General features: G+C 45.9%; 117 protein-coding genes, 3 riboswitches and 3 other annotated features (2 of these 123 cut by a window edge). Of the genes, 90 read left to right on the top strand and 27 right to left on the bottom strand.

The annotated features are described in order from the left end of the window. From B9A22_RS11555 to B9A22_RS11545, 3 genes are all read left to right on the top strand, one after another. Window positions 1–1,104 carry the 3' portion of an APC family permease gene (locus B9A22_RS11555; RefSeq protein ID WP_084575881.1) on the top strand. 204 nt of this gene lie to the left of the window's left edge, so the window shows 1,104 of its 1,308 coding nt (coding positions 205–1,308); the start codon falls outside the window, past its left edge; it ends in the stop codon at window positions 1,102–1,104. 202 nt (window positions 1,105–1,306) lie between these two features. Next, window positions 1,307–1,540, top strand: coding sequence for a hypothetical protein (locus B9A22_RS11550; protein ID WP_084575880.1), 234 nt, complete (start codon window positions 1,307–1,309; stop codon window positions 1,538–1,540). A gap of 147 nt (window positions 1,541–1,687) precedes the next feature. Next, on the top strand, window positions 1,688–2,074 hold the full coding sequence (locus B9A22_RS11545; protein WP_084575879.1) for a DUF1540 domain-containing protein: 387 nt from the start codon (window positions 1,688–1,690) through the stop codon (window positions 2,072–2,074). Window positions 2,075–2,173: 99 nt separating this feature from the next. On the opposite strand, the gene B9A22_RS11540 is transcribed toward B9A22_RS11545, so the two are convergent. Further along, window positions 2,174–2,383: a DUF896 domain-containing protein gene (locus B9A22_RS11540; protein WP_084575878.1), complete on the bottom strand. Its 210-nt coding sequence runs from the start codon at window positions 2,381–2,383 to the stop codon at window positions 2,174–2,176. A gap of 135 nt (window positions 2,384–2,518) precedes the next feature. Here B9A22_RS11540 and B9A22_RS11535 point away from each other — a divergent pair, with 135 nt between their 5' ends. The 4 genes from B9A22_RS11535 (at window position 2,519) to B9A22_RS11520 (ending at window position 6,060) form a co-directional block, all read left to right on the top strand. After that, window positions 2,519–3,280 (top strand): flavin reductase family protein, encoded by a 762-nt coding sequence (locus B9A22_RS11535; protein ID WP_084575877.1) that lies wholly within the window; start codon window positions 2,519–2,521, stop codon window positions 3,278–3,280. A 13-nt stretch (window positions 3,281–3,293) separates the two neighbouring features. Next, a complete protein-coding gene (locus B9A22_RS11530; protein ID WP_084575876.1) occupies window positions 3,294–4,211 on the top strand; it encodes an NAD(P)/FAD-dependent oxidoreductase in 918 nt (305 codons plus the stop codon). Window positions 4,212–4,360: 149 nt separating this feature from the next. Then, window positions 4,361–4,630 carry an ACT domain-containing protein gene (locus B9A22_RS11525; RefSeq protein ID WP_084575875.1) on the top strand — a complete coding sequence of 90 codons (270 nt, stop codon included), beginning with the start codon at window positions 4,361–4,363 and terminating at the stop codon, window positions 4,628–4,630. A gap of 71 nt (window positions 4,631–4,701) precedes the next feature. Then, window positions 4,702–6,060 (top strand): PFL family protein, encoded by a 1,359-nt coding sequence (locus B9A22_RS11520; protein WP_084575874.1) that lies wholly within the window; start codon window positions 4,702–4,704, stop codon window positions 6,058–6,060. A 207-nt stretch (window positions 6,061–6,267) separates the two neighbouring features. Here B9A22_RS11520 and B9A22_RS11515 read toward each other — a convergent pair whose 3' ends face one another. Further along, window positions 6,268–6,627, bottom strand: coding sequence for a cupin domain-containing protein (locus tag B9A22_RS11515; RefSeq protein ID WP_084575873.1), 360 nt, complete (start codon window positions 6,625–6,627; stop codon window positions 6,268–6,270). A 22-nt stretch (window positions 6,628–6,649) separates the two neighbouring features. Beyond that, on the bottom strand, window positions 6,650–6,967 hold the full coding sequence (locus tag B9A22_RS11510) for a hypothetical protein (protein WP_084575872.1): 318 nt from the start codon (window positions 6,965–6,967) through the stop codon (window positions 6,650–6,652). Between the two features lie 82 nt (window positions 6,968–7,049). Here B9A22_RS11510 and B9A22_RS26320 point away from each other — a divergent pair, with 82 nt between their 5' ends. From B9A22_RS26320 to B9A22_RS11485, 6 genes are all read left to right on the top strand, one after another. Continuing rightward, window positions 7,050–7,175 (top strand): hypothetical protein, encoded by a 126-nt coding sequence (locus B9A22_RS26320; RefSeq protein WP_281252391.1) that lies wholly within the window; start codon window positions 7,050–7,052, stop codon window positions 7,173–7,175. Window positions 7,176–7,197: 22 nt separating this feature from the next. Further along, window positions 7,198–8,361, top strand: coding sequence for a DEAD/DEAH box helicase (locus tag B9A22_RS11505; RefSeq protein ID WP_084575871.1), 1,164 nt, complete (start codon window positions 7,198–7,200; stop codon window positions 8,359–8,361). 171 nt (window positions 8,362–8,532) lie between these two features. Continuing rightward, window positions 8,533–8,925 (top strand): rhodanese-like domain-containing protein, encoded by a 393-nt coding sequence (locus B9A22_RS11500; protein ID WP_084575870.1) that lies wholly within the window; start codon window positions 8,533–8,535, stop codon window positions 8,923–8,925. Continuing rightward, window positions 8,922–10,928, top strand: a complete 2,007-nt coding sequence (locus B9A22_RS11495) for a DNA topoisomerase III (RefSeq protein WP_084575869.1) — start codon at window positions 8,922–8,924, stop codon at window positions 10,926–10,928. Before B9A22_RS11500 ends, B9A22_RS11495 begins: the two co-directional genes overlap by 4 nt. Window positions 10,929–11,103: 175 nt before the next feature. Beyond that, entirely contained in the window at window positions 11,104–11,703 is a 600-nt protein-coding gene (locus B9A22_RS11490) for a DUF1638 domain-containing protein (RefSeq protein ID WP_084575868.1), read from the top strand. A 74-nt stretch (window positions 11,704–11,777) separates the two neighbouring features. Next, window positions 11,778–12,011 carry a topoisomerase DNA-binding C4 zinc finger domain-containing protein gene (locus B9A22_RS11485; protein ID WP_245823962.1) on the top strand — a complete coding sequence of 78 codons (234 nt, stop codon included), beginning with the start codon at window positions 11,778–11,780 and terminating at the stop codon, window positions 12,009–12,011. On the opposite strand, the gene B9A22_RS11480 is transcribed toward B9A22_RS11485, so the two are convergent. Continuing rightward, window positions 12,012–13,340, bottom strand: a complete 1,329-nt coding sequence (locus B9A22_RS11480; RefSeq protein ID WP_084575866.1) for a DEAD/DEAH box helicase — start codon at window positions 13,338–13,340, stop codon at window positions 12,012–12,014. A gap of 182 nt (window positions 13,341–13,522) precedes the next feature. On the opposite strand from B9A22_RS11480, the gene B9A22_RS11475 reads away from it, so the two are divergent. The 6 genes from B9A22_RS11475 to B9A22_RS11450 are packed head-to-tail and all read left to right on the top strand — an operon-like array spanning window position 13,523 to window position 20,120. Next, window positions 13,523–15,427 (top strand): ABC-F family ATP-binding cassette domain-containing protein, encoded by a 1,905-nt coding sequence (locus tag B9A22_RS11475; RefSeq protein ID WP_084575865.1) that lies wholly within the window; start codon window positions 13,523–13,525, stop codon window positions 15,425–15,427. A gap of 27 nt (window positions 15,428–15,454) precedes the next feature. After that, on the top strand, window positions 15,455–15,790 hold the full coding sequence (locus tag B9A22_RS11470; RefSeq protein WP_084575864.1) for an arsenate reductase family protein: 336 nt from the start codon (window positions 15,455–15,457) through the stop codon (window positions 15,788–15,790). A 22-nt stretch (window positions 15,791–15,812) separates the two neighbouring features. Beyond that, window positions 15,813–17,975: a DNA helicase RecQ gene (gene recQ / locus B9A22_RS11465; RefSeq protein ID WP_084575863.1), complete on the top strand. Its 2,163-nt coding sequence runs from the start codon at window positions 15,813–15,815 to the stop codon at window positions 17,973–17,975. A 42-nt stretch (window positions 17,976–18,017) separates the two neighbouring features. Further along, a complete protein-coding gene (locus B9A22_RS11460) occupies window positions 18,018–19,313 on the top strand; it encodes a DUF2157 domain-containing protein (RefSeq protein ID WP_176215490.1) in 1,296 nt (431 codons plus the stop codon). Continuing rightward, on the top strand, window positions 19,303–19,851 hold the full coding sequence (locus tag B9A22_RS11455) for a GDYXXLXY domain-containing protein (protein ID WP_084575861.1): 549 nt from the start codon (window positions 19,303–19,305) through the stop codon (window positions 19,849–19,851). Before B9A22_RS11460 ends, B9A22_RS11455 begins: the two co-directional genes overlap by 11 nt. A 17-nt stretch (window positions 19,852–19,868) precedes the next feature. After that, complete coding sequence (locus B9A22_RS11450) at window positions 19,869–20,120, top strand: GIY-YIG nuclease family protein (RefSeq protein ID WP_084575860.1); 252 nt, start codon at window positions 19,869–19,871, stop codon at window positions 20,118–20,120. Window positions 20,121–20,127: 7 nt separating this feature from the next. Here the strand turns inward: B9A22_RS11450 and B9A22_RS11445 are convergent, their stop codons facing one another. Beyond that, complete coding sequence (locus B9A22_RS11445) at window positions 20,128–20,814, bottom strand: FHA domain-containing protein (RefSeq protein ID WP_084575859.1); 687 nt, start codon at window positions 20,812–20,814, stop codon at window positions 20,128–20,130. A 76-nt stretch (window positions 20,815–20,890) separates the two neighbouring features. Then, on the bottom strand, window positions 20,891–21,694 hold the full coding sequence (blaOXA, locus tag B9A22_RS11440; RefSeq protein ID WP_084575858.1) for a class D beta-lactamase: 804 nt from the start codon (window positions 21,692–21,694) through the stop codon (window positions 20,891–20,893). 119 nt (window positions 21,695–21,813) lie between these two features. Here blaOXA and B9A22_RS11435 point away from each other — a divergent pair, with 119 nt between their 5' ends. Next, window positions 21,814–22,011 (top strand): YwbE family protein, encoded by a 198-nt coding sequence (locus B9A22_RS11435; protein WP_084575857.1) that lies wholly within the window; start codon window positions 21,814–21,816, stop codon window positions 22,009–22,011. 71 nt (window positions 22,012–22,082) lie between these two features. On the opposite strand, the gene aroF (B9A22_RS11430) is transcribed toward B9A22_RS11435, so the two are convergent. Further along, window positions 22,083–23,096 (bottom strand): 3-deoxy-7-phosphoheptulonate synthase, encoded by a 1,014-nt coding sequence (aroF, locus tag B9A22_RS11430; RefSeq protein ID WP_084575856.1) that lies wholly within the window; start codon window positions 23,094–23,096, stop codon window positions 22,083–22,085. Between the two features lie 575 nt (window positions 23,097–23,671). On the opposite strand from aroF (B9A22_RS11430), the gene B9A22_RS11425 reads away from it, so the two are divergent. The 3 genes from B9A22_RS11425 to B9A22_RS11415 all read left to right on the top strand — a co-directional run bounded on the left by B9A22_RS11425 (window position 23,672) and on the right by B9A22_RS11415 (window position 25,873). Next, on the top strand, window positions 23,672–24,700 hold the full coding sequence (locus tag B9A22_RS11425) for a threonine aldolase family protein (RefSeq protein WP_084575855.1): 1,029 nt from the start codon (window positions 23,672–23,674) through the stop codon (window positions 24,698–24,700). 22 nt (window positions 24,701–24,722) lie between these two features. Then, window positions 24,723–25,358: an endonuclease III gene (nth, locus tag B9A22_RS11420; RefSeq protein ID WP_084575854.1), complete on the top strand. Its 636-nt coding sequence runs from the start codon at window positions 24,723–24,725 to the stop codon at window positions 25,356–25,358. 62 nt (window positions 25,359–25,420) lie between these two features. Then, complete coding sequence (locus B9A22_RS11415) at window positions 25,421–25,873, top strand: N-acetyltransferase (RefSeq protein WP_084575853.1); 453 nt, start codon at window positions 25,421–25,423, stop codon at window positions 25,871–25,873. A 44-nt stretch (window positions 25,874–25,917) separates the two neighbouring features. Here B9A22_RS11415 and B9A22_RS11410 read toward each other — a convergent pair whose 3' ends face one another. Continuing rightward, on the bottom strand, window positions 25,918–26,583 hold the full coding sequence (locus B9A22_RS11410; protein WP_084575852.1) for a metal-dependent hydrolase: 666 nt from the start codon (window positions 26,581–26,583) through the stop codon (window positions 25,918–25,920). A 183-nt stretch (window positions 26,584–26,766) separates the two neighbouring features. Between B9A22_RS11410 and mobB the strand changes: the two genes are divergently transcribed. The 18 genes from mobB to B9A22_RS11320 all read left to right on the top strand — a co-directional run bounded on the left by mobB (window position 26,767) and on the right by B9A22_RS11320 (window position 46,209). Next, window positions 26,767–27,273, top strand: a complete 507-nt coding sequence (mobB, locus tag B9A22_RS11405; RefSeq protein WP_084575851.1) for a molybdopterin-guanine dinucleotide biosynthesis protein B — start codon at window positions 26,767–26,769, stop codon at window positions 27,271–27,273. Continuing rightward, on the top strand, window positions 27,266–28,255 hold the full coding sequence (gene moaA / locus B9A22_RS11400; protein WP_342747827.1) for a GTP 3',8-cyclase MoaA: 990 nt from the start codon (window positions 27,266–27,268) through the stop codon (window positions 28,253–28,255). The genes mobB and moaA overlap by 8 nt, the downstream gene beginning before the upstream one ends. A 69-nt stretch (window positions 28,256–28,324) precedes the next feature. Then, window positions 28,325–28,434, top strand: a riboswitch (molybdenum cofactor riboswitch). A 41-nt stretch (window positions 28,435–28,475) separates the two neighbouring features. Next, window positions 28,476–30,197, top strand: coding sequence for an aldehyde ferredoxin oxidoreductase family protein (locus B9A22_RS11395; protein WP_084575849.1), 1,722 nt, complete (start codon window positions 28,476–28,478; stop codon window positions 30,195–30,197). 111 nt (window positions 30,198–30,308) lie between these two features. Continuing rightward, window positions 30,309–32,315, top strand: a complete 2,007-nt coding sequence (locus B9A22_RS11390) for a sigma-54-dependent Fis family transcriptional regulator (protein ID WP_084575848.1) — start codon at window positions 30,309–30,311, stop codon at window positions 32,313–32,315. Window positions 32,316–32,456: 141 nt separating this feature from the next. Then, window positions 32,457–32,816, top strand: a complete 360-nt coding sequence (locus B9A22_RS11385) for a hypothetical protein (RefSeq protein WP_084575847.1) — start codon at window positions 32,457–32,459, stop codon at window positions 32,814–32,816. A gap of 507 nt (window positions 32,817–33,323) precedes the next feature. Continuing rightward, complete coding sequence (locus B9A22_RS11380; protein ID WP_084575846.1) at window positions 33,324–34,484, top strand: iron-containing alcohol dehydrogenase; 1,161 nt, start codon at window positions 33,324–33,326, stop codon at window positions 34,482–34,484. A gap of 325 nt (window positions 34,485–34,809) precedes the next feature. Then, a riboswitch (molybdenum cofactor riboswitch) is annotated at window positions 34,810–34,920 on the top strand. Between the two features lie 59 nt (window positions 34,921–34,979). Beyond that, a complete protein-coding gene (locus B9A22_RS11375; RefSeq protein ID WP_084575845.1) occupies window positions 34,980–36,701 on the top strand; it encodes an aldehyde ferredoxin oxidoreductase family protein in 1,722 nt (573 codons plus the stop codon). A gap of 276 nt (window positions 36,702–36,977) precedes the next feature. Beyond that, the gene (locus B9A22_RS11370; protein ID WP_084575844.1) at window positions 36,978–38,066 is read left to right on the top strand and encodes a tungsten cofactor oxidoreductase radical SAM maturase; all 1,089 of its coding nucleotides are present in this window, start codon (window positions 36,978–36,980) and stop codon (window positions 38,064–38,066) included. A 100-nt stretch (window positions 38,067–38,166) separates the two neighbouring features. Further along, window positions 38,167–38,412, top strand: a complete 246-nt coding sequence (locus B9A22_RS11365) for a hypothetical protein (RefSeq protein ID WP_245823961.1) — start codon at window positions 38,167–38,169, stop codon at window positions 38,410–38,412. A 1-nt stretch (window position 38,413) separates the two neighbouring features. After that, on the top strand, window positions 38,414–39,655 hold the full coding sequence (locus B9A22_RS11360) for a molybdopterin molybdotransferase MoeA (protein ID WP_084575843.1): 1,242 nt from the start codon (window positions 38,414–38,416) through the stop codon (window positions 39,653–39,655). A gap of 1 nt (window position 39,656) precedes the next feature. After that, window positions 39,657–41,606: a molybdopterin biosynthesis protein gene (locus B9A22_RS11355; protein ID WP_084575842.1), complete on the top strand. Its 1,950-nt coding sequence runs from the start codon at window positions 39,657–39,659 to the stop codon at window positions 41,604–41,606. Window positions 41,607–41,611: 5 nt separating this feature from the next. Then, window positions 41,612–41,848, top strand: coding sequence for a MoaD/ThiS family protein (locus B9A22_RS11350; RefSeq protein WP_084575841.1), 237 nt, complete (start codon window positions 41,612–41,614; stop codon window positions 41,846–41,848). Between the two features lie 31 nt (window positions 41,849–41,879). Next, window positions 41,880–42,356 (top strand): cyclic pyranopterin monophosphate synthase MoaC, encoded by a 477-nt coding sequence (gene moaC / locus B9A22_RS11345; RefSeq protein ID WP_084575840.1) that lies wholly within the window; start codon window positions 41,880–41,882, stop codon window positions 42,354–42,356. A 3-nt stretch (window positions 42,357–42,359) separates the two neighbouring features. Beyond that, window positions 42,360–42,800: an MOSC domain-containing protein gene (locus tag B9A22_RS26055; protein ID WP_084575839.1), complete on the top strand. Its 441-nt coding sequence runs from the start codon at window positions 42,360–42,362 to the stop codon at window positions 42,798–42,800. Continuing rightward, a complete protein-coding gene (locus B9A22_RS26050; protein WP_084575838.1) occupies window positions 42,793–43,281 on the top strand; it encodes a MogA/MoaB family molybdenum cofactor biosynthesis protein in 489 nt (162 codons plus the stop codon). Before B9A22_RS26055 ends, B9A22_RS26050 begins: the two co-directional genes overlap by 8 nt. 12 nt (window positions 43,282–43,293) lie before the next feature. Next, window positions 43,294–43,410: riboswitch (molybdenum cofactor riboswitch) on the top strand. 126 nt (window positions 43,411–43,536) lie between these two features. Continuing rightward, entirely contained in the window at window positions 43,537–44,412 is an 876-nt protein-coding gene (locus tag B9A22_RS11330; protein WP_084575837.1) for an ABC transporter substrate-binding protein, read from the top strand. A gap of 31 nt (window positions 44,413–44,443) precedes the next feature. Continuing rightward, window positions 44,444–45,103 carry an ABC transporter permease gene (locus B9A22_RS11325; RefSeq protein ID WP_084575836.1) on the top strand — a complete coding sequence of 220 codons (660 nt, stop codon included), beginning with the start codon at window positions 44,444–44,446 and terminating at the stop codon, window positions 45,101–45,103. A gap of 17 nt (window positions 45,104–45,120) precedes the next feature. Continuing rightward, on the top strand, window positions 45,121–46,209 hold the full coding sequence (locus B9A22_RS11320; RefSeq protein WP_176215489.1) for an ABC transporter ATP-binding protein: 1,089 nt from the start codon (window positions 45,121–45,123) through the stop codon (window positions 46,207–46,209). Window positions 46,210–46,215: 6 nt separating this feature from the next. Here the strand turns inward: B9A22_RS11320 and uvsE are convergent, their stop codons facing one another. After that, window positions 46,216–47,169 carry a UV DNA damage repair endonuclease UvsE gene (uvsE, locus tag B9A22_RS11315; protein WP_084575834.1) on the bottom strand — a complete coding sequence of 318 codons (954 nt, stop codon included), beginning with the start codon at window positions 47,167–47,169 and terminating at the stop codon, window positions 46,216–46,218. 203 nt (window positions 47,170–47,372) lie between these two features. Here uvsE and phoU point away from each other — a divergent pair, with 203 nt between their 5' ends. The 6 genes from phoU (at window position 47,373) to B9A22_RS11285 (ending at window position 52,648) form a co-directional block, all read left to right on the top strand. Continuing rightward, on the top strand, window positions 47,373–48,041 hold the full coding sequence (phoU, locus tag B9A22_RS11310) for a phosphate signaling complex protein PhoU (protein WP_084575833.1): 669 nt from the start codon (window positions 47,373–47,375) through the stop codon (window positions 48,039–48,041). Between the two features lie 13 nt (window positions 48,042–48,054). After that, the gene (locus B9A22_RS11305; RefSeq protein WP_084575832.1) at window positions 48,055–49,686 is read left to right on the top strand and encodes a putative manganese-dependent inorganic diphosphatase; all 1,632 of its coding nucleotides are present in this window, start codon (window positions 48,055–48,057) and stop codon (window positions 49,684–49,686) included. Window positions 49,687–49,698: 12 nt separating this feature from the next. Next, the gene (locus B9A22_RS11300; RefSeq protein WP_342747826.1) at window positions 49,699–50,013 is read left to right on the top strand and encodes a TIGR03905 family TSCPD domain-containing protein; all 315 of its coding nucleotides are present in this window, start codon (window positions 49,699–49,701) and stop codon (window positions 50,011–50,013) included. A 59-nt stretch (window positions 50,014–50,072) separates the two neighbouring features. Beyond that, a complete protein-coding gene (locus B9A22_RS11295) occupies window positions 50,073–50,384 on the top strand; it encodes a hypothetical protein (RefSeq protein WP_084575830.1) in 312 nt (103 codons plus the stop codon). Between the two features lie 58 nt (window positions 50,385–50,442). Beyond that, window positions 50,443–50,685, top strand: a binding site (T-box leader). Window positions 50,686–50,726: 41 nt separating this feature from the next. Then, window positions 50,727–51,743, top strand: a complete 1,017-nt coding sequence (gene aroF, locus B9A22_RS11290; protein WP_084575829.1) for a 3-deoxy-7-phosphoheptulonate synthase — start codon at window positions 50,727–50,729, stop codon at window positions 51,741–51,743. Next, complete coding sequence (locus B9A22_RS11285) at window positions 51,740–52,648, top strand: prephenate dehydrogenase (RefSeq protein WP_084575828.1); 909 nt, start codon at window positions 51,740–51,742, stop codon at window positions 52,646–52,648. The genes aroF (B9A22_RS11290) and B9A22_RS11285 overlap by 4 nt, the downstream gene beginning before the upstream one ends. On the opposite strand, the gene B9A22_RS11280 is transcribed toward B9A22_RS11285, so the two are convergent. The 4 genes from B9A22_RS11280 to B9A22_RS11265 all read right to left on the bottom strand — a co-directional run bounded on the left by B9A22_RS11280 (window position 52,617) and on the right by B9A22_RS11265 (window position 57,356). Then, the gene (locus B9A22_RS11280) at window positions 52,617–54,236 is read right to left on the bottom strand and encodes an SGNH/GDSL hydrolase family protein (protein WP_084575827.1); all 1,620 of its coding nucleotides are present in this window, start codon (window positions 54,234–54,236) and stop codon (window positions 52,617–52,619) included. The genes B9A22_RS11285 and B9A22_RS11280 overlap by 32 nt on opposite strands. 132 nt (window positions 54,237–54,368) lie before the next feature. Continuing rightward, window positions 54,369–55,799 (bottom strand): [FeFe] hydrogenase H-cluster radical SAM maturase HydG, encoded by a 1,431-nt coding sequence (gene hydG / locus B9A22_RS11275; protein WP_084575826.1) that lies wholly within the window; start codon window positions 55,797–55,799, stop codon window positions 54,369–54,371. Beyond that, on the bottom strand, window positions 55,796–56,074 hold the full coding sequence (locus tag B9A22_RS11270) for a TM1266 family iron-only hydrogenase system putative regulator (RefSeq protein WP_084575825.1): 279 nt from the start codon (window positions 56,072–56,074) through the stop codon (window positions 55,796–55,798). The genes hydG and B9A22_RS11270 overlap by 4 nt, the downstream gene beginning before the upstream one ends. 178 nt (window positions 56,075–56,252) lie before the next feature. Continuing rightward, entirely contained in the window at window positions 56,253–57,356 is a 1,104-nt protein-coding gene (locus B9A22_RS11265; protein WP_084575824.1) for a PRK06851 family protein, read from the bottom strand. A 132-nt stretch (window positions 57,357–57,488) separates the two neighbouring features. Here B9A22_RS11265 and B9A22_RS11260 point away from each other — a divergent pair, with 132 nt between their 5' ends. From B9A22_RS11260 to B9A22_RS11195, 14 genes are all read left to right on the top strand, one after another. After that, window positions 57,489–58,445, top strand: a complete 957-nt coding sequence (locus tag B9A22_RS11260; protein WP_245823960.1) for an acyl-CoA dehydratase activase — start codon at window positions 57,489–57,491, stop codon at window positions 58,443–58,445. Between the two features lie 11 nt (window positions 58,446–58,456). Next, the gene (locus tag B9A22_RS11255) at window positions 58,457–59,380 is read left to right on the top strand and encodes an acyl-CoA dehydratase activase-related protein (protein WP_245823959.1); all 924 of its coding nucleotides are present in this window, start codon (window positions 58,457–58,459) and stop codon (window positions 59,378–59,380) included. Next, the gene (locus B9A22_RS11250) at window positions 59,377–60,444 is read left to right on the top strand and encodes an acyl-CoA dehydratase activase-related protein (RefSeq protein ID WP_084575821.1); all 1,068 of its coding nucleotides are present in this window, start codon (window positions 59,377–59,379) and stop codon (window positions 60,442–60,444) included. Before B9A22_RS11255 ends, B9A22_RS11250 begins: the two co-directional genes overlap by 4 nt. A 62-nt stretch (window positions 60,445–60,506) precedes the next feature. Beyond that, window positions 60,507–60,899 carry an ATP-binding protein gene (locus tag B9A22_RS11245; RefSeq protein WP_084575820.1) on the top strand — a complete coding sequence of 131 codons (393 nt, stop codon included), beginning with the start codon at window positions 60,507–60,509 and terminating at the stop codon, window positions 60,897–60,899. A 124-nt stretch (window positions 60,900–61,023) separates the two neighbouring features. Then, window positions 61,024–61,482 (top strand): tRNA (uridine(34)/cytosine(34)/5-carboxymethylaminomethyluridine(34)-2'-O)-methyltransferase TrmL, encoded by a 459-nt coding sequence (gene trmL / locus B9A22_RS11240; RefSeq protein WP_084575819.1) that lies wholly within the window; start codon window positions 61,024–61,026, stop codon window positions 61,480–61,482. A gap of 24 nt (window positions 61,483–61,506) precedes the next feature. Then, window positions 61,507–62,376 carry a TIM barrel protein gene (locus B9A22_RS11235; protein WP_084575818.1) on the top strand — a complete coding sequence of 290 codons (870 nt, stop codon included), beginning with the start codon at window positions 61,507–61,509 and terminating at the stop codon, window positions 62,374–62,376. A gap of 47 nt (window positions 62,377–62,423) precedes the next feature. Next, window positions 62,424–62,774 (top strand): YlbF/YmcA family competence regulator, encoded by a 351-nt coding sequence (locus B9A22_RS11230; protein WP_084575817.1) that lies wholly within the window; start codon window positions 62,424–62,426, stop codon window positions 62,772–62,774. A 13-nt stretch (window positions 62,775–62,787) separates the two neighbouring features. After that, complete coding sequence (gene murB / locus B9A22_RS11225; protein ID WP_084575912.1) at window positions 62,788–63,699, top strand: UDP-N-acetylmuramate dehydrogenase; 912 nt, start codon at window positions 62,788–62,790, stop codon at window positions 63,697–63,699. A gap of 158 nt (window positions 63,700–63,857) precedes the next feature. After that, a complete protein-coding gene (locus tag B9A22_RS11220; protein WP_084575816.1) occupies window positions 63,858–65,471 on the top strand; it encodes an MBL fold metallo-hydrolase RNA specificity domain-containing protein in 1,614 nt (537 codons plus the stop codon). Window positions 65,472–65,598: 127 nt separating this feature from the next. Further along, complete coding sequence (gene typA / locus B9A22_RS11215; RefSeq protein ID WP_084575815.1) at window positions 65,599–67,410, top strand: translational GTPase TypA; 1,812 nt, start codon at window positions 65,599–65,601, stop codon at window positions 67,408–67,410. A 400-nt stretch (window positions 67,411–67,810) separates the two neighbouring features. Then, entirely contained in the window at window positions 67,811–68,251 is a 441-nt protein-coding gene (locus tag B9A22_RS11210) for a cell division protein SepF (RefSeq protein ID WP_084575814.1), read from the top strand. Between the two features lie 94 nt (window positions 68,252–68,345). Beyond that, a complete protein-coding gene (locus B9A22_RS11205) occupies window positions 68,346–69,020 on the top strand; it encodes a response regulator transcription factor (protein WP_084575813.1) in 675 nt (224 codons plus the stop codon). A 3-nt stretch (window positions 69,021–69,023) separates the two neighbouring features. Continuing rightward, entirely contained in the window at window positions 69,024–70,292 is a 1,269-nt protein-coding gene (locus B9A22_RS11200) for a sensor histidine kinase (RefSeq protein WP_084575812.1), read from the top strand. 139 nt (window positions 70,293–70,431) lie between these two features. Further along, on the top strand, window positions 70,432–70,722 hold the full coding sequence (locus tag B9A22_RS11195; RefSeq protein WP_084575811.1) for a hypothetical protein: 291 nt from the start codon (window positions 70,432–70,434) through the stop codon (window positions 70,720–70,722). Window positions 70,723–70,733: 11 nt separating this feature from the next. Here the strand turns inward: B9A22_RS11195 and B9A22_RS11190 are convergent, their stop codons facing one another. From B9A22_RS11190 to B9A22_RS11165, 6 genes are all read right to left on the bottom strand, one after another. Further along, window positions 70,734–72,128 carry an FAD-binding oxidoreductase gene (locus B9A22_RS11190; protein ID WP_084575810.1) on the bottom strand — a complete coding sequence of 465 codons (1,395 nt, stop codon included), beginning with the start codon at window positions 72,126–72,128 and terminating at the stop codon, window positions 70,734–70,736. Window positions 72,129–72,258: 130 nt separating this feature from the next. Continuing rightward, window positions 72,259–73,443, bottom strand: a complete 1,185-nt coding sequence (locus tag B9A22_RS11185) for an electron transfer flavoprotein subunit alpha/FixB family protein (protein ID WP_084575809.1) — start codon at window positions 73,441–73,443, stop codon at window positions 72,259–72,261. Between the two features lie 10 nt (window positions 73,444–73,453). Then, a complete protein-coding gene (locus B9A22_RS11180; RefSeq protein WP_084575808.1) occupies window positions 73,454–74,242 on the bottom strand; it encodes an electron transfer flavoprotein subunit beta/FixA family protein in 789 nt (262 codons plus the stop codon). Between the two features lie 170 nt (window positions 74,243–74,412). Next, on the bottom strand, window positions 74,413–75,717 hold the full coding sequence (locus B9A22_RS11175; protein ID WP_084575807.1) for an aspartate aminotransferase family protein: 1,305 nt from the start codon (window positions 75,715–75,717) through the stop codon (window positions 74,413–74,415). A gap of 41 nt (window positions 75,718–75,758) precedes the next feature. Next, complete coding sequence (locus B9A22_RS11170; protein WP_084575806.1) at window positions 75,759–77,738, bottom strand: peptidase U32 family protein; 1,980 nt, start codon at window positions 77,736–77,738, stop codon at window positions 75,759–75,761. 28 nt (window positions 77,739–77,766) lie between these two features. Then, window positions 77,767–78,642 (bottom strand): ABC transporter substrate-binding protein, encoded by an 876-nt coding sequence (locus tag B9A22_RS11165; protein WP_245823958.1) that lies wholly within the window; start codon window positions 78,640–78,642, stop codon window positions 77,767–77,769. Between the two features lie 163 nt (window positions 78,643–78,805). Between B9A22_RS11165 and B9A22_RS11160 the strand changes: the two genes are divergently transcribed. Further along, a complete protein-coding gene (locus B9A22_RS11160) occupies window positions 78,806–82,198 on the top strand; it encodes a DNA polymerase III subunit alpha (RefSeq protein ID WP_245823957.1) in 3,393 nt (1,130 codons plus the stop codon). Here B9A22_RS11160 and B9A22_RS11155 read toward each other — a convergent pair. Beyond that, complete coding sequence (locus B9A22_RS11155) at window positions 82,188–82,772, bottom strand: YdcF family protein (protein ID WP_084575803.1); 585 nt, start codon at window positions 82,770–82,772, stop codon at window positions 82,188–82,190. The genes B9A22_RS11160 and B9A22_RS11155 overlap by 11 nt on opposite strands. A gap of 207 nt (window positions 82,773–82,979) precedes the next feature. Here B9A22_RS11155 and B9A22_RS11150 point away from each other — a divergent pair, with 207 nt between their 5' ends. After that, window positions 82,980–83,765, top strand: a complete 786-nt coding sequence (locus B9A22_RS11150; protein WP_084575802.1) for an electron transfer flavoprotein subunit beta/FixA family protein — start codon at window positions 82,980–82,982, stop codon at window positions 83,763–83,765. 19 nt (window positions 83,766–83,784) lie between these two features. Further along, window positions 83,785–84,984, top strand: a complete 1,200-nt coding sequence (locus B9A22_RS11145) for an electron transfer flavoprotein subunit alpha (RefSeq protein WP_084575801.1) — start codon at window positions 83,785–83,787, stop codon at window positions 84,982–84,984. Between the two features lie 165 nt (window positions 84,985–85,149). Here the strand turns inward: B9A22_RS11145 and B9A22_RS11140 are convergent, their stop codons facing one another. Then, a complete protein-coding gene (locus B9A22_RS11140; protein ID WP_084575800.1) occupies window positions 85,150–86,052 on the bottom strand; it encodes a DMT family transporter in 903 nt (300 codons plus the stop codon). A 163-nt stretch (window positions 86,053–86,215) separates the two neighbouring features. On the opposite strand from B9A22_RS11140, the gene B9A22_RS11135 reads away from it, so the two are divergent. From B9A22_RS11135 to B9A22_RS11040, 20 genes are all read left to right on the top strand, one after another. Then, window positions 86,216–86,944 (top strand): HAD family hydrolase, encoded by a 729-nt coding sequence (locus tag B9A22_RS11135; protein ID WP_084575799.1) that lies wholly within the window; start codon window positions 86,216–86,218, stop codon window positions 86,942–86,944. Next, complete coding sequence (locus B9A22_RS11130) at window positions 86,941–87,900, top strand: phosphatase PAP2 family protein (protein ID WP_084575798.1); 960 nt, start codon at window positions 86,941–86,943, stop codon at window positions 87,898–87,900. Before B9A22_RS11135 ends, B9A22_RS11130 begins: the two co-directional genes overlap by 4 nt. 23 nt (window positions 87,901–87,923) lie before the next feature. Further along, window positions 87,924–88,184 (top strand) — a binding site (T-box leader). Between the two features lie 115 nt (window positions 88,185–88,299). Then, window positions 88,300–89,340: an anthranilate phosphoribosyltransferase gene (gene trpD, locus B9A22_RS11125; RefSeq protein ID WP_084575797.1), complete on the top strand. Its 1,041-nt coding sequence runs from the start codon at window positions 88,300–88,302 to the stop codon at window positions 89,338–89,340. Window positions 89,341–89,372: 32 nt separating this feature from the next. Beyond that, window positions 89,373–89,951 (top strand): phosphoribosylanthranilate isomerase, encoded by a 579-nt coding sequence (locus B9A22_RS11120; protein WP_245823956.1) that lies wholly within the window; start codon window positions 89,373–89,375, stop codon window positions 89,949–89,951. Further along, a complete protein-coding gene (locus B9A22_RS11115; RefSeq protein ID WP_084575795.1) occupies window positions 89,945–90,739 on the top strand; it encodes an indole-3-glycerol phosphate synthase TrpC in 795 nt (264 codons plus the stop codon). The genes B9A22_RS11120 and B9A22_RS11115 overlap by 7 nt, the downstream gene beginning before the upstream one ends. After that, complete coding sequence (trpB, locus tag B9A22_RS11110) at window positions 90,732–91,913, top strand: tryptophan synthase subunit beta (protein ID WP_084575794.1); 1,182 nt, start codon at window positions 90,732–90,734, stop codon at window positions 91,911–91,913. Before B9A22_RS11115 ends, trpB begins: the two co-directional genes overlap by 8 nt. Continuing rightward, window positions 91,910–92,707 carry a tryptophan synthase subunit alpha gene (trpA, locus tag B9A22_RS11105; RefSeq protein WP_084575793.1) on the top strand — a complete coding sequence of 266 codons (798 nt, stop codon included), beginning with the start codon at window positions 91,910–91,912 and terminating at the stop codon, window positions 92,705–92,707. Before trpB ends, trpA begins: the two co-directional genes overlap by 4 nt. Beyond that, window positions 92,704–94,197 (top strand): anthranilate synthase component I, encoded by a 1,494-nt coding sequence (gene trpE, locus B9A22_RS11100; protein WP_245823955.1) that lies wholly within the window; start codon window positions 92,704–92,706, stop codon window positions 94,195–94,197. Before trpA ends, trpE begins: the two co-directional genes overlap by 4 nt. 1 nt (window position 94,198) lies before the next feature. Further along, entirely contained in the window at window positions 94,199–94,798 is a 600-nt protein-coding gene (locus tag B9A22_RS11095; RefSeq protein ID WP_084575792.1) for an anthranilate synthase component II, read from the top strand. A 30-nt stretch (window positions 94,799–94,828) separates the two neighbouring features. Further along, window positions 94,829–95,097: a binding site (T-box leader), on the top strand. A 36-nt stretch (window positions 95,098–95,133) separates the two neighbouring features. After that, window positions 95,134–95,970 (top strand): prephenate dehydratase, encoded by an 837-nt coding sequence (gene pheA / locus B9A22_RS11090; RefSeq protein ID WP_084575791.1) that lies wholly within the window; start codon window positions 95,134–95,136, stop codon window positions 95,968–95,970. A 108-nt stretch (window positions 95,971–96,078) separates the two neighbouring features. Then, window positions 96,079–96,909 (top strand): carboxylating nicotinate-nucleotide diphosphorylase, encoded by an 831-nt coding sequence (gene nadC / locus B9A22_RS11085; RefSeq protein ID WP_084575790.1) that lies wholly within the window; start codon window positions 96,079–96,081, stop codon window positions 96,907–96,909. Between the two features lie 48 nt (window positions 96,910–96,957). Then, the gene (locus tag B9A22_RS11080; RefSeq protein ID WP_084575789.1) at window positions 96,958–97,191 is read left to right on the top strand and encodes a YkuS family protein; all 234 of its coding nucleotides are present in this window, start codon (window positions 96,958–96,960) and stop codon (window positions 97,189–97,191) included. Between the two features lie 162 nt (window positions 97,192–97,353). Beyond that, the gene (locus tag B9A22_RS11075; RefSeq protein WP_084575788.1) at window positions 97,354–98,328 is read left to right on the top strand and encodes a 2-hydroxyacid dehydrogenase; all 975 of its coding nucleotides are present in this window, start codon (window positions 97,354–97,356) and stop codon (window positions 98,326–98,328) included. A gap of 75 nt (window positions 98,329–98,403) precedes the next feature. Next, window positions 98,404–99,759, top strand: a complete 1,356-nt coding sequence (locus B9A22_RS11070) for an MATE family efflux transporter (protein WP_084575787.1) — start codon at window positions 98,404–98,406, stop codon at window positions 99,757–99,759. A gap of 78 nt (window positions 99,760–99,837) precedes the next feature. Continuing rightward, window positions 99,838–100,035, top strand: a complete 198-nt coding sequence (locus B9A22_RS11065; RefSeq protein ID WP_084575786.1) for a hypothetical protein — start codon at window positions 99,838–99,840, stop codon at window positions 100,033–100,035. 186 nt (window positions 100,036–100,221) lie between these two features. Beyond that, the gene (locus B9A22_RS11060; RefSeq protein ID WP_084575785.1) at window positions 100,222–101,391 is read left to right on the top strand and encodes a M20 metallopeptidase family protein; all 1,170 of its coding nucleotides are present in this window, start codon (window positions 100,222–100,224) and stop codon (window positions 101,389–101,391) included. A gap of 157 nt (window positions 101,392–101,548) precedes the next feature. Beyond that, on the top strand, window positions 101,549–101,845 hold the full coding sequence (locus B9A22_RS11055) for a MoaD/ThiS family protein (protein ID WP_176215488.1): 297 nt from the start codon (window positions 101,549–101,551) through the stop codon (window positions 101,843–101,845). A 265-nt stretch (window positions 101,846–102,110) separates the two neighbouring features. Continuing rightward, window positions 102,111–102,311, top strand: a complete 201-nt coding sequence (locus B9A22_RS11050) for a hypothetical protein (protein WP_084575784.1) — start codon at window positions 102,111–102,113, stop codon at window positions 102,309–102,311. A gap of 20 nt (window positions 102,312–102,331) precedes the next feature. Continuing rightward, window positions 102,332–104,086 carry a pyruvate kinase gene (gene pyk, locus B9A22_RS11045; RefSeq protein ID WP_176215487.1) on the top strand — a complete coding sequence of 585 codons (1,755 nt, stop codon included), beginning with the start codon at window positions 102,332–102,334 and terminating at the stop codon, window positions 104,084–104,086. A 12-nt stretch (window positions 104,087–104,098) separates the two neighbouring features. Further along, window positions 104,099–105,469 (top strand): hypothetical protein, encoded by a 1,371-nt coding sequence (locus B9A22_RS11040; protein ID WP_084575782.1) that lies wholly within the window; start codon window positions 104,099–104,101, stop codon window positions 105,467–105,469. A gap of 51 nt (window positions 105,470–105,520) precedes the next feature. Here the strand turns inward: B9A22_RS11040 and B9A22_RS11035 are convergent, their stop codons facing one another. After that, a complete protein-coding gene (locus tag B9A22_RS11035; protein WP_084575781.1) occupies window positions 105,521–106,660 on the bottom strand; it encodes an acyltransferase in 1,140 nt (379 codons plus the stop codon). Between the two features lie 123 nt (window positions 106,661–106,783). Between B9A22_RS11035 and bcp the strand changes: the two genes are divergently transcribed. Beyond that, the gene (gene bcp / locus B9A22_RS26045) at window positions 106,784–107,248 is read left to right on the top strand and encodes a thioredoxin-dependent thiol peroxidase (protein ID WP_084575780.1); all 465 of its coding nucleotides are present in this window, start codon (window positions 106,784–106,786) and stop codon (window positions 107,246–107,248) included. 86 nt (window positions 107,249–107,334) lie between these two features. After that, window positions 107,335–108,195, top strand: a complete 861-nt coding sequence (gene dat / locus B9A22_RS11025) for a D-amino-acid transaminase (RefSeq protein WP_084575779.1) — start codon at window positions 107,335–107,337, stop codon at window positions 108,193–108,195. A 492-nt stretch (window positions 108,196–108,687) separates the two neighbouring features. Here the strand turns inward: dat and B9A22_RS11020 are convergent, their stop codons facing one another. The 4 genes from B9A22_RS11020 to B9A22_RS11005 form a co-directional block, all read right to left on the bottom strand. Further along, a complete protein-coding gene (locus B9A22_RS11020) occupies window positions 108,688–108,951 on the bottom strand; it encodes a hypothetical protein (RefSeq protein WP_084575778.1) in 264 nt (87 codons plus the stop codon). A 29-nt stretch (window positions 108,952–108,980) separates the two neighbouring features. After that, entirely contained in the window at window positions 108,981–110,330 is a 1,350-nt protein-coding gene (locus B9A22_RS11015) for a vWA domain-containing protein (RefSeq protein WP_084575777.1), read from the bottom strand. 5 nt (window positions 110,331–110,335) lie between these two features. Next, window positions 110,336–111,298 carry an AAA family ATPase gene (locus B9A22_RS11010; RefSeq protein ID WP_084575776.1) on the bottom strand — a complete coding sequence of 321 codons (963 nt, stop codon included), beginning with the start codon at window positions 111,296–111,298 and terminating at the stop codon, window positions 110,336–110,338. Window positions 111,299–111,443: 145 nt separating this feature from the next. Next, window positions 111,444–111,800 (bottom strand): hypothetical protein, encoded by a 357-nt coding sequence (locus B9A22_RS11005; RefSeq protein ID WP_084575775.1) that lies wholly within the window; start codon window positions 111,798–111,800, stop codon window positions 111,444–111,446. A 233-nt stretch (window positions 111,801–112,033) separates the two neighbouring features. On the opposite strand from B9A22_RS11005, the gene B9A22_RS11000 reads away from it, so the two are divergent. The 4 genes from B9A22_RS11000 to B9A22_RS10985 all read left to right on the top strand — a co-directional run bounded on the left by B9A22_RS11000 (window position 112,034) and on the right by B9A22_RS10985 (window position 114,805). Further along, on the top strand, window positions 112,034–112,339 hold the full coding sequence (locus B9A22_RS11000) for a hypothetical protein (RefSeq protein ID WP_084575774.1): 306 nt from the start codon (window positions 112,034–112,036) through the stop codon (window positions 112,337–112,339). A 16-nt stretch (window positions 112,340–112,355) separates the two neighbouring features. Then, complete coding sequence (locus B9A22_RS10995) at window positions 112,356–112,856, top strand: hypothetical protein (protein ID WP_084575773.1); 501 nt, start codon at window positions 112,356–112,358, stop codon at window positions 112,854–112,856. A 162-nt stretch (window positions 112,857–113,018) separates the two neighbouring features. After that, on the top strand, window positions 113,019–114,254 hold the full coding sequence (locus B9A22_RS10990; protein ID WP_084575772.1) for a sensor histidine kinase: 1,236 nt from the start codon (window positions 113,019–113,021) through the stop codon (window positions 114,252–114,254). 98 nt (window positions 114,255–114,352) lie between these two features. Then, window positions 114,353–114,805: a C-GCAxxG-C-C family (seleno)protein gene (locus tag B9A22_RS10985; protein ID WP_084575771.1), complete on the top strand. Its 453-nt coding sequence runs from the start codon at window positions 114,353–114,355 to the stop codon at window positions 114,803–114,805. A gap of 1 nt (window position 114,806) precedes the next feature. Here the strand turns inward: B9A22_RS10985 and B9A22_RS10980 are convergent, their stop codons facing one another. Next, a protein-coding gene (locus tag B9A22_RS10980) for a M48 family metallopeptidase (RefSeq protein WP_084575770.1) crosses the window boundary here: on the bottom strand, window positions 114,807–115,343 show its 3' portion. 192 nt of this gene lie beyond the right edge of the window; 537 of the gene's 729 nt are visible here — the last part of the coding sequence; the start codon falls outside the window, past its right edge; it ends in the stop codon at window positions 114,807–114,809.

The raw sequence follows: 115,343 nt of genomic DNA, 5'->3' as shown, positions 1-115,343 counted from the left end.
GCGCAGATTCCCAAGACCGGCGGTTTGTATGCTTATCTTGACGAAGTCTATGGAAAGATGTGGGGTTATCTATTCGGCTGGGTGCAAACCTTGATTTATGGTCCGGCAACAACCGGTGCGCTCGGTCTGTATTTTGCCTCGCTGCTACTGCCCTTTTTTAGCTTGCCGGAAGCATGGAAACTACCTGTAGCAATTGCGACAGTCGCTTTTTTAGGTGGAGTTAATGCGCTCGGTACAAAGTATGGTGGTTTTATTCAGTCGGTATCTACAGCAGCCAAGCTTGTTCCTATTGTGATTATTGCTGTGTTTGGTCTATTGAAAGGCAATGGTCAGATTCTTAGTATGCCAAGCGGTGTGGCGGAAACGGCAGGAATGGGGGCGGCTATTTTAGCCACTTTGTGGGCGTATGACGGCTGGATAAATGTTAGTTTCGTTGCCGGTGAAATGAAAAACCCGGCAAAAGAGTTGCCGCGCTCAATCATTGTTGGATTGGGGATTGTCATTGTTGCGTATCTTTCTGTAAATATGGCTCTTTTGCACCTATTACCTGCTTCTGAGATTGCGCTTCTTGGCAATCGTGCCGCAGGAACCGCAGCAGGGCTATTGTTCGGTGAAATGGGTGGCAGACTGATCAATATCGGTATCTTGATTTCAATCTTCGGTGCGCTTAACGGCTATATCTTAACAGGTGCGCGAGTTCCCTATGCCATGGCGCAGAATGGTCTTCTGCCTGGATCAAAAGTTTTGGGTAGAGTCCACAGCAAATCAGGTGCGCCGGCGAATGCTCTGATTCTGGGGGTAATTCTGGCTGCAGCCCTGATGACACTCGGTGATCCTGACCGTCTGACCGACATGGCCATGTTCATTATTTGGGTATTTTATATCTTAGCCTTCATGGCCGTGTTTATTTTACGCAAACGATATCCCAATGCCGAGCGACCTTATAGTGTTCCAGGCTACCCAGTAGTACCAGCCATTGCCATCCTAGGTTCAGTGTATATTGCCTTTAGTATGCTGACAAATAACCCTGGTGATGCGCTGTATGCTCTCTGTATTACGCTTGCCGGTGTTCCAGTGTATATGATTTTAAAAAGAAACAAGTAAATCACAAACCAGGGGTAAAAGACATAATTTGCTTTTGCCCCTGGTTTTTTCCTGTAAGAAAGTATAACTTTCCGTCTGGATAAGGGCAACATCGGCTTCCGCTTTCGCTAAGGCTCGGCGTAAGCCGTGTTTTCTTTATGATTAAATAACAGGATGTATGAACAAACTAAATCAGGGATGTTAGTGATGAGGTGTTGGCAGCATGGAAAAAGTTTGTCCACTGTGTAATGCGCTGGAGGCAGTTGACGAGAGGTGCCCTTATTGCGGTCAGATAATAATTGACGGCGGTTCGCTCAATAATTATCTTGGTCCCTACAGTCCGTATGCTGAAATAGAGTCACTGCCGTTCAAGTCTGAGGGATATTGTGTACACCTTATGTACTGTCCTGAGTGTGATTATGATGCCCGGGTGGCACTGGCGCTTGTGTCAATTTAGCTGGCATAAAAGCTGACATATATACAGATAATATAAAGAAAACATGGCTTTCGCCGAGTCTTTGGCGACAGCGTAAGCCGATGTTGCCTTATCCAGGAGGAAAGTTACACTTTCTAACAGGGAAAAAAACATAAGGAGTGAACAACTATGTCCAATCCAATGGTTAAGTGTAGTGTTGATCAGTGTACCCACTATATGCCTGGCGATCAATGCATGGCTGCAAAAATTAGCGTTTATAATGATGAAGCGCAAGGCACTTCCGCTAAGCCGCAAGATACCCTGTGCAAGGCTTTCCATCACCGTAAAACTGTGGGAGACATGATTGGTGCCTTCCACAATGCCAATATCGGCGGCAGTGTAACGGCCGCCTTTATGGAAGGAACTCAAATCACTCCTGCGGTAGAATGTTTTGTTAACAACTGTAAGTTTTGGGATAACGGCAACTATTGCAACGCCGAACACATTCATGTAGCCGGTCCTAACGCTGCTAAAACTTCAGATACCGATTGTGAAACTTTTCAATCACAAAAATAATGCAACCAGAAGAAATAAAAAGCCGAGGCATGCCTCGGCTTTTTATTTCTGTTAAGCGTTAATATCGATATTACGGTATAAGCTGCTCATTTTCTTAATTTAGTGTTTACTGTGGCAACCGCACTTACACGTATCTTCATGATCAACAAACTTGACACAGTCAAGCTGGGCTTTAACCTGGGTTTTCATATGGTCAATATAGCGGCGGCGCAGATCGGTCTGTTCAGAAAGTTCACTATCAGTAAGACCGGTATCACGGCTCTTTTTGGCCAATTCATTGATTCTGGCAATCAGTTCAGGAGTTATCATGGAATGATTCCCTCGCTTTCACGCAATAGATTGTATAGAAAAATACTAGCAAATTATTGACAAATGTGCAAGATGGACTGAAAATAACAATTAAAGGAAAACTATTTTCGATTTTGATGGGAAAGGTGAGATTTTATGAATAAGTGGCGCTGTAATGTATGTGGTTATATACACGAGGGAGACAAGCCCCCTGCAGAATGCCCAATTTGCGGTGTTGGACCAGAGGATTTTGTGGTTGTGAAAGAGCTAGCTGCCGAGCAGCAGTTAGCGGTAAAACGCTGGAAATGTACTGTATGTGATTACGTTCATACGGGAGACACGCCACCAGACAGCTGCCCATTGTGCGGCGTAGGCTCTGAGTTGTTTGTCCTCTTGCTGGACGAGGCTGTGAAGTTGACTAGAGAAGCGGTGGCAGAGGCAGGCCCGGAGACTGCTAATTCGGCACTTGATAAAATTAGCTATGGTCTATATATAGTTACCTCCATCAAGGATAATACTATCAACGGGCAATGTTGTAATACGGTATTTCAAGTGACCAGCAACCCCTTGCGGGTGTCCATTTGCCTTAATAAAAACAATCTTACACACGAGTATGTTGTGGCAAGTGGTGTATTTGCTGTGTCTATGTTGGGAAGCGATCAAACAGACGCTGTCCGGCGGTTTGGCTACCAATCAGGCCGTAATGTCGATAAATTTGCTGGGATAGAATACATTTTCGGAAAAAATGGCTGCCCAATCCTTAAAGATTGCCTTGCATACATTGAAGCTAAGGTATTGCCTGACAAAACCGTGGACATAGGTACTCATACATTGTTTATTGCTGATGTTACTTCTGGAAGAATGGTAGCAAATGCCGAAGCACTAACATATAGTTTATACAGGAGAAGTAAACGTTAAAGGGTGATGGCTTTTGTATGAGCTGATAATTATTGGCGGGGGGCCAGCTGGGATGACAGCTGCCGTGTATGCGGCGCGTAAGCGGATGAAGGCGCTGATACTGACAAAAGAGTTTGGCGGTCAGCCGATGTGGACTATGGATATTGAGAATTATATGGGCTATCAGTTTGTTACCGGGCCTGAGCTTATGGAGAAGTTTGATGAACAGGTAAGAAAGTTTCCTATTGAAATAAAATATGAGGAAGTTACAGGCTTGGCTGTCAATCCTGACAGAACCTTCACAATAACCAGTGATGGGGGGGAGTATCAGGCGCAAGCTGTTATTGTTGCCTCAGGCAAGCGACCGCGCCGGCTTGAAGTTCCTGGGGAGGCAGAGTTCACCGGCCGGGGTGTTAGCTATTGTGCAACCTGTGACGGCCCATTGTTTGCGGGTAAGACAGTGGCTGTTATTGGCGGTGGCAATTCGGCTCTACAGGCAGCTATTGAGGTAAGCGGCGTAGCAGAAAAAGTTTACCTAATATCATTGGAGGGCTATAAGGCCGACCCGATTTTGCTCGAAAAACTAAAAGAGCTTGATCAGCCGGTTACTGAACTTATGAGTTATACAACAAAAGAAATAAAAGGCTCACAGGCGGTAGAAAAGCTGATTATAGTTAAAAATGAGACAAATAAAGAAATTGAGCTTGAAGTACAGGGGATATTTGTGGAAATCGGCTTAATGCCTAACTCCGAATATTGTGAGGGATTACTTGATTTCAACGAATACCGGGAGGTTGTTACCGACTGCCGTACGCGTACCAAAATTCCGGGTTTGTTTGCTGCCGGTGATGTGACAAATGGGCCTGACAAGCAGATCGTTATTGCTGCCGGCGATGGTTCGAAAGCTGCCCTGGTAGCCTATGAATACCTGCTGCATAAGCTAAGAGTATAAGTAAGAATGTAAGCAATACATGCACAAATCAACGCCTGTCATGTGCGGCAGGTGTTTTTTCTTTACATACACTTGGCTTTTCCCGGAAAATGAGTATAATATTATTCATACCATTAAAGACATAATACAAATTTTTGGAGTGTGAGAATATGAGAACTGTCATAACAATTGTCGGACAGGATAGGGTAGGCATTATTGCCATGGTCAGCAACATTTTGGCGGAGAACAATGTGAATATCCTTAATATCAACCAGAATATACTTGAGGGTTTCTTTAACATGGTCATGCTGGTTGATATGAATCAGTCGATTATCAGTCTGAAAGACTTAGGCCAGCTGCTAGGCGAGAAAGGCGCAGCTATGGGCCTTGAGATTAAAGTACAGCATGAGGATATATTCCGCACCATGCATCGTATTTAAGTCTAGCATCTGGGACATTTCTAATCAGTCTTAGTTGGTAGTAGAGAATGGCTTGGAGGTTTAAAACTAACATGTTTACAATGAAGGACGTTCATGAAACGAACCGAATGATCGAAGAAAACAAGCTGGACATTAGGACAATCACTATGGGTATCAGCTTGCGCGACTGCGGACATCCGGATATTAAGATTCTTTGTCAAAATATTTATGACAAGGTCACCCGTACTGCTGAGAAATTGGTCAAGACAGGTGAAGATATTGAGGCCGAATATGGTATTCCAATTATCAATAAACGCATATCAGTAACCCCGATTGCCATTGCTGCTGAAAGCTGTCGTTCTGATAGCTATGTTGAAGTGGCGAAGGCGCTGGACGCTGCTGCTAAGGAAGTAGGCGTTAACTTTATCGGCGGTTTCTCGGCACTTGTTGAAAAAGGGTATACTAACGGTGACCGCATACTGATTCGCTCTATTCCTGAGGCGCTGGCTGTAACCGAGCGAGTGTGTTCTTCTGTTAATCTGGGGTCAACCAAAGCCGGTATTAATATGGATTGTGTTCGCGAAATGGGCGAGATCATCAAAATGACTGCTGAACTTACTAAAGATCGGGATGCTTTAGGCTGCGCCAAACTGGTGGTGTTTGCTAACGTACCTGAGGACAACCCCTTTATGGCTGGCGCGTTCCACGGTGTGGGCGAGCCTGAGGTTACCATCCATGTTGGCGTAAGCGGTCCAGGTGTTGTTAAACGGGCGCTTGAAGATGTACGCGGGCGGGATTTTAGCACAGTGGCTGAAACTATTAAACGCACCGCCTTTAAGATCACCCGTGTTGGCCAACTGGTGGCACAAGAAGCAGCACGGCGGCTTGGCCATCCCTTTGGTATTATCGATTTGTCACTAGCACCAACCCCGGCTGTTGGCGATAGTGTAGCGCATATCCTGGAAGAAATGGGACTGGAAAGCTGTGGCGCCCCAGGCACAACAGCAGCCTTAGCGCTTTTAAATGATGCTGTCAAAAAAGGTGGCTTGATGGCCTCTTCTCATGTTGGCGGTCTGAGTGGAGCCTTTATTCCGGTCAGCGAGGATGCTGGCATGATTGCTGCCGTCGAGTGCGGCAGCCTGTCCTTAGAGAAGCTGGAGGCCATGACCTGTGTATGCTCGGTTGGACTTGATATGATTGCCGTACCTGGAGATACTTCAGCAGCGACTATTTCGGCCATTATTGCCGATGAAGCAGCTATTGGCATGATTAATAACAAGACAACCGCAGTGAGGATCATTCCTGTGCCGGGTAAAGCAGTAGGCGACAATGTTGAATTTGGCGGCCTCTTAGGCTATAGCCCAATACTTAAGGTTAGTACGTTTAAGTCTGACCACTTTATTGCCAGGGGCGGGAGAATTCCGGCACCGATCCGCAGCCTGACAAACTAAACCAAGGCTATAAAGAAAACACGGCTTGCGCCGAGCCTTTGGGCGAAAGCGAAAGCCGATGTTGCCTTATCCAGCGGAAGTTATACTTTCTTACAGGATGCAAAAGGCGAGATTGCCACGCTGACGCTCTGAGTGACGGGATTCTGAGGATATCCCTTTGGTCATTGAGAGCGATAGTGAAGCAATCTCGCCTTTGTATGTTCATTCTTATATATTTTCTGGGAAAAACCTATCCTTATCTGCTTCAAATTTAGGGCCGCTGGAAAACAGCACCAAACAAGGCTCTTTACCAGTATTAACGAAGCCGTGAACCTGTCCTTTAGGGATGGCAACAACATCCCCTTCCCGCAGCTCCTGCCGCTCACCGCCAATGGTTATAATGCCTTGGCCGCGCAGTATATAGTAGAGCTCGTCACTGACTTTTTGATAATGGGGACGAATGCGGTCCTTAACTACAGCTAGGCCCATACTGACTCCGGGCTCGGCCATTCCTTCAACGATAGCAATGCCAACCTCTGGGTCAATTGGCGTTTTGGCCATGTTTTCTAATACGTTTACAACATGCATGAGCGAGAAAACCTCCCGTTAGTTAGAATACTTCGCGCTCCTTCCGGTACTGTACAATGGCATCGACTCGGGCTTCTGCTGTTTGAGCGCCTGTCCAAAGCTCTTTAAATACAGCCGAATTTTTAAAGCTGGCGCTCCACAGAAATGAATCATCTGGTGTATAATAGGCAAAGATGATTTCTTGGGTGGCGTTTTTCGGCATGGTACCCTCAGCATCGGTGAGTAAGGCATAACTTCCTTCTTGGGTAAGTTCAATGCCAAAAACAATTAGACCATCATCGGTTTCTGTTTCCTCAAAACCCAGTGCTTCATAAAACTCTAAAATAGTGTTATTACTCATTACGATCATCTCCATATGTATAATTTGACTGGCTTCTATTACCAGATTAGAGGTATTGAACTGCCTGATGTTGAATTAGGCCATGAGAATGATTGAAAAAGGACATAACTATAAAGAAAACACGGCTTGCGCCGAGCCTTTGGCGAAAGCGGAAGCCGATGTTGCCCTTATCCAGGAGAAAGTTATACTTTCTATCGGGAAGATATAGACTGGAGGTTGATAAATACTATATGAATACAAATTTTGAACAATTAGGGCTGATAGCGCCTCTGGTGGAAGGTGTTTCTAAGGCGGGTATCTCTGTTCCGACCACTATTCAGGCAGAAGTTATTCCCGCGGCGCTAGCAGGCAAAGACATTATTGGGCAATCGCCTACCGGCACAGGCAAAACACTGGCATATCTACTGCCACTCTTTCAAAAAATTGATAGTACTAAGCGCGAGACGCAGGTGCTTATTCTTGCGCCAACACATGAACTGGCCATTCAAATACAACGGCAAATCGAATTGGTGGCCAAGAATTCAGGCTTGCCGGTAACCTCGGCTCCGATCATTGGTGATGTCAACATACTGCGTCAAATTGAAAAGTTGAAAGAAAAGCCGCATATCATTACAGGCTCTAGCGGACGAATTCTTGAATTGGTGCAGAAAAAGAAGATAAATACCCAGACCATTAAGACCATCATTCTTGATGAAGCTGATAGGCTGCTTGATGAGAGAAATGCTAACAGTGTTAAAGCTGTCATAAAGACTACGCAAAAAGACCGGCAGATGTTGGCCTTTTCAGCAACAATGCCACCGGCAGCCCTCAATCAGGTAAAAGAACTTATGAATAGTCCTGTTGAGATATTGTCGACGCAGAGTAAGGCTGAGAATAAGCCTGACATTGAGCATGTCTATTTTGTGTCAGACCGGCGGGATAAGTTTGAGGTGCTGCGAAAAATAGTCAGAGGCGTTAACATTGAGCAGGCACTTGTGTTCATCAATCGAAGTGATGATGTGGAACTGACGGTTGACAAGCTTAACTATCATGGCTTAACTGCTGCCGGCATTCATGGCAGTTTTGTCAAAGAAGACCGGAAAAAAGCCATGGATGGGTTCCGGAGCGGCAAGATTCAACTCTTAGTTGCCTCAGATCTGGCAGCACGGGGGCTTGATATACCGGGAGTAGAGTTTGTATTCAATTTGGATTTACCGGAAGACCCAGAGGTTTACTTGCACCGAGCCGGACGAACCGGACGAGCTGGGGAAAGCGGTGTGGCAATTTCAATAGTCTCGCCCCGGGAAGCCGCTTTAATTGCTCAATATGAGAAGGTTTTACAGATAAAAATGCTGCCTAAACATATTACGCATGGTAAGGTTTACGATAAAAGAACCAGCAACAAGCCTAAATGACGGATGATAAACGGTACTGGGGAGTCAGTACCGTTTAATTATGCCGATACTCGAGTAAGGCTGATCTAATTAGGATATTCCACATTTGCATTAATATTCCTCTTACTGTTGTGGGTGGCAGGGACTCCAATAATTATGTTAAAATGTAAGAGACATGGGAGGTAAGACTTAATGCGTAGGGGAAATAAACTGCTATTGGCAGTACTTATGATAATGATACTAGCCTTTAGCGTTGGCTGTGGTGGGGCCGGAGCAACCCAGGGAGGGGTTAATGTGACTGTTGATGAAGCGCTTGCTTTGTGGCAAAATAAAGAGGCGTTTGTTATTGATGTTCGAACCCAGCAGGAATATCAGGATGGGCATATACCAGGCGCACCTCTCATTCCTCTCAACCAATTAGAAAGACGTATAGACGAGGTGCCAAAAAATCAGAAAGTACTGCTTATCTGCCGGAGTGGCAACCGCAGCGGCCAGGGAACAAGTCTTCTGAGAAGCAAAGGATTTGATAATGTGTATAACATCGACGGTGGCATGTTGGCTTGGCGTGGACCGGTGGTTAAGTGAGACTATATATTGCTGAAAAACCGAGCATGGCAGCCGAGATCGCCAAATGCCTGCCAGGACCGGTAGGCCGCAAAGACGGATATATTAATACAGGTGGCGGCATAGTCACTTGGGGGTATGGACATATTCTTCGCCAGGCTGAACCTGATGAATATGACCCTAAGTATGAAAGATGGCGGGTAGAGGATTTGCCGATTATTCCGCAGAGCTGGAAGCTGTTTGTGGCTGATTCCTGCAAAAAACAATTTGAGATCATCACAAATTTGATTGATCAGGCTACTGAAATTGTGCATGCCGGTGACCCTGACCGTGAAGGGCAGCTGCTTATTGACGAAGTACTTGACTATGTAAATAACCAAAAGCCGGTACGCCGGATTTTGCTAAATGCCCTAGATGAACAAAGTATAAAAAAAGCCATTGGTAATCTCCGCGATAACCAAGAATTTTATAATCTCAAGCAGTCAGCGTTAGCCAGATCTCGTGCCGACTGGCTGATTGGTATGAACCTGTCCCGTGCATATACCCTGGCTGCCCAGCAGGCCGGGCATAGGACTACGCTGCCGGTAGGGCGGGTTAAGACACCAACGTTGGCCCTGGTTGTCCGTAGGGAACGCGAAATTGAAGGCTTTAAACAGGCCGACTATTTTACTGTTAAAGCTGATTTTCAGCATGAGGACACCGTTTTTACAGCCTACTGGAAGCCACGGGAAGACCAGCCAGGTCTTGATACTGAGGGCCGGTTAGCTGACAAGGCGATTGCTCAGGCCCTGTTGGAAGCGCTGCAGGCAGCTGTCGAGCCAGCCACCGTGGTTTTATGCGAAACCACCGAGAAAAAAGAACCACAGCGGTTGCCGCTGTCGCTCTCAACCCTTCAGGTCATGGCTGGCAAAAAATTTGGCTATGATCCGCAGGCTGTATTAGACACCGCTCAGAAGTTGTATGAAAGGAAACTGACCACCTACCCGCGTTCTGACTGTGAGTATCTGCCAGAATCCCAACAAGATGACGCTGTCAGAATCCTAGGCAACTTAGGCGGTCTTGCTCATCAAGAGCTAGCAGCTTGGTCCGGTAAGGCAGAACCTGCCATCAGAAGCCGGGCCTGGAATGATAAAAAAATTACGGCCCACCATGCCATAATTCCCACGGTGGAACGGTGCAATTTTGCTGCTTTGACTGAGACGGAAAGAAACATATACTTTCTTATTGCCCAGTCTTATATTGCTCAATTCTATCCAGTACATGTCTATGACCAGACGCGGGCTGAACTGGAACATGCTGGTGAAAGATTCACAGCCAATGGACGCATCATTAAGGAATTGGGTTGGAAGGAAGTCTATGGCGCTGACGCCGAAGAAAAAAAAGAGGACGACAGTGGAATGCTGCCGTCCATGACAAAAGGCGACCAAATTGAATTTATGCGGGCTTCGGCTGAAAAAAAATCGACAAAAGCGCCCAGTCGCTTTACGGCGGCAACGCTGTTGGCTGCTATGAAAGAGATTCATAAATATGTAAAAAACCCGGATTTTAAAAAACAGCTCAAAGATGTATCTGGTATCGGCACCGAAGCTACCCGTGCCACAATTATCAAAGAGCTGACAGAACGCGGTTTTTTGCGGGAAGAAACCAAGAAAAAATATCTCAAACCCACTGAGCCCGCATATTTGCTTGTTGATATGTTGCCAGATGAGATTACATACCCTGATTTTACAGCCCTTTGGGAAAATATTTTGAACCAGATGGCTGAGGGGAATGCCAATCTAGACACTTTTTTGGGACAGCAGGCTCGGTTTGCGGCAGGTCTCTGTACCAAGGCTAAGGGTGCTACTATACCGCTTAAGGGTGACTATCACTGTCCGCGCTGCCGCAAAGGGGTTCTTCAGCTGCGAAATGGCAAGCATGGTAAGTTTTGGGGTTGCTCGCGCTACCCAGCTTGCCGCGCGTCTTTTGACGACAAGAATGATAAGCCGGACATGCCGCCAGGACGGCAACAAGGGCAAGGCTGATTAGGCCTTGCCCTTGTTACCATATGTTTCGCTGCCTGTGCCAGCTTTTTCACTGGCAGCTTTTGGTTTCCGGCGGCCAGTTCGACCGAAATATACAATCCATGAACCTGTGCTATAATAAAATATGTGAAATTTTGCAAAGATTTGCAATCACCTGGCAGGAGGTTAAGGGTATATGAAAGTATGTTTTCTTGGTTGTGGAATTTTTCAATTGGAATTGGACAAGGTGATCGCGGAATTTGAGCAGGAGCAGCTGTTTGACTGTGAATTTTCTACCGTGTATTTGCCGTTGCGCGTGCATGTCGATTTAAAAAAATTACAAGAAAAGCTGATTGAGGCATTGACGGCGGTACAAGCCGATAAGGTAATTTTACTCTTTGGTGAGAAATGCCATCCGCTATTTTATGAGTTTTTGCAAGGTTATGAGCTGGTGCGTCTGCAGGGAGCCAACTGCTGGGAGATTTTTTTGGGAGAATTGCTGCCGGATGGTCAGGCGAGAAATCCTAAGACGTTTTATATGACCTCAAGCTGGCTGGTACGATGGCGTGAGTTTTTTGACCCCGGTTGGGGTGTGGATGACGTGGCTATGCGTCAGGCGTTCGCTTTCTATGATACGATTGTGTTGGTTGATACCGGGGTTTGTGACATTACCGATGAAGCGGTGCTGGAGTTTTTTGAATATGCGCAGGTGCCGATTGAAATCGAAGCTGGGGATTTGACATTGTTTAAAAACAATATGATGGCAGCGGTGCGGGAGGCTTTGGGGGCAAACTAGAAGAATCAAATTTCAAAAAGTACTTCGCTAATATCGTCCTGACTGGGCAGGGGAATGCCAGTCTGGATACTTTTTTGGGACAGCAGGCTCGGTTTGCGGCAGGTCTCTGTACCAAGGCTAAGGGTGCTGCCATACCGCTTAAGGGTGACTATCACTGTCCGCGCTGCCGCAAAGGGGTTCTGCAGCTGCGAAATGGCAAGCAGGGTAAATTTTGGGGTTGCTCGCGCTACCCAGCTTGCCGCGCGTCTTTTGACGACAAGAATGATAAGCCGGATATGCCGCCAGGACGGCAACAAGGGCAAGGCTGATTAGGCCTTGCCCTTGGATTTTTTCCGCTTGTCGCCATATGTTTTGTTGCCTGTGCCGGCTTTTTCACTGGCAGCTTTTGGTTTCCGGCGGCTGCGTAGATTGCTTCCGCCATGACTAACTGCTTTTTTATCTGTAGCCGTTTTATCAGTGGCTGATTTCTCGATCACTTTTTTCGGTGCAGTAACGATTACTTTGGCTTTTTTTATAACCTTCTGGCCGTTGGCTTTATATTTTTCGATAGATGACTTAATCCCTTGTTCAATCAATCGCAAATACATATGCTCACCAGGAATGACAAAGGTGATGGCTGTTCCCGTTTCACCGGCTCGGCCGGTTCGGCCGATGCGATGGATATAGCTTTCAGGATCATGAGAGATATCGTAACTGAATATATGGGTAACGCCCTCGATATCAAGACCCCGGGCAGCAATATCTGTAGCAACTAAGATCTGCAGCTTAGCCTCGCTAAAACGTCTCATTACCTGGGCACGCTTGGTTTGCGACAGGTCGCCATGCAATTCGTCAGCTTTGTAGCCGCGTTGAATAAGCGCGGTATTAACAGCCTTGGCTCTCTCTTTGGTATGACAAAATACAATAGCCAGATAAGGTTGATATTCGTCAATCATGCTGCAGAGCTTGTCAAGTTTCTCTTCTTCAGGCAGTTCAATGATAACCTGTTTAATTTCATCTAAGGTTACGTTAGCGCTCTCGATACGGATATCTGCCGGTTTAGTCATATATCTGGCAGCCAATGACCGGACCTTCGGCGGCATTGTAGCCGAAAATAGCATGGTTTGGCGCTTAGAAGAAGTCAGTTGAATAACCTCTTCGATTTCGTCTAAAAAGCCCATATGGAGCATTTGGTCAGCCTCATCGAGTACTAGTTTTGTTACCCCTGACAGTACCAGTGTTTTACGCCGCACATGGTCAAGCAGACGGCCAGGGGTGCCAATCACAAGGTGCGGTTGGCCTCTTAGTTTGCGGATTTGCTCATCTACATCCTGTCCGCCATATACCGCTAATACGTTGATATCAAGCACATCAGCCAGCTTTGCCGCTTCGGCCTTGATTTGCAGTGTCAACTCCCGGGTTGGGGTGACAATCAAAGCTTGTACATGTGGTGCCGAACCTCTTAATTTTTCTAAAATGGGCAGCAAAAAGGCCAGGGTTTTGCCTGTGCCTGTCTGGGACTGGGCAATAACATCTTTACCTGCCATAATGACCGGAATGGTTTGGATTTGAACTGGGGTAGGCTGGGTAATGCCCGATTCTTTTAAAAATTGAGTCAACTCAGGGCGAATGCCCAGGGTTGAAAAGTTTGTCGACATCTAAAGAACACCTTTCTTTTCCGAAAATATACCGTATTTAAGTGTGTGCAAGCCAATACATGGATATGCGGTGTGGATAAAAATATAATATACTACTATTTTCCATAAAAGTAAAGACTATTTCTTCAATAACTTCGATATTTGTGTTAAAATGAAGAAAATCGAATTAAAAGGACTGTACTATGAATTTATTATCAGTAGATAATCTGGAAAAAAGTTATGGCGAAAAGGTCTTATTCAGCCAAGTGACATTTGGTGTAGATGAAGGGGACAAAATTGGCCTGATTGGGGTCAATGGTACCGGAAAATCAACATTTTTAAAGGTCGTTGCTGGGGTGGAAGTGGCTGACTCCGGAAAAATTACGGCAGGCAGCAGTGTACAAATAGAATACTTACCGCAAAATCCTGAGTTTGATGCGAGTGCTACCGTGCTTGAGCAGGTGTTCAAAGGGCATTCCCCTGTGGTGCAGGTGTTAAGAGACTATGAGCAGGCATTGACGGCAGTTCAGAATCATCCTGAAGATGATTTCCACCAGAAGCGGCTCATAACTTTGACGCAGCAGATGGATGCGCAGAATGCATGGCAGCTTGAAAGTGATGCCAAAACAATTCTTACCAAGCTGGGAATTACCGATTTTACAGCCATTGTCAGCACCTTATCCGGTGGTCAGCGGAAACGGGTAGCCTTGGCCAGTGCGCTGATTAACCCGGCTGACTTATTAATCCTGGATGAACCCACCAACCAAATAGACAATGATACTGTAGCCTGGCTGGAGCAGTACCTGGCTAAACGCAAAGGCGCCCTCTTAATGATTACCCATGACCGGTATTTTCTTGATCGAGTAACAAACCGCATTATTGAATTGGATAGAGGCAGATTGTACACATATGCGGGTAACTATAGTAAATTTCTGGAGTCCAAGGCTGAGCGGGAAGAACAGCAAGAATCCAGTGAGCGCAAACGGCAGAATATTTTAAGAAATGAGCTTGCTTGGATCAGGCGGGGAGCTCAGGCGCGCAGCACTAAGCAAAAGGCCCGAATCGAACGGTTTGAGCAGCTCAGTGCCCAAACGCCGGAAATTGGTAATGGACAACTTGAGATATCTGTCGGTGCGAGTCGGTTAGGCCGCAAGATTATTGAGCTTGAGCACATTGGCCAGGCGTTTGGTGGAAAAGTACTGATCGATGATTTTAGTTATATTGTGCTGAAAGATGACAGAATGGGTATTGTCGGGCCTAATGGCAGCGGCAAGTCAACCTTGCTTAATATGATTGCTGGTCGTCTGACTCCTGACAACGGTCAGGTTGAAATCGGGCAGACAGTGAAAATCGGCTACTTTTCTCAGGAAAGCAGTGAAATGAACCAAGACCTGCGGGTCATTGAATATATTAAAGAAGAAGCCCATTTCTTGCCTACCGCTGACGGCGGTACGATTAGTGCGGCACAGATGCTGGAACGCTTTCTCTTTTCGCCAAGCCTTCAATGGACACCCATTGCTAAGCTGTCAGGCGGAGAAAAACGGCGTCTATTCCTGCTCAGGATCTTAATGAGTGCACCTAACATACTTCTTTTGGACGAACCGACTAATGACCTTGATGTCCAAACCTTAACCATTCTTGAAGACTATCTTGACGATTTCCCAGGTGCCGTTATTGTAGTATCACATGATAGATATTTTTTGGACAGGATTGTCGATAAAATATTTGCCTTTGAGGGGAATGGAACAATAACGCAATATTCTGGTAACTATTCGGATTACCAGGACAAAATCAATGTGATTGAGTCTGAAAACGGTGATAAGGGAAAAGGAGCAATAGATAAGAAGCCAGTAGTTCAAGAGAGGCCTAAGGAGCGGCCCCGTAAGCTGTCTTTCAAAGAACAGCGGGAATATGAACAGATTGAAGCGGTAATTGCTGGGGTTGAGTACGAACTTGCGCAGGTTGCGACGGCCATTAATACTGCAGGCAGCAACTTTGAACTGTTGCAGCAGCTTACTGGCAGGCAGCAGGAGCTGGAAAATCAACTTAATGAGCTGCTTGACCGCTGGACTTATTTGAATGAGCTGGTGGAAGAGCTTGGGAACTGATAGGGTAAAGGAGTTAGTCTGACGGCTATGAATATACAGATATTCGGTACAAAAAAATGCCAGGATACCAGAAAGGCTGAGCGTTATTTTAAAGAACGCAAAATACCCTTTCATTTTATCGATTTGACAGTGCGAGGTTTAAGTAAAGGTGAACTGGACAAAGTACGGGTTGCTGCTGGCGGGCTGGAGAACCTGATTGATAAAACAGGCAAAGAGTATGCCAAACGCAATCTGAAGTATCTTGTACACAATGTAGAAGCAATGCTATTAGAGTTTCCACTGCTGTTAAGGACCCCAGTGGTGCGAAATGGTGGCAAGTCTACAGTCGGCTACTGCCCTGAGATCTGGGAAAGTTGGAGCTAATTTAAAATGGGAGACAGAAAATATGCTTGAGACAGCGCGCAAAGTGCTAAAAAAATATTACGGTTATGATGAATTCCGGCCCGGACAGGCCAAAGTCATAGCCAGTTTGCTTAATAGCAAAGATACTGTAGCCATCATGCCTACTGGGGCAGGCAAATCGCTGTGTTTTCAAATTCCGGCTATGTTGTTGCCAGGTATTACAATTGTGGTCTCGCCGCTTATCTCCCTCATGAAAGACCAGGTAGACGCTCTAACCGCGCAAGGGATACCGGCTACATTTATCAATAGCTCGCTGACAGGATCTGAGGCTGGCAGGCGGCTCAATAATATGCGTGCTGGACGGTATAAGCTGGTGTATGTGGCTCCTGAACGGCTGACAGCCGACTGGTTTCAATCAGTCATCGGCCAAATCAAGATAAGTATGCTGGCCATCGATGAGGCCCACTGTGTGTCGCAGTGGGGCCATGATTTCCGCCCAAGCTACCGGAATGTCAGCACGTTTATTGCGAATTTGCCTAACCGGCCAGTCATTGGCGCATTTACGGCCACAGCAACACCTGAGGTTAAGACCGATATTGCCGACTTGCTGGCGCTCCGTTGGCCTCAGGTGTATATAACAGGGTTTGACCGGCCTAATCTGTCCTTTACGGTCATGCGCGGCGAAAATAAGCAGCAGTTTCTGTTACAGTATATTAAGGCAAATGCCAACCAATCAGGCATTATTTATGCAGCTACCCGTAAAGAGGTCGACGGGTTATATGAAATGCTTCGCAAAAAAGGTTATGCCGCCGGTCATTACCATGCTGGGTTAAGTGATGAAGAACGCATGACACAGCAGGAAAAATTTCTCTATGATGATATCCGGGTTATGGTGGCGACCAACGCTTTTGGCATGGGGATTGATAAATCTAATGTACGTTATGTGGTACACTACAACATGCCGAAAAATATGGAGTCCTACTATCAGGAAGCCGGACGTAGCGGGCGTGACGGCGAGCCAGGGGAATGTATCTTGCTTTTCGGGCCGCAGGACCCGCTTTTGCAGCGTTTTCTGATCGACAAGTCTGTCGAGCATCCTGAACGTAAGCAGCATGAACTTAAGAAATTGCAGGAGATGGTGGATTACTGTCATACGCCTGACTGTCTGCGGCATTATATATTAAACTACTTTGGTGAATTTGCAGCAGGCCCAGGCTGCGGACATTGCGGCAATTGCATGGCTGATGGTGAACAGGTAGATATTACTGTTGACGCACAAAAGGTCTTTTCCTGCATTTATCGCATGAAAGAACGCTTTGGTATTTCCGTGATTGCTGATGTCCTCAAAGGTTCTAAAAACAAAAAAGTCCAGCAACTGGGCTTTGACCAATTGCCGACCTATGGTTTAATGGCTGAACGCACATTGCAGGATATTAAGACACTGGTGCAGCGGTTGGTCGCCACAGGATATTTGCGCCTGACCGAGAGTGAATACCCGGTAGTAAAGCTGGTGCCTGAATCGCTATCGGTGCTAAGAAGTGAAACCCAAGTATGGCAAAAGGTATTTACTGAACGGCAGCCGGTTGCTGATGATACGTTGTTTGAGCTGCTTCGTGTGTGTCGTAAGCGGATTTCTGAGCGGGAAGGAGTACCGCCTTTTGTCGTGTTTGCCGACACAACCTTGCGGGAGATGAGCGAGCACCGTCCAGCAGACCTTACTGCTATGCGGCAAATCAAGGGGGTTGGTGAGCTGAAATTGCAGAAATATGGTGGGGAATTTTTGTCTGTTATCACTAAGTATCTGGCCGAAAATACCGCCGCTGCAAGCACCACGTCAGTAACTACAACTCCTGAGCCTGTGAAAAAAGCAGCAAGCAAAAAAAGTAGCAGCAAATCCGAAGCAGAACCCAGTCATCTAGTAACACTAGAGATGTACCGGCAAGGGAGTAGCCTTGATGAGATTGCCCAAACCCGGGATTTAACAATTAACACTGTGCAAAATCATCTGGTGCGATGCGCTAACGAAGGATATGCAGTTGATTGGGACAGGCTTATCCCTGTGCAGTATGAAGAACTAATGATTGCCAAGATAAAAGAAATCGGCAGCAGCCAGTTAAAGCCACTAAAGGATGCTTTGCCTGATGCCGTAAGCTATGCGGCGATTAAAGCCGTGTTATGCAAGCATTTTAATGCTGCAGGCAATTAGCAGAGAGGCTTATGGCGCAACTACGTAATCGGGAGAATGCTTATGAATAAAAAAGAAGTGGAATGGTTGTACCAACAGTTGCCAGAACTTGTAGCAAAAGGGGTAATTCCGGCTGAAAGCGTGGAACTCCTAAAAAATCACTATGGGCCTGTTGAGGAGAACACAGGAAACAGGACATTTCTTGTTGTCTTTGGTGTTATTGGCGCTCTGCTGGTAGGCCTTGGTATTATCCTGATCTTGGCCCATAACTGGGCACAACTAACCAAGATAAACCGCCTGGCAATTGCTGTTGGCCTGCTGTTAGCCGCCCAAATAGGTGCCGGCACCGTGCTCTGGTTCAAACGGGATAGCCTAGTTTGGCGCGAAGCAGCAGCTACCTTGCTCATGCTTATGGTCGGAGCAGCTATGGCGTTGGTTGGGCAGACCTATCATCTGGTAGAAGACACCGATGCCTTTCTGCTCACATGGATGGTGTTGTCGCTGCCTTTGATGTATCTGATGAATTCGGCCGGTGTTGCTGTAATGTATGTTATTGGGGTAACTTTCTGGACTGGCGGTCATTCTGGCATAAGCAAACAGCTTATCTGGGTGTTGCTAGGATTAGCTCAGCCTTATTATTGGAGCTTGCTCAAGAATAGCCGCAATGCCAATACTACTGTTGTCTTGTCTTGGGTTATAACGATCTGTTTTTATTTTTGTTTTGCGGCAGCATTTTCAAACTATTTAGACCAACTGGGTCTACTCATTTATAGCGCACTTTTTACACTAGCATATCTTGTCGGACTATTATGGTTTACCCGTCCAGGAGAAAGCTGGCGTATGCCGTTCAAAGCGGTAGGTTTGGTCGGGAGTATAGGGTTAACTTTTGTTTTGACGTTCAATGATATTTGGGAACATGTAGTATCAAACTGGCAATCTGTCCCATTGTTATCCTACGTGCTGGCATGTGGACTCCTGGGCATGGTGATTGGCGGTAATATCATGGCGGCCAAAAGAAAGATCCTGGAGGCTAAGTGGCTTTCGCTGATACCCTGTGTAATTGGTGTAGCCTATTTGGTTCAGTTTTACGATGGCAGTGGCATAGGCGCAACCCTCATTTTAAACGGGTATATGCTGTGGGTAAGCATCTGCATTATTAGCGCCGGAGTGCGGGAACGCAGCCTTGGTATTGTGAATCTGGGCATGGTGGTAATGGCGGCACTCATTGTTGCTCGCTTCTTTGACATTGATTTGAGTTTTGTCGTTCGCGGCGTCGTATTTGTCCTAATCGGCATAGGTTTTCTTGTTGCCAACGTCGTTTTGGTACGTCGCAAAGCGGGGTGGCAGAATGAAAAATAGAAAACTCCTGCTTCTCTTATTTATCGTTGTTGGGCTGCTACAGGCAATAGTGCCACTCTATATGGCCTGGCGATGGGAAAACGTTCTGCAGACTGGTCGTCAGTTTTATTGGGAAACGGCTCCGGTAGACCCGTATGATGCTTTTAAGGGACGATATGTTGAACTCAGATTTAAGGAAAACAATGTGCCCATCATTGATAATGTTAACTTGGTTGCGGGACAAATGGTGTATGCCATCATTGATGAGAACGCTGAGGGTAAAGCCTATATCAGCGGGGTTAGTGTCAACCGACCGGAGCAAGGCGCCTATATAAAAGGGAAAGCCTATGCCAATGGGCACAATACGGTTCATTTCATTCTGCCGTTTTCGCGCTATTATTTGCCAGAGGACCTGGCTCCTGCTGCTGAAGATGCCTATCGAAAAAGTGCAGGTAAAACAGGGGTGGCTGCCGTCCGGATCAAAGATGGTTACGGCGTTATCGAGCAGCTATATATTGGCGATAAAACCCTATATGAATTTTTGCGGCAGTCGCAGTAAGGATTAACAAAATATTTATGGCATATACGTATATTGTAGAGTGTGCTGACGGCACGTTCTACACAGGCTGGACAACTAATCTTGAAACAAGAGTGGCAGCCCATAACTCAGGCAGTGGCGCTCGGTATACCCGCAGTCGCCTGCCTGTTACCTTGATTTATTATGAACTTCAGCCCAATGAAAGCCAGGCCCGGAAACGGGAATGTGCAATAAAGCGCATGAGCCGCAAAGCCAAGGAAGTGCTGGTTGCGGGTTTTACGATTACTTAACTATTGTTTACAATTCTAAAAGACAGCCTACGCCTCTGCTGTTTTTAATTAGGCTGCCTTGGCTGCCGAGTTTTTGTCGCAAACGGTATATTAGCAGATTAATTTCTTCAAGACCGACATTAGGAATTTCATTGGCCGTCAGGATGCGCTCCGGCCATACGGTAGTTCTGATCTGATCATAATGGACAGTCTGGTTAAATTTCGAATATAGCAGCAACAGTAGCTGCCATTCTTTTGGTGAGAGTGCAATTCTATTATTGTTGACAAAACATTGCCTTTTCTGGATATCAAGTTTTAGCTTTCCTGTGTCTGGAAAAGACAGGGCTGAGTGAACATTTGTGTTGCTAAGCTCCAGGGTTGCATCGTCAGGGTTTTCCGGACTAATATAACGCAGTACGACAGCCCCCTGAGCGAGAATAATCCGATCATTATGTTTAAGAACAATCGGCGTGCCGGGAGTAACTGGTTGTTTATTAACCAGTGTGCCATGTTTGCTATGTAAATCAGTCAGAACAATTTCGTTTACATTGATTTGGAGTAAGCAGTGTTTGCGAGATATGAACTTGTTTTCAAAGCTAATATCAGGCTTCACAGTGTGTCCGGTGCGGCCTAGAACAATCTGCTCATGAGTAAGCCCGATCCTATACCCAGGCTCATAAGGAAATCCTTTTTCTAGAATAAGATAATTAGCCATACCTGCTCCTCTCTATTACATAAGTAGGAAAAGTCACCGTGTAAAACGGTGACTTGATGCAAGCCGTGTTTTCTTATCAAAGTAGTTCCAGTTCTTTTAGGATCAACTTTGATATTTCTCTGGCCTTGCCGCCATGAGCGTCTTTAGCGTTTTGAATATTCGTTGCGAAGAAATACTTATGACCGTTTTTTTCAACACAACCAACAAACCAGCCTAAAGTATACTGACCATCCTGGTAGGCTGAACCTGTTTTACCTGAAAAAACTAGATCATTACTTGTAGATAGAACAATAATCTTTCTTGCCACAGCCATGTTATCTGGTGCAAACGGCAGTTGATCATTATAAAGCTGTTTTAATAATTCGACTTGTTCCCTGGCAGAGATCTTTAAACTTGACCTTAGCCAAAACTGGTCAATACCACCACTGATATCCTGATTACCATATTGTAGCTTATCGATATACTCCACCATACGATCATTGCCGACTCTTCTGGCTACTTCCTGATAGTACCAGACAACAGAATTGGCAATAGCAGATGCCAGTGTTTGGTCACGGTTCCAGGCGGGAAAAGGGTATTGTTGACCATTCCATTTAATCAGAGTAAATACGTCCTCTTTATCTAGAACGCCGCTCTCAAGGCCGATGAGTGAATTAAATATCTTAAACGTAGAACAGGGGCTAAGTCTGACACCGCTTTGCTGCTCGTTGTAAATCGTATATCGATCAGCATTTTCGTCATATAAAACGAAGGTTCCTTCATAACCTGTAAAAAACTTTTGTAAATCGTTGCGAATTATACTGCTGCTGGCCTGCCCGGTTCCTAGCGAGTTAAAACAGAAGAAGATGGTTATAAAAATTATTGTTAGGTAACGTTTCATTCATATCTCCCCTTATTAACAAAAATTGCCTGGCCAGGGCACTAAATCTATAGTAACATGTGCAAGGGGTAGAATAAATAGACGGATAATTAAAAAACAATTACAATAAGGAGCATATTATGGACGGTACACAGCGAAAAAACATTACACCAGGCGCTAGAGTAAAGATTGTTCAAAAACCTCACCAACGGACAGGTCAGCTAACTGAAGGAATAGTTAAAGATATTCTGACTAGCAGCGCCGTACATCACCGCGGCATCAAAGTCCGACTAACAGACGGAGTCGTTGGCAGGGTTCAAGAAGTCTTAAATCAATAGACCTATTTTCTTAATGCGTTGTATATAGTAAGACAGGCTAAGTCCCTGGCAAAGTGGACTTAGCCTGTTTTTTAGAGCACGCGGTTGTCGATACGCGCAATTTCCCGTAGGGATTTCATAAGTGACGTGAAGCGTTCGGGTTTTATTGATTGTTGCCCATCACACTTAGCGTTGCTAGGGTCTTGGTGGACTTCGATAATTAATCCGTCAGCGCCTACAGCAACGGCTGCTTTTGACAGTGAATCGACCATCCACCATAGTCCGGCAGCGTGGCTGGGATCGACGATTACTGGCAGATGACTTAGCCTTTTAATTGCAAGTACGGCGCTAAGGTCAAGGGTATTGCGCGTGTAGGTTTCGAAAGTACGTATGCCGCGTTCGCATAAAATTACCTTTTCATTGCCGCCAGCCATGATATATTCGGCAGACATTAAGAGCTCTTCGACAGTAGCACTTTGGCCTCTTTTGAGCAGGATGGGCTTGTTGATTTGGCCTGCCGCTTTTAAAAGGTCGAAGTTTTGCATGTTACGCGCACCAATTTGAATAATGTCAATGTCCTCATGATGGTTCTCTAATTGCTTGATGGACATAATTTCGGTGACGATGGGCAGGCCTGACGCCGCCCTAGCCTGCTTTAGTAATTCCAGACCTTCTTGTTGCATGCCCTGGAAGCTGTACGGTGAGGTGCGTGGTTTAAAGGCGCCGCCTCGCAAAAAGCCAGCACCCGCAGCCTTTACCTCCTGCGCTATATTAACAATTTGTTCGCGGCTTTCAACTGAGCAAGGCCCGGCAATAATTGCCACTTGATTGCCGCCAATTGTTTGATTGCCGATATTGATGATGGTGTTTTCAGGGTGGAATGTGCGATTAGCCTTTTTGTACGGTTCCTGCACTGAGAGTACTTTCTCTACATAGGTCTTGCTTAGTAAATAGTCGCGATCGAGTTTTCCCGTGTCGCCAACAATACCAAGAATTGTCTGGAACTGCCCATAAGTAGGCCAGACACTGCAACCATAGTTCTCAAGCTCTTGTTTTAGCTTTTCAATTTGTTCGGGTGTGGTCGAGGAATTCAATACAATAACCATTGGAAACGCCTCCTAAAAATTTAGTATATAAAAGTAAAAAAACCTAAGGTCTCAATGAGCCTTAGGTCTGTGGTACACAAAGTTCAATTTGTTTACTGTTTAAGGACTCATGGGTGAAAAATTTATTAAGTTATCACATGGAAAAAAGCTTGCGCCAAAAAAGCTGGCCCAAGTAAAAAAGAAAAAGTATTGATTTGTATTTGCTTTATGAGCGTTTAACATAGTAAAAACCACCTAATAAAGAATTGGTTATTTTGCATCTTTTTATTTATTATAACAGATGAGATGAAAGTGTCAAGTGTTCTATGGAAATATCTGAAATATCTAAGATGGTGTAAATGAAATCGTATAATAATGATATATTTGTTTATTGAAGGTGTACGTGCAGAGGTTATAGTGGATAGCTACTGTATTTGGGAATGGCAAGTGCAAATTGACATAGGCTGTTATTGCTTATATACTTTAATGTAAAGTTTACATATATGATCTTAAATTACTAATCTTCTGTAAAAATAGAACTAAGATATTGGCGCTGGTAGTTAGCGGAGGGGTTATTCCCAGACGGAGGAGATACTATGTACAAAGATTTTAGGAGCGATACAGTTACCCAGGCAACATCGGAAATGAGAAAGGCGATGATGGAAGCCGAGGTCGGTGATGATATACTGGGGGAAGACCCTACCGTTAAGAAACTTGAGGATATGAGCGCTGTCATGTTCGGCAAAGAAGCAGCTCTGTTGACTGTCTCAGGCACTATGGCTAATCAAATCGCCATCATGGCATTAACCCAGTTAGGTGATGAGATAATATTAGGTGAAGAGACCCATATGTACAATCTGGAGGTAGGGGCGTTAGCCGCTTTGTCTTGTGTTCAGGCTCGACCCATACCAAGCAATCTGGGGCGGTTTGCGGTTAAGGCTGTTAAAAAGGCCATCAGGCCATGGGGCGTACAATCGCCCATCAGCCGGGTATTGTGTCTTGAAAATACCTATGATTTGAATCGAGGTTATCCGCTCCCGCCTGAATATCAGGCAGAAATGGCGCAGCTGGCCCGTGAACATGATATGACCGTATATCTTGATGGTGCTCGAATCTTTAATGCAGCCGAAGCCTTCAAAGCTGACTTGAAACAGATGGCTCAAGATGTAGATGCGCTGCAGTTCTGTCTGACAAAAGGGTTGGCGGCTCCGTTTGGGTCAATTCTACTTGGAACCCAATCATTTATTGATAAAGCAAGATGGATTAAGCAGCGGATTGGCGGCGGTATGCGCCAGGCTGGACATATGGCTGCTGCTGGTATTGTCGCTTTAACCACCATGCAGGAGCGTCTGCACGAGGACCATACTAACGCCCTGCGGTTGGCTAACGGATTAGTGGACATTGATGATCGACTTGTTGATGTTGGTAAGGTTAAAACCAATGTGGTTCAAATCGATTTCGAACCAGTTGGAAAAGAAGCCGCATTTGTCACAGAGGAGTTGCTTAAGCAACATATTAAAGTGAAACCCATTGGACCAAGTGCCTGCCGGATGATTACTCATTGGGGGATAACCGAAGCGGATGTAGACTATGCTGTAGCTGCAATAAGAAAAATAATTAAGTGATACTTAGAAGGGAGGCTGACACGTGCGTATTACCAAGGCAATAAAAAAAGAGATGCTCGAGCTGTTAGAGCACCAGTATAAAGATACGACTACAGCGCTGAAGTATTCGACGCCGTTTGAACTCTTGATTGCTGTAGTTTTGTCAGCCCAGTGTACAGATGTTAGGGTCAACATTATTACCGATAGGATGTTTCCCCGTTATAATACACCAGAAAAGATTTTGGAACTTGGACAGGATGGCCTTGAAAACGAAATTAGAGACTGTGGGCTTTTCCGGAGTAAAGCTAAAAATATTTTGGCAACATGTGAGATATTATGCAGGGATTATGATGGACAAGTGCCCGATAATTTTGATGACTTAATTAAATTGCCGGGGGTAGGGCGGAAAACGGCTAATGTGCTTTTGAGCCAACTTTTTGGTGTTCCGGCAATTGCTGTTGATACCCATGTGTTTCGGGTAGCTAACCGCCTAAAACTGGCCCTTGGTGATACTCCTCTTGCTGTTGAACAAGGGCTCATGCAAGCTATTTCTCAGGAAAAATGGGGCGATGCCCACCATTGGCTTATCTGGCATGGGCGCAAGGTCTGCAAGGCTAATAGCCCCATGTGCCCAACTTGCCTTTTGAATAAGTTATGTCCAAGCAGCAAAGTGGATTGAATAAACATTGTATAAATATTACACTTAATGTATAATGATTCATGGAATTGGGGGATGAATGAATGATTTTTCGTAAAGCAACATTTAGCGATGTGGAAGATATTCTTAAACTAATTAATGACTATGCTGAACAGGGACTCATGCTTGCGAGAGCGCGCAATACTCTATACGAAGGACTTCGTGAATTTATTTTGGCTGAGGAAGACGGAAAAGTTGTCGGGGTAGCTGCGCTGCATCTGGTATGGGATGAGCTCGCTGAAATTCGGGCATTGGCTGTTCACTCTAGCAAGATCAAGAGTGGGGTTGGCCGTAAAATTGTGGACATGTTGACAGATGAAGCCAGAGAGCTTGGGGTTAAAACCTTGTTTGCCCTCACCTACCAGCCTGGGTTCTTTGCCAAACTAGATTTCAAAGAAGTGCCCAAAGAAAGTGTGCCACATAAAATGTGGAAAGAATGTATTAATTGTCCCAAGTTTCCTAATTGTGATGAGATTGCTATGGTTAAAGAATTATAAAAGCGAAGCGTCCCTGTCAATCACATTGGCAGGGACGTTCGCTTTTATAATTCAAAACTTTGTCCAGGGTGCATAATATGTACAGGGATATTTAAATTTTCAACTTTCTCCTTGAAGTCTTCGGGTGACTGGGCAATGAGTGGCCAGGTGTTGTAATGCATAGGAACGACAGCCCGGGGGTTGAGCAGTTTGACTGCCTCAACTGCATCATCTGGGCCCATGGTGTAGTTATCGCCAATCGGCAACAGCGCATAGTCGATTTTCTCCAAGCGGCCCAGGAGTGCCATATCACCGAACAATGCAGTATCGCCTGCGAAATAGATTGTTTTTCCGAAAAAGTTTACGATAAAACCGGCAGCGTGTCCGCCAGGAATGCCAGCGCCGTGAAAGGCTGGAGTTATTCTGACATAACCGAAATCAAAGGCACGTTTGCCGCCTAGATGCATGCTTATGTTGGCACAGTCTTGCTGCCCGACCAATGCGGCCAGTTCAGCAGTGGCAATTACGGTGGCGCCAGTTCGTTTGGCAATATCAACTGTATCACCAAGATGATCGCCGTGGCCATGGCTGACCAGAATATAGCTGCACTCAACTTCAGTGGCTTTGGTTGTATTGACAGGATTGCCAGTAAAGAAGGGGTCGAACAGCAGTGCCGTATTGTCACTCTTTAATACAAAGCAGGCATGTCCATAAAATGTTAAAGTAATCAAGGGTACACCTCCTGAAGTTAATTTTAACGGGTAACGATATTACTTTTCCAACATTACTTAATAAATTCCTGCCGTTCTGAAATAAAAATATCGAATATTGCTTTTGGGGGGAAGGGGAATTGATTATAATGGAGAATTTTTAAAATAAAGATAATTTGGCCGATTAACAAAGGGGCGACAAAAATGATTCCAGTGATATCTGTAGTAGGGCGGTCAAACAGCGGTAAAACAACGTACCTGGAGAAATTAATAACTGAACTTAAGTGCCATGGGGTTAGAGTCGCGGTTATTAAACATCATCATTGTGATTTTGATATGGATAAACCCGGTAAAGATACCTGGCGGCATGCGCAGGCTGGCGCCGAAACAGTATGCTTGGTCTCACCACATAAAGTAGCCATGATTAAGAAAACCGACCAGGAATTGCCGCTTGACCAAGTAGCCGGTTATATAGACAATGTTGACATAATCTTTACCGAGGGGTATAAACAGGAGTCTAAACCGAAGATTGAGGTATACCGTCAGGCATCAGGTAATGAGCCGCTTGGTGTTAAGCCCGAACTCCTTGCCGTAGTTTCGGATACCATGCTTTATGAAGATGTACCGCATTTCAGGCTTGATGATCCGGCAGCCATGGCTGGCTTTTTAGAAATCAACGTACTAAATTGGAAACAGCAAAGGAATGATTAGTATGTATGATGGCCATAATCGCAAAATCAACTATTTGCGGGTTTCTGTAACCGATCGTTGCAATTTTCGTTGTGTCTATTGTATGCCGACACAAGGTGTCAATATGCTTAGGCATGAAGAAATCCTGACCTATGAAGAATTGCTGCGCATTATTAGGGTTGTCAGCCATCACGGTGTCAGCAAAATCCGCTTAACAGGCGGTGAACCGTTAGTTCGACGGGGGATTATAGATTTTATCCGTAATATCGCAGATTTAAAGACGATAACCGATATATCTTTGACTACTAATGGCAGCTTACTTGCCACTATGGCTACCAAACTTAAAGCAGCAGGCTTAACCAGGGTAAACATTAGTCTTGATACTATTGACCCTGATCAATTCCAGAATATTACCCGCGGTGGCGATGTTAATGAAACTATTAGGGGAATGGAAGCAGCTCTGACAGCGGGATTGATCCCGGTAAAACTTAATGTTGTCCTTACGAACATTATTACCGAACGAGATTTGGCCTATTTTGTTGATTTGGTACACAGGGAACCTATATCAATCCGGTTTATCGAATATATGCCGATTGGCGAGAGTCAATTGGCTGCTGGTCCTAGCATTGAAGAGATAAAGGCTATGATTAATGCTTTCGGCAGAGGAACGCTAAAACCAACATTGGATATTCGCGGCAATGGTCCTGCCAAATATTTTTATCTGCCACAGGCCAAAGGCTCATTTGGGTTTATTACGCCGATATCTGATCATTTTTGCGGTGTATGCAACCGGATTCGTCTGACAGCTGACGGAAAGTTTAAACCGTGTTTATTGTCTAATCAGGAAATAGACGTTAAGGCTGCTTTACGCGATGGTGCCAGCGATAATGATATTGTAGAACTGTTTTATAACACGATTGCTGATAAGCCACAAGGCCACACGTTAACAAATGCAGGCGGAGAAACCAAATTTTTTCGAAAAATGTCGCAAATTGGTGGATGATTTTTAAAAAAATTCTGTTTGTTTTTTAAAAATGGCAGGATATTTAGTTTATTTAGAGAATAGCTGTTTTATAAAGATGAGTTCCGAGTCAGTACCTCCCATGAGGATATACTGGCCGAAAGGGTATGAAGAGTAATTTTCATGCCTGCCTTGTGCAAAGGAAGTCTGTATTCAGACTTCTTTTTTTATTTCTATTTTGCATAATTAAGGAGGAGATTACATGTTTTACCGTGTTAACATGGCCACTCTTACAGTGACCAAAGACGCAGGCGAGCAGTACAAAGGCCTGGCCGGACGGGCGCTCACTTCCAAGATTGTTAAAATTGAGGTTGATGCCAATGCCCATGCGCTTGGGAAGCTCAACAAACTAATTCTTGCACCAGGATTTTTAACTGGTACATTTGCTCCTAATGCTGGTCGTATGTCCTTCGGAGCTAAGAGCCCGCTGACTGGGACGATTAAAGAAAGCAACGTTGGCGGCTTTATCGGCCATAAACTTGCCCGCGCTGGCGCAGAAGCTATTATTGTTGAAGATGTAGCTCAAGATGGTAAACTGTACACGATGGTTGTTACCAAAGACGGGATTAAATTAGAAGAATGCCCTGAGCTTAAGGGGCTGAATATCTATGATGCTACTGCTAAACTTCAGGAGAAGTATGGCCTCAAAGTCGGTATAGCCGCTATCGGTACTGCAGGGGAAAACAAAATGGCCTCAGCTTGTATCGGTGCTACCGACCAGGAGGGTGAACCTACCCGTCAAGCTGGCCGTGGTGGTCTGGGTGCAGTCATGGGCAGTAAAGGCTTAAAAGCTATTGTTGTTGATGATGCTGGTGCTGCCAATATTGCCTTTGCGAATGAGGAAGCCTTTAGAGCTGGTGCGAAGAAACTGGCTAAAGCGCTGACCAGCCATGCCGTAACCGGTCAAGGCCTGCCAACCTATGGAACTAACGTGCTTGTTAACATTTTGAACGAAGCTGGCGGCCTGCCGACCAGAAACTTCTCAGAAGGCCGTTTTGAAAACGCTAACGACACTGGCGGCGAAACGATGTATGAAACTATTAAAGCCCGTGGCGCCAACCCAACCCATGCATGCTCACCAGGCTGTATTATTCGTTGCTCGCAAACCTATAAGAATAAAGAGGGCGAAATGGTTACCGGCGGTCTTGAATACGAAACTTGCTGGGGTTTTGGTGCGAACATTGGGGCAAACAACCTTGATGACATTGCCTATATGAACCGTCTATGTGACGATTATGGCGTAGATACGATTGAAATGGCTGTTACTCTAGGGGTGGCAATGGAAGCTGGTATCGCAAAGTTTGGCGATAGCAAAGCTGCTATTGAACTAATCCACGAAATGGGTAAGGCAACTCCGCTTGGCCGGATCTTAGGCGCAGGCGCCGCTGTTACTGGCAAAGTATATGGCGTAACCCGCGTGCCGACTGTTAAAGGCCAAGGCATTCCTGCCTATGACCCCCGTGCTGTTAAAGGTGTTGGCGTAACGTACGCTACAACGACTATGGGAGCTGACCACACTGCCGGTTATGTTGTTGCTACTAATATTCTGGGCGTAAGCGGCAAAACTGACCCATTAGCAGCTGAAGGCCAAGTTGATCTGTCCCGTAACTTCCAAATCGCGACCTCCTTTATTGACACTACCGGTTTGTGCCTGTTCGTAGCTTTTGCCATCCTTGATATTCCTGAAGGTATGGAAGGTATTGTTGAGATGTGTAATGCCCGCTACGGCTGGAACTACACCCTTAATGATTACCTCGAACTTGGCAAGGAAGTACTTCGTGACGAGCGTGCCTTTAACAAAGCAGCAGGCTTTGGCGACGAATCCGATGATTTGCCAGACTTCTTCCGCTTTGAATCCCTCAAACCCCATGATGTGGTATTTGATATTCCTAAAGAAGAACTTAAACAGGTATTTAATTTCTAATGTTTACAGCCTGGAGCCCGGCTTTATTAGGCCGGGCTCCTGTATACAAGCTTTCTTCCAATTAATTGTAATTATTGAAAAAAATAGTATTGTTAAGCGGAGGGGGTCGCAATGGGTGTAAATAGTGAACAAGGTGGTATTCTTCTTACCTGGAAGGATTATGTTTCCGGAGAAAACTGGATGCCCACGATTCGTCCACAAATAATCGAATCATGGACTCGCTGTGAGCAAGCCGGCGTAAATCCATATGATAGCGGTATTCATAGTAAATTAGCTGAAGCTGCCCTAAGTGCGATGCTTTTAGAGAAACAAGAACTAATAACGATCGCAAAACCCTTTATGACCAATCTCTATAAATTTGTTCAGGGATCCGGTTTTGTCGTTGTGTTAACCGATGAACGAGGGTACATAATGGAAATGCTCTGTGATGAGGATACATTAAATAACCCCTTGACCAATAACTTTTTTCGTGGTGCTTCCTGGCGCGAAGAGGAAGCTGGCACAAATGCGATAGGAACTGCAGTAGTAACTAAGAAACCGATTCAGGTTTCCGGCGCCGAGCATTACTGCCAGAAACATCATTGTTTAACATGCTCAGCTGCTCCTATCTTTGATGATCGTGGACGAATTATAGGGATATTGGATATGTCAGGTGCCGTTAATATGTCTCATTTGCATACCTTGGGTATGGTAGTAGCAGCCGCAGAAGCCATTATGGCACAGCTTGATATTAGGAGAAAGAACAGGGAATTGGTTTTAGCCAATAACCGATCGACTAATATCTTCAATACAATTTCAGACGGGATACTCATGATTGATGAACGCGGTATTGTGAATCAATTAAATCCGGCGGCAAAAAAAATTTTAAATATAGCTGAATCAGAGCTGCTAGGTAAGTCTATAGACCGTATATTTAACGGTAAGGCGATAGCAACATGGCGAATGCTTAATACTAAAGAGCCATATACAGATGTCGAGCTCATGGTAGATACTAACAAGAGTACATTTCACTGTTTAGCGTCAGGAGAGCCTTTAACTGATGAACAAGGCACGGTCATGGGTGGCGTAATTATTCTGCGCCCGATTAAGCATGTACAAAACCTAGTGAATCGATTTAGCGGCTATCATGCAGCCTTACAGTTTAGTAATATTATTGGAGAGAGTAAAGAAATACTTGAAGCCATAAGGGTAGCTTCCCTGGCAGCAACAACATCCTCTAATATTCTTTTGCAAGGGGAGAGTGGTACTGGCAAGGAGATTTTTGCCCAGGCCATTCATAATCGCAGTGAATGGCGAAATGGTCCCTTTGTAGCAGTTAATTGTGGTGTAATACCGCGGGAACTCATCGGCAGCGAGTTGTTTGGTTATGTCGAGGGAGCCTTTACCGGTGCCATACGAGGAGGGAAACCAGGAAAGTTCGAATTGGCCTCAGGGGGCACCATCTTTCTCGATGAAATTGGCGATATGCCGTTAGAACAGCAGGTCGCACTGCTGAGGGTACTACAAGAAAAGAATGTGACACGCATCGGTAGTGAAAAAGTGATTCCGATAAATGTCCGGGTGATTTGTGCAACCAATAAAAATTTACCTAAAGAAGTTGAGAAAGGGGCTTTCCGACAGGATCTTTACTACCGGCTAAATGTTATTTCTCTCACCATTCCGCCGCTACGTAACCGAGTCCAAGATATCCCGTTACTTTTCAAACATTTTTTAGAGAAAATTGGGAAGGACCGAGGTTGCAAGTTTTATATTAAGCCGCCAGTATTGGAGTGTTTGCAACAATTCGACTGGCCGGGGAATGTACGGGAACTGCAAAACATTGTTGAACGGGCGGTAAGTCTGACAGAATCAGAGGAAATTACTGTAGCTCATTTACCTAGTGAGGTGCATGGAACGCAAAAAAACGCTCGTTATCCGCTACAACCATTGGTTGTTTTAAGCGCAAATGAAAGCAATGACCGTGAGCAGCGGCGAAAATTAATGAATGAAGCAGAGCGACAGCAAATTTTGGCGCTTTTGTCAAAGTATGGTGGTAATGTTAGTGTAGTGGCCCGGGAATTTGGGGTTTCCCGTAACACGCTTTATCGCAAGATGCGTTTATATGCAATAGAAAATTAATGAAAGCAAGACTTAACTTCTCGAATAATACGAAGTTAAGTCTTTATTTTTTTCGAATCGGATTTTTGATTTTGACAATTATTTTTGTTATGATGATAGCCAAACGTTACACTATTTACTTAAAAAGGAAGGTACAAACTTTTGAAGGAAATTACTTTTCGTATTCCTACACTATATACCCTTGAAAACCCGATTCGCCCAGTTGCTTTCACTCATCACTACGTATGGGTGGAGCAGGTAAACAAGAATCTACAGGAGAGTTTTGAATGTGCGATTTATTATGAGCCGTACACAAATTTTGTACATCCGTATACTCTCGACGCCATCTTTGTTGAAATATTAGCTAGTCCAGAAGGATACCACATTTCTGGATTTGCAGTATTTCCTGATCTGGAGCGTCGTGAAATTAAAATTAGTGAATACCATACTGATTATCCCAAAGCTAAGCAAGTTGCTATGAAATGGCTAGAAGCAGTTCGTAAACTTATTATCCCCCATTAACGAACGATGTACAATGTGGGTACTATGGCACAACCATCTAGTTTGCTTTAGGGTGATACTGGATGGTTTTTTTGTGAAATTTTGTTTATTTTCAGAATAGCAATGTAAGTAGCATAACCAATCAGGTAATGTGTCATATTTGTGTGCTATAAATGTAACACAAATATGACAGAAATGTCGCACTTTTAACACAGTTTTAACAGGATAAAACGTGATATTGTTTGCAAAAGGATTATTTTTCCAGAAAAACAAGGTTGGCATGAGAATTGCAATATACTACTAATGAGTTACGATACCGGGAAACGTTGGCTTATACCACCGGGGCCTTGGGTGGTGGAGTCATAGCGGTGGGGCGCAGGGTTAATTTGTCGAAATTAGACTGAAGATTTTGTCAATACGGGAGGTGAACCAGATAAAGTCCGGCTCGCGATGTTCCCCCGGTCAAGTGAGTTACTTTTGGTTAGGTAATCTAGTGAAGCTTGAGTTAATAAAAGGAGGAGTTTTATTATGACTAAGAAATCTTACGGGTATTTTATGCCTCCGGTAACCATTATGGGCGTTGGCTGTCTTGAGGACATCGCAGATTATATCAAACCTATGGGCTTTAAAAAAGCACTAATAGTCAGTGATAAGGTTCTTGTTCAAATCCAACTTACCAAAAAGCTCACCGATTTGCTTGACAAGATGGAAGTAGGCTATGTAATTTTTGATGGCGCTCAGCCTAATCCAACCGTTGGCAATGTTAATGCTGGCTTGAAATTGCTCAAAGATAATGACTGTGATTTCGTTATATCTTTCGGTGGCGGCTCTCCGCATGACTGTGCGAAAGGTATTGCCCTAGTTGCTGCTAACGGCGGAAAGATTGAAGACTATGAAGGTGTTAATAAATCAGCAAAACCCCAGATGCCTCTAATCGCTGTTAATACTACTTCCGGCACTGCCAGCCAAATGACCAGATTCTGTATCATTACTGACGAAAGCCGTCATATAAAAATGGCTATCGTTGACTGGCATACTACCGCTGTTATTGCCGTTGATGACGCCGAATTAATGGTTGCCATGCCGCCGTCGCTTACTGCTGCTACCGGCATGGACGCACTGACCCATGCGATCGAAGCATATGTTTCTATAATTGCTACTCCGGTTACCGACTGCGCCGCCATTAAAGCGATTGAATTGATAGCTGGTTACCTGAGAAGAGCCGTTGCCAATGGTAATGACATGGAAGCCAGAGAAATGATGACATATGCTGAATATCTTGCCGGTGTTGCCTTTAATAACGCCAGCCTGGGATATGTACACGCAATGGCCCATCAACTTGGTGGATTCTATGATCTGCCGCATGGTGTTTGCAATGCTATCCTGCTTCCGGCAGTTGAAGATTATAATGCGAAAGTTGTTCCTGAGAGATTTGTTGAGGTCGCCAAAGCTATGGGTAAAGATGTTGCTGGAATGCCTGCCGCTGAAGCAGCTGCAGTAGCGCTTGCCGCTATTCGTGAACTTTCTGCCGATATCGGCATTCCTGCCGGCCTGAAAGATCTTAAAGGTTTTAGCGAAAGCGATATCCCGACTCTTGCTGCTAATGCTCTTAAAGACGCCTGTGGTTTAACCAATCCTAAACAAGCTACTCAAGAAGAGATTGAGGCTATCTATAAGGCAGCCATTTAGTTAGGTTTGTTTTAAGTAATAGGATGCTAATGGGGTGGTTTTTTTCATTGTTTCCATGAAAGAAACCACCCCATGCTGTACTGCCAAATTACAGTAGGGCCGGGTGAAAACAATGCGTGACGGTTATGGTCGTGTAGTTGAAAGTAATGTGTCATATATGTGTACCATAAACGTGACACAAATGTGACGCAAATGAGACACAAGTGTTGCGATTATATCACCGTTTTACCAGGATGCCACGCTCTTTTGCTAGGAAAACGGGTTGGCATGAGAATTGCGAGTTAATAGTTGTAATTACGGGGTATGTCTCAGGTTGCGGTAAAAAAGAGAATATTGCTTCCGATTTATTATCATCCCTACTGGGAGATAATAAACCTTAGGGTATGATGAGTAATTATCGTGCCTGCCATTGTGCAAAGGAAGAGGTACTAAAATTTTTTTAGACCTCTTTTTTTGTTTTTTAATCTATGCACATCTTTTTAGGAGGAGATTTACATGTTTTATCGTGTTAACATGGCCACTCTTACAGTGACCAAAGACGCAGGCGAGCAGTACAAAGGCCTGGCCGGACGGGCGCTCACTTCCAAGATTGTTAAAATTGAGGTTGATGCCAATGCCCATGCGCTTGGGAAGCTCAACAAACTAATTCTTGCACCAGGATTTTTAACTGGTACATTTGCTCCTAATGCTGGTCGTATGTCTTTCGGGGCTAAAAGTCCGCTGACTGGGACGATTAAAGAAAGCAACGTTGGCGGCTTTATCGGCCATAAACTTGCCCGCGCTGGCGCAGAAGCTATTATTGTTGAAGATGTAGCTCAAGATGGTAAACTGTACACGATGGTTGTTACCAAAGACGGGATTAAATTAGAAGAATGCCCTGAACTAAAAGGTCTCAATATTTATGATACTACTGCTAAACTTCAGCAAAAGTACGGACAAAAGGTCGGTATAGCCGCTATCGGTACTGCAGGGGAAAACAAAATGGCCTCAGCTTGTATCGGTGCTACCGACCAGGAGGGTGAACCTACCCGTCAAGCTGGCCGTGGTGGTCTGGGTGCAGTCATGGGCAGTAAAGGCTTAAAAGCTATTGTTGTTGATGATGCTGGTGCTGCCAATATTGCCTTTGCGAATGAGGAAGCCTTTAGAGCTGGTGCGAAGAAACTGGCTAAAGCGCTGACCAGCCATGCCGTAACCGGTCAAGGCCTGCCAACATACGGAACTAACGTGCTTGTTAACATTTTGAACGAAGCTGGCGGCCTGCCGACCAGAAATTTCTCAGAAGGCCGTTTTGAAAACGCTAACGACACTGGCGGCGAAACGATGTATGAAACGATTAAAGCCCGTGGCGCCAACCCAACCCATGCATGCTCACCAGGCTGTATTATTCGTTGCTCGCAAACCTATAAGAATAAAGAGGGCGAAATGGTTACCGGCGGTCTTGAATACGAAACTTGCTGGGGCTTTGGGGCAAACATTGGTGCAAACAACCTTGATGACATTGCCTATATGAACCGTCTATGTGACGATTATGGCGTTGATACGATTGAAATGGCTGTTACTCTAGGGGTGGCAATGGAAGCTGGTATCGCAAAGTTTGGCGATAGCAAAGCTGCTATTGAACTAATCCACGAAATGGGTAAGGCAACTCCGCTTGGCCGGATCTTAGGCGCAGGCGCCGCAGTTACCGGCAAAGTATATGGCGTAACCCGCGTGCCAACCGTTAAAGGCCAAGGCATTCCTGCCTATGACCCCCGTGCTGTTAAAGGTGTTGGCGTAACGTACGCTACCACGACTATGGGAGCTGACCACACTGCCGGATATGTTGTTGCTACCAATATCCTGGGTGTAAGCGGCAAAACTGACCCATTGGCAGCTGAAGGTCAGGTTGATCTGTCCCGTAACTTCCAAATCGCGACCTCCTTTATTGACACTACCGGTTTGTGCCTGTTCGTAGCTTTTGCCATCCTTGATATTCCTGAAGGTATGGAAGGTATTGTTGAGATGTGTAACGCCCGCTACGGCTGGAATTACACCCTTAATGATTACCTCGAACTTGGCAAGGAAGTACTTCGTGACGAGCGTGCCTTTAACAAAGCAGCAGGCTTTGGCGACGAATCCGATGATTTGCCAGACTTCTTCCGCTTTGAATCCCTCAAACCCCATGATGTGGTATTTGATATTCCTAAAGAAGAACTTAAACAAGTATTTAACTTCTAATTATTCTAATGTATTGCTTGAGCCCGGATATTTGTCCGGGCTCCTTTATCCTGTGACTAACCCGCGCTAAGACTCCCTCTTCTATAAGTGGGAGTTTAGGAGGCTTCCCTGGAAGTTGGGCGACTAACCTTCAGCGGGGGTTAAAACCCCACCTGAAGCTAAGTCTACTTTATCGGAATGAACACTGTTTGAAACCTTGCCGAGTGCATCGCTTCAAGAGTAACTAGTCAATGGTATTCAGGCTTAGGAATAGTAGTTATGGAGTAGGTGGAAGCTATGAAGCATTACCAGTTTAGCACTGGAGAAGAAAATATTTCGATACCATTAAAGCCGGATGTTAAGAAAATCTATGTGGAAGTGACCACCAAATGCAACTACTCTTGTATAACTTGTATCCGGCATTCTTGGACTGACCAAATGGGTGACATGTCTATCCAGGTTTTTAACAAGCTGTATGATGATATGAAAGGGTTACCTAGTTTACAATTCGTTCATTTTGGTGGTTTTGGAGAACCGCTTACCCATCCGAATATTTTGGAAATGATTAAAAAATGCAAAGGATTGGGACTGTCTGTTGAAATGATAACAAATGGGTCTATGCTTACGCCTCAAGTAGCATCCCATCTAATAGAAGTAGGGTTAGATTGGATATTTGTTTCTCTCGACGGGCCGGATGATCAATCTTTTGAGACGATAAGACCGGGTGCAAGCTATGATGAGGTTATTAGGAATATTGAGTATTTACAGAAGTTGAAAAAAGAGAAAAAGTCCAATAAACCCGAGCTTGGAGTGGAATTTGTAGCAACTAAACAAAACATTAGGAAACTCCCCGCAATGCCCGCGCTTACAGACCGGATTGGTGCTCATAAGCTGATAGTAACAAATGTTTTGCCATACCATGAAAGCATGAAAGATGAGATTCTTTACGATAATGGATTGGATTTAAATTCGTTTGGACGAGAATCTACTTTTTTATCTGTTAAAGCTGCTCCTAATATGCAACTGCGAACGGCAAGGCATTGCCGCTTTGTTGAAAACAAAGCCTTAACAGTTACTTGGCAGGGGGAAGTCAGTCCATGTTATGCTTTTATGCATAGTTATAGCTGCTACATTATGGGACGTAAAAAGGAAATGTTGGCTCATAGCTTTGGAAATGTGAAGGACAGAAGTATAGAAGAAATTTGGACTACACCCCAATACGCTCGTTTTCGTTGGATGGTGCGGACTGCAGACTACCCCTCATGCACAGATTGCAGACTACTAGATGGTTGTTCTACAGTCTTAACCAATGAGGCTGACTGTTGGGGCAATAATCCAACTTGCTCTGATTGCTTGTGGGCGAGGGATCTAATTATTTGCCCATAATAATAATGTCACATTTTTGTAATGTAAACGTGACGTTATTTACAATTTTAGGTAATATAGATATAAGTTATCAAAAAATATTGCAGGAATTATTAAGCAAATGGCAAAATATAAAGATATGAATCTTTATCAATTATTGGAGGCAGCCATGGAACAAGTAAATGAAGTCATCAAGGAAAAAGTACGCGAATTGGCTAAAGACGGTCGTCTGACATGTGTTCAAGCAACACAACTGGCCAATGCCGAGGGTGTGCCGCCCATTGTTGTCGGCCTGGCAGCTGATGCTGCCAAAGTAAAAATTACTGCCTGTCAGTTAGGTTGTTTTGGGGTCGACAAAGGAGACTGACATGGATTTCTTTGATTGTATCCCACTAGCAAAAGCAACCAGTCTAATTGACAGCAGCCTGCCAGAACTAACAGCAGAACCTGAGGAAGTTGGGCTTATGCAGGCTTTGGGGCGGATCACTGCAGTGGATATTGCCGCTGGTGTTGATCTGCCGCCATTTAGCCGTTCAACGGTTGATGGGTATGCAGTGCTTAGCCGTGATACCTTTGGCGCAGGCGAAGGGGTTCCGGTAATGCTCACTGTTACTGATGAAGTCTTCATGGGACAGTCAACTGAAGCTAGTATTGTTTCCGGACAAGCTGTCATTATGCCGACCGGCGGTATGTTGCCTGCTGGTGCCGATGCTGTGGTTATGCTGGAGCATACAGAACGCTCTGACCATGAAACCCTCCTGGTGCTAAAGCCGGCAGCTCCTGGTGAGAATGTTGTGACTAAAGGCGAAGATATAAAGGCAGGTGCTATGTTTATTGCTGCAGGTACTAAGCTAACGCCAGCCGAAATTGGCGCACTGGCTGCCTGTGGTATTGACAAGGTAAAAGTACGGCAGCGGCTGAAGGTCGGGATTATCTCCACCGGCGATGAAGTGGTCGATGTGAGCACTGTACCAGTGGGCGGTCAGGTACGTGATGTCAATTCCTATACTTTGGCAGCCATGTTGACCGAAGCCGGGTGTCATGTGACTAGCTATGGGATTATTAAGGATAATTACGATGAGCTGTTGGCAGCTGTTAGTAAAGGGGTTAACGAAAACCAACTGGTACTGGCCTCAGGCGGTAGCTCAGTCGGAGCTAGGGATCATACTGTTCAGATTATAGAAGAGCTTGGGCGGCAGAAGGTAGTCTTTCACGGATTAGCCGTTAAACCTGGTAAGCCAACAATTTTTGGGATGGTTGGTAGAGTGCCGGTATTTGGGTTGCCCGGACATCCGGTAGCGGCGATGACTATTTGCCAAATGTTGGTTATCCCGGTAGTTAAGAGGCTGCAGGGGTTGAAAGCACTAAAAGCAGGCTGCAAGATTTCTGCGAGATTGACCAGGAATTGTGCCTCTGCTCCTGGGAGAGATGATTTTTTGCGGGTAAAGCTAATTTGGCTGGAGGGAGAATATCGCGCAGAACCGGTATTAGGAAAATCGGGACTGATCAGCGTTATGACACAAGCGGATGGCGTCGTACAGGTGCCTGAGGGCAGCAGTGGTTTATATGCCGGAGATGTGGTAACTGTCGAAGTAATGAGGGAGGCCTAACATGCATAAGGGAAAGGCATACCTGGAATGTTTACCTAGGGAAAGAACCGGGGAGTTGTGGCAGAGCAGGCTAATAGCTGCAGGCTATTTTTCCAGTCTGCCTGTTGAAACACTGCTGATTGGACAGGCGTTGGGACGGGTCACTGCTGGCTGTACCTATGCCAAACAATCAGTACCCCATTATAACGGGTCAGCCATGGACGGAATTGCCGTGCGGGCTCAGGATTCCTTTGGCGCAGCCGAGACCAATCCGGTACGGTTAACTTTGTTGAAAAATAATGAGCCCTTTGTTCCTGGCAGCTGTTATATCGTTGATACCGGCGATTTAATGCCTGCTGGAACAAATTCGGTCATTATGATTGAAGATGTACATATTGACGGAAATTCTGCTGAGATCATTGCTGCTGCCACACCCTGGCAGCATGTCCGCATTATTGGTGAAGATATTGTCGCCAATGAGATGGTATTACCTGAACATCAGTTGGTTACGCCACCAGATATTGCGGCTTTATTAGCTGCCGGGCTTGAAACAATTGACGTTGTAGCTAAGCCTAAAGTTACTGTTATCCCGACCGGCACCGAACTTGTGGCACGGTCACAGGATCTGAAACCAGGAGCCATCCTTGATGTTAACTCCCATATGCTGTGTGCGGCAGTATCTACCTGGGGTGGTGAACCGGTACGCCACGAGATTGTGCCAGATAATTATGAACAGATAAAACAAGCAGTTGCCAAAAGTCTTGAAACAAGTGACATGGTTATTACAAACGCCGGAACTTCAGCAGGTACTGAGGATTTTACTTCACGAATTTTGTCTGAGCTTGGCGAGGTATTGGTGCACGGAGTGGCCATTAAGCCTGGAAAACCGGTGGTGCTGGCACTCTGTAACGGCAAGCCGGTTATCGGTCTGCCTGGATACCCAGTCTCAGCCATGTTGACTGCTGAACTGTTTGTCAGAGATGTGCTGTACCAGCGGCAAAGGCTTCCTAAACCACAACTGCAGGAAGTTCCGGCAGTGTTAGCCCGCCAGCTCTATTCGCATGTAGGTGTAGAGGAATTTGTGCGCGTGTCTGTCGCCTCAATCCAAGGGAAAACAGTAGCTGCACCGCTTAGCCGCGGGGCGGGAATCATATCATCACTTATTAAAGCCCAAGGTGTTATCTCTGTCGGTGAAAACAGTCCAGGCCTGGCGGCTGGTGCCGAGGTCAAGGTAAAACTGTTTAGTCAACAGCAGCTAAATACATTGCTAGCTGTCGGCAGCCATGATTTGGCCCTGGATATTCTGGGGGTATTCCTAAAACGTCAGACCAACATGCTGCTTACAGCCGCTAATGTTGGTAGCATGGGCGGCATTATGGCGATAAAGAATGGAGAGGCCCATATTGCCGGTATTCACCTGCTTGACGACAAAACAGGAGAATACAATATTTCCTTTGTGAACAAATATTTGGCTAACATAAACTGGCAATTGGTGCGGCTGGCCCGGCGTGATCAGGGCCTGATGGTCTTGCCTGGCAATCCAAAGAATATTAAAGGCTTAAGTGATTTAATCAGGGAAGACATTGCCTATGTAAATCGGCAGCGCGGTTCAGGAACCAGGATGCTGTTGGATTATTTGCTGCCTAAACAGGGCGTGGCTTGCAGCACGATTGACGGCTACGAAAAAGAAGTCAGCACCCATATGGCAGTCGCTGCCACCATTACTGCCGGTGCAGCTGATACCGGTATGGGTATCAGGGCGGCGGCGATGGCATTGGGGCTCGAGTTTATCCCGATATCACACGAGTGTTATGATATTATTTTGAATTTCCCGCCTGGGGATTTAATGGCTGACATGATAGTTAGTATCCTGAAATCGCCTGAATTCCGCCAGGAAGTTGAGCGGCTGGGTGGGTACGATTTATCAGAAGCAGGCACAATACTTGCAATTAACAAGGAACTAGGAGAGTGATCAGCATGGTGTTAGAGGTTCGGCTGTTTGCTACACTTCGCAATTATTTTCCTGATAAGCCAGGCGGTGTGCTGTCAATGGAAGCCGCGGAGGGTAGTACGATTGATGAGCTTATTGCTAGGCTTCCTCTTAATCCTGATGAGATTAAGATTATTATGGTGAATGGCGTACAGGCTCAGCCTGGCCAGGCACTAAAGAGCGGCGATCGGGTAGGTTTATTCCCGCCGGTAGGCGGGGGTTAAAGAAGCTAACGGAAGGAGTTCAGACACACTAATGGAACTTACACACTTTAATAACTCAGGCAAGGCACGCATGGTTGACGTAACTGTGAAAGATGAAACCAAGCGTGAGGCTGTAGCCGAAGGACGGATTACCATGAAGCAGTCTACTCTTAGCCTGGTGAAACAGGGAGCTATGGGTAAAGGCGATGTCTTAGGTGTAGCCCAGGTGGCTGGGGTAATGGGCGCCAAGCGGACCTGGGATCTGATTCCTATGTGCCATCCGCTCCTTTTGACAGGCGTTAATCTTGAATTTGCTATTGATGACATTGCCAATGCCGTTGAAATTCGGGCTGTGGTCAAAACCACCGGTAAGACTGGGGTGGAAATGGAAGCTTTAACGGCTGTATCAGTGGCGGCGTTGACAATTTATGATATGTGTAAAGCTGTAGACAAAGGCATGACAATCGAATATGTCCGCCTACGAGCTAAGTCAGGCGGCAAGAGCGGCGACTATATACGGGAGGAATAACCTATGCAAGGAAAGATTATAGCTGTTTGTACCAGTAAGAATAAGGGTGAACGCAAAAAAAACGTGGGAAAGGCAAATCTTTTAGTTGGACTTGGTCTTGAAGGCGATGCTCATGCTGGGTTTAAACACCGTCAGGTAAGCTTGCTGGCCCTAGAAAGCATCGAAAAAATGCGCAAAATGGGACTAGATGTCCATCCAGGAGATTTTGCCGAGAACATTACTACCGAGGGGCTTAATCTGCCGGTCCTGCCAATCGGTACTAAGCTCAAGATTGGGGATGTACTGATGGAGGTCAGTCAAATCGGCAAAGAGTGTCACACCCGCTGCAATATCTACTATCAGGCTGGCGACTGCGTTATGCCGAAGGAAGGTATATTTGCCATTGTAATCACTGGTGGCTTGGTGGCTAATGGCGATACAATTGAGGTGATTGAAAGTGTTTAGCATTGGGATTATTACCGCAAGTGACAAAGGTTCGCGTGGCGAACGTGAGGACTTGAGCGGGAAGGTCATTGCCGAAATGTTAGCAGAGCTTGGCGAGGTCAAGCATTATGTAATTGTTCCTGATGAGCGCCAGGCACTTAGCCAAACAATGATTGATATGGCAGACAACCTGAAGATTGATCTGATTCTGACAACCGGTGGCACTGGTTTTGGGCCGCGTGATGTAACGCCTGAGGCTACCTTAGAAGTGATTGACAGACATGTGCCAGGTATTCCTGAGGTTATGCGTGCCAAGTCTTTGGAAAAAACCTCGCGCGCCATGCTGTCGAGGGCGGCTGCTGGTTTGCGCGGACGCACACTCATTATTAATTTGCCAGGAAGTCCCAAAGGAGTCCGGGAATGCCTGGAGTTTATACTCCCGGCCCTGGAGCATGGCCTGGAAATTATGAAAGGTGAAGCCAGCGAATGCGCCAGGCCGTAACCTATTGAATAATTGCATATAAATCTTCGAGTCTGTAGGTCTAAAGCCAAGGCTATGACTGCTGACCGTTAGGTACTTCGGGAAACTGGAGTACCTTCCATTGCGAAAAGAAGAAATTAATACCGGTAAAAAACCGGCATTGCTAAGTTTCTTCGCAATGCCGGTTTTTCTATATGGGTATGTAGAGGGAGGGAATTCGAGCAGCGGTATGGGGGTTCCTGGAAAAAAACTTAATTAAAAGAATGAGGTGTCACTATGCTAAGAAAAGTAATGAAAGTGGCTGTGTTTATGTTGGTCATTCTTATGTCATTCATTCTAACGGCTTGCCAAAAAGCGCCAGAATCAGCGGTGCCGACCCCAGCTAAACCTGAAGTGATTTTGGCTACAACAACCAGCACTCAAGACAGTGGTTTGTTGGATGTTGTCATTCCAGCCTTCGAAAAGAAAACAGGCTATAAAATCAAAACCATTTCTGTTGGTACCGGCCAGGCGTTAGCTATGGGGGAAAAAGGTGAGGCTGACGTGCTGTTAGTTCATGCGCCTGATGCTGAGAAAAAAGTAGTTGCTTCTGGGGCTGCCATTAACCGGCGCATGGTCATGCACAACGACTTTGTGCTTGTTGGCCCGGCTGAAGATTCGGCCCAAATCAAAGGCAAGAGTGTTGTAGATTCGCTGAAGGCAATCAGTGGGGCTAAAGCCTCCTTCATATCACGCGGCGATGATTCTGGTACCCATAAATTGGAGCAAAATTTATGGAAAGCCACTGGAATTAAACCACAAGGCAACTCCTGGTACCAAGAAGCCGGAGCTGGTATGGGACAAACGTTAAAAATCGCGGATGAGAAAAAAGGCTATACAATGGCCGACCGGGCTACCTATTTGGCACAAGCAAAAAATATTTCGTTAAAAGTATTGGTCGAAGGTGATGCCAAACTCCTTAATATTTACCATGTGATGGAAGTAAACCCGGAGAAGTTTAATAAAGTAAATAAAGAAGGAGCCAAGGCGTTTGCCGACTATTTGCTGTCAAGTGAAGGTCAGGCTCTGATTGCTGCCTTTGGCAAAGACAAGTATGGCCAGGCGCTGTTTACTGCTGACGGCGGCAAGACCGAGAAAGATTTCGGGCTATAATCTCTATTCATAAAAAGGGACAGGATAAGTTATGGATACTATTTGGTGCGACCCTGAAATACTGGCAGTTACATGGCTGACGATTAAGGTGTCAGGACTGGCTACTCTAATAAGTGTCATTTTGGGGATTCCACTTGGTTTATGGTTGGCTCTCCATGAGTTTCCTGGAAAAAAGATTATCGTTAGTATAGTTAACTTCGGAATGGGTCTGCCGCCTGTTGTTGTTGGCTTGGTTGTGAGTCTAATGCTATGGCGGTATGGACCCCTGGGGATATTAGGGATTATGTATACTCCGTGGGCTATGATCATTGCTCAATCTGTTATTGCCAGTCCAATTATAGCCGGTTTATCGTTTGCTGCCATAAGCAGTTTGAATCCTAAGCTGCGGCTTCAGCTTTTATCGTTGGGGGCTTCAAAATGGCAAGCCCACCGGCTGCTTATTCGCGAAGCACGGTTGGGGTTGTTAGCTGCGGTAATGGCTGGTTTTGGCGGTGTAGTATCAGAGGTAGGCGCATCCATGATGGTAGGCGGTAATATCAAGGGTCAAACCAGGGTATTAACAACCGCCACTGTTATGGAAGTGGGTAAGGGCAACTATGATACCGCCTTGGCACTCAGTTTTGTCCTGTTAGTAGTCGCATATAGCATTGTTGCCGCCTTAACCTATTTGCAGAACCGGACGGCGAAATGAGTGCACGCGGAGGGACTATGGAAAAAAAAATTATAGAACTGTCTGGAGTCAAAGTATATCGTAATAACCAGTTAACCTTAGATATTGAACAATTGGCAGTAGCGTCAGGGGAGCTCATAGCAGTATCGGGTGCTAATGGTGCGGGCAAGAGTACGCTTTTGCAGGTGCTAAATATGCTGCTGCCGTATCAGCAAGGCTTGCTTACTCTGTTTGGTCAGGATGTTGCTAAAGGCGGGCAAGAAAATGCCCGCCGCCTGAGCTCAATGATGTTTCAGGAAACTTTGCTTGTTGATGGTACGGTGTATGATAATGTGGCGCTGCCGCTCAAATTCCGCAGCTACCCGCAAGCACAGATTACAGAACAGGTAATGGCAGTGCTCAAGACTTTTCAGTGCCACCATTTAGCTGACCGCCAGGCTAAACAGTTGTCAGGCGGTGAGGCACAGCGGGTGGGGTTGGCGCGAGCGCTTGTATATCGCCCCCAACTGCTGCTCTTAGATGAACCGTTTGCAGCTCTTGATACTGCGTCGCGTACGGCCATCTTGACTGATTTGAAACAGGTGGCTACGCTAAATCAACTGACAGTTCTGCTTATCAGTCACAATTTTAATGATGTGCTGTATTTCGCCGACAGGGTAGTGGTTTTAGCCGATGGCCGCATCATTCAGGACGACTGCCCAGAAGTTGTCCTTCGTCGCCCAGCCAGCCGCGAAGTGGCTGTTTTAGTTGATATGGACAATATTCTGCCCTGTCAGGTAGAAGTCAGCGGTCAGGAAGCAATTTTTCATTTGCCTGGCGGCCTTGCCTTTAAACGCAACAGTGCTACTAGTCAAAACCACTCCTTATATACTAAGGCAAATGCTTGTTGTCTGCCTGGTGATGCAATTTATATCCTTAATGAAGGTTCGGCCCTTAGGCAATTGCCGATGGTGACTGTCTGCGGAACTGTAGCTGGAATTACTCCAGGTATTGGGGCTTACAAAATTAGAGTTGAGGCTAGAGGCTTGTCCCTGACAGTAAGAGCACCCCGTGAACAGATATTAACCTTAACTTCAGGCAGTAACGTCGAAGTGGCTTTTAGCCCTGATGAGGTTCAGCTTGTATAATGAGTGTTATAGTTCAATAACAGCTTGTTCCACGCGTTTAATACCAGGTGTTTGCTCAAGCTCGTCCATGAGTTTGAACAATGCCTGGTCTTTATTTTTGGCTTCAATCATAACATCAAAATCCTGACCGACTTCTTTGGCCATAGTCAGGAAAGGCAGGAAATCAGACAGTTTTACATTATCGGCATGACTACGGCTATCTTTATCATCTCTTGGACTCGATACATGGATTTTAGGCGTAACCCCAGCCCAGGTTCTGATAATGTCAGGCCACAGGTTAGCCAGGCTTTCTCCGCTATTTATGCAGGTATGGTGGTGAATATCAAGCACCATAGGGCTGCCGATTTTTTGGCAAAGGTCGAGAACATCGGCAGCCGTGTATACTTTATCATCATTTTCGACCATGAGTCGCAGGCGGATACGGTCAGGCAATTGGTTAAACCGGGCAATAAATCGATCAAGCGAGGCTTCTTTCGCTTTGTACAGCCCGCCGACATGGATTACCAACTGCGGAGCAGGCGGCAGGCCCATAGCTTCCAACATCTTAACATGATAGTCAAGATCATTAATTGATGCTGTTAGAATTTCTTCTTTGGGGCTATTTAATAGTGTATAATGATCAGGATGCGCGCTTACCCGCATATTACGACTTTTAATATAATCACCAATTTCCCGCCACTCGTCAGCAAACTCTTCGATGTAGTTCCAGTCAGCAGTGACAGGGTGAGTCGCCAGTGGCACTGTTTTAGAGGTAAAACGGTAGACATATACATCGTGGCCTGAATTGTACCTGAGAATACGAAGTGTATTGGCTAAGTTTTCTCGTGTTAACCGGCGCAGACGGTGGATTCGGCCTTCTGGGTCAGCAATCTTTTCAAGGGTTTTTATTGTAACGGTTTTATTTGGTGAACCTTCGGCAATGTTAAGAGCGATTGCTACATAACCAAACCGTACTCGCATGGGCAGCTACCTCTTTTTTCGTAAAGATTCATATTCAGCATACATTATAGTATATATTATAACGAAACATATTACTGGTTACTCGGAAAAGGGTGAAAAACGTTTCCTTTGCTTAAAGCAGGGTTTACTAGGTGTGTTGGCGAATAAGTAACTCGGTTAGTGCTGGTTATATTTGGCATAATAATGAAGGAGCTGATTGTTGGATGAGGGCTAATTTTGTGCAAGAACTTGCGGGTATTCGCGAGGCTGTGAAATTAATGGGTGAAAAGACTACGTTATCAGTAATCACAGCAGTCAACTCCTTTGCAGGCAATAACGTGGAGTCGGCGATGCGTTCAAGGCAATATGAAAAAGAAGTCGATTCTATGTATAAAGAGATTGACGATCGATGTATTACCACAATTGCAACTCAGCAGCCGGCTGCAGTAGATTTACGATTTTTAGTGTCAACCATTAAAATTGCCAACGAGATTGAGCGGGTAGCCGATTATGCCAACAATATCGCTAAAATAGTCCAAAAAAAATTCCCCAGACTGGATCTAACCGCCCTTGACCCTCTGTCAGAACGGGTAATTGAGCTTGGTAATATGGCAGCAGGTATGCTGGCTGATTCCATTAAAGCATATGAAACTAATGATGCCGACTTGGCCAGCCAGGTAAGAGAACGCGATGCTGTTGTTAATAAGCTGAATAAGGCATTGCTTAAAGAAATTTTGAATATTGCCATGGCTAACCCTAACAATCAGGAAGTTGTATTGGAATATAATGTGGCTATTCGGTATATTGAAAGAGTAGCTGACAGGGCGACAAATATCGCTGAATGGGTATTCTATGTTGCTACCGGTTTTAGAATGAGAGATAAAAAGTCCTAGGAGTGAGAAACGCTTGTCCAAACCTATCTATGTAATTGGCCATCGTAATCCTGATACTGACTCTATTTGTTCCGCAATTGCTTATGCACACCTTAAAAAAGCTTTGGGCGAGCATGTAATCCCGGCACGTGCCGGAAAAATCAACGCTGAAACTAAATATGTACTGGACTTCTTTGGCGTACAGTCGCCCCAGCTTATCCTTGACATGTATCCGCGGGCCAAAGATGTTATGCACGAAAAACTTGTTGCCATTCATCCCTGGAATACCCTGAGAAAGCTTGGCCAGCTTATCAAACAGCATAGTGTAAAATCAATTCCTGTTGTAGAGAGTGACGGCAATTTAGTGGGCATAGTCACTGTCGGAGATTTGGCTGAACGGTATGTAAATGAACTGGGAATGCAAGATTTGCGAGAAACCGGAGTTGACTATGGTGGAATTCTTAGGTGTCTTAACGGGACACTCATTTGTGGTGGAGATTTATCCAGAAGAATTATTGGCAGCGTTAAAATTGCTGCTTCCCGTACCGAAACCATGGCCAAAGTGATTAAACCTGGTGACATTGTTCTGGTTGGCAACCGTACCGATGTTCAGCTGACCTGTATTGAGGTCGGTGTCGCTTGCTTGATTGTAACTGGTGATTTTGATGTGGCAACAGAGGTTGAAACTGCCGCTCAGGCGGCAGGAACGTATATTATCAGGGCACCTTATGATACCTATACCTGCGGGCGGCTTATCAACCAAAGCATTCCAGTGGGAAAAATCATGAAACCTGCTGTAACTGCTTTTAAACCTGACGATATGGTTGCCGATATAAAAAGCATTATTATTCGTACTGGATACCGCAATTATCCTGTTGTCCAAAATGGTAAGTTAGTCGGACTCATTGACCGTGACCGGCTTATTGTGCCAGAGCGTGACCAAATTATTTTAATTGACCATAACGAGCGTTCACAGGCGGTAGACGGTATAGAGGAAGTTAAAATTCTTGAGATTGTTGACCATCACCGGCTGGGGGGGCTAGAAACCAGTGAACCCATCTTTATTAGGCATGAGCCGGTGGGATCTACGGCCACTATTGTTGCTAACATGCATTGGCATAGAAATGTTCCAATACCTGCGGATATTGCTGGAATTTTACTTGCTGCCATTCTGTCAGACACAGTATTGTTTAAATCGCCGACAGCAACCGAAAAGGACCGTGATACCGCAACCAAACTGGCTCAAATTGCCCAGCTTGACATCCAGGAGTTTGGCATGTCTATGCTTAAAGCCGGTTCGGTTATTGACAAGTTGACTCCAAGCGATATTATCGCTACCGACCTGAAAGAATTTCAGATTGGTGAATATTATGTTGCTATTAGTCAAATCTCAGTTATGGACCCAGAAGCGGTGCTAAAACAGCAAACAGAGCTCAAAATTGCCTTGCAGGCGATCTGTGAGAAAGAGCAGTACAATATGGCGATCTTGCTTGTCACAGGCATATTGGATGAGGCTACTTATCTGCTGCATTATGGGCAGCCATCAGGGCTAATCGCTGCCGCTTTTGGCGAGGGAAGACCAGATGGTACATGGTATTTGCCTGGTGTAATGTCGCGAAAAAAACAGGTAGTACCGCCATTGATTGATGCCGTTCGGCAGCTTTAACTTGAAAATATAATGAAAGCTGTTGGCGTTATGTGGTATAATTATGTCCAGAATTCACATGTGGGAAGGAATGCGGAAAACATGACTACTTATACCACCAGCGGCGTATGCGCAAAAAAAATCGATTTTATCGTAGAAGACGGTATTGTAAAAAAGATTGAATTTCAATCCGGCTGCTCAGGCAATCTCCAAGGCGTAAGCCGGCTTGCTGAAGGAATGAAGGTTGAAGAGGTTATTAGCAGGCTAAAAGGGATTAAATGCGGCGATAAAGCTTCTTCCTGTCCTGACCAGTTAGCTCAGGCGTTAGCTGAGTTAAAAGCTAAATAAGAGAGTGGGCGGCGTAATAGTCGCCTTTTCTATTCTTTAAAATGTGAGGAGTACCAGCTATGTACTGTGAAATCACCTATCAGATGACAGGTGAACGTTGGGGAATATTTCCTCGCGATATTGGTGAATTTCAGGCACGAATGTGGGATACAGATGGTATAAATAATAGTGACAGTAACGATACTATTATCAAGAAGTCGGTCAGCATTGAGATTATGTCATGTTCATTTACCCCAGATAAAAAAAATAAGCGTCATAAAGAGGCGCTAGAGGGCTTGATTGGCCGGTTAGAGAAGGCCGGCTGGGAGCAGCTGCCTGAACGTGGAGTAGAATGGTATAATATCAGGTTTCGTAAAATTGCGCCTAAATAGGCACTCGAACTATTGACACTAACTAATTTATCTGGTATATTCATTTGCAACAGCATATAAAAATGCAATGAATGGGATAAGTAAATAAACTGCGCTATTTTCAGAGAGCCGGGGGGTGGTGTGACTCGGTAGGCGTGCTTATTGAAATACCCCCGTGAGCAGCAGGTCGAAAGGTACCAAGTAGACTGCGCCGGAACGCCACCGTTATCATAGGCTAGGGTATCGGATTTCCTGTACCTGAAAAGAGCGGCTTGCTATTTAGCAAGCAGGGTGGTACCGCGAGTAAAGTCTCGTCCCTGTATAGGGGATGGGACTTTTTATATTTTTATGGAGGCGATAGACATGATTATTGTAATGAGCCCAACAGCTACACAAAATGAAATTGAACAGGTGATTGCCCGGGTAACCGGGGCCGGACTAAAAGTACATTTGTCAGAGGGAAAACTGCGTACAATTATTGGCCTAATCGGCGAGAAAAAACTGATGGCACAAATCCCCTTAGAGGCCATGGCAGGTGTGGAAAAAGCCATATCAGTTACAGCCGGATACAAACTGGTCAGCCGGGAATTTAAAAACGAAGACACAGTTCTCGACATTGGCGGTGTACTTGTCGGCGGTTCACATTTAACAGTTATGGCTGGGCCCTGTGCGGTTGAGAGCAGAGAGCAATTATTGGAGTCAGCCAGGATTGTAAAAGAGGCTGGTGCCCAGTTTCTGCGGGGCGGTGCTTACAAGCCGCGTACTTCACCCTACTCGTTCCAGGGACTTGAGGAAAAGGGGTTGGAAATGCTAGCTGAGGCTAGAACCGTAACCGGCCTTAAAATTGTCACCGAGGTTGTTGACATTCAGTCTGTGCCGGTTGTAAGCGCTTATGCTGATGTACTGCAAATTGGGGCACGCAACATGCAGAACTTTCAACTCTTAAAAGCAGTAGGTAAAAGCGGTATGCCGGTATTGCTAAAACGCGGTATTGCCGCAACCATCAATGAATGGCTGCATGCTGCCGAATATGTTATGAGTGAAGGCAACTACAATGTTATGTTTTGTGAACGAGGCATCCGGACATTCGAGGATTACACCCGCAATACCTTGGATCTAAGCGCTGTAGCGGCACTCAAAAATTTAAGCCATCTGCCTGTTATTGTTGATCCCAGTCATGGCACCGGTTTATGGAAATTAGTACGGCCCATGGCCAGAGCCGCAGTAGCAGGGGGTGCCGACGGCCTCATGATTGAGGTGCATCCCAATCCGGCTGAGGCATTGTCTGACGGCAATCAGTCTTTAACGCCTAAAAATTTCCAGGAAATGATGCGCGAAGTAGGGGCTGTTGCAGCTGCCGTGGGCAGGAGAATGGCATGAGATTAGCGATTAGGCGGATTGCCATTCTTGGTATGGGGTTGATTGGCGGTTCGTTGGGACTGGCGTTCAAAGCGGCGCGAGGCGGAAAGGTAGAAGTTATCGGTATTGATAACAATGAACTTTCGCTGATAAAAGCCAGGCAGCGTGGTGCAGCTGATATTGTTACAACTGATGCTAGAGCAGGGGTTGCTAACGCAGATATGATCTTTATCTGTACGCCAGTGCTGCAAGCTGCTGCGTTGGTAAAAGAAATTGCACCTTATTTAAAACAAGGTGCAATTCTGACAGATACCGGCAGTACCAAAAGCTATCTGATCGAACAAATATCAGCTTTACTACCTTGCGGTATTCATTACGTTCCTGGCCATCCTATGGCTGGGCGTGAAAAAAGCGGCATTGAAGCTGCTGACAGCACACTATTTCGCGATAAATGGTATATCCTTACACCAAGTGGGGCAGATAACGCCACTGCTGTTGAGGCTGTACGCCAGGTTATCAGCTGGACAGGAGCCAGAATCACCGAGATGGATGCCGAGCGGCATGATTGGTGCACAGCCTTGATTAGCCATGTACCGCATATCGGTGCTGCTGCTTTGGTAAATCTGCTCGCCTATTCCGAGGACCAGGACAGCAGCATCAAGCTGGCTGGCGGTGGTTTCCGGGACACTACGCGTATTGCCTCCTCTAATGCCGATATGTGGGCTGATGTTTGTATGACAAATGCTGCGCCAATTGCCGATAGTTTGGACAAATTCAGCCAGTTAATCGGTCAAGTTTCCCAGGCCATTCGCCAGGGCGACCGGGCGAGTATTCACCAGTTTTTTGCAAATGCAAAAGAACGTCGTGATGAACTATTGAAGCTTGAAGAGGTTGTCACCGAACAACCCTTGTCCAATGGGCGTTGATGATTTGAGCCATGAGCTTTTTGGCTTCAATATCAGGGTGTAACCCATCAATCGCAAAATGATCAGGAAGCTCCCTGTTGCCATCTGTAAAATGAGGCTCAAGGTCAATAAAATAGCGCTCTCGCCTGATAAAGTTATTGACAGCATCAAACTCTTCCCGCCAATTGGATACTGTCTCTTCTTTAAAAACCTCATCAATATTGCCTGGATTAACAGGTGGTAAGGTTAAAAATATCGGTCTGATACCATTTGTAAGGCATTTGTCGCGAATGGCCGCAAGCTCAGTGATGACTTGGGTTGATGGAACACCACCTCGCAGGCTGTTAGTGCCGCCAAGAATGATTAAATATTTGGGCTTAAACGGGAGCACATCATGGTCAAATCTGGCCAGCATGGCTTCCGAGGTATCACCGCTCTTTCCCAGATTAACGGCGGGGAAATGAAGATAGGTCTGATAGTTGTAATCAGTATCAGCCGGTGAATAGGAGATAGCGCCGCCGCCATGGGTAATGCTGTCCCCAAAAGCAGCCGCATACTGGCCTCTGGTTAAGTCAACGGTGAACTCAGCCGTATCTGAATAGCCGCCTACCGGATTGCCGCCGACATCAATACCACGAACGCGCCAATAGTACTTGCCAGGAATTATGCGGGGCTGGTCGTCATAACAGTCGTTCAGGCCTGTCACGATTTTGCTCCAGATACGGTAACTGGAAGGCTCAATACCGTTTGGGTTTTCTGGCGGTTGATTCATAAGTTCGATTTCATAACTTACAGCGCCAAACACGGGTATCCAGGCATAAGCGGGATACAACGGCGTAGGCAGGGGGGCTGGTTTATGCCGGTTATTAACCAGCGGTTTGGTTACAGGGATAATAGTGCGGTCAATGCAGATTTCTGTAGCATTAGAGAATACTCCTAATGGGTTGCCTTTCTGGTTGAGGGCACGAACTCTCCAGAAGATCCGGTTTTCCTCAAACCAGGATAAATCGGCATTATATCCATTTGTGAAAACTTCGCGGGTTAAGCGTAGTTGGTTTTTCGATGGAAAAACATCATTGGGGTTTTCCGGCACTGTGGTTAAGAATTCGAGCTCATAATACACAGCGCCGGGTACCACCGACCAGGTAAGCATTGGGCGAATTGACGCCGGTGCATTTACCGGATAGAAAGAAGTTGGCACAGGTTTGACTTGGTCAAACTTCTCAGCGAGTCGACCGCTGGCCTCTGTTAGATTAATATGGTTCGAATATTTCCCCAGCGGCTTGTGAAACAAGGTTTGAGCAGAGACTCGCCAGTATGTGTGGAAGGGAAAATTGTCATCAATGGACAACTGGTTTTTCCACGTGCGGTAGCTAACAATACGCTGGGAATTATCGGCTTGATTTCGGTCATCTACTGGGGGGATGCTTAATGCTTCAACTTCATAATAAGCGGGATAGAGCAGTCGGGGCCAGCTTAGAATATACTCGTTTGTGGTGTAGTTAATCTGAAGATGGGGCTTAAAGCCGGTAAACCCAACAGCTTCCGAAACTTCAAGCGCATATAACAGCGTTAGGGTCATGAGCGTAATCATAATAATTCGTTTCAATATTTACACCTACCGGATTAAAGTGGATAATAGCTATATATTACCATATAGTATAGCATTGCCTAAAGTTATTATAAACAAACAAAAAGAAGCTTTGTGGGAGTTCCGCAAAGCTTCTTTGCTTTTTAAAACTTAAAAATACAAATCTCTTACGCCTGCCTCGATGTCTTTTAGTCGATTGGCAGTAGCTTCCCTGGTAGCAGCCACCGGGATGTCAGCCAGGTGCTTTTGAATGGTTGCTTCACCTAATTCCTTGATCTCGGGGGCAGCATAGTCGAGCAGATATTCCTTGAACGTTAAGAGGGCATTTGGCAAGCATACATTTTGAATTTCGCCGCTCTTAGCAAGGCTCATGAATCTATCGCCAGTGCGGCCTTGGCGGTAGCAGGCAGTACAGTAGCTCGGGACAAAACCTTGTTTGCAGAGCATGCTGATTACTTCGTTCGGTGAACGATTATCCCCTGTTTCAAACTGAAGGCCATTTGCCGGGCCGTCAATAGACTCTTTATAGACCTGATGGTAGCCGCCGACACCTGTGCAAGAACCGGCGCTCACTTGGGATATACCATATTTAATCAGTTCATCGCGAAACTCTGAGGTTTCGCGGGTAGATAAAATCATGCCAGTATAAGGCACAGCCAGACGAATGATGGCAATGATCTTTTGAAAATTTTCATCGCTAACCAGATGGGGGAATTTAGTTAAGTCCATGCCGCTGGCCGGACGAATGCGGGGCACTGAGATGGTATGAGGACCGACACCTTGGGTTTTATCAAGATGTTCGGCATGGAGGAACATAGCGACAGTTTCATATTTATGATCATACAGCCCATAGAGTACGCCGATGCCGACATCGTCGATACCAGCCTGCATAGCCCTCTCCATGGCAGTTGTATGCCAGTTATAATCACGTTTAGGGCCAGTGGGGTGCAGGGCAGCGTAAGTGGGGCGGTGGTAGGTTTCTTGGAAAAGAATATAAGTGCCGATATCCACTTCTTTTAATTTGCGGTATTCCTCAACAGTCGTTGCCGCAATATTAACATTAACACGGCGGATACTGCCGTTGCCGTCTTTAATGCTGTAAATCTGACGGATAGAGTCTACTACATAGTCAATGGTGCAGTTGACAGGGTCTTCGCCAGCCTCAACAGCCAAGCGTTTGTGTCCTAACGATTCTAAAATCTCAACCTCTTCTTTGATTTCGTCAAGCGTCAGGCGGCGGCGAAGCTGTTCAGAATTGCCGGCGCGATAGCCGCAGTAGGTACAGTTATTTATGCAATAGCTAGAAATATAGAGCGGGGCAAATAATACAATCCGATTACCGTAGATGGCTTGTTTGACAGCGGCTGCTGCGGCAAACATTTCGGTTTGCAAATCAGCATCAGTGACTTCAAGCAGGACGGCTACTTCAGCGGCCGATAGGCCGTGATATTCGCGGGCCTTAGTAATAATGGACCGGACATAGTCTTTGTCCTGAGACTTTGATTTTGCTTCCTCAAAAAGCCTGTGAATTAAGGCATCATCAATAAATGCATCAGAGGTACGTTGGGCGTTGTCAATCATTTTTCTTTCTCCCCTTTAGCTGCCGCTTCTCTGGCAGTCAGGGCCGATTTGACAGTAACGCCGGGAAGGTTGCCAAGTTTGCCGGTAAGCGCACCCACTTCATCAGTGGTGCCCTCAATAATCAGGGCAATCACGCTAACCTCTGTATCATGCCGGGGAATACCCATGCGGCCAATAATGATCTTGCTGTAATCGCTAATAATGTTGTTGACTTTATCGACGATATATTTGGGATCGTCAATCACGATGCCGATTACTCCAATACGTTTTGCCACAAAATTCCCCTCCATCTTCCTGGGCGTAGGCTTCAGGCCCTTGCTTCAGACTGGCGACAATATTTAGTATCCTTGACAGGGCGGCGTTCCACCCTGTCTCAGACCCATACATCTTACTATGATTATACATGATGTTGTGAAAAATAAATACAATAAATTTTAAACTTTTCCAAAAATTTCATGTTATTTTTTTGACGGCAAACGCTAGTATTCTAGCCAGAGTCTTGTCTCTGAGTGCATCGACACCGCTAAAACTAATATTTGGTACATAGTAAGTCTCAAGCTCATCATGTAGTTTTTTAGCTTCGTTGATATATGTCCCCGCTTTACCAAAGAATTCCCAGAACGCTGTGCGGTCATAATCAGTTACAGTCTCTAATCGGTTGACAATTTCCTTATCAAGGCAATCATTCATATCGATAACTGCTGTGGCGCCACGCGTAGGCTGATTATGCGGTGGCACTGATGTGGTAAGCGCCGTATCTAATGCTGGTATGATGACGTGTTCCACCTTGAGCGGGTCAAGCGGGCAATAATAGGTTTCAATATCCAGCCCCTTGGCTACGGCAGTATCAGCAACCTTAGCCAGCAATGTGGCTTTACCTGTTCCAGGCAAGCCTGTGATGATATAGCGGGATGACAGGCCTGCGGCAATTGAATCAATATAATTTATTGGGCCAAGTGGTGTGATGGCAGAAGCAAATAGCTTCCGGTTTTTTCCATGGCCTGCCGTAGGAGTGCCAGCAAACAGTTTTTCTAGCAGGTCAGTCGCTTTTTGATTGGCTAATTTGTAATCCATGGCCTCATTATTGGCAGCTTCCCAGTCGTCATAGATAGCTTTTGCGGCTCTGAGCATCCGGTAGGCACGCTGAAACCGTTTACTGATTTCTTTGGTATAGGCTAAGATCGCGGCTTTGTTTTTGACCATCTTACTCTCATCCCAATATTCGCCAAGATTAAGGATTTCATCAACACAGCCGGGGTGTTTAGGGTCAACAATATGGGGAGCAGTACCATCGATGAGGGCCACGTTAAGCATGGGGATGACTAGGCCGTCCAAAGAATTCGGGTCACTTGAACAGTGATGATGTTCAACATCATAACCCTGCTCAACCATTGCTTGGCCGATTTTTTTCATAAAGGTGGATTTGCCGACACCAGGACCGCCTTTCAGTAAGAAAATCCGCGTAGCATCAATAGGTATTACATAATCATAGTAAGAGAAAAAGCCTTGGGGAGTGTTGCCGCCAGGGAACACATGCTTAATTTTTCCTCCAGCCATTGTTATCCTCCCTTTTGTGGTATTTTATCGCTGCCGTCTCTCTACAATGTATGATTCATGCGGCCTGAGTATATCTTTTCCTTTGATAGGTAATAATACCAATGTATACCAATTGAAAATGGAGGGATGGTTTTGCAGCAGCGTTTAGCCAGCTACCTGGGCATTGATGTAGGCTCAGTAAGCACTAACATTGCCGTATTAGATTCCAGCGGACAAGTGCATGATAGCCTTTATGTAAGAACCCAGGGCCAACCTATTGGGGCTGTGCAGCAGGGGCTTAAAATAATAAAAGAGCGCAACCAGGCGCTTGAGGTCAAGGCAGTAGGCACAACAGGCAGCGGCCGTCAGTTAGCAGGTGTAATGGTAGGGGCCGATGTTGTCAAAAATGAAATAACAGCCCATGCGGTTGCGGCTATGCATGTGGTACCTGATGTCAAAACAGTTGTGGAAATTGGCGGACAGGATTCTAAGATGATTATCATTCGTGACGGTATTGTCACTGATTTTGCTATGAATACAGTCTGTGCGGCCGGAACCGGTTCTTTTCTTGACCAGCAGGCGGCCAGACTCAATATACCGATAGAAGAGTTTGGCAGTAAGGCACTAGCTTCAACAACGCCAGTCAGAGTCGCTGGGCGCTGCGCTGTTTTTGCTGAGTCGGACATGATTCACAAACAACAGACAGGCCACCAGATGTGTGATATAGTCAATGGTTTATGTCAGGCGCTGGCGCGAAACTATGTTAATAACGTCGGAAAAGGTAAGGACATAAAAGGACCGGTGTTGTTTCAGGGGGGTGTTGCCGCCAATCAGGGGATGAAACGGGCATTTGAAGAAGTATTGGGCTGCCAGGTTATTATACCCGCGCATTACAATGTCATGGGTGCGATTGGTGCTGCGCTCCTGGCTAAGGAAGCTGTAGCAGACAAACCTACGCGCTTCCAGGGGTTTGAGGTTATTGATTATAGCTATTTGCCGCGAAGCTTTGAGTGTGATGGCTGTCCCAATATGTGTGAAGTCGTTGAACTCAACATAAATAGCCAGGTGGCTGCCCGCTGGGGCGATCGCTGTGGCAAATGGGCTTACTAGGAGGGAACAGTTTGGCGGAAACAGTACGAGTCGGTTTACCGCGCGGGCTTTTATATTATCAGTACGGGTGTTTATGGAAGAATTTTTTTGAGGCCCTTGGCGCTCAGGTAGTTGTATCAGGTGAGACTACCAAAGATATGCTTACTGCGGGTGGGGTACTTGATGAAGTATGCCTGCCGCTTAAGGTTTATGTCGGCCATGCCGCAAGTTTGGCGAGCAAGGCCGACTGTCTGTTTGTGCCCCGGGTTGTGAGTGTCGCTCGCCAGACATATACCTGCCCGAAAATGATGGGACTGCCTGACATTATCCGGAGCAGTCTTGGTGGCCTGCCGGAGGTTATTGATACTAATGTCAATCTCCGCACGAGGAATGGCAGTTTGCTTGATGCAGTGATCAACACTGGCTTCCGGCTGGGTCAGAGCAAAATTTCCAGCCTTGGCGCATGGTACTCAGCTTGGCGGCAGGTAAGCGCAAAGCAGCAGGCACCCGTCATGCATCGAGTGACGCCAGCTGTCATGTTAAGGGTTGGTTTGATTGGGCACTCTTATCTCATTCAGGATAGATTTATCAGCATGAGTGCCAAAGATAAACTTACAGCAATGGGAATGGACGTCATTACGTCTGATATGGTACCGGCGCGTCTGGCGCAGCTGGCAGCGCGCGATCTTGATAAACAAATATACTGGTCATATTGTCACCATTTGACTGGATCGGCGTTAGCACTTATCAATGAACAGGCTGTTGACGGGTTGATTTTTATGACATCCTTTAGCTGCGGACCAGATTCCATGATCAGTGAGACTATCAAACGCAAAGCCGAGGCTGGCCGTATTCCGTTTATGCTGCTAAATCTTGATGAACACACTGCAGAAGCCGGACTCCTTACCCGGTTGGAGGCGTTTACCGATATGCTCAAACGGAGGAACCACCGATGATTGCAACTTTTCCACATATGGGGCCGCTGTCTGTAACTATGAAGACGCTATTAAGCGGCCTTGGAATAACCGTGCTCATGCCTCCGCCCACTAGCAAGAAAACGATAGAAACAGGCGCTAAGTATGCTCCGGAAACAGCTTGTCTGCCGCTTAAAGTTACTTTAGGCAATTATATCGAAGCCTTGGACGCTGGGGCTGATACCATAGTTACTTGCGGCGGGGTAGGGCCCTGCCGGTTAGGCTACTATGCTCAGGTGCAGCAGGAAATTCTAAAAGAGCTTGGTTACAAGTTCACTATGGTTGCCATTGAACCGAATGCTTTCGATGTTATTAAAACTGTCCGACAGTTGGCTCCAGGCGTAAGTCTAACATCCGTTTACCGTGCTTTTAAATTGGCGGGCGCAAAAATGAGTGCCATTGACACCGTAGGTGACGTGTTGCGTCAGGTACGGGCCACAGAGCAAATTCCAGGAACAGCTGATGCCGTTTACCAGGAGGCGGTTGCGGAGATAGAGGTTGCTGCTGATCCCCGTGAGCTGCAGGTGATTAGCGATATATATCAGGAGAAGCTGATAAGGGTTAACCAACATGGACAGCTGCCGCTAAGAATCGGGTTGGTAGGTGAAATTTATGTTATGCTCGAAAGCTTTGTTAATCAGGATTTGGAGCAAAGGCTTGGCCGTCTAGGAGCCCATGTGCACCGGACAATGTCGCTAACCGATTATGTCCGGACGCATTTATTGAGAAGCAAGCCTTATATGGCGAAGTATCATGAGATAGCCAAGGCGGCAAAGCCGTATCTCAGTCACGGCGTAGGCGGCCATGGTCTTAAAAGTATTGGCTCTACCGTGGATTTGGCCAATCAGGGTTTTGACGGTATTGTTCATGTCTTTCCGTTTACCTGCATGCCTGAGATTATCGCAAAAAATATCCTGCACCAAGCGAGCGACGATCATGGAATACCAGTACTGTCCCTGGCTTTTGACGAACAGTCAGGGGAAGCCGGAGTGGTCACCCGGCTGGAGGCTTTTATTGATTTACTTAATTATCGTCGTCAACTGTGATTGAAATCACTGTAGAGTTTGGCTGGTATGGTATACTATAAAAAAAAGGGGAGGGGCAGAAAATGAATAAAGTTACCAGAAAGATTGTCAAGATTAATGATGACTTATGTACCGGCTGTGGTCAGTGTGTGTCGCCCTGTGCAGAAGGTGCTATTGAGATTATTGACGGTAAAGCGCGGGTACGCCGCGAAGAATTATGTGATGGGGCAGGCTTTTGCCTGGGAGTATGCCCGACCGGGGCGTTAACCCTTGAGGATCGTGAAACAGTAGTTTTCGATGAGGAAGCCGTCCATGCACATAAAAAGACGCTTGCCGATAAACCAGAATATAACGTAACAATGAAATGCTCGTTGTGCGGCATAACTGAGCATGAACGCCCGCTGTTGCCCATTAAAAGTAAGGGGGAGAGCGACTGGGTGTGTGTGCGCTGTATTCCCCGCCTGATTCATGGTTAAGCGGTAAAATTATTATGTGTATTAACAAATCCTGCCTGAAATGGGTAGGATTTTTGTTTTTTGTGTAGAATAACTTTTACTTTGATCTTGCGGTGATAGAAATTGTATAACTGGGGTGATTTTGATGCATATTGTACTAGTAGAACCGGAAATTCCCGGTAATACAGGCAATATTGCCAGACTTTGCGCGGCCACCGGCTGTGAGCTGCATTTGGTGAAGCCGCTCGGATTTTCCATTGAAGACCGTTATTTGAAACGGGCTGGGCTTGATTATTGGCATTTGGTCAAAGTGCATGTACACGAGAATTTTAGCGAAGTGTTAACCCTATATCAGGGGCATAACATCTATTACAACACGACAAAAGCCAACAAGCGTCATAGTGATATTAATTATCAGAGCGATGACATGCTGGTATTTGGCAAAGAAACCGCCGGACTGCCACAGGAACTCTTAGACTCTTATCCGGAAGACTGTATCCGCATTCCTATGATTGACGATGCAAGGTCACTCAATTTATCGAATGCCGCAGCGGTTGTCGTCTATGAAGCCCTTAGGCAGCAGGCTTTTGCCGGACTCAAGTAGCCCCGAGAATAGGATGGTGATACCATGTTTGCACAATTTGGGCCGGCAGGGAATCCTGATGCCTTTTATGAAGCCGGCTTCAAGGCGTCGGCTGATATGCCGAAGTGGCTTGACGGCCTAAGTCTGACAGCATATGAATATCAATGCAGCCGTGGGGTAAATATCAGGCAGGCTACGGCTGAACTGGTGGGTGAAGAGGCCGCACGTTATGGCGTTAAGCTTAGCATCCACGCGCCTTATTACATAAGTCTGGCTACCGAAGACGAAACAATCGCCGGTAATACCCAGCGTCATTTCTTACGGTCTCTTGAGGTTGCCAAGTGGATGGGCGCTGACAGGATTGTATTTCATATTGGCGGCCCAGGCAAGGGGGCAAACCGGCGGCAAGCCATGGAACGGGCCAAGCGTCTATTTGCTCAAGTACTTGAGCAAGTTGAACGTCAGGGCCTGACAGGGCCTCTCCTTTTGCCTGAGACTATGGGCAAACAGAATCAATTAGGCTCACTTGACGAAGTGCTTGAGATATGTAAGCTGGCTGATTGGGTACGACCGGCAGTGGATTTTGGCCATTTGCACTGTGTGACTGGTGGCGAGTACACAACAAGTAAGGAGTTCGCTGCTGTCTTTGATAAGATAGGAGAAACCCTGGGGGAAGAGGCTGCCAGGAACCTGCATATCCATTTTAGCCAGATTGAGTTTACCAAGGCGGGAGAGAAGCGGCATTGGACATTTGCTGATCCTTACGGTCCGCCGCATGAGCCACTGCTTGCGGTCATTGCAGACAGGGGGTATACACCTCGAATTATTTGTGAGTCAGCCGGCACTCAGGCCCAGGATGCCAAAACAATGCAGGAGTTTTACCGCAGTCTGTTGAAAAAAGATTTAGTTGTATAAAAAAAAATCATCACGCATAAGATAGATGGTGAACTGGAGGAAACGTAATGAATGTACATGACAAAGCTCATGAATTGGGAAAAGCACTGAGAAATTCCGAGGAGTATCAGGCCTTTTTAGCTACTAAGCAGCAGCTTGACGGCGATGCCGCCAGTAAAAAGATGGTGCAGGATTTCTTTAAGAAAAAGCTGACTGCCGAATATGAGTTAATGGCCGGTAATCCTGAAGATAAAGAGAAGTCAGAAGAACTGCAAAAAATGTATGAGCTGATTATGCTTAATCCCAAAGCCAGGGACTTCATTCATGCCCATATGCGGTTTCAGCAGATTGCTGCTGACATTTACAAAATAATTGGCGATGCGGTCGCCGAAGGAATGGATTTATTTGGCAAAGAATGAGATCTTGGTTAAGATGCCTGTAGAGTTTGCTGCCGAATTAGAAAAAGCTATTCCCCCGGAAAGGCTGCTAGTTAATGAACCTATGTCCAAACACACAACCTTTAGAATTGGTGGACCAGCTGATTATCTGGTTTTTCCTGGTTCAGTTCAAGAGGTAGCTGCTGTCTTGGATGCGGCCAAACGGTATAGAGTACCAATTACCGTGCTTGGCAATGGTTCTAATGTCTTGGTATTAGACAGGGGCATCCGGGGACTGGTGGTTAAGTTCGGGCCTGAAATGGGTTATATCAGGCATAGTGGCAGTACTCTTTTTGCCGGGGCCGGTGCATTATTGGCTGATGTATCGAAATATGCTGCAACAAATAAACTGACAGGTTTTGAGTTTGCAATCGGCATCCCGGGCAGTATCGGTGGTGCGGTATTCATGAATGCTGGTGCTTATGAAGGTGACATGAGTCAGGTGGTGCAGGCTGTTACGGCAGTATGCGCCAGTTGTGAACTTAAACGTTTTGCGCGGGAAGAGCTTAAGTTTGGCTATCGGCATAGTGTATTCCAGGAAAACGGCTGTTATATCTGTGAAGTCGAACTGGGTTTATCTGACGGTGAAGACTATTCTATTCGTGGCCGGATTGATGACTATACCTCAAAGCGGGAAAGCAAGCAACCGCTGGAAATGCCCAGCGCTGGCAGTACGTTTAAGCGGCCGCAGGGTCATTTTGCCGGAACATTGATTGAACAGGCTGGTCTGAAAGGTACAAGCGTCGGCGGTGCGCAAGTTTCAACCAAACATGCTGGCTTTATCATCAACGCCGGCGGCGCAACCGCTAAGGATGTGCTGTCATTGATCAATAAGGTGCAGGATAGCGTCTATAAGCAATTCGGGGTTTCGCTTCATCCAGAAGTAAGGGTATTGGGCGAGGAATAATTTGTTATATCACCAAGAATAACCGGGAGCGAAATGGCCCCGGTTTTTGTTATTTGCAGGAAATCGATTGTTTGTGTAGAATTTAGAAAATTAAGAGGTTTCTAAACCTCGATAATAGTAAACTACAATTAGCAATACTGAAAAAAGGAGCTAAGCCTATGCGTTTAACTTTTTTGGGGGCTGCCGGAATGGTAACCGGATCCTCCTACCTTTTAGAGATTGGCTCGAAAAAGTTTTTAGTTGACTGTGGTATGTTTCAAGGATCAAAAGCCATTATCGCGCTAAATAGACGCCCATTTCTTTATAATCCTGCCGATATTGACGGGGTGCTCTTAACCCATGCGCATATTGATCATAGTGGTCTCATACCCCGGTTATGCAATTCAGGTTTTAAAGGCCCTATCCATGCGACCAAAGTAACGGCTGAATTATGCAGTATTATGCTGCCAGACAGTGGCCATATTCAAGAATTTGATGCTGAAATTGCCAATAGGAAGGGACAACGCGCCGGACGTAAGCCGGTTGAACCCTTGTATACTGTAGATGAAGCCTATGCCTCCCTTAAACAGTTTTCACCAGTAGCTTATGATACTGAGGTAAAACTATCAGACGAGGTTACGATTATATTTAGGGAAGCCGGTCATATTCTAGGCTCGTCTATGGTGGAGATTTTGGCAACCGAAAACGGTGAGACAGTCAAACTCTTATTTTCCGGTGATTTGGGGCAGCCTGATCAACCGATTATCAAGGACCCGGCCGTGATATCCCATGCTGACTATATTGTCATTGAATCAACATATGGGGCCAGACAGCATGATCCAAGTGATCCTGTTGAGCTATTAGCCAAATATATTAATGATACTGTGGAAAAAGGCGGCAACATCATCATCCCATCGTTTGCCGTAGGCCGTACGCAGACACTTTTGTACCACCTGCATACCTTGTTTAAAGGCGGCCTGATTCCAGATATTCCGGTAATTATTGACAGCCCGCTTGCTATCTCAGCGACAGATATATTTTTGAAAAACTCGCAGGAATATGATAGTGAAGCCTATGACATGTTGTACAAAGACCATGACCATCCGCTGCAATTGCCGCAATTGACTTATACCAAAACGTCAGAGGAGTCCAAGGCTATCAATAAATTAGGAAAGCCGGCCATCATCATCTCAGCCAGTGGCATGGCTGATGCCGGTCGCATTCTCCACCATTTAAAACACAATCTATGGCGTCCTGAGAGCACAGTTTTGTTCGTTGGTTATCAGGCTCAGGGAAGTATGGGGCGGCGCTTGTTGGAAGGCATCAAAAAAGTTAAGATTATGGGTGAAGAAATTAGCGTTAGGGCCAACATAGTTAGACTTGACGGTTTTTCGGCCCATGCTGACCAGGACCAACTGACAACCTGGCTTGGTAATTTTCAGAGCAAACCGGCCAATATCTTTATTGTACATGGTGAGAGTGACATGTCAGAACCCTTTGCTCAGCTTATTAATGACAGGTTTGGAATGTCAACATATATTCCGAAATTTGGTGACTCAGCCATACTTACTGGCCGCAGTTGGCAAATAGAACCCTCTGCTATCACAACTGTTGAGCCTGCCGTACAGCAGCTCAGAGACTATCTGGCTGAAACAGAGAAAGAATACTCCGAATTCCGGCTCAAGCTGGAAGACCAGGTGGCTACAAACGCTGGCAAACTTCCAGATGCGCTCAGGCGTGTTGAAAAAATACGGGCGTTTGTTAAAAAGACACTTAGTGATTTGTGGTCCTAAGATTGCTAATAAAGTAAATTTAATTTGACATATTACAACTGGTATAATATAGTGAATTGTGCATGACACTACAAAAGGGTGCAAAATAGCATCCTTTTGTTCATTATAGGGAGGACAATCATTTTATATGGAACGCAAAGACTTACGTAATATTGCCATTATTGCCCACGTTGACCACGGTAAAACGACCCTGGTTGATGCCATGCTTAAACAAAGTAATGTATTTCGCGCCAATGAGCATGTAGCTGAACGAGTTATGGATTCTAACGACCTTGAACGCGAGCGCGGTATTACCATCTTGTCAAAGAACACCGCAGTAATGTATCACGACACCAAGATTAACATTGTTGATACCCCTGGCCACGCTGACTTTGGCGGTGAGGTTGAGCGGGTACTCAATATGGTCGACGGCGTACTGTTATTAGTTGACGCTTTTGAAGGCCCCATGCCTCAGACGAAGTATGTTCTAAGAAAAGCGCTGGAACAAAAACTTAAGCCGATTGTAGTTATTAATAAAATTGACCGCCCTGACCAGCGGGTAGAAGATGTTGTTGATGAAGTGCTAGAACTGTTCATTGAGCTTGAAGCCACTGATGAGCAGCTTGATTTCCCGGTTGTGTATGCTGCAGCCAGGGAAGGTGTTGCCAAGATGGCTATGGCTGACGATAGCGATAATCTACAGCCGTTATTTGATTGTATCGAGAAGACCATTCCTGCTCCACGCGGTGAGATTGACGGACCGCTCCAGGTTATGATTACTACTCTTGACTATGACGATTACGTCGGCCGGATTGCCATTGGCCGGGTTGTTAGAGGACGTATTACTGGGGGGCAAAATGTTGTTCTTCTCAACGGCGAGACTGAAAGTAAAGCCAGGATTGGTAAGTTATATATATACGAAGGCTTAAAACGTACTGAGGTCAAAGACGCGGCATTAGGCGATATCATTGCGATGATTGGCCTTGAATCAGTCAATATTGGTGATACGGTGGCTGACACCGAAAATCCAGAGGCATTGCCTACCATTAGAATTGATGAGCCAACGTTGGCTATGACTTTTGCTGTAAATACCAGCCCTTTTGCCGGACGCGAAGGGCAGTTTGTTACATCCCGTCATATTCGCGACCGCCTGTTCCGTGAGGCGGAAACCAATGTTAGCTTGCGCGTTAGTGAGACAGATAGCGCAGATTCTTTTGAGGTGGCCGGACGGGGCGAATTGCATTTATCAATTCTTATTGAGACAATGCGGCGCGAGGGCTATGAGCTACAAATTGGCAAACCACAGGTAATCTATAAACAAATTAACGGCAAGCGTTGCGAGCCGATGGAGTTTTTAACAATTGATGTGCCGCAGGAATTTATGGGCGCAGTTATGGAAGCCCTGGGTACCCGGCGGGCTGAACTTGTCAATATGATCGAACTGGCCGGATATTTGCGGATGGAATTCATTGTTCCGGCCCGCGGCCTGATTGGCTTTAGATCAGAGTTCCTGACAAATACTAAAGGCAACGGCATTATGCACCACGTCTTCCATGGCTATGTTCCATATAAAGGCGATATTCCTGGCCGTACCCGGGGAGCATTGGTTGCGTTTGAGGACGGCGAAACTACTGGTTATGGCATCAACAGTATACAGGACCGAGGCATTATGTTTGTTGTTCCTGGCCAGGCAGTATATCAAGGCATGATTGTAGGGGAAAATGCCCGCGAGATGGATATGGATGTCAACCCCTGCAAGAAAAAGCATGTTACTAACATGCGGGCCAGCGGTACAGACGATGCTGTCCGCTTGACACCGCCAAGGATTTTGAGTCTTGAACAGGCGCTTGAATATATCAATGAAGATGAGGCTGTGGAAGTTACACCGCAAAGCATCAGGCTGCGCAAGGCTACTTTGGACAGACATATACGCGGACGCGAACGCAAGAAAGACGCATAATAATGTAATAGAGTAGGAAAAAACGAGATTGCTTCACATACGTTTACAATGACTAAAGGCGAGAGATTCTCCCTGCGCATTGCGAGCGGTAGCGTGGCAATCTCGTTTCCATAATTTTATTGAGAGTCCAGGGGTAACCATGGCATTGTTATCATTGCTCCAACAGGCACTTACTCATGGGGATCTGCGGCGGCTGCGAAGAATGCCAGTTATAGGCTTGATTTAAGGGGGGGCGGGGATTTTTGTCTATTGCTAATAGTATAAAAGTCCTAGCTTACTAGGATTTTTCGCTCTATTTTTTCATTTAAATGAATCTTCGCCTTGGGCTGGCAGGAATTAGCATGAAACATGTCGAATATCTCCCAGAAATTGGAGTAATATCCCATGGGAGGCGTTAATTATGGCCCTTGGATTAATTGATAAAATAACAAATTTTTTAATACCGGTCGATGAAGAAGTGACGGCACCTGACAAGGCGGAATTGCCTGCTGCGAAAGAAGCGGCGGCACAAGATAATGAGCGTCGCCCTAAACTTAAAGTACATAGTCAGTCAGCGGGGAATTTAAAAGTAATTGTTGATTTACCAACAGATTTCGACGATGTACAGGCTTATGCCGATTACTTAAGAAACAGTGTTGCAGTTGTTGTCAATTATCAGCAGGTAGATATTGCTACTCAGCAGCGGATGAGTGATTTCTTAAACGGCGTATGTTATGTCCTGGGTGGGAGTGTGCAGCTTATTTCAGAACAGGTGGTACTTTACGCCTACGCCAATATTGAAGTGGATAAAAAAATTTTTTCCTATTCAGTTCCCACCTATGTGCGGGTAAAGAACGACTAGATAATGGGCTGCGCAGCTGCAAAACAGTTGCATAGCCTTTTTTATTTGGTACATCTTAAATTCAGAATGGTGCTTAAAGAAAAGGAGGTCCCAATTGAGAATTCTAGTTGTCGAGGATGAAAAAACACTGAGGGAAGCTGTCACCGATGTCCTCAGTGAAGAAAATTATCTGGTTGATGGTGTTGGCACAGGTGATGAGGGGTTATACCTGGCTGAACAGGGGATCCATGATTTGCTGATTTTAGATATTATGCTGCCCGAATTAAACGGCCTGGAAATCGTAAAGCGTCTGAGGAACAAGGGAGATTCTACGCCTATTTTACTCTTAACTGCCAAAGATAGTTTAGAGGATAAGGTGACAGGGCTGAATAGCGGCGCCGATGATTACCTTGTTAAACCCTTTGCCGTACCTGAGCTGTTGGCCAGAGTAAAAGCTCTGCTGCGCCGCCGCGGGAATGTTGGGCAGGAGGGAGAGATTGCTTATCATGATATTGTCATCAATAGTAAACTCAAACAAGCCTCAGTTGGCGAGCAGCCTCTTGATTTGACGCTCAAAGAGTTCGAGCTATTGGAGTTTTTTGTATTAAATAGTGAGCAGATCCTGACACGAGAGCAGATCTTTGATCGTATCTGGGGGTTTGAATCTGAGACAACAGGTGGTATTGTTGATTTATATGTGCATTATCTAAGAAAAAAACTAGCGCCCTATGGCAAAGATACCCTCATTAATACAGTGCGCGGCGCTGGGTTTATGTTGAAGGAGAAATAGCTTGTGTTTACCAGAACACTCCGGAAACTGACTGTGTTAAACTCAGTTGTTGTAATACTTATTTTCTTAGCTTTTGGTGCCACTCTTTATTCTTATGTGCGGTCCCAGTTATTCAATAATATTGACAATGCCATGCGGGATCGGATCAGTTCTTTTCGGGTTGTTAACGGCCGGCCTGAGATTAATATGAGACGTACAATATTCTTTGATCCGCGTGTTATTGTTTTGCTGCGGGACGGCAATGGTCAGGTGATCAGCCTTACTCCTTTTTCCTCAGACGAGGTGGAGAACATTAAGACACTGGCTATTCTGTCGGAAAGCGGCAGCCTTACTGTGAAGAATTTTGCTGGGCACATTTACAGAGTACTTTGCCTGCCTTACCCCCATGATGAGAATATACTATTTAGGTCAGATGGCAGTAAGCTGGAGATTCAGGAAATTATTGCAGTGAGTATCGTTGACTCAGAGGTCTCCATGCTGCGGCATCTGCTGATCATTATTGCTGCAGGTCTATTTGCCGGTATAGTGGTCATTGGTTTAGCTGGGTATTATCTGGCACGCTTGGCACTTGTGCCAATTCAAACTGCCTGGGAGCGACAGCAACAGTTTGTGGCTGATGCCTCCCATGAGCTGCGAACGCCGCTTGCCGTAGTTAAAACCAACGCTGAACTGATGCTGCGTCATCCCGAAAACACTGTCGAACAGGAGAGCGCGCGCGTTACTAACATACTTAGGGAAGCCATACGCATGAATAAGCTTGTTTCTACTCTACTTACGCTGGCAAGAGCCGACGCCAACCAGCTAGAGTTGCAGCTGAAGCCTGTTGTGATTAATGAAGTGATTGAGACAGTCGTTGAACAGTTCCGTCCTCTTGTTGAACTCAAAGGCTTAGAGCTTAGTGTAAGCGTAGAACCGCAGCTTGAGATGACAGCTGACCGTGAGCGCCTGCACCAGCTGCTGGTGATCTTGCTCGATAATGCGCTAAAATATACGGCACCACCAGGCAGGATTACTCTTACTTGTTCCAAGTTGCAAAATCAGATTGGGCTAAAAGTGGAGGATACGGGCTGTGGTATAGTTCCTGAGGACTTGCCCCGTGTTTTTGATCGTTTCTTTCGCGGTGACAAGGCTCGTCATCGGGAGACCGGGGGCGCTGGTCTCGGATTATCAATAGCGCAGTGGATTGTCGAAAAACATGGCGGCAAGATTCGGGTTGAAAGCTCACCTGGAGTAGGGACCCAGTTCTACATTACTCTGCCTGCAAAAAAATAAGATATAATCGCAAACCCAAAACAGCAGCGTCCGTGTCGGATGCTGCTGTTTTGATTAATAAAGAAGATGGCCTTGTCATATACTTCATTGAAGCCTTAGGGGATGAGATCAGATATTTTTGATGAAGGGAAGGGGTTGTATGAAAGGATTTAAGCAAAAGACAGGCAAGTTTGGCTCTTTAGTCAGCTTACTTGCACTTAGTGCGATGTGGGTACTGTTTGCCGTTAATTTACCCGTATTTTGGAATTCAACTTCGGGGCAAATATTTGCCGGTTTCTGGGCTGTCTTTTCACTAATTATGTTTGCTGCACATTGCGTTCGTCTTGCGGAACGTCAGATGCGGCATTTGCCCATGGCGCCGCTCATGGCAGGGCCGAAAGATGCCCGCACCCGGAAGGATATCCGAATGGTGCGGGCAATGCGGGGTTAGTTGCTTTGGTGCTAACAGACTTTACCTGGGTTTAATATATTCTTCGGATCAAATGTTTTCTTTATGTTTCTTAGCAATCCTATATGTTCAGTACCTAGTGAGCAGGCCAAATAGGGTTGTTTTGCGTGGCCGATACCATGTTCACCGGAGACTTGCCCGCCTAATTCTGCGGCTTTGTCATACATACTCTGCATAGCGGCCTCGAGCTTGTTCTCCCACTCTTCTTTGGCAAGGGTATCTCGCAGCACATAGATATGCAAGTTACCGTCACCTGCATGTCCGAAGCTTTGAATACGAACATTCAGCTTATCCTGCAAGCCCCGGGAGAATTTAACAAACTCTGCAATTTTGTTACGAGGTACAACAACATCACATTCATCCATTTCGGTAGTGGAGGCTTTGATTGCTTCAAGAAAAGCCCCTCTGGCCGACCAGATGGATTGCTGTCTTTCTGGGGTATTAGAGATGTAGACATCATGTGCGCCAGCGTCAAGACAAATATGGGCGATGCGTTCATAAGCCTTCTCTAACTCTTCATTACTATTACCATCAAAGGTAAGTAATAAATAGGCATCTGCTGATGTATCAGGAAATTTTTTGCCTAAGAACTCTTCGGCCGCTAGAATTACCTCACGCTCCATGAATTCAACTGCAGTTGGAATAGATTTTGACTTTATTATTTTTGGCACTGTTTCAATAGCCTGACCGAGATCAGAGAACGGTATTAACAGGCTTAACGCCTTTTTAGGCAGTGGCAGCAATCTTAGAATGGCTTTAGTAACAAACCCCAGCGTTCCTTCGGAGCCAACGATTAACTCCTTAAGACTGTAACCCGAACTATTCTTTACATTTTTACCGCCTAATTGAATTACTTCACCATGGGGCAGCACCACTTCGAGTCCACGCACGTAATCCCTGGTAACTCCGTATTTGACAGCACGCATACCGCCCGCGTTTGTACTGATATTGCCGCCAATTGTGGCGCTTTTTTCACCGGGATCAGGTGGGTAGAGAAAATCATGCCTTTCAACATAGGCAGATAATTCCATTAAAAGCACACCAGGTTCTACCGTTATTGTCAGGTTTTCATCATCAAGTTCGAGAATTTTATTCATTCGTACTGTGCTCAGCATGATTCCGCCATACAGGGCAACAGAACCGCCTACCAAACCGGTTCCCTGTCCCCGGGGGGTGACGGGAATATTATTGTCATATGCGTATTTCATTATTTGTGATACTTCCTCGGTTGTTAGTACCTCGACAACAACCTCAGGATAGCTTCTTACCATACTTAATTCATCGCGACTGTAGATTTCTGGAACCTCTTTTCCGCTAAATACACGTTTGGTGCCACAGAGAGAAACTAAAAAGTCGATGTCTTTTTCATCAAGCTTTTTATAGGTCACACCACCAGCTCCTAACTGAGAGATTTTTTAGTCTACCAGAATTTATAACGCAATTCTGTTGACATAAGAACGACTAAAGCTTCTGCCGGCGTCCTGAGGGACTTGGCACAAGCCAAGTCTTTTCTTACGATTAACGGGTATCCTCAAGAATTTCGATCAGTCTTGGAATTATTTCAAATAGATCACCAACAATCCCATAGTGAGAGATGTTGAAGATCGGAGCATTTTCATCATTGTTGATTGCTATAATCAAATCAGCTTTATCCATACCGGCGACGAATTGAATGGCACCTGATACACCGCAAGCAATGATCAATTTGGGTTTTACTGTTCTGCCGCTAAGTCCAATTTGCAGCCTGGCATCTGCCAATCCTGCTTCAATTAGTGGTCTGGTTACGGCAACCATACCTCCGAGAATTTCAGCTAGCTTATTAATCATGTCTAAATCTTTTTGATTTTTAATTGCGCGGCCGGCAACGATAATTATCTCAGCATCTTCGACACTGCGGACTTTCTCTTTATTTTTTACATGTAACACTTTGATTCGCGACTGCAGCGCCTGCGGCGCGATTTCGCACAGCGTAACTTTTCCGGTCGGTTGGGGAACTTTGTCTGCGAATGAGAATACTTTATATCTGACTGTTGCAAACTGCGGGCGATGGTTAGGGGTATATATATGGGCCATGATGTTGCCGCCGAAAGCAGGGCGGATTTGGGCCAAATTAGTATCTTCATCTACGTCCAGTATCGTGCAATCGGCTGTCAGGCCGGTACCGAAACGTGCAGCAACCCTGGGCGCCAAAGAACGACCTAGATTAGTACTGCCTACTAAGACGATAGTAGGCTTTTGCTTTTTAATAAAATCCTCAAATACCGCAGTATACGGTTCAATTCTAAAATCCTTTAACTCAGGATCATCATAAACAAACACTTCGTCTACACCGTAGGCAAGTAGCTTTTGGGCAGCCTCGCTTACATTGTGACCGATACACAGGCAATAGACAGGGTGCTTGATTTTGGCTGCAAGTTCTTTTGCTTTTCCAACAAGCTCATAGGTAACAGGGTGGATATTGCCCTGGGTATGGTCGACGTAGACTGTGAGGCCGCGCCATAAGGTTTTGTCAATTTCCTCAACTTTTTCCTCATGACAAGTAAATACCCCATGGGGACCTTTTTTGACACATACATTACACATCTTACAAGCGGCATTAATAGAAAGATACTGATTGTCATACTCTATGGCACCAAATGGACAGATTTTAATTAAATCCTCTGGATTTGCAACTAAGTCTTGTCTAATTATAATTTTGGACATTGCCGTCCTCCTAAATCAGCTTGAATTCGTGCAGCTTATTTTTAAGTTTATTTGCTATTTCGTCAGCGGTGCCATTCCAAATTTCTTTGTCAATAATGGATTCGGGAGTGAAAATTCGTAACACCCTGGTTGGAGAGCCATTCAGGCCGTATTTTAGCTCGTTCTGGTCGGTAAAGTCCTTCAACCCGTAAAAAGGTATCTCTTTATCTTTGGTTTTTAGTTTCAATTTGAAAGAAGGCAGGCGGGGCGGAAATATACCTTTTTCAACGGTAATAAGACACGGGAATAATACCTCGACGGTTTCAACTGTATTAGTCATATCCATCTCAACAACAATGGATTGTTGTTTGACCTCTATGATCTTGCTGACATACGCCACGTGCGGAATATCCAAGAATTCCGCTAATTCAGGACCGACTTGAGCTGTATCGCCATCGGTAGTTTGTTTTCCACAGATAATTAGATCGAATTTGCCTAATTTATGCAGACCCTGGGACAGCGTATAAGACGTTGCCAATACGTCGGCACCAGCAAACTTTCTATCTGTTAACAGAACCCCGCTATCGGCTCCCATCATGAATGCTTCCTGAATAATTACGGCCGACTGGGGAGGCCCCATGCTTACCACCTGTACGGTCGCTCCGTTTTGTTCTTTAATCCGCAACGCTGTCTCTACGGCGTATAAATCGTAAGGGTTCATTTTTGAATCTACCCCTTCCCGTTTCAGGACGCCGGTCTCTTTATCTACCTCCACTTCGGTAGTGCCTGGAACTTGCTTAATACATACGACAATATTCAAGAAAAAAACCTCCCTGTTTAACAGACAATGGGCTGTGCAGGTTACAATTGTTCTTAAATATAGCATGAAGCTAGATCGGTTACCTTATACTTGATATTGAGAAATGTAGCAAGCTAGCCAAATAAAAAAAGCGTCCCAGGTAAGTGGGTCGCTTCGAGTGGGTCAATGAATTAAGCTATTGATGCCAATACATCTGCAAGATTATTTAACATATTATCAAGGTCTTCACGGGTAATAACAAGTGGTGGCTGGAAGGCCATAACATTTCTATCTGGGCCATTTTTGCCGATGAGGAACCCACGGTTTTTCATTTGTTCCAGGATCGTATCAAGCTGCTGTGACGCAGGCGTTTTGTCAGGGTTAACCAGTTCAGCACCAAGCATGAGGCCGTGGCCGCGAATATCACCGATGATAGGATGTTTCTTCTGAAGCTCAACCAGACCACGCTTCAGGTAGTTGCCAAGTTCTGCAGCCCGTTCGGGTAAGTTGTACTTGGTTAGTACCTCGATGGTAGCCAGGGCGGCGGTAGAGGTTACCGGGTTGCCGCCAAGTGTTGACGCGCCTGGGCGGGTGTATTTATCGGCAATCTCAGGGCGGGACGTAAATGCGCCGACTGGGGTGCCATTACCCAAGGCTTTGGCCATGGTCATGATATCAGGTTCAACACCATAGTTTTCAATGGCAAACATTTTGCCTGTACGGCCAAAACCTGTCTGGACTTCGTCAATAATAAGCAAAATATTATACTTATCAAGAATTTCTTTTACCCGTTTGAAATAGCCAGGCGGCGGGGTAATAATACCGCCATTACCCTGAATAGGTTCAGCGAAAAGGGCTGCTACCTGGCCGGAGGTGGCAGTCTTTATAACTGTTTCAATCTCATTGGCACAGGCCAAATCACATTCCGGATAGCGCTTGCCATAAGGACAGCGATAGCAATAAGCATTGGGAGCAAAGCTTATGCCGCCGACAGGGCTGGTATCAGTACGCCACATTGAAAGACCGGTAAGACTCATGGTTAGTTTGGTGCGGCCATGGAGCCCTTGGCGCAGGCTGATGAATTCCTGCTTACCAGTATAAATAGAGGCCAATAGAGCAGCGCCTTCGTTAGCTTCGGTGCCACTGCTGCAGAAAAAAGTTTTCTGCAGGCGGCCTGGAGTGAGTTGGGACAGGCGCTCGGCCAGATTAACAATGTTCTCAGTAAGATAGATGGCGCATGTGTGCTGCAGGGTGGTTACCTGGTCGCAGATGGCCTTAGTAATCTCAGGATGACAGTGGCCACAATTAACAACAGATACTCCGGCAAAACAATCAAGATATTGTTTGCCGGTATGGTCGTAGAGGTATTGCATTTCACCCTTGACTAATTGCATCGGCTCGGTATAAAAGTGATATACACAAGGAATAATGTATTCCTTCTTTTTACTGACTACTTCTTCAGGGCCAATATATTGATTACTGTTTACCTCAGTCATGATTTCACCTCTCAACTTGGTTCATACCGCTGTTTGCTTACTTATCTTGATATCCGGTAGCGGAAAGCGCCGATGCCCAATTCACGCGGGCTGGCAGCAGCTAGTTGTTCAATTAGGTTTTTGTCCAAAGTGTACCTGTCGTTGCTAGCGAGTTTGTCAAGTTCTTCCCGGTAGGTAGCCGTGACTAACCCGACTAGCTCTGGCGAATAATACTGACCTTCAATCCGGTAATGGCTGATTCCCGCACTCATAAGTGCTGGTAAATGGGGAAGCAGACAGAGGTCTTTGGCAAATAGAATGTGGTTACGGCAGTATTGATCAATTTTAATATCATGCCGTTCGCCGGCGCTGTCTAAGAGCGAATAGTTTTGCGTAGAGCACACATGATGGCAGGGGTGAGCGCTTGTTTCCTCAAGGACTGCTGAGGGCACACAATGGTCAAGCACCATAGCCTCAATTGCGCCATGGACAATCATCTCCAGCGGCAAATGACTGTTTTGAGCCATTTCCACGATTTGCTCATAGGTAGCTTCAAGAGAGATTGTAGCCTTGTTTGCACCGTTGGTTTTGAGCCAGGCGGTGGTGAGGTGATTGAACAAGTTAAACGAGAAGTCGGCCTGGACAGGCAGGTTTAAAGTATAGCGTGCCAGCCGCAGCATGCCGCTGTTCGAAACCATGATGCCATGTGGTTTAATGGTTTCAAGACTCGCAAAAAATTGCTCAAGCTCACTAGATTCGCGTTCCATAGTAACGCGTGGAGTAGTAACAATAACCTGTGCATTATATTTTTCAGCTGTGTGAACAGCAGTTTCAATGTCCTTTAAGGTCAGCGGGTTATTTGGTTTAAAAGCCTCACCGCCAATATAGGCAATATCTGCGCCGTTTTCAAAAGCGGCAGACAAAGCGTCAAGGCTGGCAACTCGTACTGCCAGGATGGGACGTTGGGTCAGGGGACGGTTTATTGACTCCTGCGTTGCAGTTGCGGCAGCACTTATTGTGGGAATGGCAGCGTTTGCCGTAAGCCCGGCTTCTTTGACTGCCTGGCTGAAAAAACGTGGTTCCCGCTCACCGGTATAGCCAATAGAACTGGCACCAGGATTGCCAAGGGCATAGCAGGTCGAGAAATCCCGGGAACGGTAATCATGGAGCTCTTGCCAGTCTGCTGTGTCAAAGGTATAGCCGGTAGGGTCGGCAATATAACGGTCAATCGCACGACGATATAGTTTTACAATCCTGCTGACAAAATCAGCCGTACGCATGCGGCCTTCAATTTTGAAAGAGCAGACACCAGCCTGAATGAGCTGAGGCAGGGCAGTATACATACACATGTCTTTCATCGCTAGTTTATAGGGGCCAGGGTCCTTGGTTGTTACCGCCTGACCAGTAGCGTTGTCAATCAGCTGAAAGGACCAGCGGCAAGGTTTTAGGCAGCGACCCCGATTTGAACTTTGCCCAAATACGATTCCAGAGTGGTAGCACTGGCCGCTGTGGGCTACACACATATCGCCATGGATAAAATATTCCAGTTCAATGCCTGTGCGCTCTTTAAGCAGCGTGAGCTGAGTTAAAGTCAATTCCCGGTTGGTTACTACCCGGGTTATACCGTAATCCATCAGGGCTTTAACAGAATGTTCATTGTGGGTATTCATCATAACCGAGGCATGCAGCGGGACTGTAATATTCATTTCCCGTGCCAGCTCGAGAATCGCCAGGTCTTGGACAATCAACGCATCAGGCTGAATTTGGTTTAACAGTTTGAGATAGTCGCGCATGCCGGGGATTTCCCGCTCGCTGAGTAGGTTATTGACAGTAACATAGAGGCGGACATTGTGTGAATGGGCGTATTTAACAGCCCGGGCCAGTTTTTCATCATCAAAGTTGGTATCTGTGCGGTGCAGGCGCATATTAAAGCGTTTGCCGCCAAGGTATACAGCATCAGCACCAGCAGCAACAGCGGCTTCAAGTACCTCCCAGGTACCGACCGGAGCTAAGAGCTCAACAGATTGCAGGGTTAATAGCATTTATTTCACTCCAGATTTTCTATAATAATTATTCAAATACTTCTTTAGCCTGTGCCAGCAGTGATTGAGGCAATTCAAGGCCTAAATTGGCTGCTACGAAAGCGTTAAGCTGAACCTCGGGATGATCAACAACGTCGACAGGTATATCGCCCGGGCCGGCACCTGCGAGTATCTGTGCCGCTTTGGCAGCACAGGCGCGACCCAGGTCATAGTGATTGGCTACAAGAGCGCCTAGCGCCCCTGAGGGAACATTGGGCGCGTGGGAGGTAATAATCGGTAGGTTGGCTGATTCGGCATAGTAGGCCACACTGGCGAAGTTTTCTTCAATCACCCGGCCAATGGGAAGAAACAGGGCATCAAGATCAGGAGTTAGTTTATCAGGTAAAGCAGACAAATCCTCAGGCTTGTCTGCCGGAAGGTCAACTAGCGTAAACATATTGCTGGCCGCTTGTTTGAAATTACTTACTTCCAGCAGGGCATTACTGTCACCAGTATGGTATAAAATACCGATAGTTTTGGCAGTAGGCAGAAGCTTGCTGATAAAAGCAGCTTTAGCTGCCGCCGGAACCATTCCGGCCACGCCGGTGGCTTTTCCGCCTGGCTTGTCCATAGTCTTCGCTAAGCCCACACCTACAGGGTCAAATACAGGTGTAAACACTACCGGGATATTAGCGTCTAATTTAACAGCCGCCTGAGCAGCCGGTGTTGAACAGGCAAAGATAAGGTCAACCCTTTGGTCAGCCAGTTTACTGGCAAGCTGAGGCAAATCGCCCAAAGCGCCATCCGCATTCAAGTAATGAAATTCCGCAGTAAGACCTTGCTCAGTCAGTCCAGCTTTAAAACCGTGGACCGCGTCATCTAGATTTTGCGTTAATTGTAAAATACCAATATGATGCAAGCGCACAACACCTCTGGTTTCTTTTTTATTACAGTTTCCACATTTAGTTGATTAATACCTGCCATAAAATTGACAAATTAGGTGATAAAATTCTTAAGCATTCACATACTGGCGCAGTCATGGTAAACTGAGAGATATATAGCTTATACACCGGAGGATGCTTGATCTTATGTTTGTCCATTTGCACAACCACACTGAATACAGCCTATTAGACGGAGCCGGACGAATTGAAGACCTGGTACGCCGGGCGAAAGAGTTGGGGATGCCGGCAGTAGCAATGACCGACCATGGCACAATGTACGGCACCATTGACTTTTATAAACAAGCCAAGAAGCAGGGCATTAAGCCGATTATCGGCTGCGAGGTGTATGTCGCACCCCGTTCGCGTTTTGACAAAGCGGCGGTTGAGGGTGAGTCGTATTATCACCTGATTTTGCTGGCCGCCAATGAGCAAGGCTATCGTAACCTTATCGAACTGGTATCACGTGGCTACAGCGAAGGTTTCTACTATAAACCCCGGATTGACCGGGAAATATTGCGCAGTCACAGTGAGGGGCTTATCGGCTTAAGTGCGTGTATTGCTGGTGAGATTCCTGCGGCTATCTTACGGGGAGATCTGCCCAGGGCTGAGGCGCTGGCAAGCGAGTATGTTGAAATTTTCGGGACAGACAACTTCTATATTGAGCTTCAGGATCATGGCATGCCTGAGGAAAAACAAGCCAACCAGCATTTGGTTAAACTGGCGCAAAAGTTAGGGCTTGGCCTTGTTGCCACTAATGATGCCCATTATATTAACAAACAGGATGCCGAATGTCATGATGTCCTGCTCTGCATTCAGACCGGCAAGACGGTGGACGAGCCAGGCCGGATGAAATTTCCCAGCGATGAATTTTATGTAAAGACGCCGGCTGAAATGGCAGAACTGTTTGCTGAATATCCGGAAGCACTGTCCAATACAGTGCGGATTGCCGAGCGCTGCAATGTGACCTTTGATTTTGATAAACTCTATCTGCCTGATTTCCCTACACCGGACGGAATCAATGATGATGAATATCTGACACAGCTTTGCCGTGAGGCCATTTCCAGGCGGTATACTGAGCTAACACCTGAGGTGACGGCCCGTCTAGATTTTGAACTTGCTGTTATCAAAAAGATGGGGTATTCAAGCTATTTCCTGATTGTCTGGGATTTTGTCAACTACTCCCGCAGTCAGTCCATCCCGGTAGGTCCGGGGCGTGGTTCGGCAGCCGGAAGCATAGTTGCTTATCTGTTAGGGATTACTAATATTGACCCGCTTAAATACGGTTTGCTGTTTGAACGGTTTTTGAATCCTGAACGGGTATCCATGCCTGATATAGATATTGATTTTTGCTATGAACGCCGGAGCAAAATCATTGAATATGTTGTATCCCGTTATGGCAGCGACCGGGTGGCGCAAATCATTACCTTTGGTACTATGGCGGCGCGTGCAGCCATCCGCGATGTGGGACGGGCCTTAAACCTGCCTTATGGCGAGGTTGACCGGATTGCCAAACTGGTGCCAGCCGAACTTGGTATCACCCTGAAAAAAGCGTTAACTGCCAATCAGGAATTAAACAACTTATACTCTACTGAAGATTCGGTGCGGAAACTTGTTGATCTGGCCATGGCGGTAGAAGGCTTGCCTCGTCATGCCTCAACCCATGCAGCCGGTCTGGTTATTGCTAAGGAGCCGCTAACTCACTTTGCGCCGCTGCAGCTATCAAGTGAAGGCTTTGTAACCACTCAGTTTGATAAAGATCGGATTGAGGAAATTGGTCTCTTAAAGATGGATCTATTAGGGCTTAGAACACTGACGGTCATTGGTGATGCTATTGCATTAATCAAAGAAAACCGGGGTGTGGAGCTTGATATCGACCAGATTCCGCTGGCTGATACTAAAACATGTGTTATGCTGTCTATCGGCGACACGTCAGGCGTATTCCAGATGGAGTCAAGCGGCATGACAAATCTGGTGAAAGACCTTAAACCCGAGCGGTTTGAAGATCTTATCCCGCTGGTAGCACTTTACCGGCCAGGGCCGCTTGGCAGCGGCATGGTGTCAGACTTTATCGACGGCCGCCATGGTAAAAAAACAGTGACTTATTTACACCCGGTACTTGAACCTATTTTAAAAGATACCTTTGGCGTCATCTTGTACCAGGAACAGGTTATGCAGATTGCCTCGGTGTTGGGCGGCTTTACGCTGGGACAAGCTGATCTCTTACGCCGGGCGATGGGCAAAAAGAAGCATGATGTGTTGGCTGCTCAGCAGGAGTCTTTTCTTAAAGGTGCAGCTGACCGGGGAATTGACGCCAAACTTGCCCGCGATGTCTTTGAACTTATGACACATTTTGCTGACTATGGCTTTAATAAATCTCACAGTGCCGCGTATGCGCTGGTGGCTTATCAGACAGCCTATCTGAAAGCCCACTATCCCCAAGAGTTTTATGCAGCTCTGTTAACAAGTGTAATGGGGACCAATGACAAGATTGGCTACTATATTGAGGAATGTCGCCGCCGGGGGATTGCTGTATTGTCGCCAGACATTAATGCCAGCGGGACAGCTTTCTCGGTTGACGGTGAAGCCATCCGCTTTGGCTTAGCTGGCGTAAAAAATGCTGGCGGTAATGCACTTGAGAGCATTATTAAGGCCAGGCAGAAGGGCGGAAAGTTTACCACGCTTGTTGATTTTTGCTCCCGTGTTGACATGCGGGTGGTAAATAAACGAGTTATTGAGAGTTTAATTAAATGCGGCGCATTTGACTCGCTTAAGGCGAGGCGATCACAGTTTTTGAATGTCTTAGAGCAGGCGGTGGAGGTGGCTGCCTGCCGCCAAAAAGATGCGGCCAGCGGACAACTGGGACTGTTTGGTGATGACACCCTAGAGTGTGTGAATGACGTTACTCTACCTGATATACCTGAATTACCTCAGGAAGAATTGCTGGCGCTGGAAAAAGAAATAACCGGTTTTTATGTAACCGGTCATCCATTAGATAAATATCGTACTAAGCTCGAGGCTCTGCCGGCGCTTGGCAGTTTGGCCGAAGGCCAATATACGGATGGTCAGCCCATTCGGGTCGGCGGGTTGATCGCCAATGCGAAACGAATTAATACCAAAAATGGCAGCATGATGTGTTTTGTTAATCTTGAAGACTTCACCGGACAGGTAGAGGTTATTGTATTTCCCCGGATTTTTGAAAAAACAGGCCGCCTGTTGGCTCCTGATATGTCGGTGATGGTTTCTGGGCGTTTGAATATTCATGAAGAAGGCGCCAAAATTATGGCTGATAACATTGTCCCGCTTGACAGCGTAGGTGCCGAGGTAAGGATCACCTTGCGCAAAGAGCAGGAGACGCCTGTCATCCTTGCAGGATTAAAAAAAATGCTTAATCAACATACTGGGCCGTCTGCCGTCTACTTGCACCTAGTTGATAGTAAGCGCGTGATTAAAACAGAGCGGGATTTTTGGATTGAGCCTACACCGGCTGCTTTTGCTGCTATTGAAGGACTCTTAGGAAAAGGGGCTGTCACTACCTGTTAAATACCAGGAGTGACAGCATGGCCGCACCTTCTCTGGCATATTGCTTGGCTGTAAGATAGGTGTTATCTGCCATCGGGGCCGGCGAACCACTAGCTTCTATGCCTAATTGTTGAGCAAGTACCAGTGAACGTCTGATGTGTGAGGCGTTAGAGACAATTATGGCCTGGCGAAAGCCTTGTTCGCGCATAATGTTTTTAGAATTAAGCAGATTTTGATGTGTATTGTAGGATTTATCTTCAACATAGATTTTTTCTGGTGGGATGCCTTTGGCGACAAGATAGGTGCGCATAACAGACGCCTCGCTGGCTACCTCATCCAGACCCTGAGCGCCGCTGACGATAATGGCCGGGGCGTAGCCTTGATGATATAGCTGTAGTGCTTCGTCAAGCCGCAGCCGAAGCATGGTGCTGGGCTGGTCACCGATCAGTTTGGCCCCTAACACAATAATCGTATCACTGGGAACCGGTTTGGTTAAGTGACCTACGGCAATAATGGGTATTTCGACAGCTGCCACAGTAATGACTACGATTAGTAAGAGATAGCGTCTTAGTTTTTGGTTCAAGAATAGCCTCATAGCGCGATGCCTCCGCAGATGTTGATGGGTATCGCTTTTATTATAGCACTATCAATGAGCTTGCGTGCTCATTTGACGATGTAAAATTTTGATGAATTTTCGTTTGCTGTGCGAAAAATCTTGCAGTTTCCTAGTAAATAATATTAGAATAAGAGATATTATAATTTGTTACCATTATTTGATATTTGACAACAGGGGGAAACTGGTATGGAGATAATCGTCTGTGTCAAGCAGGTGCCTGACACTACTGAGGTTAAGATTGACCCGCAGACTAATACACTGATCCGCCAGGGAGTGCCAAGCATTGTAAATCCTTTTGATAAAAATGCTTTGGAAGAGGCGTTGAAACTGAGGGAAAAACATGGCGGCCGGGTAACCGTAATTTCTATGGGACCGCCTCAGGCTAAAGACGCGTTGAAAGAGTGTATTGCTTTGGGCGCTGATGAAGCCATTCTGATGAGTGATCGTGCCTTCGGTGGAGCCGATACGCTGGCTACCAGCCGTACTTTGGCTGCCGGGATCAAAAAAATTGGCAACTTTGACGTAATCATATGCGGTAAGCAGGCCATTGACGGTGATACTGCCCAGGTAGGACCGGAGATTGCCGAACATCTTGGTATTGCTCAGATTACATATGTATCCAAGCTGGAAATCACAGACGGGGCTGTCTGTGCTGAACGCGAACACGAGGAAGGCTATGAGGTCATCGAGACCAAGCTGCCTGTGCTGCTTAGTGTTGTAAAGTCGATTAATGAACCGCGGCATCCTAGCATCAAAGGCACCATGAAAGCCAACCGCAAAGAGATACCTGTCTGGACTGCTGCCGATGTAGCTATAAACCCGGAGCAAATTGGGCTTAAAGGCTCGCCTACTCAAGTGCGCCGTATTTTTACCCCCCAGCAGCGGGTTCAGGGTGAGATCATTCAGGAAGATACCGCCCGCGCTTCTGTAACCCGATTACTGACAAAACTTAATCAGGCAAAAATCATCTGATATCAGGGGGGATTTTAGAATGGCTATCAATTTAGATAAAGAACAATGCATAGGCTGTAGTGCCTGTGTCAGCGCCTGCCCATTTGGCGCAATCGTTATGGAAGGCGATAAAGCCGTAATTACCGATGCCTGTACCGTATGTGGCGCCTGTGTTGATGTATGTGCCGTAACGGCCATAAGCCGCCCTGAGGCCGGAAAACCGGCGGCAGATAATAGCGATTACAAAGGTGTTTGGGTATATATTGAACATTTTGACGGCAAGGTTCGGAGTGTTGGATATGAGCTCTTAGGCGAAGGCCGTAAACTGGCTGAGGCTATGGGGCAGGAATTAGCGGCTGTGGTTATTGGTCAAGGTGTTGAACACCTGGCCAAGGATATGTTTGCCAGCGGCGCTGATAAGGTCTACTTGGTAGAAGGCTCAGAGTACAAACACTACAGCACCGATGCTTATACAATTGCTTTGACTGATTTAATTAATACATATAAACCCTCGGTAATCCTTATGGGGGCGACCAATGACGGGCGTGATCTTGGCCCGCGGGTAGCCTGCCGGGTAGGTACTGGTCTGACTGCTGACTGCACCAACCTTGGTATTGACGAGGAAACAGGACTGGTGGCCTGGACTCGTCCGGCTTTTGGCGGCAACATCATGGCTACTATTTTATGCCCGAATCATCGGCCACAAATGGGAACTGTCCGCCCTAATGTCTTCAAGCGCCCTGAACAGGATATGTCCCGCAGTGGTGAGCTTGTGCGTGTCGCCAGTAAGGTTAAGCCGGAAGATATCCGTACCAAGCTGATCGAAGTTCTATCACTGAGCGATACAGCATCCTGTAACTTAGAAGAGGCCCAGTTTATCGTCTCCGGCGGCAGAGGTATGGGCAAACCTGAAAACTTTGCGCTTATCGAAGAACTGGCCAATATCCTTGGGGGAGCAGTCGGTGCATCCCGTGCAGCGGTTGATGCCGGTTGGAAACCCGCTATTCATCAGGTAGGACAAACCGGCAAAACGGTAGCCCCAAAAGTCTATATTGCCTGTGGTATCAGCGGTGCTATTCAGCACTTGGCAGGCATGTCAACATCTGACATTATTATCGCCATTAACAAAGATGCTGACGCGCCCATCTTTAAGTCTGCCGATTTTGGCATTGTTGGTGATGTTCTAGAAGTATTGCCTGTTTTGATCGAGGAATTAAAAAAGATTAAGCAAGCTTGTTAGCATAAAGAAAACACGGCTTGCGCCGAGCCTCTGGCGAAAGCGGAAGCCGATGTTGCCCTTATCCAGACGGAAAGTTATACTTTCTAACAGGAGAAAAAAAGAAGTCTCGCGCTCCAATTACGGAATGCGGGACTTCTTTTGCATGAGTATCTGATTTTGAGGTGTCTATGAGGATACATTCCCTTTTTCCAGCGCCGTCTTCGCGCTCTTACTTTTAGCAACATACAGACCAGCCAAAATTATGACCGCGCCAATAAACTGCAACCAGCCAAACGTCTCACCGAGGAAGAGGTAACCGGCGCCAACGGCAAAGACAGGGGCTAAGTTGTTGTACAACGAGGCTGTAGTGCTGCCTGCTTTGGCTGTTCCCCATATCCAGAGGCAGTTGGCCAAACACAGCGGAAATACGCCAGAGTAGATGACACTGGCCCAGCCAGGCCAAGCGATAGTTTGCCAGTCAACGGCCAGCATTGAGGGTAGGGAAACAAGGGCAAACAGACCGGAGGAAATCATTAGAATATAGGTCGTAATTTGATAGGCCGAGTAAGTAGTAGAAAGCGGCCGGGAAAAAACCGTGTAATAGCCATAACTCATTTGGGCGGCTAAGAGCAATATAGCTCCTGAAATGTGATCCCCTGAAAGGCTGATTTCTTTGCCTGTGCCGGCGACCATAAGTGCTACGCCAGCAAGGGAGATTACTATACCTTGAATAACTCCTGGTTTAATGCCTTCCAGCCGGTGGAAATGGTTGATGAGGGCGATGCTGACTGGGAGACAGCCCAAAATCAGGGATGAATTACCTGCTGTGGTCAGCTGTAGGCCAAATGTGAAGAAGATTTGGAAAAAAAAGAACCCCAGGCTGGATATAATAAGTGCCTTCCGATCCTGATGCCGGAGCGGTATCCAGGTACACATACGTCGTAAGACAAGCCAGCTAACAGCGAATGCAGCAAACAAGCGTACTGCATTGTAGGGCATGGGTGGCATGTGTAAAAGTCCGATTTTCATTACAGGCGGGTTTAACCCCCAGAGTAAGGCAACTAGAGCTAATATTAAATGTACGCGCATGTTAACACCTCAATACCAATATACCATAAAAAGTCTTAGACTCCTTCCTAAGTAAACAGAAATAAAAGTTTTTGGGAACTGCAGCTATTGCTTTGACTTGGCTTATGTGTATTTTTCGAGTAAACTGAATTGGATGAGACTATTCTGAAGGAGTTTTTCCCTAATGATAAAAAGTGTATTATTTGACCTTGACGGAACCTTGCTGCCTATTAATCAGGATGAGTTTCTGCGTGAGTATTTGAAACACCTGGGAGCGCGGGTCGCTCAGGTTGTGGATTCTAAAAAGTTTGTTAGTCAGTTATTGGCCTCAACTGCGGTCATGATTAAAAGCAGAGATAAGGCTAAGACCAACCAGCAAGTGTTTTTTGAAGATTTTTTACCGAACATCGGAGTAGCAGCAGACATATTGATGCCAGTAATTGATGATTTTTATGAGAGAGACTTTATTTTGGTCAAACCTACCACCAAGTATAGTGCGGCTGCCCGCCAGGCCGTTTTGGCTGTAGTTGAGTTAGGACTTGATGTGGTTATAGCGACAAACCCGATTTTTCCCATAAGTGCGATTCGGCAGCGGATTGACTGGGCTGGGGTCGGAGATGTAGATTTTAAATTTGTCACCAGCTATGAGGAATGTCGTTTCTGCAAACCTCATCCAGAATATTATCTGGAAATAGCCGAACGTATCGGCTGTCGACCAGAAGAATGTTTGATGGTAGGCAATGATGTGGGAGAGGATCTGGCAGCAGCAAAAATCGGCATGAAAACATATTTGGTAACCGACTGTTTACTCAATTCGAAAGATATAGCAGTTAAGACTGATTATCAGGGAACGTTGACTGAGCTGGCAGAAACAATTGCCGGAATAATCAGCTCCGAAAATCAACGTGGATGATGAATGAAATGAATGATATTTTGATTGCTGGGTTGGACATAATTACCGCTGTGCAGCAATTGCGCAGTCCTGCCGCTGATACCATTTTCCGGGGAATCACCCTGCTGGGGCATGAGGAGTTTTACCTGCTAGTGCTGCCACTCATTCTTTGGTGCATGGATTTTAGGATTGGCGTACGCCTGTCTTTTGTTGTGTTGTTATCACATTATGTAAATATATCTGCGAAAGATTTTTTTGCTGAGCCGCGCCCTTTTATATTCCGTCCTGAAGTTCAGCTTTTTCCTGCTGACGGCTATAGCCTGCCTAGCAACCATGCCCAAACAGGGTTGGTGTTTTGGCTTGCTTTAGCATGGCTGGCTCAAAAGCGGTATCTATGGCTGATTGGTGGAGGACTGGCGCTATTAATTGGCTTTTCCCGCGTTTATTTGGGTGTGCACTTTCCTACTGATGTGCTGGCAGGCTGGGGGTTAGGGGCTATCTTGCTTTTGGGCTTTGGTTTGATTGAGCCGCTGCTTGCTGCCTGGGTTGGGTGGCTAAGACCAAGGCACCAGGGCGTGCTTGCAATCCTTGGGCCGATATTTTTATTTTGGCTGCACCCCTGCAAGGAGAGCGCTTCGGTAGTTGCGGCCCTGTCAGGTGCGGGGATCGGGCTTATCTTAGCGCAGCAGTATTTTATTACTGCCGGTTTGGTCCCGCAGGGAGAGTGGCCTAAATTGGCGGGACGGGTATTCGTGGGATTAACAGGATTAATAATTATATGGGCTGGTTTAAAGATGGTATTTCCACATGAAAATAATGATTATTTTCTGTACTTTCGCTATATCCGCTATTGGCTTGCCGGAATATGGCTTACATTAGGAGCCCCTTGGTTATTTGATGCAACAGGTCTTACTTCAGGTATAGCTGGAACAGTTCCAGGAAAAAATATGCTTGACAATACAAAAACCATGAGATAAAATGACTTTAAACTAAACAGTGTAAAACAGCTGTGAACAGGACGAGTACATATGTACACTATAGTTCAGCGAGTCGGTGACCGGATTTCCGGAGGTGTGATGACCGGCCTAGAGAGCATATCGAATGGACCTGTGAGCTGCCCACCAAACGCATTTGCTAGTAGGCTGGGTCGGACGCCGCCGTTAACAGGCTAGGGTATCGGATGATTTGTATCCCGTACCTGAACAAGGGAAAGTATTAGGCTTTTCAAAAAGGGTGGTATCGCGACCATTTCGCCCCTGGGGTGAAATGGTCGTTTTTATTTTAGCCTAAGCTTTCCGAATTTAGGGTGGTACCGCGGACCATTTCGCCCCTGAGGCGAAGTGGTCTGTATTTTTTTTGTCAAGGAGGCGGGCGTCATGTTAAAAGATTATCTTTCTCAGGCAGTAGCAGGTCAAAACCTTTCTCGTGAAGAGGCCAGGGCAGCCATGCAGGTGATTATGTCAGGGCAGGCCAATGAAACGCAAATTGGTGCATTTCTTACAGCCCTGCGGATGAAGGGGGAAACAAGTGAGGAAGTCACTGGCTTTGCTGAGACCATGCGCAGTCAGGCGCTAAAGCTAGAGTGCCGCTCAAAAAAGTTAATTGATACATGCGGCACTGGTGGCGATCAGCGGGGGACTTTCAATATTTCAACAGCGGTTGCTTTTGTCCTGGCCGGAGCCGGTCTCAGTGTAGCCAAACATGGCAACAGGGGGGTGTCCAGTTCCTGCGGCAGTGCAGATGTATTAAGTGCATTAGGGGTAAAGCTTGAGCTGTCGCCTGAAGCTGTCTCTGAGGCCATTAATACCATTGGGGTGGGATTCATTTTTGCTCCCCGGTTTCATCAGGCAATGAAGTATGCAGTCAATCCCCGAAAGGAATTAGGCTTCCGTACGGTATTTAACCTGCTTGGTCCGCTGACCAATCCGGCAGGTGCGAGCTGTCAGCTGATTGGGGTATATGCACCTGACTTAACTACCAAAGTTGCTCAGGCGCTCGTCGGCTTAGGTGTAACAAGCGCAATGGTTGTTCACAGCCTGGATGGCCTTGATGAAATCTCAACAGCTTCGCCAACACAGGTTGCCGAAGTTCGCAGCGGCGAAATCCGCTCTTATGTGATTAACCCTGAGACATATGGGTTTGGCAGCTGCACACTGGCTGATTATCTGGGCGGCACGGTTGAAGATAATGCCCGGATCATTGAGCGACTTCTTGCTGGTGAACAAGGCTTCAAACGTGACATAGTACTGCTTAACGCGGCAGCAGCGCTGGTCGTGGCCGATGCGGCTGCTGATATTCATGAGGGTTTGCAGTTAGCTGCCACAAGCATTGATAGTGGCGCAGCATTTGCCAAGCTAAAAGCATTGAAGGAGTTTACTCAAGGCTATCAGGACAAGGAGGAATTGCCATTATCATAAAGATTTGCGGTATCAGTACCCTTGAGGCAGCGTTGGCAGCGCGCGAATTTGGCGCAGACTTAATCGGTTTGGTGTTTGCCGAGAGCCGACGGCGCGTTACTGTGGAAGAAGCACGGAAGATTGCCTGCCAGACTCCTGGTATTTGCAAGGTAGGCGTATTTGTCAATGCACCGCTTACTGAGGTGCAGTCAATCGCGCGTGAATGCCAGTTAGACTATGTTCAGTTACATGGTGATGAATCGCCAGAATACTGCAGTCTGGTTGGTTACCCAGTCATTAAAGCCTTTAGTATCAGACCTGGGTTTAGCTCAGAGATCTTTAAGGGCTATCAGGCTTCCTGGACACTGTTTGACACCTTTAGTGCCGGACAACAGGGGGGAACAGGGAAAGCCTTTGATTGGCAAGAAGCACAAGCGTTAGTTTGTCAAACTCCCAGACCATTTATGGTGGCTGGCGGTCTCACCCCTGACAATGTAGGTGAGGCCATACAGATACTTACCCCGGACGGTGTTGATGTATCTGGCGGCGTGGAAACCAACAAAGTGAAAGATTTGGCAAAAATAGAGCGGTTTATTGCCGCTGTCCGAGGGGGTGGAAGAGCCGAATGTTAAATAGAATTGTGGCCCAAACCAAAGAGGCAGTAGCTTTAATGAAAGAGGCGAAATCAATTCAATTGATAGACCGTAAGATCGCAGCAGGCAGTTTTGCCTTTAGTGCGGCTATCGCCGAACGTGAGTGGACGTTAGTCGCTGAGTGCAAGCTGGCATCTCCGGCCAAAGGGACGTTGTGTTCAGACTATACAGTGCCTGAACTTGCCACGATTTTTGCTGATAACGGTGCGACTGCCTTATCTGTACATACCAATGCTGCCTTTTGCGGCAATATTGACGATATCACACGAGTAAAAGCCGTTGTCAACTTGCCAGTGTTATGTAAAGAGTTTATCGTTGATGAATATCAGTTGTATGCGGCCAGAGCTGCCGGGGCCGACGCCATCCTGCTCATTGCTGCGATTTTGTCAAACGCTGAACTGGATCGCTTTTTCCATCTTGCTGAGGAATTGGGGATGGACTGTTTAGTTGAAGTGCATACCCTGCCGGAACTTATTAGAGTTGAGCAAAGAGGCGTAAAATTACTGGGGATTAATAACCGGGACCTACAGACATTTACGACTAGTATTGAGCAGACATTTACTTTGTTGTCGCATTGTGAACCAGGCCGTTTGATTATCAGTGAGAGCGGCATTAAGAACGGCGAGGATGCATTAAAGCTAAAAAACGCCGGGGTAAAGGGCATTTTAGTTGGGGAAGGGCTGGTGACAGCCAGGGATATAGCCGCTAAGACATGTGAGTTGGCGCTACGTGGTTCAAAACCAGAAGGGAGAGGTCAAAATGCCTGATATTAACGGGAGATTTGGACAGTATGGAGGCCGGTTTGTACCGGAAACAGTTATGCCGGCTCTTATTGAGCTTGAGGCCAATTATCGCAGGCTCAAGGAAGATGCTGAGTTTCAGTCTGAGGTGGCCTTCTATTTTAAGGAATATGCTGGCAGGCCAACAAAACTCTATTATGCTGCGAATTTAACGCAGCACTATGGGCGCGGAAAGATCTACTTGAAACGCGAGGACCTGCTTCACACCGGAGCACATAAGATTAATAATGCTATCGGCCAAGCGCTCTTGGCGCGGCGGATGGCGAAAAAGCGTATTGTTGCCGAGACAGGAGCTGGTCAGCATGGTGTAGCCTGCGCTACTGTGGCTGCACTATTCGGAATGCAGTGTGTTGTGTTTATGGGTGCTGAGGACATGGAACGCCAGGCGCTTAATGTGTTTCGTATGAGGCTGCTCGGAACCGAGGTTGTGGCAGTTACCAGTGGCAGCGGAACGTTGAAAGATGCTACTAGTGAAGCTATTCGATATTGGGTTACTAATATCCAGGATACTCACTACATTATCGGGTCTGTGGTAGGGCCGCATCCGTATCCAATGCTAGTCAGAGATTTCCAGGCCATCATTGGGCAGGAAGTTGCAGCACAAATAACTGAGATTGGCGAAACGCTAAAATATGTAGTAGCCTGTGTCGGCGGTGGCAGTAACGCTATGGGGATTTTTTATCAGTTCCGTGATAATCCCGAAGTAATAAAAATCGGGGTGGAAGCAGCCGGGAAAGGTTTAGCTACCGGTGAACATGCGGCATCACTCACGCACGGAAATCCTGGAGTGCTTCATGGATCGTTAAGTTATCTGCGGCAGGATAGTGAAGGCCAGGTTATTCCTGCCTATTCTATATCAGCAGGTCTTGATTATCCTGGTGTCGGGCCAGAACATTCCTACTTCAAAGACACAGGGCGGGTCGAGTATACGGCTGTCAGTGATAAAGAGGCGCTGGACGCATTTGAGCGTTTGGCACGCTTAGAAGGAATTATTCCGGCGCTGGAGAGTTCACATGCGCTGGCCTATTTGGAACATTTGATGCCGCAGACAGCGGCCAATGATGCTGTTGTTGTTTGCCTATCAGGGCGGGGCGACAAAGATGTGCAGATGGTGGCACAGGTAGTGGGGGGATTAGCGTGATAAGTATAGAGAAAAAACTGCTCAGCCTTAAGGCAGAGGGACGCAAAGGGCTGATTATGTACCTAACCGCAGGCTATCCAGACTATAATACTACTTTGCAGGCAGTCAAAGCGGTAGAAGCAGCTGGGGCTGACTTGGTTGAACTTGGTCTGCCGTTTTCAGATCCAATGGCTGACGGGCCAATTATTCAGCAGGCAGCAACTCAGGCATTAGCGGCTGGTGCAACAGTCGGTAAAGCGCTTGAACTTGTAACGATGCTTAAACAAGAAACGACAATTCCACTAGCGATTATGACCTATTACAATATTGTCCTTCAGTATGGGCTTAAAAAATTTGCCGATAGCTTTGCCAAGGCTGGAATCAGCGGTTTGATCATTCCTGACCTGCCAATGGAAGAAGCGGCAATCATTGAACCAGCTTGCCGGCAGGCAGGTATTGACTTAATCAGGTTTATTGCCCCGACAACAACACCTGACCGTTTAACAACAATTTGCAGCCAAGCCTCAGGTTTTTTGTACTGTATATCAAGCACAGGCGTTACCGGCGTGCGTCAGATTGACTATGATCAACTTGCGCCGTTAATGACTACCGTACGCCAGGAGACTCAATTGCCACTGGCTATAGGTTTCGGCATTGGTAGCCCGGCAGCTGCTTGTCAGGCAGCCCAACATGCCGATGCTGTCATTGTAGGCAGCGCGGTCATGGAACGATTGATGAATGACGGTGTTGAGGCAGTACGGGAGTTCACGAGTACAATTAGGCTGGCACTCGATAAGGGGTGTGAGTGCAGGTGAAAGCATATCCGGATAAAGAAGAATTCTGTCAGTTAGCAAAAAACTATACGATACTGCCTGTTTGTGTTGAGTTGTCAACAGATATGGAAACCCCTGTATCTATGTATTACAAACTAGTCGGCGACGACCCTGGGTTTATTCTTGAGAGTGCTCAAACAGGTAAGACATTTGGTCGTTATTCATTTATTGGTACTAGGCCGTTAGCCGTATTTACTGCCTATAATAAACACGCTGACCTTGTGGTTGACGGCTGCACATCACAGGAGGCTGGTAAACCGCACCTGCTGCTTAAGGAATTTATGAAGAGATTCTCTATGCCAGACCTGCCAGAATTACCGCCATTTGCTGGCGGAGCAGTAGGCTATGCCGCTTATGAATCGGTCGCTTCCTGGGAACGGGTATGTGGTCTAAATATCCCGGATGATTTGTCGCTTATTGACTTAATGGTATGTAAATATATTATTGTGATGGATCATCTGACCCACTCGACCAGGCTGATCCATTTGGTGCATATTGTTCCTGGGGCCAAGGCAGCAGAAGAATATGAGCACTCTCTGCAGGACTTGGAAAGATTAATCGATAAGCTAAAGCAACCTGTCATGCTGCCTGATGCCCAGCCAGAGCAAAGTAATCAGGATGGTTTAAGTGATTGTTTTGAATTAAGCAGTGAGCAAGATGAAGTACAGCTTAAGCAGCAGTATATCGATAAGGTAGAGCAGGCTAAAGAGTATATTGCTGCTGGAGACATATTTCAGGTAGTGTTATCACGGCCTTTTCGCTATAAGCTATCCAGGCATCCCTTTGCGTTATACCGGCGGTTAAGGCAGGCCAATCCTTCGCCGTACATGTTCTATATTAATTTTGGTGATAAGCAGCTTGTCGGTGCGTCACCTGAACGTCTGGTAAAACTTGAAGACGGCAAAGTGCTGACCTGCCCGATTGCTGGGACACGACGCAGAGGCAGCAGTCAGGCTGAGGACGACCAATTGGCCGAGGAACTGATGGCAGATGCCAAAGAGCGAGCCGAGCATGCCATGCTGGTTGACTTAGGTCGTAATGACCTTGGACGGATCAGTGTGCCGGGAACTGTAACTCTTGACAGGCTGATGGAAGTAGAAAAATACTCACATGTCATGCATATTGTGTCAGAGGTATCCGGCCAGATTGACCCCAAGTTTTCTGCTGTTGATGTGCTTACCGCATGCTTTCCCGCTGGTACGGTGAGCGGCGCACCCAAGGTGCGGGCCATGGAGATTATTTATGAGTTGGAAGGCGACAGCCGTGGTGCTTACGCTGGCGCTGTCGGGTACTTTGATTTCCGCGGAAATATGGATACCTGTATCACGATCAGAACATTAATTATTGACAAACAGCAAGTCACGGTACGAACTGGGGCAGGGATTGTGGCTGATTCTGTGCCCGAAATGGAATACCAGGAGATTATGCATAAAGCGCGTGTTTTAATGCAGCTTGTTGAGGAGGTGGAATGACATGATCTTACTTGTTGATAATTATGATTCTTTCACCTATAACATCTACCAGTATGTAGCCAGTTTAGGCTATCAGGTATCAGTTGTCCGTAACGATAGGATAACTACTGATGAAATAAAATCTTCTGGTTATAACGGGATCATTATTTCACCTGGCCCGGGGACGCCTGCCAACGCTGGAATAAGCAAAGCAGTTATCGCGCAGTTTGCAGGGAAAGTCCCGATACTGGGGATTTGTCTCGGCCATCAAGCCATTGGCGAGGTATTTGGTGGGCGGGTCATCCGTGCACCGCAGCCAGTACATGGCAAGGAGGAATATATTATTCATCGGGGGCAGGGTATCTACCGGGATTTACCCAAGCCATTTACTGCTGGCAGATATCATTCGCTAATCGTTGACAAAGACGGGCTGCCTGATTGCCTGGAGGTTACAGCCACTTCACAGGATGGCTTGATTATGGGGCTCAGGCATCGGGAGTTTGATGTAGAAGGAGTGCAGTTTCATCCAGAGTCAATCCTGACGCCGAAAGGGATAAAAGTTCTAGAAAACTTCGCTAACAAGACAAATGTATTTCAGGGAAAAATAAACTTGAACAAATAGCGGCCACATGTTATAGTGAGAAAAACAGTATTAAAAACCATGAAGAGGAAAAGTAGGTATGCTTTTTTCCGTTACAGAGAGCCGGAAAGCTGAGAACCGGCACGGAGTGGTCTACTGAAGTTCACCTTGGAGTTGCTTGCTGAAATCCGGATGAGTTCATTTGGTTAGTAGGCGGAGCCGGAGACCTTTACCGTTATCAGCGAAGGGGAGTATCGGTGCTTAAGCCTGTACTTTATGAGGTGATCTGCCGTCTGGCGGATAACAAAGGTGGTACCGCGAGATGAACTCTCGTCCTTTTAGAGGACGGGAGTTTTTTATTTTTTGGAGGGATTATTATGACAAGGACAGTAGGATATTTGGGACCACAGGGAACCTATTGTGAAGAGATCGTATTAAGTTTATACGGTAAAGAGGAAGCCTGTTTGAAGCCCTTTGCCGGTATTGATGCGGCCATTAGAGCCGTTGCCACAGGTGAGGTTGATGAAGGTATTGTGCCTGTGGAAAATTCGTTGGAAGGGTCGGTCAATATCACGCTCGATACCATTGCCCATGATGTTAACCTATATATTACAAAAGAAGTAGTTTTGCCTGTCAGGCACAATTTGCTGGCTAAAAAAGGATGTCAAGAAATTGCCGCAATTGTTTCCCATCCCCAAGCGTTAGCACAGTGTCGAAAAACACTGGGAATTTTGTATCCAGAAGCCAAACTAAAACCGGTTGAGAGCACCGCCGAGGCTGCAAGGATTGTTGCTGCAAGCGATGGCTTATATGCAGCCGTAGGAAGTCTGAAGGCCGGCGAAATTTATGGGTTAACCGTGTTAGCCGCCGATATTCAGGATAATAACGCGAACTCGACGCGCTTCATCGGTCTGGAACGAAAGCAGGCAAGCAGCACAACCGGAAAGTGTAAGACAACCCTTGTGTGTCAGATTAACGGCGAACGCCCAGGAAGCCTGTACAATATATTAGAGGAATTTGCCAAAAGAGAAGTCAACCTGACCAGGATTGAGTCGCGTCCTGCTCGCACCGGCCTAGGTATGTACATCTTCTTTTTTGATATTGAAGGCAGCACAGCGGAAAGTAACATTGCCGCTGCGATTAGTGCCGTTGAGGAAAAATGCTTATGGTATAAAAACTTTGGTTCCTATCCGGTCTATACAATTAACAAATAGAAAAGAAGCAACATCTCCGTTGGCTAAAGCGGGGATGTTTTTTATTGCCTTGGACAAAATAGGGAAGAGATTAGACAGGATATTGGATAGGAAGGAAGGCATTTTTCCATGAATAATCTGGCTGTTGAAGAACTGCTGCGGCAGGCGCTAAAAGAAGATATTGGTGTTGGTGATATTACCAGTCAGGCCATTTTTACAGAGGATCACTATTCTGAAGGTTATTTACTGGCAAGAGAAGATATGGTGCTGGCTGGAAAAGATATATTTTCCCGGGTATACTCGTTGCTTAGCAGGAATATTAAAATAGCTTTCAGATATAATGATGGAGCCCAAATACCAGCCGGCGAGAAGTTTGCCATCATCGAAGGACCCATTCGCAGCCTGCTTAGCGGCGAGCGAGTAGCACTGAATTTCTTACAGCGTATGTCTGGTATTGCTACAGAAACTCGGCGTTTTGTTGAAGCAGTTAGTGACACGGGGGCGCTTATTGCTGACACCAGAAGAACTACCCCAGGTCTTAGAATGCTGGAAAGATATGCAGTAAAGATGGGGGGCGGTAAAAGCCATCGTTATGGCCTTGACTACATGGCCCTGATCAAAGATTATCATATTCAGGCGGCAGGCGGTATTGCACCGGCAGTCGAGAAAGTTCGGCAGCAGCTTTCACCTTTTGTGAAAATTGAAATCGAGGTCGAATCCCTGGAACAAGTACGCGAAGCGGTGGCTGGCGGTGTTGATGTCATTGCCCTTGAGAATATGTCTATTACCATGATTGAAGAAGCGGTAGAGATTATTGATAACCAGGCGCTGGCAGAGGTATCTGGTAACATTACCATAGAACAGGTGCCCGAGTTAGCTGCAGTAGGTGTTGATATAATTTCCAGTGGACTTATTACTCAATCGGTTAAAGCGGCTGACATCAGTATGCGGTTACAGTAATGGAAGGTTTGCCTTCGGGTAATAATAATGTAGAAGGGGGGTGTTCCTGTGGCTAAGAAAGTTGCTGTAGAAGATAATTTATCAACAATCAAACAAGCGTTAGAAAAAAGAGGCTATACGGTCGTGAGCCCAAAAAGTACGGAAAGTGTAATGGCATGTGTTGTAATGGGCATGGACAACAATCTAATGGACATTCAAAACACTATTACTAAAGCGCCAGTTATTGATGCGGCCGGTATGACACCTGAGCAGGTAGTTTCTCGCATAGAGTCGCTCCAATAGTAATGTATAGTAGAAAAAAATAGGACTAATTGCAGTGCAAATAGTAAAAGAGCAATTCCCAGAACACGGGAATTGCTCTTTTACTATTAAATATAAATACCAAGGATTTTGAGATAGCCGAGCGGAATATATTATAGATAGAACATATTATGGGGTGAATATATGGATAAGTATAAAGTGATCATTACCGGACGAATTATGCCTCCGGCCTTGGCGGCACTTCAAGAACAATGTGAAGTTCAGCAGTGGAATCAGGCTGTAGCGCCCCAGGTTAGCCAATTGGCAGAGTGGCTCAAGGATGCCGAGGGATTATTTGTGTCGACAAATATAGCAGTCAATGAGGAGCTGCTGGCAGCTGCGCCCAAGCTAAGGGTAATTGCTCAATCGGCGGTGGGTTATGACAATATTGATATTCAGGCCTGCACGAACAGAAAAATTCCGTTTGGCAATACACCAGGCGTACTTGTAGAGACAACGGCAGACCTGGCATTTGGATTACTCTTAACCGCGGCACGGCGTATTCATGAAGGGTGGGACTGGGTACGTGCCGGCAAATGGCAGCCAGGATTCCAGTTGCCTTTGGGTGTGGACTTGTTTGGCAAGACCTTAGGAGTTGTAGGGATGGGGGCCATTGGGGCGGCTGTTGCCAGACGGGCACAGGCCAGCGGGATGAAAGTTATCTATAATAATCGCCGTCCGCGCCCTGATCAAGCAGCTCTTAACGCTGAGTACTGCTCTTTTGAAAATCTATTAACTGAGTCTGACTTCATTGTAGTTCTGACACCTCTCACCCCTGAAAGCCGGGGAATGTTTGGGGCAAAAGAGTTTGCTAGGATGAAGACGACAGCATATTTCATTAATGCAGCCAGAGGCGCGGTAGTCGATACTCAAGCTTTATATACTGCACTGATAGAAGGACAGATTGCGTACGCGGCTCTGGATGTTACCGATCCTGAACCTCTGCCGGCCGATCATCCGCTCATAAAACTGCCTAATATCTTAATTGCACCCCATATCGGCAGTGCGACAACCGAGACTCGTAACCGGATGGCACTCTTGGCGGCTGAAAACCTGCTGCTTGGATTAGCAGGCAAGCCGCTGATAACATGTGTAAATCCAGAAGTAAATTATCGTTAACTATAATTAATATTGCTTATCGCAATAGGATACATTATTGTTTATAATGTATCTTTATTTTACGGGAGGGAATTCATGGATCAATCCCAGGCCCTTGGCCAGGAAAAAATCAGTAAGCTATTGTGGAATTTTTCGCTGCCAGCCATAGTGGGGATGGTAGTCAATGCTTTATACAATATAGTTGACAGTATATTTGTCGGTAATGGGGTTGGCGACATTGGCCTCACAGCGGTAACCATAGCTTTTCCCATTATGATCATTTTGATGGCTATCGGCATGCTAATTGGTATTGGTGCATCTACGCTGGTGTCCATTCGCCTGGGTGAGCAAAAACACCATGAGGCTGAAGTTATTTTAGGCAATGCGTTCACTATGATGATAATTGCGGTTTTGCCGATGACGGCAGTTGCGCTTTTATTTTTAGACCAGATTTTAGTATTGCTGGGTGCTGAACCTAATGTGCTGCCTTATGCCAGGGAATTTACCAGAATCATTCTTATTGGCAGCATATTCATGCATATTGGCTTTGGCTTGAATAATATAATACGCGCCGAGGGCAATCCCAAGGTGGCAATGGCGACCATGCTAATTGCCGCTTTGTTGAATACCATGCTCAATCCACTATTTATTTTTGTTTTCAAGTTGGGGATAGCTGGCTCAGCATTAGCAACAGTTAGTGCGCAAGCCGTATCGGCGGCCTGGGTGTTACACTATCTCACAAGTGATAAAGGGGTTCTTAAATTACGCAGAGAAAACCTCCGATTAGACACGGATATTGTTAAAGAAATTGTTAAAATTGGCTTGTCGCCGTTTATCATGCAGATTGCAGCTAGTGTAGTAACTGTAATATATAACTACAGTCTACTGCGTTATGGGGGAGAACTGGCTGTGGCAGCGATTGGGATAATTAATCGAGTGGCTATGCTAATATTAATGCCGGTATTTGGTATCAGCCAAGGTGTTCAGCCAATACTAGGCTACAATTATGGTGCTAAAAACTACACAAGGGTAATTGAGGTCATAAAACTCGGCATGTACGCAGCAACGGCAGTCTCTGTCTTGGGTTTTATTGCTACACAGTTATTTGCTACGCCAATAATCCGGGTATTTAATGATAATCCTGAACTAATTACCATTGGTTCAAGTGGTTTAAGCCTGTTTTTAGTCATGCTGCCAATTATCGGCTTTCAAGTAATTGGTGCCAACTATTTTCAGGCAGTGGGTAAGGCTAATTATGCCATTTTCCTTAGCATGTCGCGTCAGGTGATTATCTTAATCCCTGCCATTATTGTTCTACCTCAGTTTTTTGGCCTACAGGGCATTTGGATTGCTGGGCCAGTTGCTGATTTTGTTTCATCGCTCTTGACAGGGACCTATCTATGGCTGGAACTGCGCAAATTAGACCAACCGACCCTGGGAAATAATACTTAAGCCAGTTCCGCAAGCGGAGGCAGGAACTGGCGCTTAGGACACGAATAATACCAGTACTATCATGAAAGGCTGGTATATATGAAAAGCAGGTTGCTTGTTGCCGCGCTTTCCGTTGTTGTCTTTACCATGGTGGCGATAATAGCCCCAGTTGAGGCAGCTGCACTGTCAAACCAAGATGCGAATTTAACTCAAATGAAGGCCGATGAAAAAAGAATTAAAAAACTTCGCCATGGTTATATCAAGTATGACGGAAACAAAGTTTATTATTATTGGTAATTTTGTTAAGTTAGAAGGCTAAACCTAAACAGGGGTAGCCTTTTTTTTATTCTATACCTTACCTATACAATAGATACACATAGCTAATTTAGGAGGTTAGGCAGGAATTTGCTGCTGACTGTGTAAGTATTCCGTAGTAGATGAATTTTACCAGTTAGATTTCAACCAGAAAAGGTGGTAACTGACATGAGAAAACCCATTCATGAACTTGTCGAAGCACAGTATGATTTTGTAGTTGCTATGCGTCGTTACTTCCGGACTTTTCCCGAGATTGGCGGTCAGGAATATGGAACGCAGAAGAAGATATTATCAGAACTTAAGGCTATAGGCTTAGAGCCACGGCAGGCTGCCGGTACTGGAGTTATCGTTGAGATTAATGGCAGCAAGCCTGGCAAGACTGTGGCCATTCGGGCTGATATTGATGCTCTTCCGATTCAGGATGAAATCAATCAGCCCTATTGCTCACAACATGCCGGACTGTGCCATGCCTGCGGACATGACGGACATGCCGCTATGCTGCTTGGAATTGCTAAGGTATTTAAGGCAATACAGGCTGAATTAGCAGGTACTATCAGGCTTATATTTCAGCCTAGTGAGGAACAGTTTCCGGGAGGAGCCCTTGATATGATTGCCGATGGTGCAATGCATGGTGTGGACGCTGTTATTGGGGCACATTTATGGCAGCCACTTGAAGTCGGGACAATGGGCATAACCTATGGCCCAATGATGGCTTCGCCTGACCAGTTTACTATTACTGTTCAAGGCTGCGGCGGTCATGGGTCGATGCCGTATCAGACGGTTGATCCTATCCATGTCGGTGCACAAATTGTGTTGGCCTTAAAGACGATTACCGGGAGTAATTTGAGTGCAAATGATTTAGCGGTTTTATCAATGGGGGTTTTTAAAGCAGGAGATGCGTTTAATATCATACCTGATTCGGCTGTTTTGCAGGGAACGGTGCGGACTTTTTCCCAGAGTGCCAGGGAGACAATCTTTGCATGTATTGATAGGATATGCACTGGGATTTGCTCGGCTTCAGGCGCGACATATACACTCGAAAGCTGCCATGGTTTTCCACCTGTGGTTAATAACCCTCAGGTGGCCGGAGTTGTAGCTACAGTTGGTAAAGAAGTATTGGGGGAAAGTCAGGTTGTTGAGCTAAGCCCTGCCATGGTAGGGGAAGACTTTGCCTATTACCAGCAGCAGGTACCCGGCTGTTTTATGTTTATTGGCATCGGTAATAAGGCGAAAGGGATAACCTATCCTCACCATCACCCCAAGTTTGATATGGATGAGCAGGCGCTTGCCCACGGGGTAGAGGTTATGGTAAGTGCAGCCTTAGGTTTACTTAAATGAGAATCTGCGACAGTTAAAAATTCTTAGATATCGGAGATTCCAGGCATATCTTGGCGTACTCCTTTATCCATAAAATATACAGTTTATGGATAAAGGAAAAATGATAATCATGGTGAATTATACCTTTGGCAAGGCTTTTGATTTGAGGAGGATTGTTATGGCTACTGAAAATGCGGTGAACACAATTGAAATTCGTGGTTTTTTGCATTTGGCTAGCTTATTTAAGGAACGTGGCTGGACTAGTCCGTTAACCCTGATGATTCCTGGTGAGGTCAGCGGTAGAAAGCTCTTGGATATGCTGGAAGTTTCGGGTGAGCAAGTCGAAGCCATGTTTATTAATGGCAAGGCTGAAACGGTAGCTCACGCTCTGATAAAGCCCGGCGACAGGGTTGCATTAGTACCGCCAGGTACTCCTGGCCCTTACCGAGTATGGCTGGGGTTTGTTGAATTATAGAATTTGAGTGCTGACACTTGTCAGAAAAACCATTTTATTAAGCAGGAATACAGGTAATTTTGGAGAACAGCTATAAAGTAGACTTAGCTTCAGGTGGGGTTTTAACCCCATCTGAAGGTTAGTCGCCCTTATCCAGGGACTTAGCCGCTCTTAACTCCCACTTGTAGAAGATGGGAGTCTTAGAGCGGGTTATTCATCGGATAAAAGTAGTAGATACCTTTATAGTGGGTAATCTTAATAGAAAGAAGCTAATAGGAGGATACTTATGTGGACCGTAGTATATATAGCTTCTAACCGAGCACAGGCCGAACTGTATAAAAATGTGCTGTGTAATGAGGGTGTGCTTGCTAACATCCGGGCGGCAGGAATCGTTTCTGCTCTTGGGGATGGTTTGTATGAAATTTTGGTTTTGGAATCAGAAGCTAATGAAGCTCACGCTATTTTGTGTCAACATGCAGTAAGATAAGTCGTTAAGGAGTGTTAGATTTGCTAAAGAAGACCAGGATTGTTTGTACCGTGGGTCCTAGTACTGATAAACCAGGCGTTCTGGAAGCCATGATGCAGGCTGGCATGAATGTCGCCAGATTTAATTTTTCACATGGTTCTCATGACGAACATGCCAAGCGGATGGCCAGGGTAAGAGAAGCAGCTGCGAATGTTAAGAGACCAATCGCGCTTATGCTTGATACTAAGGGCCCAGAAATGCGTTTAGGCTTATTTACTGAAGGCAAGGTTTATTTAGAAAAAGGCCAAAAATTTGTATTAACAAGTCGTGATGTAGCCGGTACTAAGGAACTTGCGTCTGTAAACCATAGATTTTTGCCGCAGGAAGTTTCACCTGGGCAGACTATACTTATTTCCGATGGGTTGGTAAGCCTCCAGATAGATGCCGTTGAAGGCGACGATATTATCACTACTGTTAACAACAGCGGGCAAATCGGTGATCGCAAGCGTGTTGCAGCACCCGGGGTTGCCATTAATCTCCCGCCGTTATCTGAACAGGATATCGCTGATATTATGTTTGGTATACAGAGTCAAATGGATTTTATTGCCCCCTCTTTTGTTCAACGGGCTGCTGATGTACTAGCCATCCGTAAGATTCTGGAAGATGCCGGTTACTCCATGGATATTATTCCCAAGATCGAAAACGCTGAGGGCGTAAAGAATATTGACGAAATCCTGAAGGTATCTGACGGTCTGATGGTAGCCAGGGGTGACCTTGGCGTGGAAATTCCTGCCGAAGAAGTACCACTTGTACAAAAAATGCTTATCCAAAAGTGTAATAAAGCCGGTAAACCTGTTATTACTGCCACCCAAATGCTTGAATCTATGGTCACCAATCCGCGGCCAACCAGAGCCGAGGCCAGTGATATCGCTAACGCCATTTTCGATGGCTCAGACGCTATCATGCTCAGCGGCGAAACAGCCTCAGGCCAGTATCCGATTGAAGCCGTCCAGACGATGGCCCGCATTGCTGTGCGTACTGAGACCTCGCTTAGCCATAGCGATATACTGATGGGCAAAGGGATTCAGTTGCAGCGTACTACGACTGACGCGATCAGCCACGCTACGGCGCAGATATCGCATGAACTGGGCGCAGCCGCTATTGTGACCTCAACCCAGTCTGGTTATACCGCGCGCATGGTGTCAAAATATCGTCCGCAGTCAACCATTGTGGCTGTTACTCCAAGTGAGAGAACTGTGCGCCGGATGCTGCTGTTATGGGGTGTTTATCCGGTCTTGGGGCCTAGCTTTAATAATACTGATGAAATGGTGCAAAGCGCTGTTGCCAGTTCGCTGAAAGCCGGAGTTGTTAAAGACGGGGATTTAGTTGTTGTTACTGCCGGTGTGCCTGCCGGTATGTCAGGAACAACCAATATGATTAGAGTTCATGTTGTCGGAAATATTTTAACGCGCGGGACAGGGATTGGACAACGAGCTGTTACCGGAAAAGTTGTTGTTGCCACCTCGATTAAAGATATCAAAACTAAATTTCGGGAAGGCGACATTTTGGTAGTTAACAGTGTTGACGAAGAAACTGCTCCTTATGCTGCTAAAGCGGCGGCTATCGTCGCTGAAGAAGGCGGTTTGACTTCACATGCTGCCATAGTAGGGGTAAGCTTTGGAATGCCTGTGCTTGTCGGTGTTGAAGATGCTACCGAGCGGCTGCAGGATGGTACTATTGTTACTGTTGATGCTGCCCGGGGGATTGTATATCAGGGAGAAATTAACGCTAGATAGGGAGAAACCCTTATGGCAGTATGGTTGATTTTGCTAATTGGGATAGTCATAGCCGCGTGGTGGTTTTACACCAGGCGGCTTGAATGGCAGTTTGCGAGTATTGCGTCTCAATTAAATAAGGTAACTAGACAACGGCAGGTGAATGCGGCTGCTGCTAACCGGATTATGCGGCAGATCTATAAGCTGTTGAAGGCTAGTTTGATTGCCGGAAAAGCCGATGATGCTTACCGGGCTTTTGACATGTTAAAGCTGGGATTAGGTCATGGTTTAGGGAGACAAGGGGAGTCTGTACGTATTACAGCTGCTATATATATTGCGCTGCGGTCAAACCAACCTGATGCAGCCGGCCACGGTATTGACACATTTCGACCGCTGCTTAAGAATGTGACCACAGCTGAGATTCCTGTTGTGGTTGAACAACTTGGCCTGATTGCTATTATCAGTTTAAAGCAACGGCAGAATTTTTTAGCTGCCAGGGCAGTGGAAGTCATTTTTACCAGTCTCTATATAGCACAAGATGACGCCGTTCACGCCTCTGTAATGCGGGCAATAAGACTAGTCGGGCTCACTGCTTTGCGCCGGGGTGATGTCGGGCTTATCCGCGAAATACAGGCAAAGCTGGCAGGATGGCTTGCGGCCGAACCTGAGTCTAGCTTGGCTCACGAACAGGTTTCCGGGATATTTGGAGCTTGGCTGAACCGGGTAGTAAAAGCCGGAGAGGCCAGTATGGTTGAACCGTTAATCCAATATATTGGCGAACTGGCAGAAAAGGAAATATTATCCCACAAGGCTTTAGCAAGTATTGTTGTAGAATGCAGTCATATTGCCGGCATGGACAGTCTTAATCCGTATAGCCAAGTAGCTGGCTCAATATCTATGCTTAGTCTTGAGTTGGCGGTGCAAGTCAGGATGAATGATACTTGGCGGCAAGCGGTTGACGCTGTTGGACAAGCTGCCAGGCTGGCTGTAGCACAGCGCAGTTTGGGGGAGAGTTTTGATATTATCTATCCTCTCTTTGAAGTTGGCCGCCGTCTGCTAGTCTCAGAACTTAATTCTGGTCCCCTGAGTGATACATTTCGCCAGCAAGCTCTTTATGTACTCATGAGAGAATGCCTGCAATTAGTTGAGTTTGTTTCCAGGCAAAATTTTACCACAACTGCAGCTGACATCATCGATCAGCTCTACCAGGATTGGATTAAGCGGCAAGCCAATCCTGGACAGGAAAAATCAATAAAGAAGTTTTGTCAGCTGTTATTTTTATATTGTACACGGGTTAAGCGCAGCCAAAGGCGCTTGACTGCAGATGGTAGTGGTTTTAACAGTCCAGACTCTATGACGGCGGCTAACCGAGAACGGTTGAAACAGCTTGGATATTTACTTTAAAATAAAGAGGCGGACAATTTTGTCCGCCTCTTTTCTAAAACCATGCTATGATTAGGCTTTTTGACGAATGGTTTCCTGTTTAGGAAGCGACCCTGTTAGTGCCAGACTGAGTAGTGGGACAAGGGTGCCTATCATGGTGATTATTGATGCCAAACAGGTACTTAAGGCAAGGGTTGCAAAATAGAAGGCAACAGTTACAGTTGGGGTTAGCGGTATGGCCATCCTAGTCAGTTCAACAATTAAATAATACATAACCAATGGGTGTACAAGATACACCAGATAGGAATAGCGGCCTAGACAGCCTAAAGCTGCTGACAGCTTAGTTGGCAAAGGTCTGCTGAAAGTTTTAAACCAGAATAGTGTTGCCCCGAGTGTGTACAGTACTCCGACTGGGCTAAGCTGATGGACAGTATTCACGGCTTGCTCCAAACTATACTGCTTGAAATAAACAAGGTGATAATAGAAGAACAGCATTCCGGTTAAGGTTGCGACAAAAGACACGTTGACCACTCGTTTGTTCCGCTCTAGCGCAGCCAAAAACTGGGGATACAACTCCGAACAAACTGCGCCGAGAATAAAAATAAATAAGTAGTGCAAAACCAGGTAGCTCATGCGGTGTTGTATGGCCAGGTTAAGGTAGTAATTATCGAACCCTGCGGTAAGTAGATAGCTTGAGTAATAATTAAAAGCAATCTGCCCGATCAGCAGGCTGAGCAATCCCGCTAGCGGGGCTTTGAGAATACAGCGCACAAGCTGCCGCCAAAGCGGCATTAGTGCGTAAAATCCAACCAGAATAACCAAAAAATATAGTTGATAAGATGCCAGGCCAAATAGAAAATACTCGTACACAAGAGGCCTATTCCAGATGCTGAAATCCCCGCTTGCCCACGTATAATGCAGCATATAAAGGAGAGACCAGGCAAGATACGGCAGCAGTACGGCTTTAAAACGGCGGCGCATAAACGCCAGATAGCTGAACTCTGCTTTGAGCGGCTGACTGATAAATAAGCCAAAGGCAGATACAAAGAAAAATATGGGCACACTAAACCGTGTGAATATTTCAAGTAACGCAAACAGATGTGGATTGACAGCCGGGTAGGCCAGTGAATAAGCTCCAGTATGAATGCCTAATACACCCAGCATTGAGAGACCTCGGATGTAATCAAGAGCAAGTATGTGCTGTTTTGGCATAGTTGCAGCTGCTCCTTAGGATGTTGTTTTTATTGAATACATATTATATAAGATATCACTATTAATTATAGGTTGTAACTTCTGTAACTGCAATAAACTTTTAACTGAGGGAGATGGAAAGAAATGATGGAAGAAATAAGAGAAGGGCAGATAGCTCCGGATTTTACACTGCCAGCGACTGGCGGGAATCCAGTAACCTTAGGTCAATTTCAAGGCAAGAAGGTAGTGTTGTATTTCTATCCGAAAGATAATACCCCAGCTTGAACAGACGAGGCTCGCGAGTTTCGCGAGGTGTATGGCGATATTACTGCCGCTGGGGCTGTCCTCCTAGGAGTAAGCCGGGATAGTCTGTCATCACATGAAAAGTTTAGTGCCAAGCATGAGCTGCCTTTTCTGCTGTTAAGCGATGCTGACAGTGCTGTTTGCCAGTTGTATGGCGTGCTCAAAGAGAAAAATATGTATGGCAAAAAAGTCATAGGCATTGAACGGTCAACTTTTATTATCAATGAACAGGGAAAGATCACTCATGTTTTTCGGAAGGTCAAAGTAGCTGGACATGCCCAAAGCGTGCTGGATGCACTAAAATAGCGATCTAGAAATTTTTCTCAATCAGCAGGAGTTTCCTACCTGCTGTGTAAATAAGTATATTAATATACTATAAGGAGGTTTTTTCCATGAAGCCAATTGGTTTACTAAATGGGAGACTAATAGATTTAAATGACAACATTGTGCCAATGGAAGATAGAGGCCATCAGTTCGGCGACGGCGTATATGAAGTAACTAGGGTGTATAATGGCCGCTGCTTTGCTCTGAAAATGCATGTGGACAGACTATATCGTTCGCTGCGCGAGCTGACAATTCCGGCAGTATATACGTATGAAGAACTTGCCGAATTTCATGAGCTGCTTATTAAAGAGAGTGGTATTATGGAAGGAGCAATTTACCTTCAGATTACTCGCGGCGTATCGCCACGGGCACATGGTTTTCCTGAGAACGTTGTGCCATGTCTGACTATGTCTATTCGTCCTGCAGCAGCAGCACCTGATAAAAATAAATTAGAAGGTGCTAAAGGTCTACTCATTCCTGACGAAAGATGGCTGAGATGTGATATTAAGTCTCTTAATCTCTTAGGTAATGTTATGGGCAAGCAAAAAGCTAACGAAGCTGGTTGTTTCGAGGCTATTCAGGTCCGGGATGGATTTGTCACCGAAGGAACTAGCAGCAACTTCTTCGTAATTAAAGATGGCGTTGCTTGGACATATCCCAGGTGCAATCTTATCTTGACAGGTGTAACCAGAACGCTGATTATGGAAAAAATTGCGCCAGAACTTGGTGTTTTAGTTGTCGAGAAGAAGTTTGACGAGGCATTTCTCAAAACAGCAGAAGAGGCTTTTGTATCAGGCACCAATAGCGAAATTACGCCAATTATTACTATAAACGGAAAGCCTGTCGGTAATGGCAGCGTAGGCCCCATCACCCGCAAAATTCAAGAAGCGTACTGGGGCATGATTGACGAAGAGTGTGGCCGTAAATAAATAGAAAGGCGGCAAAAACCATGAATATGACAGTTTCTGATCGGGCTCAGGAGTTTATAGCTCAAGAAGGCGGTATTATTACTGTAAGGATTGAGCAGCGCTTGATACCTGGCTGAGGTGCTCCCCAGGCAGCTGCCGTCCCGTCCGTGCGACTGGGAAAGCCGGGTCAACATGAGGAAAACGATTATCAAGAATTTACCATAGATGGAGCCCGCATATACGCCCATAGTTCGGTGGTAAATTACAATGACCAAATTTTACTCAGAATTGATACAGAAACAACGCTTTTTGGAAAGAGGTTAGCCCTGTATGGTCTGCCGGTTCCAACCCAAAATTGTGGCAATTGTACATCATGCTAAAAAACTGCTGGAGGCCTAAAGCCTCCAGCAGTTTTTTAGTCCTGTAAGAAAGTATAACTTTCCGTCTGGATAAGGGCAACATCGGCTTGCGCTATCGCCAAAGGCTCGGCGCAAGCCGTGTTTTCTTTATATTTTACTTTAAATTAGTTGCGCAGCTTGAACAGCCGCCGAGGTCCATTTCTTGAATTTTTTCTTCCAGTCGACCATTGTTGTACAAAATCATTTCAGCCAAGGCCATAGGCAAAACTTCTGTTAAGAGAACTTCCATGGCGTTATGCATGGCTTGCTTCTGGTCCCTGTGGCTCAGGGCAGTGGTTAGTTTAGCTTCAATAGGCTCACGATAAGTGGTAAGCCAACGTTGGTAATGGGTAACTAATTCGGGTCCGTCAAAATACATAGTCAGTCACATCCTTTTTATAGTATCGATTATGTGTGGCGGGTTAGATTAAGAGACAATATTTTAGTTAAATGTGCCAGCGAATAACACTCAAACATGGTGCTGTGCTTAGCGAACAGCGGGATAGCACTATTTTGGCTCCAGCGTTCTTTCGGCTGGGTGTTAAGCCATAAAATCCGTTTGACCTTTTTGCTGATGACAGATAACTCACTGGCTGTTTCGAGTGGTGCCAGGGTATTGGCATCACTGATAATAAAGAGCAGGGTGGAAGGAGACAATAACTGTTTATATTCTTGTTCTAGACTTGTTAGCGCAATAAATAAATTAGTGCCTTGTCCGATTTGGGTAGAGCTTGTTACTAATTTTTCGCTTACTTGGGCAAAATCATCATTACGCCGAAAATAGTCGGTTACTTTTTCTAAATCTGTGGCAAAGATGAAGGTTTCAATATTTTTTACAACATTGGATAACCCATAAAGAAGCGGCAAGGTAAAACGGACATATTTTGTCATTGAGGCTGATACGTCACAAACAACAACAATATTAGGTTTATGAATTTTTTTAGTCTTATATTTTAATGCAATCATGATACCGCCGTAGCGCATATTACGACGGATACTCTGGCGAATGTCAATCAGCTTGCGGCGGCCAGTCATGCGGAATCTGCGGGAAATGCGGGTGGTTAAGCGGTGGGCCAACCGTTTAATCAAGGCAGTAACCTGGGGGATTTCGTGTTCGGCGATATCCTGCATATTTTTATGCAGCAAAGGATTTTTTCCTGCACCGCCAAGACCTGCCGCCGATTCTACAACATGGTCAAGTTCATGATGACCCAATAATTGACGGCGAGCAGCAGCGAGCTGGGCTAAATCTTCAGGTGAAAGCTGGCGATGGTGATAGGATAAGGAGCTCTTAAGCAGGTTTTCTACTATGGGCTGAAAAGACTCTTTAACATTGGCTCCTGTCGAGGTCTTTTCCAAAAAATCTTGTAGTCGTTGTTTTTCCTGTTCAGGCAGGCGTTTATAGACGTCTTTTAGTTCTTCAGGGAGGTCGAGGGGGCGTCCCTGGAAGACTAATTCCTCCTGAACCTGCTGCGACTGTTCGAGATCAAGCTGCTGTTTGGAATCCCAAGCTTCCCGCTGCTGTTGTTTAGACTCAGGTGGTACAAAAAATAGGTTAAAGGCTTGGTCAAACGCCGCTCGATCTTCTGCATTTTTGATTAGTGTGCTTTTTAAGGCGGCACGAAATTCATCCCGGTCAAAATGTTCAATGACAGTCAGGCTGTCGACAGCATCAATGGTTTCTGCCGTGCTTACCCGTACTCCGAGCTGGCGCAAAATCTGAACAAAACCTACTAGATTATCAGCTAGCGAGTTCAAAACGATCAGCCCCCACTACTTACGTTGCCATGGCAGTGACAAGCTGGGGTCATGGCCGTAGGGCCATCCTCCTGTTTGATAGCTGCGCACAGTCCCTCGGCACCTAGATCCTTTTGAAATGCTATTAAATCGTCACGGTTTTTAAACAACAGACCCATCGTCTGTTTAACCAAGGTTGGATCAAGGTGGTCGGCGTGCATGGCCATAAGCGATCTTGTCCAATCAAGCGTTTCAGCAATCGATGGTTGTTTATTAAGGGTTAGTTTAGTGCGCAGGTGGTTAACGGCTGTGGCAATTTGCAGAGCCAATTTTTCAGTGGCCTCAGGGATTTTGGTGCGAATGATATTAATTTCTTTATCAATGGGCGGATAGTCGATGTACAGATAAATGCAACGCCGGCGCAAGCCTTCAGATAATTCCCGGTCATGGTTGCTTGTTAGTACCACTATGGGAATGTGTTTGGCTCTGACGGTGCCAAGCTCAGGGATTGATATTTGAAAATCGGATAAGATTTCAAATAAGAATGCTTCAAACTCTTCATCAGTTTTATCAATTTCATCAATTAATAAGACTGGGCGTTTTTCCGCACGAATGGCTTTTAGCAAAGGACGCTCCAGCAAGTACTCTGGAGAAAAAACATCTTCTTCGGAAATGCACTGGTTAGCGATATCTCTGCTCATCTGAATCTTAATTAGCTGGCGCTGATAATTCCATTCATATAAGGCTTTGTTTTCGTCCAGACCTTCATAACATTGAAGGCGGATAAGCTCGGTATCAAATACTTTACTTAATACTTTAGCGATCTCAGTCTTGCCAACACCGGGCGCACCTTCGATCAGAAGAGGTTTTTCTAACTTTAAAGCTAAATAGACAGTGGTCAAAAGTTCCTTATCGCTGATGTACCCTTGGGCTTCAAAAGCAATGCGTAATTCCGGCATGGTTATAACGGTGTTAGATTGCTTATCCATAACTTGTTCTCCTATCTCTCGTGCAAGCTGTTGTTTTAATTTTACAGCAAATTGATAATAATTGACAAGAGAAAACGTTTCTCCGAAAAAACAAAAGCTACTCATAGTGAGTAACTTTTGTTTTAAAGTATAAATAAATGTCAGGTTAGAGGGTTATACCGATAAATTGGCCAGTTTTAAATGGCGTGTCTTCAACTAGTTGACCTGGTAAGATATCAAAATGCTTAAAGAACTTCTTTGCGCCGATATAGGCACCTTTCGCGGCATAACGTACAGGGAACGTGTTGGGCTGTAACTCTTCCATAGGCAGAATGCCGAGGGCTTGTTGTTCGGGATCATAGCCCAACATACAGAAATGATTGTTTTCTAAAAGTTGGGTGGCTCTTTTGTTAAAGACAATACGGCCATTAGGACGTACTTCAATAAGTGGCTCGTCGTTTTTGGGCGAACGAGTACGATGCGGCTCAAACAGAGTAAAAGAAAAGCCTTTTTCTTCACTCATGAAAATTCACTCCTTAAAAGTTAATCGTTACATTAAAAAGTATGCTCAAACTTGTAAAACTATAAACACTAAATTGGAAAAATGTTGATGTTTATTTATGATATTCTTTGGAATTGAGCACAGAAATGCAGGAATTTTATATCCGCGGGCATAATCTTATTGGGGAAAGGTTTATTTAGTTTTGACGTTTTGCTTCTTTCCAAAATATATATAAACTAGAAGGGGGAATTTAGATGAATCAGATGTGGTTTCAAGTTCTGGCAGTTATGATTGCAGGCAGTATAATTAAGTATCTTATTGTTAGTCCTTTAGCCTGGGTAGTTATTGATTTAGTGGTGTTTGGGGTGGCGTATTTAATGTTGCGTCGTGATCCCTTTATTGACATGAAGCGTTCGATGATCTTTCTTGGTGGCTTAACTGCCGTGAATGTTCTGGTAGACTTAGGAATAATGGATGGCATGATTGCTAACTTAGTCCTGCTTGGACTTTTGGGCTACATGATGTTCGGACGCGGTAATAATAACCGTCGGCGCAGATAGTCAGGGGGGGCAGCTAGTGTCTGAACATAAGGTTGTCACAAGAGCCGCGCTCCTGCTGGCGCTTACCCTGCTATTTCAATCACTGCGATTTTTAATTCCCATACCGTCTTTTCTGTCTACATTCATTATTGGCAGTTTGGTTAATTCAGCCTTGCTTATAGCCGCAGAAAAGGTTGGCTTGTGGCCAGCGCTTATGATTGCAGTAGTAGCGCCAGTCGCAGCCTATTTTCAGCAGCTTTTACCGCTGCCAGTCTTTATTGTTCCTGTTGCGTTGGGCAATGCGGCGTATATATGCCTGTTTTTAGCTAGTCTGCGTTGGGGTCGTGTGTTGGCGGTTTTCCTGGGGACAATCGGGAAAACCGGAGTTCTATATGGGGCATTTGTGTGGCTTCTCACCTTTATTGCCGTACCACCCAACCTTGCCGCAGGTATTATGTTCGCAATGAGCTGGCCTCAGCTAGTTACAGGTATTCTGGGTGGGTTATTAGCTTCGATAATTAGTAGACGTATTAGATAACACTCCTTTGGAGTGTTTTTTTTTTCACTTGAATGAATGTTTCAGTTTTTGGCAGGAATTTTATGCTAAGATGGCAAAACATTATACAGTCAAAGCAAAATATTAGGATAAATCAACGTACTGCTTTATTTCCTGAAACTAGGCCGGTTATGGAGGGGTTTTATGCATGTCTATCACGACTTAACATTAGCAGATATTGTTAATGTCAAGGTTTTACAGGAGATTCAGGATAAGTTTTCCGAAGCTACCGGTTTGGCTGCAGTAATCGTTGACAGTGCTGGGCAACCAGTCACTAAACCTAGCAATTTTACAAGGCTGTGTAACCTTATTCGTTCGACCCCTGAAGGATTATCTCGTTGTATAGGTTCTGATGATTGCGGTGGAAGAATGGCTGCTAGGCAACTATGTCCTTCCGTATATCGCTGTCATAGTGGACTTACTGATTTGGGAGCACCAATTATATTAAATCAGCAGCATTTAGGCGGGTTTTTAGCTGGTCAAGTGGTATTGCCTCAGAATGGAATAGATATTGCTAGTGAGGTGTTAAAAGGAGTCGCTGACTTAAATCTAGATAAAACTACCGTTCTCGAAATGCTGACTGAAATTCGGGTAGTTCCGGAAGAGCGCGTTAAGGCTGCCGCTGACCTCCTGTACATTATGACTAATTATATTGTAGAGATTGCCATGGCTAATATTGCGCAAACCCAACTAATGAGTGAGATGAAATCCAAGGCCGACCTGGAGAAGGTCTTAAGAGAAACCGAGCTTAAGGCGCTGCAGTCTCAAATCAATCCCCACTTTTTGTTTAATACGTTAAATACCATTGCCCGCCTTGCTCTTCTAGAGGGGGCACCCCGTACCCAGGAAGTGGTTTATGCCTTGTCAGATTTGTTACGCAACAACTTGCGCAACATCGATGAAATGGTCACTGTTGGCGAGGAAGTTCAATATATAAAAAACTATTTACTAATTCAAGAAACGCGGTTTGGTGATCGGATTCAGGCCTCCATTAACATCCCCGAAGAACTAATGGAGCAAAGAATTCCATTTATGACACTGCAGCCGCTTGTGGAAAATGCTATTATTCATGGACTTGAACCCAAACGTTACGGTGGCAATATCAATATTTCCGGACAGATGCAAGGTAACCAAGTAGAAATCATGATCACCGATACCGGTGTAGGCGTTAATAAAGCCCAAATAGAACGAATTTTCCGGAATGAAAAAAGACTTGCTGGTAAAGGCCAAACTTCGGGTTTAGGTATAACCAATGTCCATAAACGCATCCAGCATTATTTTGGCCTTCAATACGGACTTGAGATATGTAGTGGCGAGCAAGGGGAAGGAACAACAGTAAAGATTTGCCTACCTTATGGGTTTGATGAAACCAGCAGCTAAGAAACCCTCTGCCTGTGCTGGATGGCTACAGGGCAGAGGGTTTTCTTTTGCGGCCGGAAAAGTGATATATTACAAAGTTTAACATGGAGGGATTGTTTATGTCTGAACAGCAACAAAACAATGTAAGCGCTAAAGAGTTGGCAGGACAAAACTTTAAAGCGGGGTATAACTGTGCCGAGTCAGTCGCACGCGCATTTCGCGACTTGCTTAACCTGGACGTTTCTGACGAAGCACTCCGCATGGCATCAGGATTTGGCGGCGGTCTTGGCCATGCCGGCTGTATGTGCGGCGCGTTATCCGGGGCGACAATGGTACTTGGCATGCTGCAAGGCAGGGATAGCAAAGAGCAAAGCCGTGGTCCTATTTATAGCAGCGCCCAGGAGTTTCACAGCATATTTTCCGAAGAGTTTGGTGCGGCCTGCTGCCGGGTGCTTAATCCTCACGAATTTGGCAGTCAGGAACAAAGGCATACCTGTCTAAAAATTACCGGCACTACCGCCGAGTTACTGTCAAAGTACCTTCAGGATAAACAACTAGCCCCAGTAAAATAGGCTAAAATATCCGAGATATGAGCTTGCCGTGATCTGTAAGCCATTTACGGCACTCCTGGTATTCTGGTGAAAATCGAACAACTTGCTCCCAAAACTTGGCTGAATGATTGGGGACAAGCATATGGCATAGCTCATGAATAATCAGGTAGTCAGCGACTCGCGGCGGGGCCATAATAATCCGCCAGTTGAAGTTTATATTGCCAAGGCTAGAACAACTGCCCCAACGTGTTTTCTGGTCTCTAAGCGTTATGCGAGCAGGGCGAACGCCGATTTTTGCTGCCCAATGATTGGTTTTTTCAACAAATAGTTTACCAGCCTGGTCAACAAGCCAGGCTTTTACTATTCGTTCGGTCATCGCAGAATAATCAGCACTTGTATTGCTTGCAGGCAGTTTTACAACGACTTCTGCAGGCTTTAATAGTATCTCAGGTTTGCTGCTGCCAGGTACAACTGTAAGTGTATGCGGTTCGCCTTTGTATAGAATCTGGGCACCTGAAACCAACTGCTGATTTACAGGGTTTGCAGCAAGTGAAGCTAA

The sequence above is a fragment of the Sporomusa malonica genome (genome assembly GCF_900176355.1).
GTDB classification, from domain to species: Bacteria; Bacillota; Negativicutes; order Sporomusales; family Sporomusaceae; genus Sporomusa; species Sporomusa malonica.
Note: the sequence above shows the minus strand (reverse complement) of the source record. Positions and strands in the feature narration are given on the sequence as shown.

Bases quoted from the DNA above. Each gene is read 5' to 3' on its own strand.
- B9A22_RS11300 (WP_342747826.1), top strand. From the start codon at position 49,699: ATGAAAGCTGTTGGCGTTATGTGGTATAATTATGTCCAGAATTCACAT.
- B9A22_RS11545 (WP_084575879.1), top strand. From the start codon at position 1,688: ATGTCCAATCCAATGGTTAAGTGTAGTGTTGATCAGTGTACCCACTAT.
- phoU (WP_084575833.1), top strand. From the start codon at position 47,373: ATGAGGGCTAATTTTGTGCAAGAACTTGCGGGTATTCGCGAGGCTGTG.
- B9A22_RS11185 (WP_084575809.1), bottom strand. From the start codon at position 73,443: ATGTCCAAAATTATAATTAGACAAGACTTAGTTGCAAATCCAGAGGAT.
- B9A22_RS11060 (WP_084575785.1), top strand. From the start codon at position 100,222: ATGAGAAAACCCATTCATGAACTTGTCGAAGCACAGTATGATTTTGTA.
- B9A22_RS11320 (WP_176215489.1), top strand. From the start codon at position 45,121: ATGGAAAAAAAAATTATAGAACTGTCTGGAGTCAAAGTATATCGTAAT.
- B9A22_RS11330 (WP_084575837.1), top strand. From the start codon at position 43,537: ATGCTAAGAAAAGTAATGAAAGTGGCTGTGTTTATGTTGGTCATTCTT.
- B9A22_RS11415 (WP_084575853.1), top strand. From the start codon at position 25,421: ATGATTTTTCGTAAAGCAACATTTAGCGATGTGGAAGATATTCTTAAA.
- B9A22_RS11065 (WP_084575786.1), top strand. From the start codon at position 99,838: ATGAAAAGCAGGTTGCTTGTTGCCGCGCTTTCCGTTGTTGTCTTTACC.
- B9A22_RS11035 (WP_084575781.1), bottom strand. From the start codon at position 106,660: ATGCCAAAACAGCACATACTTGCTCTTGATTACATCCGAGGTCTCTCA.
- B9A22_RS11520 (WP_084575874.1), top strand. From the start codon at position 4,702: ATGTTTACAATGAAGGACGTTCATGAAACGAACCGAATGATCGAAGAA.
- hydG (WP_084575826.1), bottom strand. From the start codon at position 55,799: ATGATTGACAACGCCCAACGTACCTCTGATGCATTTATTGATGATGCC.
- moaC (WP_084575840.1), top strand. From the start codon at position 41,880: ATGGAACTTACACACTTTAATAACTCAGGCAAGGCACGCATGGTTGAC.
- B9A22_RS11010 (WP_084575776.1), bottom strand. From the start codon at position 111,298: ATGGATAAGCAATCTAACACCGTTATAACCATGCCGGAATTACGCATT.
- B9A22_RS11490 (WP_084575868.1), top strand. From the start codon at position 11,104: ATGAAAGTATGTTTTCTTGGTTGTGGAATTTTTCAATTGGAATTGGAC.
- B9A22_RS11445 (WP_084575859.1), bottom strand. From the start codon at position 20,814: ATGGCTAATTATCTTATTCTAGAAAAAGGATTTCCTTATGAGCCTGGG.
- trpB (WP_084575794.1), top strand. From the start codon at position 90,732: ATGCCTGATATTAACGGGAGATTTGGACAGTATGGAGGCCGGTTTGTA.
- B9A22_RS11510 (WP_084575872.1), bottom strand. From the start codon at position 6,967: ATGAGTAATAACACTATTTTAGAGTTTTATGAAGCACTGGGTTTTGAG.
- B9A22_RS11360 (WP_084575843.1), top strand. From the start codon at position 38,414: ATGGATTTCTTTGATTGTATCCCACTAGCAAAAGCAACCAGTCTAATT.
- B9A22_RS11135 (WP_084575799.1), top strand. From the start codon at position 86,216: ATGATAAAAAGTGTATTATTTGACCTTGACGGAACCTTGCTGCCTATT.
- B9A22_RS11480 (WP_084575866.1), bottom strand. From the start codon at position 13,340: ATGTCGACAAACTTTTCAACCCTGGGCATTCGCCCTGAGTTGACTCAA.
- trmL (WP_084575819.1), top strand. From the start codon at position 61,024: ATGCATATTGTACTAGTAGAACCGGAAATTCCCGGTAATACAGGCAAT.
- trpD (WP_084575797.1), top strand. From the start codon at position 88,300: ATGTTAAAAGATTATCTTTCTCAGGCAGTAGCAGGTCAAAACCTTTCT.
- B9A22_RS11195 (WP_084575811.1), top strand. From the start codon at position 70,432: ATGAAAGGATTTAAGCAAAAGACAGGCAAGTTTGGCTCTTTAGTCAGC.
- B9A22_RS11435 (WP_084575857.1), top strand. From the start codon at position 21,814: ATGGACGGTACACAGCGAAAAAACATTACACCAGGCGCTAGAGTAAAG.
- B9A22_RS11535 (WP_084575877.1), top strand. From the start codon at position 2,519: ATGAATAAGTGGCGCTGTAATGTATGTGGTTATATACACGAGGGAGAC.
- B9A22_RS11210 (WP_084575814.1), top strand. From the start codon at position 67,811: ATGGCCCTTGGATTAATTGATAAAATAACAAATTTTTTAATACCGGTC.
- B9A22_RS11155 (WP_084575803.1), bottom strand. From the start codon at position 82,772: ATGAGGCTATTCTTGAACCAAAAACTAAGACGCTATCTCTTACTAATC.
- B9A22_RS11175 (WP_084575807.1), bottom strand. From the start codon at position 75,717: ATGACTGAGGTAAACAGTAATCAATATATTGGCCCTGAAGAAGTAGTC.
- B9A22_RS11515 (WP_084575873.1), bottom strand. From the start codon at position 6,627: ATGCATGTTGTAAACGTATTAGAAAACATGGCCAAAACGCCAATTGAC.
- B9A22_RS11245 (WP_084575820.1), top strand. From the start codon at position 60,507: ATGAATAAAGTTACCAGAAAGATTGTCAAGATTAATGATGACTTATGT.
- B9A22_RS11020 (WP_084575778.1), bottom strand. From the start codon at position 108,951: ATGTATTTTGACGGACCCGAATTAGTTACCCATTACCAACGTTGGCTT.
- pheA (WP_084575791.1), top strand. From the start codon at position 95,134: ATGACAAGGACAGTAGGATATTTGGGACCACAGGGAACCTATTGTGAA.
- B9A22_RS11395 (WP_084575849.1), top strand. From the start codon at position 28,476: ATGTTTTACCGTGTTAACATGGCCACTCTTACAGTGACCAAAGACGCA.
- B9A22_RS11540 (WP_084575878.1), bottom strand. From the start codon at position 2,383: ATGATAACTCCTGAACTGATTGCCAGAATCAATGAATTGGCCAAAAAG.
- B9A22_RS11040 (WP_084575782.1), top strand. From the start codon at position 104,099: ATGGCAGTATGGTTGATTTTGCTAATTGGGATAGTCATAGCCGCGTGG.
- B9A22_RS11220 (WP_084575816.1), top strand. From the start codon at position 63,858: ATGCGTTTAACTTTTTTGGGGGCTGCCGGAATGGTAACCGGATCCTCC.
- B9A22_RS11285 (WP_084575828.1), top strand. From the start codon at position 51,740: ATGAGATTAGCGATTAGGCGGATTGCCATTCTTGGTATGGGGTTGATT.
- moaA (WP_342747827.1), top strand. From the start codon at position 27,266: ATGATTAGTATGTATGATGGCCATAATCGCAAAATCAACTATTTGCGG.
- murB (WP_084575912.1), top strand. From the start codon at position 62,788: ATGCCTGTAGAGTTTGCTGCCGAATTAGAAAAAGCTATTCCCCCGGAA.
- B9A22_RS11295 (WP_084575830.1), top strand. From the start codon at position 50,073: ATGTACTGTGAAATCACCTATCAGATGACAGGTGAACGTTGGGGAATA.
- B9A22_RS26320 (WP_281252391.1), top strand. From the start codon at position 7,050: ATGAGAATGATTGAAAAAGGACATAACTATAAAGAAAACACGGCTTGC.
- B9A22_RS11230 (WP_084575817.1), top strand. From the start codon at position 62,424: ATGAATGTACATGACAAAGCTCATGAATTGGGAAAAGCACTGAGAAAT.
- B9A22_RS11130 (WP_084575798.1), top strand. From the start codon at position 86,941: ATGATGAATGAAATGAATGATATTTTGATTGCTGGGTTGGACATAATT.
- B9A22_RS11150 (WP_084575802.1), top strand. From the start codon at position 82,980: ATGGAGATAATCGTCTGTGTCAAGCAGGTGCCTGACACTACTGAGGTT.
- B9A22_RS11005 (WP_084575775.1), bottom strand. From the start codon at position 111,800: ATGAGTGAAGAAAAAGGCTTTTCTTTTACTCTGTTTGAGCCGCATCGT.
- B9A22_RS11500 (WP_084575870.1), top strand. From the start codon at position 8,533: ATGCGTAGGGGAAATAAACTGCTATTGGCAGTACTTATGATAATGATA.
- B9A22_RS11050 (WP_084575784.1), top strand. From the start codon at position 102,111: ATGTGGACCGTAGTATATATAGCTTCTAACCGAGCACAGGCCGAACTG.
- B9A22_RS26055 (WP_084575839.1), top strand. From the start codon at position 42,360: ATGCAAGGAAAGATTATAGCTGTTTGTACCAGTAAGAATAAGGGTGAA.
- B9A22_RS11115 (WP_084575795.1), top strand. From the start codon at position 89,945: ATGTTAAATAGAATTGTGGCCCAAACCAAAGAGGCAGTAGCTTTAATG.
- B9A22_RS11380 (WP_084575846.1), top strand. From the start codon at position 33,324: ATGACTAAGAAATCTTACGGGTATTTTATGCCTCCGGTAACCATTATG.
- B9A22_RS11070 (WP_084575787.1), top strand. From the start codon at position 98,404: ATGGATCAATCCCAGGCCCTTGGCCAGGAAAAAATCAGTAAGCTATTG.
- B9A22_RS11455 (WP_084575861.1), top strand. From the start codon at position 19,303: ATGAAAAATAGAAAACTCCTGCTTCTCTTATTTATCGTTGTTGGGCTG.
- B9A22_RS11525 (WP_084575875.1), top strand. From the start codon at position 4,361: ATGAGAACTGTCATAACAATTGTCGGACAGGATAGGGTAGGCATTATT.
- B9A22_RS11160 (WP_245823957.1), top strand. From the start codon at position 78,806: ATGTTTGTCCATTTGCACAACCACACTGAATACAGCCTATTAGACGGA.
- B9A22_RS11000 (WP_084575774.1), top strand. From the start codon at position 112,034: ATGAATCAGATGTGGTTTCAAGTTCTGGCAGTTATGATTGCAGGCAGT.
- blaOXA (WP_084575858.1), bottom strand. From the start codon at position 21,694: ATGAAACGTTACCTAACAATAATTTTTATAACCATCTTCTTCTGTTTT.
- dat (WP_084575779.1), top strand. From the start codon at position 107,335: ATGAAGCCAATTGGTTTACTAAATGGGAGACTAATAGATTTAAATGAC.
- B9A22_RS11250 (WP_084575821.1), top strand. From the start codon at position 59,377: ATGATTGCAACTTTTCCACATATGGGGCCGCTGTCTGTAACTATGAAG.
- B9A22_RS11235 (WP_084575818.1), top strand. From the start codon at position 61,507: ATGTTTGCACAATTTGGGCCGGCAGGGAATCCTGATGCCTTTTATGAA.
- B9A22_RS11460 (WP_176215490.1), top strand. From the start codon at position 18,018: ATGAATAAAAAAGAAGTGGAATGGTTGTACCAACAGTTGCCAGAACTT.
- B9A22_RS10990 (WP_084575772.1), top strand. From the start codon at position 113,019: ATGCATGTCTATCACGACTTAACATTAGCAGATATTGTTAATGTCAAG.
- B9A22_RS11075 (WP_084575788.1), top strand. From the start codon at position 97,354: ATGGATAAGTATAAAGTGATCATTACCGGACGAATTATGCCTCCGGCC.
- B9A22_RS11265 (WP_084575824.1), bottom strand. From the start codon at position 57,356: ATGGCTGGAGGAAAAATTAAGCATGTGTTCCCTGGCGGCAACACTCCC.
- B9A22_RS11055 (WP_176215488.1), top strand. From the start codon at position 101,549: ATGGCTACTGAAAATGCGGTGAACACAATTGAAATTCGTGGTTTTTTG.
- B9A22_RS11450 (WP_084575860.1), top strand. From the start codon at position 19,869: ATGGCATATACGTATATTGTAGAGTGTGCTGACGGCACGTTCTACACA.
- aroF (WP_084575856.1), bottom strand. From the start codon at position 23,096: ATGGTTATTGTATTGAATTCCTCGACCACACCCGAACAAATTGAAAAG.
- B9A22_RS11325 (WP_084575836.1), top strand. From the start codon at position 44,444: ATGGATACTATTTGGTGCGACCCTGAAATACTGGCAGTTACATGGCTG.
- B9A22_RS11140 (WP_084575800.1), bottom strand. From the start codon at position 86,052: ATGCGCGTACATTTAATATTAGCTCTAGTTGCCTTACTCTGGGGGTTA.
- mobB (WP_084575851.1), top strand. From the start codon at position 26,767: ATGATTCCAGTGATATCTGTAGTAGGGCGGTCAAACAGCGGTAAAACA.
- B9A22_RS11355 (WP_084575842.1), top strand. From the start codon at position 39,657: ATGCATAAGGGAAAGGCATACCTGGAATGTTTACCTAGGGAAAGAACC.
- nadC (WP_084575790.1), top strand. From the start codon at position 96,079: ATGAATAATCTGGCTGTTGAAGAACTGCTGCGGCAGGCGCTAAAAGAA.
- B9A22_RS11375 (WP_084575845.1), top strand. From the start codon at position 34,980: ATGTTTTATCGTGTTAACATGGCCACTCTTACAGTGACCAAAGACGCA.
- recQ (WP_084575863.1), top strand. From the start codon at position 15,813: ATGCTTGAGACAGCGCGCAAAGTGCTAAAAAAATATTACGGTTATGAT.
- B9A22_RS11095 (WP_084575792.1), top strand. From the start codon at position 94,199: ATGATCTTACTTGTTGATAATTATGATTCTTTCACCTATAACATCTAC.
- B9A22_RS11370 (WP_084575844.1), top strand. From the start codon at position 36,978: ATGAAGCATTACCAGTTTAGCACTGGAGAAGAAAATATTTCGATACCA.
- B9A22_RS11350 (WP_084575841.1), top strand. From the start codon at position 41,612: ATGGTGTTAGAGGTTCGGCTGTTTGCTACACTTCGCAATTATTTTCCT.
- aroF (WP_084575829.1), top strand. From the start codon at position 50,727: ATGATTATTGTAATGAGCCCAACAGCTACACAAAATGAAATTGAACAG.
- B9A22_RS11145 (WP_084575801.1), top strand. From the start codon at position 83,785: ATGGCTATCAATTTAGATAAAGAACAATGCATAGGCTGTAGTGCCTGT.
- B9A22_RS11170 (WP_084575806.1), bottom strand. From the start codon at position 77,738: ATGCTATTAACCCTGCAATCTGTTGAGCTCTTAGCTCCGGTCGGTACC.
- B9A22_RS10985 (WP_084575771.1), top strand. From the start codon at position 114,353: ATGTCTGAACAGCAACAAAACAATGTAAGCGCTAAAGAGTTGGCAGGA.
- typA (WP_084575815.1), top strand. From the start codon at position 65,599: ATGGAACGCAAAGACTTACGTAATATTGCCATTATTGCCCACGTTGAC.
- uvsE (WP_084575834.1), bottom strand. From the start codon at position 47,169: ATGCGAGTACGGTTTGGTTATGTAGCAATCGCTCTTAACATTGCCGAA.
- B9A22_RS11425 (WP_084575855.1), top strand. From the start codon at position 23,672: ATGTACAAAGATTTTAGGAGCGATACAGTTACCCAGGCAACATCGGAA.
- B9A22_RS11470 (WP_084575864.1), top strand. From the start codon at position 15,455: ATGAATATACAGATATTCGGTACAAAAAAATGCCAGGATACCAGAAAG.
- B9A22_RS11390 (WP_084575848.1), top strand. From the start codon at position 30,309: ATGGGTGTAAATAGTGAACAAGGTGGTATTCTTCTTACCTGGAAGGAT.
- B9A22_RS11550 (WP_084575880.1), top strand. From the start codon at position 1,307: ATGGAAAAAGTTTGTCCACTGTGTAATGCGCTGGAGGCAGTTGACGAG.
- B9A22_RS11505 (WP_084575871.1), top strand. From the start codon at position 7,198: ATGAATACAAATTTTGAACAATTAGGGCTGATAGCGCCTCTGGTGGAA.
- B9A22_RS11475 (WP_084575865.1), top strand. From the start codon at position 13,523: ATGAATTTATTATCAGTAGATAATCTGGAAAAAAGTTATGGCGAAAAG.
- B9A22_RS11365 (WP_245823961.1), top strand. From the start codon at position 38,167: ATGGCAAAATATAAAGATATGAATCTTTATCAATTATTGGAGGCAGCC.